Origin of the sequence: Streptomyces sp. NPDC087440, assembly GCF_044744005.1 — a bacterium.
Classification (GTDB): Bacteria; Actinomycetota; Actinomycetes; order Streptomycetales; family Streptomycetaceae; genus Streptomyces.
On the sequence record NZ_JBIUXN010000002.1, the window covers coordinates 11,666 to 122,241 of the forward strand.

The 110,576-nt window shown below is 70.2% G+C and carries 116 protein-coding genes, 4 tRNA genes and 1 pseudogene (1 of these 121 cut by a window edge); 91 read left to right on the forward strand and 30 right to left on the reverse strand.

The window, feature by feature from the left end; translation table 11 throughout:
• Positions 1-283: 283 nt before the first annotated feature.
• From ACIO3O_RS04690 to ACIO3O_RS04735, 10 genes are all read left to right on the forward strand, one after another.
• Positions 284-1,252: an NADH-quinone oxidoreductase subunit H gene (locus ACIO3O_RS04690; protein WP_401741942.1), complete on the forward strand. Its 969-nt coding sequence runs from the start codon at positions 284-286 to the stop codon at positions 1,250-1,252.
• Positions 1,253-1,254: 2 nt separating this feature from the next.
• Entirely contained in the window at positions 1,255-1,857 is a 603-nt protein-coding gene (locus ACIO3O_RS04695; protein ID WP_401741945.1) for a NuoI/complex I 23 kDa subunit family protein, read from the forward strand.
• Complete coding sequence (locus ACIO3O_RS04700; RefSeq protein ID WP_401741947.1) at positions 1,854-2,456, forward strand: NADH-quinone oxidoreductase subunit J; 603 nt, start codon at positions 1,854-1,856, stop codon at positions 2,454-2,456. Before ACIO3O_RS04695 ends, ACIO3O_RS04700 begins: the two co-directional genes overlap by 4 nt.
• Entirely contained in the window at positions 2,456-2,866 is a 411-nt protein-coding gene (gene nuoK / locus ACIO3O_RS04705) for an NADH-quinone oxidoreductase subunit NuoK (RefSeq protein ID WP_401741950.1), read from the forward strand. The genes ACIO3O_RS04700 and nuoK overlap by 1 nt, the downstream gene beginning before the upstream one ends.
• The gene (locus ACIO3O_RS04710) at positions 2,863-4,860 is read left to right on the forward strand and encodes an NADH-quinone oxidoreductase subunit L (RefSeq protein ID WP_401741953.1); all 1,998 of its coding nucleotides are present in this window, start codon (positions 2,863-2,865) and stop codon (positions 4,858-4,860) included. The genes nuoK and ACIO3O_RS04710 overlap by 4 nt, the downstream gene beginning before the upstream one ends.
• Positions 4,861-4,863: 3 nt before the next feature.
• Complete coding sequence (locus ACIO3O_RS04715) at positions 4,864-6,438, forward strand: NuoM family protein (protein WP_401741955.1); 1,575 nt, start codon at positions 4,864-4,866, stop codon at positions 6,436-6,438.
• A gap of 17 nt (positions 6,439-6,455) precedes the next feature.
• Positions 6,456-8,072, forward strand: coding sequence for an NADH-quinone oxidoreductase subunit N (locus ACIO3O_RS04720; RefSeq protein WP_401743357.1), 1,617 nt, complete (start codon positions 6,456-6,458; stop codon positions 8,070-8,072).
• Positions 8,073-8,230: 158 nt separating this feature from the next.
• Positions 8,231-9,094 (forward strand): zinc metalloprotease HtpX, encoded by an 864-nt coding sequence (gene htpX, locus ACIO3O_RS04725; protein WP_401741956.1) that lies wholly within the window; start codon positions 8,231-8,233, stop codon positions 9,092-9,094.
• Positions 9,091-9,483, forward strand: coding sequence for a YccF domain-containing protein (locus ACIO3O_RS04730; RefSeq protein ID WP_401741959.1), 393 nt, complete (start codon positions 9,091-9,093; stop codon positions 9,481-9,483). The genes htpX and ACIO3O_RS04730 overlap by 4 nt, the downstream gene beginning before the upstream one ends.
• A gap of 153 nt (positions 9,484-9,636) precedes the next feature.
• Complete coding sequence (locus ACIO3O_RS04735) at positions 9,637-9,909, forward strand: GlsB/YeaQ/YmgE family stress response membrane protein (protein ID WP_401741961.1); 273 nt, start codon at positions 9,637-9,639, stop codon at positions 9,907-9,909.
• A gap of 6 nt (positions 9,910-9,915) precedes the next feature.
• Here ACIO3O_RS04735 and ACIO3O_RS04740 read toward each other — a convergent pair whose 3' ends face one another.
• From ACIO3O_RS04740 to ACIO3O_RS04750, 3 genes are all read right to left on the reverse strand, one after another.
• Positions 9,916-10,581: an alpha-ketoglutarate-dependent dioxygenase AlkB family protein gene (locus ACIO3O_RS04740; RefSeq protein ID WP_401741965.1), complete on the reverse strand. Its 666-nt coding sequence runs from the start codon at positions 10,579-10,581 to the stop codon at positions 9,916-9,918.
• A complete protein-coding gene (locus ACIO3O_RS04745; protein ID WP_401741967.1) occupies positions 10,578-11,093 on the reverse strand; it encodes a methylated-DNA--[protein]-cysteine S-methyltransferase in 516 nt (171 codons plus the stop codon). The genes ACIO3O_RS04740 and ACIO3O_RS04745 overlap by 4 nt, the downstream gene beginning before the upstream one ends.
• Before the next feature lie 195 nt (positions 11,094-11,288).
• On the reverse strand, positions 11,289-11,777 hold the full coding sequence (locus ACIO3O_RS04750) for a YajQ family cyclic di-GMP-binding protein (RefSeq protein WP_401741970.1): 489 nt from the start codon (positions 11,775-11,777) through the stop codon (positions 11,289-11,291).
• A gap of 236 nt (positions 11,778-12,013) precedes the next feature.
• Between ACIO3O_RS04750 and ACIO3O_RS04755 the strand changes: the two genes are divergently transcribed.
• A tRNA-Tyr gene (locus ACIO3O_RS04755) sits at positions 12,014-12,095 on the forward strand.
• Positions 12,096-12,269: 174 nt separating this feature from the next.
• On the opposite strand, the gene ACIO3O_RS04760 is transcribed toward ACIO3O_RS04755, so the two are convergent.
• From ACIO3O_RS04760 to ACIO3O_RS04770, 3 genes are all read right to left on the reverse strand, one after another.
• Complete coding sequence (locus tag ACIO3O_RS04760; RefSeq protein WP_401741972.1) at positions 12,270-12,767, reverse strand: GyrI-like domain-containing protein; 498 nt, start codon at positions 12,765-12,767, stop codon at positions 12,270-12,272.
• 100 nt (positions 12,768-12,867) lie between these two features.
• Positions 12,868-13,524 (reverse strand): SDR family oxidoreductase, encoded by a 657-nt coding sequence (locus ACIO3O_RS04765; protein WP_401741974.1) that lies wholly within the window; start codon positions 13,522-13,524, stop codon positions 12,868-12,870.
• A 306-nt stretch (positions 13,525-13,830) separates the two neighbouring features.
• Complete coding sequence (locus tag ACIO3O_RS04770; RefSeq protein WP_401741976.1) at positions 13,831-15,105, reverse strand: amidohydrolase family protein; 1,275 nt, start codon at positions 15,103-15,105, stop codon at positions 13,831-13,833.
• Positions 15,106-15,358: 253 nt separating this feature from the next.
• On the opposite strand from ACIO3O_RS04770, the gene ACIO3O_RS04775 reads away from it, so the two are divergent.
• The 6 genes from ACIO3O_RS04775 (at position 15,359) to ACIO3O_RS04800 (ending at position 17,970) form a co-directional block, all read left to right on the forward strand.
• Positions 15,359-15,431, forward strand: a tRNA-Thr gene (locus ACIO3O_RS04775).
• 48 nt (positions 15,432-15,479) lie between these two features.
• Positions 15,480-15,552 (forward strand) — tRNA-Met (locus ACIO3O_RS04780).
• Between the two features lie 89 nt (positions 15,553-15,641).
• A complete protein-coding gene (gene rpmG / locus ACIO3O_RS04785; RefSeq protein WP_007265873.1) occupies positions 15,642-15,806 on the forward strand; it encodes a 50S ribosomal protein L33 in 165 nt (54 codons plus the stop codon).
• A 128-nt stretch (positions 15,807-15,934) separates the two neighbouring features.
• Positions 15,935-16,390, forward strand: coding sequence for a MaoC family dehydratase N-terminal domain-containing protein (locus ACIO3O_RS04790; protein WP_401741980.1), 456 nt, complete (start codon positions 15,935-15,937; stop codon positions 16,388-16,390).
• 1 nt (position 16,391) lies between these two features.
• On the forward strand, positions 16,392-16,820 hold the full coding sequence (locus tag ACIO3O_RS04795) for a MaoC family dehydratase (RefSeq protein ID WP_401741982.1): 429 nt from the start codon (positions 16,392-16,394) through the stop codon (positions 16,818-16,820).
• Between the two features lie 85 nt (positions 16,821-16,905).
• Positions 16,906-17,970 (forward strand): UDP-N-acetylmuramate dehydrogenase, encoded by a 1,065-nt coding sequence (locus tag ACIO3O_RS04800; protein ID WP_401743360.1) that lies wholly within the window; start codon positions 16,906-16,908, stop codon positions 17,968-17,970.
• A 9-nt stretch (positions 17,971-17,979) separates the two neighbouring features.
• Here the strand turns inward: ACIO3O_RS04800 and ACIO3O_RS04805 are convergent, their stop codons facing one another.
• Positions 17,980-18,612 carry an NAD(P)-dependent oxidoreductase gene (locus ACIO3O_RS04805; protein ID WP_401741985.1) on the reverse strand — a complete coding sequence of 211 codons (633 nt, stop codon included), beginning with the start codon at positions 18,610-18,612 and terminating at the stop codon, positions 17,980-17,982.
• 54 nt (positions 18,613-18,666) lie between these two features.
• Here ACIO3O_RS04805 and ACIO3O_RS04810 point away from each other — a divergent pair, with 54 nt between their 5' ends.
• Complete coding sequence (locus ACIO3O_RS04810; protein WP_401741987.1) at positions 18,667-19,305, forward strand: TetR/AcrR family transcriptional regulator; 639 nt, start codon at positions 18,667-18,669, stop codon at positions 19,303-19,305.
• Between the two features lies 1 nt (position 19,306).
• Here the strand turns inward: ACIO3O_RS04810 and ACIO3O_RS04815 are convergent, their stop codons facing one another.
• A complete protein-coding gene (locus ACIO3O_RS04815) occupies positions 19,307-20,326 on the reverse strand; it encodes an adenosine deaminase (protein WP_401741990.1) in 1,020 nt (339 codons plus the stop codon).
• A gap of 162 nt (positions 20,327-20,488) precedes the next feature.
• Positions 20,489-21,715 carry a pyridoxal phosphate-dependent aminotransferase gene (locus ACIO3O_RS04820; RefSeq protein ID WP_401741992.1) on the reverse strand — a complete coding sequence of 409 codons (1,227 nt, stop codon included), beginning with the start codon at positions 21,713-21,715 and terminating at the stop codon, positions 20,489-20,491.
• Between the two features lie 196 nt (positions 21,716-21,911).
• Here ACIO3O_RS04820 and ACIO3O_RS04825 point away from each other — a divergent pair.
• The 10 genes from ACIO3O_RS04825 to ACIO3O_RS04870 all read left to right on the forward strand — a co-directional run bounded on the left by ACIO3O_RS04825 (position 21,912) and on the right by ACIO3O_RS04870 (position 35,592).
• Positions 21,912-21,984 (forward strand) — tRNA-Trp (locus ACIO3O_RS04825).
• Positions 21,985-22,091: 107 nt separating this feature from the next.
• Complete coding sequence (gene secE, locus ACIO3O_RS04830) at positions 22,092-22,370, forward strand: preprotein translocase subunit SecE (protein WP_189821127.1); 279 nt, start codon at positions 22,092-22,094, stop codon at positions 22,368-22,370.
• A gap of 82 nt (positions 22,371-22,452) precedes the next feature.
• Complete coding sequence (gene nusG, locus ACIO3O_RS04835; RefSeq protein ID WP_401741995.1) at positions 22,453-23,385, forward strand: transcription termination/antitermination protein NusG; 933 nt, start codon at positions 22,453-22,455, stop codon at positions 23,383-23,385.
• Between the two features lie 176 nt (positions 23,386-23,561).
• Entirely contained in the window at positions 23,562-23,996 is a 435-nt protein-coding gene (gene rplK / locus ACIO3O_RS04840) for a 50S ribosomal protein L11 (RefSeq protein WP_185027986.1), read from the forward strand.
• Positions 23,997-24,124: 128 nt separating this feature from the next.
• Complete coding sequence (rplA, locus tag ACIO3O_RS04845; RefSeq protein ID WP_401741998.1) at positions 24,125-24,847, forward strand: 50S ribosomal protein L1; 723 nt, start codon at positions 24,125-24,127, stop codon at positions 24,845-24,847.
• Between the two features lie 237 nt (positions 24,848-25,084).
• Positions 25,085-26,044: a hypothetical protein gene (locus ACIO3O_RS04850; protein ID WP_401742001.1), complete on the forward strand. Its 960-nt coding sequence runs from the start codon at positions 25,085-25,087 to the stop codon at positions 26,042-26,044.
• Positions 26,045-26,381: 337 nt separating this feature from the next.
• Positions 26,382-26,912, forward strand: a complete 531-nt coding sequence (gene rplJ, locus ACIO3O_RS04855; protein WP_189821122.1) for a 50S ribosomal protein L10 — start codon at positions 26,382-26,384, stop codon at positions 26,910-26,912.
• A 111-nt stretch (positions 26,913-27,023) separates the two neighbouring features.
• A complete protein-coding gene (gene rplL / locus ACIO3O_RS04860) occupies positions 27,024-27,407 on the forward strand; it encodes a 50S ribosomal protein L7/L12 (protein WP_401742004.1) in 384 nt (127 codons plus the stop codon).
• 668 nt (positions 27,408-28,075) lie between these two features.
• Positions 28,076-31,561 (forward strand): DNA-directed RNA polymerase subunit beta, encoded by a 3,486-nt coding sequence (gene rpoB, locus ACIO3O_RS04865; protein WP_401742006.1) that lies wholly within the window; start codon positions 28,076-28,078, stop codon positions 31,559-31,561.
• A gap of 131 nt (positions 31,562-31,692) precedes the next feature.
• Positions 31,693-35,592, forward strand: coding sequence for a DNA-directed RNA polymerase subunit beta' (locus tag ACIO3O_RS04870; RefSeq protein ID WP_401742009.1), 3,900 nt, complete (start codon positions 31,693-31,695; stop codon positions 35,590-35,592).
• Between the two features lie 63 nt (positions 35,593-35,655).
• On the opposite strand, the gene ACIO3O_RS04875 is transcribed toward ACIO3O_RS04870, so the two are convergent.
• From ACIO3O_RS04875 to ACIO3O_RS04895, 5 genes are all read right to left on the reverse strand, one after another.
• Entirely contained in the window at positions 35,656-37,128 is a 1,473-nt protein-coding gene (locus tag ACIO3O_RS04875; protein WP_401742010.1) for a M48 family metalloprotease, read from the reverse strand.
• A gap of 65 nt (positions 37,129-37,193) precedes the next feature.
• Complete coding sequence (locus tag ACIO3O_RS04880; RefSeq protein ID WP_401742013.1) at positions 37,194-38,288, reverse strand: hypothetical protein; 1,095 nt, start codon at positions 38,286-38,288, stop codon at positions 37,194-37,196.
• Positions 38,288-40,570 (reverse strand): hypothetical protein, encoded by a 2,283-nt coding sequence (locus ACIO3O_RS04885; protein ID WP_401742015.1) that lies wholly within the window; start codon positions 40,568-40,570, stop codon positions 38,288-38,290. Before ACIO3O_RS04885 ends, ACIO3O_RS04880 begins: the two co-directional genes overlap by 1 nt.
• The gene (locus tag ACIO3O_RS04890) at positions 40,567-41,391 is read right to left on the reverse strand and encodes a hypothetical protein (protein ID WP_401742018.1); all 825 of its coding nucleotides are present in this window, start codon (positions 41,389-41,391) and stop codon (positions 40,567-40,569) included. Before ACIO3O_RS04890 ends, ACIO3O_RS04885 begins: the two co-directional genes overlap by 4 nt.
• Positions 41,392-41,479: 88 nt before the next feature.
• The gene (locus ACIO3O_RS04895; RefSeq protein WP_401742020.1) at positions 41,480-42,190 is read right to left on the reverse strand and encodes a Crp/Fnr family transcriptional regulator; all 711 of its coding nucleotides are present in this window, start codon (positions 42,188-42,190) and stop codon (positions 41,480-41,482) included.
• A 231-nt stretch (positions 42,191-42,421) separates the two neighbouring features.
• Between ACIO3O_RS04895 and ACIO3O_RS04900 the strand changes: the two genes are divergently transcribed.
• From ACIO3O_RS04900 to tuf, 5 genes are all read left to right on the forward strand, one after another.
• On the forward strand, positions 42,422-42,805 hold the full coding sequence (locus ACIO3O_RS04900) for a hypothetical protein (RefSeq protein ID WP_401742021.1): 384 nt from the start codon (positions 42,422-42,424) through the stop codon (positions 42,803-42,805).
• 281 nt (positions 42,806-43,086) lie between these two features.
• Positions 43,087-43,458 carry a 30S ribosomal protein S12 gene (gene rpsL, locus ACIO3O_RS04905; RefSeq protein WP_003948652.1) on the forward strand — a complete coding sequence of 124 codons (372 nt, stop codon included), beginning with the start codon at positions 43,087-43,089 and terminating at the stop codon, positions 43,456-43,458.
• 2 nt (positions 43,459-43,460) lie between these two features.
• Positions 43,461-43,931 (forward strand): 30S ribosomal protein S7, encoded by a 471-nt coding sequence (gene rpsG, locus ACIO3O_RS04910; protein WP_189821113.1) that lies wholly within the window; start codon positions 43,461-43,463, stop codon positions 43,929-43,931.
• Positions 43,932-43,969: 38 nt separating this feature from the next.
• Positions 43,970-46,099 (forward strand): elongation factor G, encoded by a 2,130-nt coding sequence (gene fusA, locus ACIO3O_RS04915; RefSeq protein ID WP_401742023.1) that lies wholly within the window; start codon positions 43,970-43,972, stop codon positions 46,097-46,099.
• A gap of 216 nt (positions 46,100-46,315) precedes the next feature.
• Positions 46,316-47,509 carry an elongation factor Tu gene (gene tuf, locus ACIO3O_RS04920; protein WP_189821111.1) on the forward strand — a complete coding sequence of 398 codons (1,194 nt, stop codon included), beginning with the start codon at positions 46,316-46,318 and terminating at the stop codon, positions 47,507-47,509.
• 146 nt (positions 47,510-47,655) lie between these two features.
• Here tuf and ACIO3O_RS04925 read toward each other — a convergent pair whose 3' ends face one another.
• Complete coding sequence (locus ACIO3O_RS04925) at positions 47,656-49,677, reverse strand: PIG-L family deacetylase (RefSeq protein ID WP_401742026.1); 2,022 nt, start codon at positions 49,675-49,677, stop codon at positions 47,656-47,658.
• 147 nt (positions 49,678-49,824) lie between these two features.
• Positions 49,825-50,412: an SMI1/KNR4 family protein gene (locus ACIO3O_RS04930; RefSeq protein ID WP_401742029.1), complete on the reverse strand. Its 588-nt coding sequence runs from the start codon at positions 50,410-50,412 to the stop codon at positions 49,825-49,827.
• A gap of 564 nt (positions 50,413-50,976) precedes the next feature.
• Here ACIO3O_RS04930 and rpsJ point away from each other — a divergent pair.
• The 32 genes from rpsJ (at position 50,977) to ACIO3O_RS05090 (ending at position 69,228) form a co-directional block, all read left to right on the forward strand.
• Positions 50,977-51,285 (forward strand): 30S ribosomal protein S10, encoded by a 309-nt coding sequence (gene rpsJ, locus ACIO3O_RS04935; RefSeq protein WP_003948644.1) that lies wholly within the window; start codon positions 50,977-50,979, stop codon positions 51,283-51,285.
• Between the two features lie 14 nt (positions 51,286-51,299).
• On the forward strand, positions 51,300-51,944 hold the full coding sequence (rplC, locus tag ACIO3O_RS04940; protein WP_189821109.1) for a 50S ribosomal protein L3: 645 nt from the start codon (positions 51,300-51,302) through the stop codon (positions 51,942-51,944).
• Positions 51,945-51,951: 7 nt separating this feature from the next.
• Positions 51,952-52,602 (forward strand): 50S ribosomal protein L4, encoded by a 651-nt coding sequence (gene rplD / locus ACIO3O_RS04945; protein WP_189821108.1) that lies wholly within the window; start codon positions 51,952-51,954, stop codon positions 52,600-52,602.
• Positions 52,599-52,922 carry a 50S ribosomal protein L23 gene (gene rplW, locus ACIO3O_RS04950; RefSeq protein ID WP_401743362.1) on the forward strand — a complete coding sequence of 108 codons (324 nt, stop codon included), beginning with the start codon at positions 52,599-52,601 and terminating at the stop codon, positions 52,920-52,922. The genes rplD and rplW overlap by 4 nt, the downstream gene beginning before the upstream one ends.
• Before the next feature lie 40 nt (positions 52,923-52,962).
• Positions 52,963-53,799, forward strand: a complete 837-nt coding sequence (gene rplB / locus ACIO3O_RS04955; RefSeq protein WP_401742033.1) for a 50S ribosomal protein L2 — start codon at positions 52,963-52,965, stop codon at positions 53,797-53,799.
• Between the two features lie 12 nt (positions 53,800-53,811).
• Entirely contained in the window at positions 53,812-54,093 is a 282-nt protein-coding gene (rpsS, locus tag ACIO3O_RS04960) for a 30S ribosomal protein S19 (RefSeq protein WP_138894198.1), read from the forward strand.
• Between the two features lie 41 nt (positions 54,094-54,134).
• Entirely contained in the window at positions 54,135-54,482 is a 348-nt protein-coding gene (rplV, locus tag ACIO3O_RS04965) for a 50S ribosomal protein L22 (protein WP_135332555.1), read from the forward strand.
• A complete protein-coding gene (gene rpsC / locus ACIO3O_RS04970) occupies positions 54,482-55,321 on the forward strand; it encodes a 30S ribosomal protein S3 (protein ID WP_401742036.1) in 840 nt (279 codons plus the stop codon). The genes rplV and rpsC overlap by 1 nt, the downstream gene beginning before the upstream one ends.
• Positions 55,322-55,326: 5 nt before the next feature.
• Entirely contained in the window at positions 55,327-55,746 is a 420-nt protein-coding gene (rplP, locus tag ACIO3O_RS04975) for a 50S ribosomal protein L16 (protein ID WP_028812370.1), read from the forward strand.
• Positions 55,746-55,970 carry a 50S ribosomal protein L29 gene (gene rpmC, locus ACIO3O_RS04980; protein ID WP_138894199.1) on the forward strand — a complete coding sequence of 75 codons (225 nt, stop codon included), beginning with the start codon at positions 55,746-55,748 and terminating at the stop codon, positions 55,968-55,970. Before rplP ends, rpmC begins: the two co-directional genes overlap by 1 nt.
• Complete coding sequence (gene rpsQ / locus ACIO3O_RS04985) at positions 55,970-56,254, forward strand: 30S ribosomal protein S17 (RefSeq protein ID WP_028812368.1); 285 nt, start codon at positions 55,970-55,972, stop codon at positions 56,252-56,254. Before rpmC ends, rpsQ begins: the two co-directional genes overlap by 1 nt.
• Before the next feature lie 129 nt (positions 56,255-56,383).
• Positions 56,384-56,752 carry a 50S ribosomal protein L14 gene (gene rplN, locus ACIO3O_RS04990; RefSeq protein ID WP_003966950.1) on the forward strand — a complete coding sequence of 123 codons (369 nt, stop codon included), beginning with the start codon at positions 56,384-56,386 and terminating at the stop codon, positions 56,750-56,752.
• Positions 56,753-56,754: 2 nt separating this feature from the next.
• Entirely contained in the window at positions 56,755-57,066 is a 312-nt protein-coding gene (gene rplX / locus ACIO3O_RS04995) for a 50S ribosomal protein L24 (RefSeq protein ID WP_189821105.1), read from the forward strand.
• The gene (rplE, locus tag ACIO3O_RS05000) at positions 57,066-57,623 is read left to right on the forward strand and encodes a 50S ribosomal protein L5 (protein WP_189821104.1); all 558 of its coding nucleotides are present in this window, start codon (positions 57,066-57,068) and stop codon (positions 57,621-57,623) included. The genes rplX and rplE overlap by 1 nt, the downstream gene beginning before the upstream one ends.
• Positions 57,624-57,628: 5 nt before the next feature.
• Entirely contained in the window at positions 57,629-57,814 is a 186-nt protein-coding gene (locus ACIO3O_RS05005) for a type Z 30S ribosomal protein S14 (RefSeq protein ID WP_003956452.1), read from the forward strand.
• Between the two features lie 222 nt (positions 57,815-58,036).
• Positions 58,037-58,435: a 30S ribosomal protein S8 gene (rpsH, locus tag ACIO3O_RS05010; protein WP_266659726.1), complete on the forward strand. Its 399-nt coding sequence runs from the start codon at positions 58,037-58,039 to the stop codon at positions 58,433-58,435.
• A 21-nt stretch (positions 58,436-58,456) separates the two neighbouring features.
• On the forward strand, positions 58,457-58,996 hold the full coding sequence (gene rplF / locus ACIO3O_RS05015; protein WP_401742044.1) for a 50S ribosomal protein L6: 540 nt from the start codon (positions 58,457-58,459) through the stop codon (positions 58,994-58,996).
• Positions 58,997-58,999: 3 nt separating this feature from the next.
• Positions 59,000-59,383 (forward strand): 50S ribosomal protein L18, encoded by a 384-nt coding sequence (rplR, locus tag ACIO3O_RS05020; protein WP_266659722.1) that lies wholly within the window; start codon positions 59,000-59,002, stop codon positions 59,381-59,383.
• A gap of 46 nt (positions 59,384-59,429) precedes the next feature.
• Complete coding sequence (rpsE, locus tag ACIO3O_RS05025; RefSeq protein ID WP_097866720.1) at positions 59,430-60,032, forward strand: 30S ribosomal protein S5; 603 nt, start codon at positions 59,430-59,432, stop codon at positions 60,030-60,032.
• Positions 60,032-60,214 (forward strand): 50S ribosomal protein L30, encoded by a 183-nt coding sequence (gene rpmD / locus ACIO3O_RS05030; protein WP_266659719.1) that lies wholly within the window; start codon positions 60,032-60,034, stop codon positions 60,212-60,214. Before rpsE ends, rpmD begins: the two co-directional genes overlap by 1 nt.
• A 1-nt stretch (position 60,215) precedes the next feature.
• Positions 60,216-60,671, forward strand: a complete 456-nt coding sequence (gene rplO / locus ACIO3O_RS05035; RefSeq protein ID WP_401742048.1) for a 50S ribosomal protein L15 — start codon at positions 60,216-60,218, stop codon at positions 60,669-60,671.
• Positions 60,672-60,895: 224 nt separating this feature from the next.
• Complete coding sequence (secY, locus tag ACIO3O_RS05040) at positions 60,896-62,218, forward strand: preprotein translocase subunit SecY (RefSeq protein ID WP_401742051.1); 1,323 nt, start codon at positions 60,896-60,898, stop codon at positions 62,216-62,218.
• Complete coding sequence (locus ACIO3O_RS05045) at positions 62,218-62,901, forward strand: adenylate kinase (RefSeq protein ID WP_401742054.1); 684 nt, start codon at positions 62,218-62,220, stop codon at positions 62,899-62,901. The genes secY and ACIO3O_RS05045 overlap by 1 nt, the downstream gene beginning before the upstream one ends.
• Before the next feature lie 118 nt (positions 62,902-63,019).
• Complete coding sequence (gene map / locus ACIO3O_RS05050; protein WP_401742056.1) at positions 63,020-63,856, forward strand: type I methionyl aminopeptidase; 837 nt, start codon at positions 63,020-63,022, stop codon at positions 63,854-63,856.
• 196 nt (positions 63,857-64,052) lie between these two features.
• Positions 64,053-64,274 carry a translation initiation factor IF-1 gene (infA, locus tag ACIO3O_RS05055; RefSeq protein ID WP_003956442.1) on the forward strand — a complete coding sequence of 74 codons (222 nt, stop codon included), beginning with the start codon at positions 64,053-64,055 and terminating at the stop codon, positions 64,272-64,274.
• Between the two features lie 58 nt (positions 64,275-64,332).
• On the forward strand, positions 64,333-64,446 hold the full coding sequence (rpmJ, locus tag ACIO3O_RS05060) for a 50S ribosomal protein L36 (RefSeq protein ID WP_009740505.1): 114 nt from the start codon (positions 64,333-64,335) through the stop codon (positions 64,444-64,446).
• A 202-nt stretch (positions 64,447-64,648) separates the two neighbouring features.
• Positions 64,649-65,029, forward strand: a complete 381-nt coding sequence (gene rpsM, locus ACIO3O_RS05065) for a 30S ribosomal protein S13 (protein WP_401742061.1) — start codon at positions 64,649-64,651, stop codon at positions 65,027-65,029.
• 74 nt (positions 65,030-65,103) lie between these two features.
• Positions 65,104-65,508 carry a 30S ribosomal protein S11 gene (rpsK, locus tag ACIO3O_RS05070; protein ID WP_003948617.1) on the forward strand — a complete coding sequence of 135 codons (405 nt, stop codon included), beginning with the start codon at positions 65,104-65,106 and terminating at the stop codon, positions 65,506-65,508.
• Between the two features lie 181 nt (positions 65,509-65,689).
• Positions 65,690-66,712 (forward strand): DNA-directed RNA polymerase subunit alpha, encoded by a 1,023-nt coding sequence (locus tag ACIO3O_RS05075; RefSeq protein WP_185028035.1) that lies wholly within the window; start codon positions 65,690-65,692, stop codon positions 66,710-66,712.
• Between the two features lie 130 nt (positions 66,713-66,842).
• The gene (gene rplQ / locus ACIO3O_RS05080) at positions 66,843-67,328 is read left to right on the forward strand and encodes a 50S ribosomal protein L17 (RefSeq protein WP_401742066.1); all 486 of its coding nucleotides are present in this window, start codon (positions 66,843-66,845) and stop codon (positions 67,326-67,328) included.
• A 112-nt stretch (positions 67,329-67,440) separates the two neighbouring features.
• The gene (gene truA, locus ACIO3O_RS05085) at positions 67,441-68,322 is read left to right on the forward strand and encodes a tRNA pseudouridine(38-40) synthase TruA (protein WP_401742069.1); all 882 of its coding nucleotides are present in this window, start codon (positions 67,441-67,443) and stop codon (positions 68,320-68,322) included.
• Between the two features lie 126 nt (positions 68,323-68,448).
• Positions 68,449-69,228: a hypothetical protein gene (locus tag ACIO3O_RS05090; RefSeq protein WP_401742072.1), complete on the forward strand. Its 780-nt coding sequence runs from the start codon at positions 68,449-68,451 to the stop codon at positions 69,226-69,228.
• A 27-nt stretch (positions 69,229-69,255) separates the two neighbouring features.
• Here the strand turns inward: ACIO3O_RS05090 and ACIO3O_RS05095 are convergent, their stop codons facing one another.
• Positions 69,256-70,434, reverse strand: coding sequence for a hypothetical protein (locus tag ACIO3O_RS05095; RefSeq protein ID WP_401742075.1), 1,179 nt, complete (start codon positions 70,432-70,434; stop codon positions 69,256-69,258).
• A 127-nt stretch (positions 70,435-70,561) separates the two neighbouring features.
• Positions 70,562-71,428 (reverse strand): annotated as a pseudogene (locus ACIO3O_RS05100) (hypothetical protein); the annotation flags it as partial.
• A gap of 578 nt (positions 71,429-72,006) precedes the next feature.
• On the opposite strand from ACIO3O_RS05100, the gene ACIO3O_RS05105 reads away from it, so the two are divergent.
• From ACIO3O_RS05105 to glmM, 4 genes are all read left to right on the forward strand, one after another.
• Complete coding sequence (locus ACIO3O_RS05105; RefSeq protein ID WP_401742078.1) at positions 72,007-73,626, forward strand: ABC-F family ATP-binding cassette domain-containing protein; 1,620 nt, start codon at positions 72,007-72,009, stop codon at positions 73,624-73,626.
• A 435-nt stretch (positions 73,627-74,061) separates the two neighbouring features.
• Complete coding sequence (gene rplM, locus ACIO3O_RS05110) at positions 74,062-74,505, forward strand: 50S ribosomal protein L13 (protein ID WP_189821091.1); 444 nt, start codon at positions 74,062-74,064, stop codon at positions 74,503-74,505.
• A gap of 44 nt (positions 74,506-74,549) precedes the next feature.
• On the forward strand, positions 74,550-75,077 hold the full coding sequence (gene rpsI / locus ACIO3O_RS05115) for a 30S ribosomal protein S9 (protein ID WP_401742082.1): 528 nt from the start codon (positions 74,550-74,552) through the stop codon (positions 75,075-75,077).
• A gap of 209 nt (positions 75,078-75,286) precedes the next feature.
• On the forward strand, positions 75,287-76,645 hold the full coding sequence (glmM, locus tag ACIO3O_RS05120) for a phosphoglucosamine mutase (RefSeq protein ID WP_401742085.1): 1,359 nt from the start codon (positions 75,287-75,289) through the stop codon (positions 76,643-76,645).
• A 72-nt stretch (positions 76,646-76,717) separates the two neighbouring features.
• On the opposite strand, the gene coaA is transcribed toward glmM, so the two are convergent.
• Entirely contained in the window at positions 76,718-77,704 is a 987-nt protein-coding gene (gene coaA / locus ACIO3O_RS05125; protein ID WP_401742087.1) for a type I pantothenate kinase, read from the reverse strand.
• 124 nt (positions 77,705-77,828) lie between these two features.
• Between coaA and glmS the strand changes: the two genes are divergently transcribed.
• Positions 77,829-79,679: a glutamine--fructose-6-phosphate transaminase (isomerizing) gene (glmS, locus tag ACIO3O_RS05130; RefSeq protein ID WP_401742090.1), complete on the forward strand. Its 1,851-nt coding sequence runs from the start codon at positions 77,829-77,831 to the stop codon at positions 79,677-79,679.
• 29 nt (positions 79,680-79,708) lie between these two features.
• Entirely contained in the window at positions 79,709-80,077 is a 369-nt protein-coding gene (locus ACIO3O_RS05135; protein WP_401742093.1) for a holo-ACP synthase, read from the forward strand.
• A gap of 233 nt (positions 80,078-80,310) precedes the next feature.
• Here the strand turns inward: ACIO3O_RS05135 and ACIO3O_RS05140 are convergent, their stop codons facing one another.
• Together ACIO3O_RS05140 and ACIO3O_RS05145 are read right to left on the reverse strand one after the other, a co-directional pair.
• Positions 80,311-82,605 carry an endoglucanase gene (locus ACIO3O_RS05140; RefSeq protein ID WP_401742095.1) on the reverse strand — a complete coding sequence of 765 codons (2,295 nt, stop codon included), beginning with the start codon at positions 82,603-82,605 and terminating at the stop codon, positions 80,311-80,313.
• A 30-nt stretch (positions 82,606-82,635) separates the two neighbouring features.
• Entirely contained in the window at positions 82,636-83,193 is a 558-nt protein-coding gene (locus tag ACIO3O_RS05145; protein WP_401742098.1) for a hypothetical protein, read from the reverse strand.
• 153 nt (positions 83,194-83,346) lie between these two features.
• Here ACIO3O_RS05145 and ACIO3O_RS05150 point away from each other — a divergent pair, with 153 nt between their 5' ends.
• Positions 83,347-84,822 carry an NAD(P)H-hydrate dehydratase gene (locus ACIO3O_RS05150; RefSeq protein ID WP_401742100.1) on the forward strand — a complete coding sequence of 492 codons (1,476 nt, stop codon included), beginning with the start codon at positions 83,347-83,349 and terminating at the stop codon, positions 84,820-84,822.
• Positions 84,823-85,059: 237 nt separating this feature from the next.
• Here ACIO3O_RS05150 and ACIO3O_RS05155 read toward each other — a convergent pair whose 3' ends face one another.
• Positions 85,060-85,887 carry a L,D-transpeptidase gene (locus ACIO3O_RS05155; RefSeq protein WP_401742103.1) on the reverse strand — a complete coding sequence of 276 codons (828 nt, stop codon included), beginning with the start codon at positions 85,885-85,887 and terminating at the stop codon, positions 85,060-85,062.
• 415 nt (positions 85,888-86,302) lie between these two features.
• On the opposite strand from ACIO3O_RS05155, the gene alr reads away from it, so the two are divergent.
• The 4 genes from alr to ACIO3O_RS05175 all read left to right on the forward strand — a co-directional run bounded on the left by alr (position 86,303) and on the right by ACIO3O_RS05175 (position 90,346).
• Positions 86,303-87,481 carry an alanine racemase gene (alr, locus tag ACIO3O_RS05160; RefSeq protein WP_401743365.1) on the forward strand — a complete coding sequence of 393 codons (1,179 nt, stop codon included), beginning with the start codon at positions 86,303-86,305 and terminating at the stop codon, positions 87,479-87,481.
• A 111-nt stretch (positions 87,482-87,592) separates the two neighbouring features.
• A complete protein-coding gene (locus ACIO3O_RS05165) occupies positions 87,593-89,134 on the forward strand; it encodes an alpha/beta fold hydrolase (protein ID WP_401742105.1) in 1,542 nt (513 codons plus the stop codon).
• A complete protein-coding gene (tsaE, locus tag ACIO3O_RS05170) occupies positions 89,103-89,633 on the forward strand; it encodes a tRNA (adenosine(37)-N6)-threonylcarbamoyltransferase complex ATPase subunit type 1 TsaE (RefSeq protein ID WP_401742108.1) in 531 nt (176 codons plus the stop codon). The genes ACIO3O_RS05165 and tsaE overlap by 32 nt, the downstream gene beginning before the upstream one ends.
• A gap of 143 nt (positions 89,634-89,776) precedes the next feature.
• Positions 89,777-90,346, forward strand: coding sequence for a hypothetical protein (locus ACIO3O_RS05175; RefSeq protein WP_401742110.1), 570 nt, complete (start codon positions 89,777-89,779; stop codon positions 90,344-90,346).
• Positions 90,347-90,375: 29 nt separating this feature from the next.
• On the opposite strand, the gene ACIO3O_RS05180 is transcribed toward ACIO3O_RS05175, so the two are convergent.
• Positions 90,376-90,558 (reverse strand): hypothetical protein, encoded by a 183-nt coding sequence (locus ACIO3O_RS05180; RefSeq protein ID WP_401742113.1) that lies wholly within the window; start codon positions 90,556-90,558, stop codon positions 90,376-90,378.
• Between the two features lie 251 nt (positions 90,559-90,809).
• Between ACIO3O_RS05180 and tsaB the strand changes: the two genes are divergently transcribed.
• The 9 genes from tsaB (at position 90,810) to ACIO3O_RS05225 (ending at position 98,521) form a co-directional block, all read left to right on the forward strand.
• Positions 90,810-91,463: a tRNA (adenosine(37)-N6)-threonylcarbamoyltransferase complex dimerization subunit type 1 TsaB gene (gene tsaB / locus ACIO3O_RS05185; protein ID WP_401742116.1), complete on the forward strand. Its 654-nt coding sequence runs from the start codon at positions 90,810-90,812 to the stop codon at positions 91,461-91,463.
• 38 nt (positions 91,464-91,501) lie between these two features.
• Complete coding sequence (gene rimI, locus ACIO3O_RS05190) at positions 91,502-91,972, forward strand: ribosomal protein S18-alanine N-acetyltransferase (RefSeq protein ID WP_401743368.1); 471 nt, start codon at positions 91,502-91,504, stop codon at positions 91,970-91,972.
• Positions 91,969-93,099 carry a tRNA (adenosine(37)-N6)-threonylcarbamoyltransferase complex transferase subunit TsaD gene (gene tsaD, locus ACIO3O_RS05195; protein WP_401742119.1) on the forward strand — a complete coding sequence of 377 codons (1,131 nt, stop codon included), beginning with the start codon at positions 91,969-91,971 and terminating at the stop codon, positions 93,097-93,099. Before rimI ends, tsaD begins: the two co-directional genes overlap by 4 nt.
• Positions 93,096-93,359, forward strand: a complete 264-nt coding sequence (locus ACIO3O_RS05200; protein ID WP_401742122.1) for a hypothetical protein — start codon at positions 93,096-93,098, stop codon at positions 93,357-93,359. The genes tsaD and ACIO3O_RS05200 overlap by 4 nt, the downstream gene beginning before the upstream one ends.
• Before the next feature lie 108 nt (positions 93,360-93,467).
• Positions 93,468-94,472, forward strand: a complete 1,005-nt coding sequence (locus ACIO3O_RS05205) for a hypothetical protein (protein ID WP_401742124.1) — start codon at positions 93,468-93,470, stop codon at positions 94,470-94,472.
• A gap of 215 nt (positions 94,473-94,687) precedes the next feature.
• A complete protein-coding gene (locus ACIO3O_RS05210; protein ID WP_401742127.1) occupies positions 94,688-96,502 on the forward strand; it encodes a hypothetical protein in 1,815 nt (604 codons plus the stop codon).
• A 153-nt stretch (positions 96,503-96,655) separates the two neighbouring features.
• Positions 96,656-97,408: an amidohydrolase family protein gene (locus ACIO3O_RS05215; RefSeq protein ID WP_401742129.1), complete on the forward strand. Its 753-nt coding sequence runs from the start codon at positions 96,656-96,658 to the stop codon at positions 97,406-97,408.
• Between the two features lie 63 nt (positions 97,409-97,471).
• Positions 97,472-97,837 carry a hypothetical protein gene (locus ACIO3O_RS05220; RefSeq protein WP_401742132.1) on the forward strand — a complete coding sequence of 122 codons (366 nt, stop codon included), beginning with the start codon at positions 97,472-97,474 and terminating at the stop codon, positions 97,835-97,837.
• 78 nt (positions 97,838-97,915) lie between these two features.
• Positions 97,916-98,521 (forward strand): hypothetical protein, encoded by a 606-nt coding sequence (locus tag ACIO3O_RS05225; protein ID WP_401742135.1) that lies wholly within the window; start codon positions 97,916-97,918, stop codon positions 98,519-98,521.
• Between the two features lie 22 nt (positions 98,522-98,543).
• On the opposite strand, the gene ACIO3O_RS05230 is transcribed toward ACIO3O_RS05225, so the two are convergent.
• The gene (locus ACIO3O_RS05230) at positions 98,544-99,131 is read right to left on the reverse strand and encodes a hypothetical protein (RefSeq protein ID WP_401742138.1); all 588 of its coding nucleotides are present in this window, start codon (positions 99,129-99,131) and stop codon (positions 98,544-98,546) included.
• Positions 99,132-99,141: 10 nt separating this feature from the next.
• Positions 99,142-100,503, reverse strand: coding sequence for an SAM-dependent methyltransferase (locus tag ACIO3O_RS05235; protein ID WP_401742140.1), 1,362 nt, complete (start codon positions 100,501-100,503; stop codon positions 99,142-99,144).
• Between the two features lie 173 nt (positions 100,504-100,676).
• On the opposite strand from ACIO3O_RS05235, the gene ACIO3O_RS05240 reads away from it, so the two are divergent.
• Both ACIO3O_RS05240 and ACIO3O_RS05245 read left to right on the forward strand, forming a co-directional pair.
• Complete coding sequence (locus ACIO3O_RS05240; RefSeq protein WP_401742143.1) at positions 100,677-101,675, forward strand: polysaccharide deacetylase family protein; 999 nt, start codon at positions 100,677-100,679, stop codon at positions 101,673-101,675.
• 216 nt (positions 101,676-101,891) lie between these two features.
• Positions 101,892-102,806 carry a polysaccharide deacetylase family protein gene (locus tag ACIO3O_RS05245; protein ID WP_401742145.1) on the forward strand — a complete coding sequence of 305 codons (915 nt, stop codon included), beginning with the start codon at positions 101,892-101,894 and terminating at the stop codon, positions 102,804-102,806.
• A gap of 194 nt (positions 102,807-103,000) precedes the next feature.
• On the opposite strand, the gene ACIO3O_RS05250 is transcribed toward ACIO3O_RS05245, so the two are convergent.
• The 5 genes from ACIO3O_RS05250 to ACIO3O_RS05270 form a co-directional block, all read right to left on the reverse strand.
• Positions 103,001-103,852 carry a hypothetical protein gene (locus tag ACIO3O_RS05250; protein WP_401742148.1) on the reverse strand — a complete coding sequence of 284 codons (852 nt, stop codon included), beginning with the start codon at positions 103,850-103,852 and terminating at the stop codon, positions 103,001-103,003.
• A 97-nt stretch (positions 103,853-103,949) separates the two neighbouring features.
• Positions 103,950-104,114: a hypothetical protein gene (locus ACIO3O_RS05255; RefSeq protein ID WP_401742151.1), complete on the reverse strand. Its 165-nt coding sequence runs from the start codon at positions 104,112-104,114 to the stop codon at positions 103,950-103,952.
• Entirely contained in the window at positions 104,111-104,629 is a 519-nt protein-coding gene (locus tag ACIO3O_RS05260; RefSeq protein WP_401742153.1) for a hypothetical protein, read from the reverse strand. The genes ACIO3O_RS05255 and ACIO3O_RS05260 overlap by 4 nt, the downstream gene beginning before the upstream one ends.
• A complete protein-coding gene (locus ACIO3O_RS05265) occupies positions 104,626-104,802 on the reverse strand; it encodes a hypothetical protein (protein WP_401742156.1) in 177 nt (58 codons plus the stop codon). The genes ACIO3O_RS05260 and ACIO3O_RS05265 overlap by 4 nt, the downstream gene beginning before the upstream one ends.
• The gene (locus ACIO3O_RS05270; RefSeq protein WP_401742159.1) at positions 104,802-105,284 is read right to left on the reverse strand and encodes a hypothetical protein; all 483 of its coding nucleotides are present in this window, start codon (positions 105,282-105,284) and stop codon (positions 104,802-104,804) included. The genes ACIO3O_RS05265 and ACIO3O_RS05270 overlap by 1 nt, the downstream gene beginning before the upstream one ends.
• A 139-nt stretch (positions 105,285-105,423) precedes the next feature.
• On the opposite strand from ACIO3O_RS05270, the gene ACIO3O_RS05275 reads away from it, so the two are divergent.
• The 4 genes from ACIO3O_RS05275 to groL form a co-directional block, all read left to right on the forward strand.
• The gene (locus ACIO3O_RS05275; protein ID WP_401742162.1) at positions 105,424-106,764 is read left to right on the forward strand and encodes a hypothetical protein; all 1,341 of its coding nucleotides are present in this window, start codon (positions 105,424-105,426) and stop codon (positions 106,762-106,764) included.
• Entirely contained in the window at positions 106,761-107,306 is a 546-nt protein-coding gene (locus tag ACIO3O_RS05280) for a flavoprotein (protein ID WP_401742165.1), read from the forward strand. Before ACIO3O_RS05275 ends, ACIO3O_RS05280 begins: the two co-directional genes overlap by 4 nt.
• Before the next feature lie 1,258 nt (positions 107,307-108,564).
• Positions 108,565-108,873, forward strand: coding sequence for a co-chaperone GroES (gene groES / locus ACIO3O_RS05285; protein WP_147987721.1), 309 nt, complete (start codon positions 108,565-108,567; stop codon positions 108,871-108,873).
• A 127-nt stretch (positions 108,874-109,000) separates the two neighbouring features.
• Positions 109,001-110,576, forward strand: the 5' portion of a protein-coding gene (gene groL / locus ACIO3O_RS05290) for a chaperonin GroEL (RefSeq protein ID WP_401742168.1). Its footprint extends 53 nt past the window's final position; 1,576 of the gene's 1,629 nt are visible here — the first part of the coding sequence; the start codon lies at positions 109,001-109,003; the stop codon falls past the right edge of the window.

The window sequence follows — 110,576 nt, forward strand, 5'->3', positions numbered from 1 at the left end:
CGGAGCCCGTACCCGGGCCGGAGCCCGTACCCGGGCCGGAGCCCGTACCCGGGCCGGAGCCCGTACCCGGGCCGGAGCCCGTACCCGGGCCGGAGCCCGTACCCGGGCCGGAGCCCGAGCCCGAATCCGTACCCGTACGGGAAGAACCCCCCGAGCCCGACGGCTCACCAGCCCGCCCAGCCCAGGACGACCCCGACCGCCAAGGCCGGCCCGCCACCCCCAAGCCCGCGCCCCACCAAGCCACCACCCCCGAATCCGACCCCCCCGCCGGAGGCGATCCCGCGTGAACGACGTACTCGACGTCGCCCTCCGCCTGCTCCTCGTCTTCGTGCTCTTCCTGGTCCTGCCCCTCCTGGTCGGCCAGACCGAGCACAAGGTGATGGCCCACATGCAGGGCCGCCTCGGCCCCATGTACGCGGGCGGCTTCCACGGCTGGGCCCAGCTCGTCGCCGACGGCGTGAAGTTCGCGCAGAAGGAAGACGTCGTCCCCACCGGCGCCGACCGCCGCATCTTCCAGCTCGCTCCCGCCGTCGCCCTCCTCCCGTACCTCCTGGTCCTCCTCGTCATCCCCATCGGCCCCGGCGAATCCGCCGTCGGCCAGCAGATCGACGCGGGCATCTTCTACGTACTCGCGGTCATGGGCGTGGGAATCCTCGGCTCGCTCATGGCGGGCTGGGCCTCGGCCAACAAGTTCTCGCTGCTCGGCGGCCTGCGCACCGCCGCCCAACTCCTCGCGTACGAACTCCCCATGCTGCTGGCCGCCGCCTCGGTGGCCATGGCGGCGGGCACGCTCTCCCTCCCCGGCATCCTCGACGCCTGGCAGTGGTGGTGGCTGCCCTGGCAGCTCATCGGCGCGTTCGTCTTCTTCACGGCCGGACTCGCGGAGCTGCAACGGCCCCCGTTCGACGCCCCGATCGCCGACTCGGAGATCATCTTCGGCGCGTACACCGAGTACACCGGACTGCGCTTCGCGCTCTTCCTCCTGGCCGAGTACGCGGGCATCGTCATCGTCTGCGGCCTGACCACCGTCCTGTTCCTCGGCGGCTGGCACGGTCCGTGGGGCGCCGACGGCCTCGGCTGGGTCTGGACCCTCCTCAAGACGGCCGTCCTCGCCTTCGTCGTCATCTGGCTCCGCGTCAGCTATCCCCGGCTCCGCGAGGACCAGCTCCAGAAGTTCTCCTGGACCGTACTCATCCCGCTCGCACTCGCGCAGATCGCGCTCACCGGCATCGTGAAGGTGGCGATCCAGTAGTCATGGCACCCCCCATCCCCGGGAGCGGCCTCGCCAAGGGCCTCGCCGTCACCCTCCGCACGATGACGAAGAAGACCGTCACCGCGCAGTACCCCGAGAAGCAGCCCGAACTCCCGCCCCGCACGCGCGGCGTGATCGGGCTCTTCGAGGAGAACTGCACCGTGTGCATGCTGTGCGCGCGCGAGTGCCCCGACTGGTGCATCTACATCGACTCCCACAAGGAGACGGTGCCGCCCGCCGCCCCCGGCGGCCGCGAGCGCAGCCGCAACGTCCTCGACCGCTTCGCCATCGACTTCTCGCTCTGCATGTACTGCGGGATCTGCATCGAGGTGTGCCCCTTCGACGCCCTCTTCTGGTCGCCGGAGTTCGAGTACGCGGAGACCGACATCCACGAACTCACCCACGAGCGCGACAAGCTCCGCGAGTGGATGTGGACCGTCCCCGAACCGCCCGCCCTCGACCCCGGCGCCGAGGAACCCAAGGAGATCGCGGCCGCCCGCAAGACGGCCGACAAACTCGCCGCCGCCCAGCAGGCCGAGGCCGCGCAGCAGGCCGAAGCCGCGCAGCAGGCGGAGGCCCAGGCAGAGCAGGAGGGACCGGCGTGATCACCGCGACCACCACCCTCGCCGCCACCGGCCCCGGCTTCCTCTCCCCGACCGGCGTCGAGATCGCCTTCCTCCTCGTCGGCCTCGTCACCCTCGGCGCGGCCGTCGTCACGGTCACCACAAAGCAGTTGGTCCACGCCGCCCTCTGGCTGGTCGTGGCCCTCGGCGGCCTCGCCGTCGAGTACCTCCTGCTCACCGCCGAGTTCATCGCCTGGGTGCAGGTGCTGATCTACGTCGGCTCGGTCGTCGTCCTCCTCCTCTTCGGCCTCATGCTCACCAAGGCCCCCATCGGCCGCTCCCCGGACGCCGATTCGGGCAACCGCCCGGTCGCCCTCGCGGTGGCCGTCGCCGCGGCCGCCGCCCTGGTCTGGGTGGTCGTCGACGCGTTCCGTACGACCTGGATCGACCTCGAAGGACCCGTCCAGGGCGCCACCAAGGTGACCGGCGAGATCCTCTTCCAGCACTGGGTGCTGCCCTTCGAGGCCCTCTCCGTCCTGCTCCTGGCCGCCCTGGTCGGCGCGATCGTCCTCTCCCGCAAGAACACGGCGGCGGCCGCAGCCGAAGCCCCGGCGACCGGACCGAAGAAGGAGCAGCGCTGATGCACCTCGCCTACCCGGCCGTCCTCGCCGCCCTCCTCTTCTGCGTCGGCCTCTACGGAGTCCTCGCCCGCCGCAACGCGATCCTGGTCCTGATGTCCGTCGAGCTGATGCTCAACGCCGTCAACCTCAACCTGGTCGCCTTCGACGTCTGGCTCCGCGACGCCCTGCACGGCGGCCAGGCCCTCACGCTCTTCACCATCGCCGTCGCCGCCGCCGAGATCGGCATCGGCCTGGCGATCGTCCTGATGGTCTACCGCAACCGAGGCACCTCGGACGTCGACCGACTCCGCGACACCGCCGAAGCCGCGGCGGACGACGACCCCACCGACCCCACCGACGACGACACCGACGACGCAGCCACCGGCACCCCGGCACCGAAGGCCCCGAAGGCAGCGGAGGCCGCCGCGTGACCACCACGACCCTCGCCGTCCTCGTCCCCCTCCTCCCCTTCCTCGGCGCGGCCGCGGGCCTGCTCCTCGGCCGCACCGCCCCCGGCTTCGTCCGCCCCCTGGCGATCCTGCCGACCGTCGCCGCCCTCGCGCTGGCGATCACCGTCGCCGTGCACCAGGGCGGCGGCAGGTCCATCGACGCCGCCACCCGCCTCACCCCGACCGGCTCGGTACCCATCGACCTGGCCCTGCACATCGACGGCTTCGCCGCCCTGGTCGCCGTCCTGGTGACCGTCGTCGCGACCTGCGTCCAGGTCTACTCGACGGCCTACCTGCGCGACGACCCGCGCTACGCCTCGTACGCCGCCCTCGTCTCCCTCTTCACCTCCGCGATGCTGCTCGTCGTCTACTCCGGCGACCTGATGGTGCTGCTGGTCGGCTGGGAGATCATGGGCATCTGCTCGTACTTCCTGGTCGGCCACTACTGGGAGACGCCCGAAGCCCGCGCCGCCTCCCTCAAGGCCTTCCTGGTCACCAAGCTCGGCGACGTCCCCTTCCTCTTCGGCCTGTTCGCGCTGGCCGCCGACGCGGGCACCTTCCGCATCACCGGCATCCTCGACGCCGTCGCCACCGGCGGCCTCGACCACCCGACCCTGATCGCCCTCCTGCTCATCGCGGGCGTGGCGGGCAAGTCGGCCCAGTTCCCCCTCCACACCTGGCTCCCGGACGCGATGGCCGGCCCCACGCCCGTCTCCGCGCTGATCCACGCGGCGACGATGGTCGCCGCCGGTGTCTACTTCGTGGCCCGCCTCCTGCCCGTCTTCGCGACCTCCGCCGCCGCGATGACCGTCCTCGCCGTCATGGCCGCCGTCACGATGGTCGGCTCGGCCCTCGCCGCGCTCGCCCAGGACGACATCAAGCGTGTCCTCGCGTACTCGACGATCGGCCAGCTCGGCTACATGACCGGCGCCCTCGCCGTCGGCGACCGGGGTGCCGCCGTCTTCCACCTCCTCTCCCACGGCGCCTTCAAGGCGCTCCTCTTCCTCGGCGCCGGCGTGATCATCCACGCCGCGGGCACCAACTCCCTGGCCGCCATGTCCCGCACGGGCGACCTCCCCAAGCGCATCCCGGACGCCTACTGGACGATGACGATCGCGCTCCTCGCGCTCGCCGCCATCCCGCCGTTCGCGGGCTTCTTCTCCAAGGAAGCCGTCCTGGTCGCCGCCGAGCACACCGCCCTCGGCGACTCCGCCACCAGCCCCTCGGGCGCGGGCTGGATCGTCCTGATCGCCGGTCTGCTCACCGCCCTCCTCACCGCCGCCTACGCCACCCGCCTCTGGCTCCTCGCCTTCCGCGGCCGCGGCCCCGCCGCCCCGGACCACGGCCGCCAGCCGATCGCCATGAGCGGTGTCCTCTGGGTCCTGGCCGTCCCCTCCCTCGCCCTCGGCCTGGCCGTCGGACAGCTCGCGGGCTGGTTCGACGTCCACGCCCTCACCCCGACCGTCACCACCGCCGTCCTCGGCACCGGCGTCGCAGCGGTCGGCGGCATCATGACGTACGCCTCCTGGCGCGCCCTGCGCTACAAGGCCGGCACCAACATCCCGCTGGGCGCGGTCGCGGCCCACCCGGACGCCGACCCGGCGACTTCCGAGGAAGAGGCCATCGCCACCCACGAGGCCGCGTACGGAGACATCGCCTCCGCCCCCGACCCCGGCGACCCCGGCCGTCTCCTCCTGGGCCCCCTGCACCGCCACGCGGCCACCGGCTTCCACCTGGACGCCCTCTACGCCGCCCTCTTCGTCCGCCCCGTGCGCGCCGGCGGCGAACTGGTCCGGTTCCTCGACCGCGAGGTCGTCGACACCTACGTCCGCGCCGCCGGAACCCTCCCGCGCTGGCTCGGCATCGCCGTCCGCCGCGCCCAGACCGGCAACGTCCAGACCTACCTGGCCGCCCTGCTCGCCGGTTCCGTCGTCCTGGCGATCGCCGCCGTCCTCGTCGCCGCCGCCGGAGCGTGAGCCATGATCGATATCAGCACATCCGTGATGCAGTTCCTTCTCGCACTGATCGTCGCCGGCCCGCTCATCGGCGCCGTCGCCGCCCTCCTCCCGGCCCCGCCCGGGCTGAAGGGAAAGTCCCCGGACCAGGCCGTGCTCCGCCACGGCGTCGTCGTCACCGGCGTGATCCTCATCGCCGCGATCGTCCTCGGGCTCGGCTTCGACCGCGACCACCCCGCCACGATGCAGGCCAGCACCGACATCAGCTGGATCCCGGCGCTCGACGTCCGCATCCATCTCGGCATCGACGGCATCTCGCTCCCCCTTCTCCTCCTGACCGCGCTCCTGACCTTCCTCTGCGCGCTCTACAGCTACTTCAAAATGCCCCAGGGCCCGTCGCCCAAGGCCTTCGTCGCCCTCCTCCTCGTCCTGGAGACCGGCACCCTCGCCACCTTCGCCGTCCTCGACCTGATCCTGTTCTTCCTGGCCTTCGAGATGGTCCTCATCCCGATGTACTTCCTCATTGCACGCTGGGGCGGCGCCCACCGCACGCAAGCGGCCTGGAAGTTCATCCTCTACACCCTGCTCGGCTCCGTCGTGATGCTGCTCGGCCTCCTCCTCATCGGCCTGAAATCCGGCACATTCGACATGGTGGCACTCGCCACTGACAACGGCCGTGGGCTGACAACATCCGTGCAGGTCACGGCAGTTCTGGCGATCGCGGTCGGCCTCGCCGTGAAGGCCCCGATGTGGCCCCTGCACAGCTGGCTCCCGGACGCCCACACCGCCGCCCCGACCGTCGGCTCGGTCCTGCTGGCCGGCGTACTCCTGAAGATGGGCACTTACGGCTTCGTCCGCATCGCGCTGCCGATCGCCCCCGAGGGCATGCACACGTTCGCGCCGTACCTCGCGGCCTTCGCGGTCGTCGGCATCCTCTACGGCTCCCTCGCCTGCCTCTCCCTCGCCCGCAAGGGCAACAAGGGCGACCTCAAGCGCCTCATCGCGTACTCCTCCGTCGGCCACATGGGCTTCGTCCTCCTGGGCATCGCCTCCATGACCCCCACCGGCGTCAACGGCGCGCTCTTCGCCAACATCGCCCACGGCCTCATCACCGGCCTGCTCTTCTTCCTGGTCGGCGCCCTCAAGGACCGCTACGGCACCGCCGACCTCGACACCCTCGCCGGAGCCACCGGCGCCGCCCTCTACGGCCGCGCCCCCCGCCTCGGCGCCCTCCTCGCCTTCGCCGCCGTCGCCTCGCTCGGCCTGCCCGGACTCGCCGGGTTCTGGGGCGAGATGCTGACGATGTTCGGCGCGTTCGACCCCGCCCCCGGCCTCAGCCGCCCCGCCTTCCTCACCTTCATGGCCCTCGCCGGTCTCGGCACGCTGCTCACCGCCGCGTACCTGCTGATCGTCGTCCGCCGCGTCTGCATGGGGGAGCGGCGCGAGGAGGCCACCGCGATCGCCGACGTCCAGGGCTACGAGTACGCCGCCTGGACCCCGCTCGTCGCCCTCACCGTCCTCGCCGGCCTCTGGCCCGCAGTCCTCCTCGGCCTGACCGACCCGGCCGTCCAGAAGCTCCTCGCAGGAGGCAAGTCGTGACCGTGGCCGCCCACGCCGTGACCCTGGCCGCGCAGGCGGCCGAACCCGTCCGCGCAGCGGCCCCGGCCGCGAACCTCGTGCAGTCCGTCGACTGGCTCGCCATCGCCCCGCCCGTCGTGGCGGCCGCCGCCGCCCTCCTGATCCTGGTCGCGGACCTCTTCGTACCCCAGAAGCGCAAGCACCTCCTGGGCCTCGGCGCGGTCGCGGGCCTCGTCGTGGCACTGGCCGCCCTGCTGCCCCTGCGCGGCGGCGGCCACAAGACCTTCTGCCTCGTCGCCGACGCCACGGTGTGCAGCTACGCCGCCGACCAGTTCGCCCTGGTCATCCAGGCCCTGGTCCTCGTCGGCGCCCTGGTGACGGCCCTCCTGTCCCTCACCCTCGCCCAGGACGACACGAACCTCCCCGCGGGCGAGTACTGGTTCCTGCTGCTGTCCTCCGCCGCCGGAGCCGCCCTCCTCCCGGCCGCCCGCGACCTCGCCACCCTCGTCGTCGCCCTCGAAGTCGCCTCCCTGCCCGCGTTCGCCCTCGTCGGCCTGCGCCGCGGCGACCGGCGCTCCTCCGAAGCGGCCCTGAAGTTCTTCCTGTCCTCCGTGACCGCGACCGCCGTGATGCTCCTCGGCGTCAGCTTCGTGTACGCCGCGACCGGCAGCCTGCACCTCACCGAGATCGCCACTCGCCTCGACAACGTCCCGGCCCAGCTGGACACCCTCGCCCAGGCGGGCGTCGCCCTCACCCTCGTCGGCTTCGCCTTCAAGACGGCGGCGGCACCCTTCCACTTCTGGGTGCCCGACACCTACGTCGGCGCCCCCCTCCCGGTCGCCGCCTACCTTTCCGTCACCGGAAAGGCGGTCGGCTTCTCCGGGCTCATCCTGGTCACCGTCGTGGCGTTCCCGTCGTACGCCGACGTCTGGGGCCCGGCGCTCGCCGTTCTGGCCGCCCTGACGATGACCGTCGGCAACGTCGCCGCCCTGCGCCAGAGCGCCACCCGCGCCCACAGCGCGATCCGTCTCCTCGCCTGGTCCTCCGTCGGCCAGGCCGGTTACCTCCTGGTGCCGATCGCCGCCGCCGCGTACTCCAGCGACGCCCAGATCGGCTCCACCGTCGCGTACGCGCTCATGTACGCCGTCGTGAACCTCGGCGCCTTCGCGGTCGCCGCCCTCGTCTCCCGTACGTCACCGGGCGGCCGCCTCACCGACTACCAGGGCCTCTACGCCCGCAGCCCCCTGGCCGCGCTCGCCCTCGGCTTCTTCCTGCTGTGCCTGGCCGGACTCCCGCCGGGCATCATCGGCCTCGTCGCGAAGGTCACCGTCTTCTCGTCGGCCGTCGACGCGGGCCTGGCCTGGCTCGCCGTGGTCATGGCCGTCAACGTCGTGATCGCCCTGTACTACTACCTCCGCTGGACGGCCCTCCTCTTCCGCCCAGCACCACGAGCGGCGACAGAAGAAGCACCACAAGCGGCGACAGACGCACCACCACGACCGGCGACAGAAGAAGCACCACGACCGGTGCGCGCGCCCCGCCGCCTCCCCGCCCCCCTCGGCACCGCGATCGTCCTCACCCTGGTCGCCGCCGTCGTCCTCTCCGGCGCCCCGCAGCTGATCCTCCGCTTCATCACGGGCTCGCTCTTCCAGTAGCCGCAGCAGTCGCACTCCCCGGACGGCCTAACCCGCTCACCGGTGCACAAGGGAACTAGAGACCCTCGCCTGGCGTTGACCAGTAAGGAAGGGTCCACTGAACGTGGAAGCACCACCCGGTCAGGAGTTCCCCTGCCGCACTACTTGGAGGGCCTACCGTGCACCGCCGGCACAACGGGTTGAAGACAGCCGTACTCCTCGGGGGCCTGTCCGCGCTGATCCTCGTCATCGGCAGCTTCTTCGGCCGTACGGGACTGCTGGTCGCGCTCCTCGTGGCGCTCGGCACCAACGCGTACGCGTACTGGAACAGCGACAAGCTGGCCCTGCGCGCCATGCGCGCCCGCCCGGTCAGCGAATTCGAGGCCCCCGAGCTGTACCGCATGGTCCGCGAGCTCTCCACGGCCGCCCGCCAGCCCATGCCCCGCCTCTACATCTCGCCGACCCAGGCCCCCAACGCCTTCGCCACCGGCCGCAACCCGCGCAACGCGGCCGTCTGCTGCACCGAGGGCATCCTCCAGATCCTCGACGAACGCGAACTGCGCGGCGTCATCGGCCACGAGCTGAGCCACGTCTACAACCGCGACATCCTGATCTCGTCCGTCGCCGGAGCGCTCGCCTCCGTGGTGATGTTCCTGGTCAACTTCGCCTGGCTGATCCCCGTCGGCAGGTCCAACGACAACGAGGGCCCCGGCATCTTCGGCATGCTGCTGATCATGATCCTGGGCCCGCTGGCCGCCTCGATCATCCAGCTCGCCGTCAGCCGCTCCCGCGAGTACGAGGCCGACGCCTCCGGCGCCCAGCTCACCGGCGATCCTCTCGCCCTCGCGAGCGCATTGCGCAAGCTGGACGCGGGTACGAAGCAACTACCGCTGCCCCCCGAGCCCCGGATCGAGACCGCGAGCCACATGATGATCGCGAACCCGTTCCGCCCCGGCGAGGGCACGGCGAAGCTCTTCTCCACCCACCCGCCGATGGCGGAACGCATCGCCCGACTCGAACAGATGGCAGGCCACCGACCGTGAAGACACTCCTCAACCTCATATGGCTGGTCCTGAGCGGCTTCTGGCTCTTCCTGGGCTACCTGGTCGCGGGCCTCCTGCTCTGCATCACCATCATCGGCATCCCCTTCGGCCTCGCGGCCTTCCGGATCGGCATCTACGCCCTGTGGCCCTTCGGGCAGACCGTCGTGGACCGCCGCGACGCGGGCGCCCCCTCCTGCGTCGGCAACGTCCTGTGGCTCGTCCTCGCGGGCTGGTGGCTGGCGCTCGGCCACATCCTCACCGGCATCGCCCTGTGCATCACGATCATCGGCATCCCGTTCGGCATCGCGAACTTCAAGCTGATCCCGGTGTCCCTGCTGCCGCTCGGCAAGGAGATCGTCCCGACCGACCAGCCCTTCGCCGGCCGCTGACCACGCCGCCCTTCCTAGTCACCCCTGTCGCCCCTCCCGGCTGACCTGGCAACCTTCCCGGCGCGCGATGCGTCTTCCCGTACGAGAGCGGGCACACGCACCACCACTGCCCGCACGCATCACCCAGCACATCGCACCCACGGGGGGACCCTCATGAGCATCCTCGGCTGGATCGTCCTCGGCCTGATCGCCGGCGTCATAGCCAAGATCCTGCTGCCCGGCCGCGACCCCGGCGGGCTGATCGGCACCACGCTGATCGGCATCGCGGGCGCGTTCATCGGCGGCTGGATCTCCACCAAGTTCCTGGACCGCGAGATCGCCAACCAGTTCTACGACGGCCCGACCTGGCTCGCCGCCATCGGCGGCTCACTGGTCCTGCTCATCGCGTACCGCATCCTCTTCGGCCACTCCCGCTCACGCCACTGACCCCGCTCACGCGGCGAGCCCCGTCACCCGCAGCGTGATGTTCAGCCGTCCGGCGGCCATTCCGGTCGCCGGATCGCCCGTCCCGGGCAGCACCTTCGGCACCCCGTGGTACGCGAACCGCGACGCGCCCCCGAACACAAAGAGGTCCCCCGACCTCAACTCCACATCCGTGTAAGGGCGTCCACGCCCCTGCGTGTTCCCGAACCGGAACACGCAACTGTCGCCGATGCTGAGCGACACCACCGGCGCCGACGACCGCTCCTCCCGGTCCTGGTGCATCCCCATCCGGGCGTCGCCGTCGTAGAAGTTCACCAGCCCCGCGTCCGGCGCGTACCCGTCACCGGCCCGCTCGTCCTCGTACGCGTCGACCAGCGCCCGGCGCCCCAAGTCGCCCAGCCACTGCGGGAATTCCGCCACCCGCGCACCGTTCACATCGCCCGCCGTCCGGGAGTAGCGGTACGGCTGCCAGTGCCACCCCAGCCCCACCGACCGCACCGACATCACCCCGCCCCCGGGCAGCCGCGTGTGCCGCAGCGGCACCGGACCGGCGGCCCACGTCCGGCACGCCACCACCAACTCCCGCTGCTCCGCCAGCGACAGCCACCCCGGCACGTGCACCGCCCCCGGTGCCACCTCGGCCCGCTCCCGGTCCAGCTCGAACAGCTCGCTCACCGCGCCGGGCCGCCCTCCAGCTCCAGCAGCAGCCGCTTGCGCTCCAGCCCGCCCGCGTACCCGACGAGCGACCCGTCCGCCCCCACGATCCGGTGACAGGGCCGCACCACCAGCAGCGGATTGCGCCCGATCGCGGTCCCCACCGCCCGGACCGCCGCCCGCGACGCCCCGATCGACTCGGCCAGCTTCCCGTACGAAGTGGTCTCCCCGTACGCGACGTCCTCCACCGCACGCCACACCCGGCGCTGGAACTCCGTCCCCACCCCGTCCGCGTACCCGAGGTCGAACCGGGTCAGCTCCCCGGCGAAGTACGCCTTCAGCTGCTCCGCCACCCCGCCGAACAGCTCCGGCGCCCGCCGCCACCCGTCCCGGACGACGACCCCGCCCTTCTGCTCCGGCACCGACAGCGACCGCAGCGCGATCCCGCCGGGCGCCCCGGCGGACTCCTCGCCCACCAGCAGCAGCTCGCCCAACGGGCTGTCGAGGGTCGCGTACACCGTGCTCGCGCTCATGACCCCATCCTCTCCGCGCAGTGCTCACCACGCTTCTCGCCGTCGAGTCTGCGCCCCCGCCCGGCCCCGGGCTGGCGGAATTCGGACACCACGCTGGGGCCGGGTGCGCGAAGGGGGCGGGAGCCGGCCCGAAGCCGCCCACCGCCCCCGTCCGCAGGCCCGCGTGAAGCGCGAAGACTCAGCAGCGGTCCACGATCACCGGTAGTTCACGAACTGGATCGCGAAGTCCAGGTCCTTGCCCTTGAGCAGCGCCTGAATGGCCTGGAGGTCGTCACGGCTCTTGGAGCTGACGCGCAGCTCGTCGCCCTGCACCTGCGCCTTGACGCCCTTGGGGCCCTCGTCGCGGATGATCTTGGCGACCTTCTTGGCGTTGTCCTGCGAGATCCCCTCCTCGATGGAGGCGAAGATCTTGTACTCCTTGCCGGACAGCTGCGGCTCGCCCGCGTCCAGCGACTTCAGCGAGATGCCGCGCTTGACCAGCTTGGTCTCGAAGATGTCGAGGATCGCCTTCACGCGCTCCTCGCCGTTGGCCTGCATCAGGATCTTCTCGCCGGACCAGGAGATGGAAGCGTCCGTGTTCTTGAAGTCGTAACGCTGCGAGATCTCCTTGGCGGCCTGGTTGAGGGCGTTGTCGACCTCCTGCCGCTCGACCTTCGAGACGATGTCGAAACTGGAGTCGGCCATGTCCTGTGGCTCCTTGATGTGGGTGACGGATGGGTGCCGGGTACGGCGCGGGCGCGGCACGGGTGCGGTGCCGTCCCCTCGGCGTACACCTGGGCGTACGCCACAAAGCCTAGCCACCCGGACCGGCAGCGGGCGCGGATCAATCGAGTGGCGGAGCACCCCTGGTCATCAGGTATTGTTTACGTCGTCCCCAGGGAAAAGCGCCGCGAGGCGAAGATCTCCAGGTGACATCCCATGGCGGTGTGCCCGAGTGGCCAATGGGAACGGACTGTAAATCCGTCGGCTTAGCCTACCCAGGTTCGAATCCTGGCGCCGCCACAAAAGAAGGCCCCTGATCAGCGGAAACGCTGGCCGGGGGCCTTCGGGTTTTCCCGGTACGGAGAGGGCCTGCGCCAGTGGTCGGCCGCCGGCTGCCCGCGAGCCGCCCACTGACCGTCACCAGGCCGCCCGCGAGCCGCCCCTGACCACCCTCCACCCGTCCGCGAGCCGGAACTACCCGTCCGCGAGCCGGATTGCGAGCCGCGTCTGCCACTTGTTCAGGTCCGGCTCCACCCGCGGGTCCGTCAGGAACGTCTCCGTCCGCCCCACCCAGTGCTCGCCGTCACCGGCCTCCGTCATGTCCCACTCCAGCCCCCGCGCGCCCGCCCAGGCGATCAGCTCCTCCGTGACGCCGGCCAGCTCGTCGGGGTGGCCGACGTGCGTCAGCGTCGCGTACCGCCCCGCGGGCAGCACCCCCGCCCGCACATCGCCCTCTGGCTCCGGCGCGACCGCCACCGGAACCCCCGCCTCGACCTCCAACTCCCCGTCCGTACCGATCACGTTGTACCGGAGGAACGGACCGCCGGCCGGTTCGGTTCCCCGCGCCGCGAGCCAGCCGATGAGCTCCGGAATCCGGTCGGCGACCGGGGCGAAATGATCCCTCCGCACCCGCCGCCGGACACCCGCGTACGGCTGCTCGCCGCACTCCACGATCTCGGGTTCGTACCGCATGCCACTCCTCGAAGTCCGTCGCCCACCCGCGGGTGGGCGTCACGGGTGACGACTGCGCGGCGGCACCGAACTCATCGGTCCCGCCGCCCTGTTGGGCCGGTCAGTTCCCGGCCACGTCCTTGACCGCCACCGACACCGGCACGCTGCCGCCGACGAGTTCCAGCGTCAGCCCCGCCGTCGACGGCGTCTCCAGCAGCTCCGCCAGTACGGCCGCCACGTCGTCCCGCGTCACGGGCCCGCGCCCGGTCGAGGCGCCCAGTTTCACCAGCCCGGTGCCCGCGTCGTTCGTGAGCTGACCGGGCCTCAGGATCGTCCAGTCCAGGCCGCTCCGGGCCCGTACGTCCGCGTCGGCGGCCCCCTTGGCGCGCAGGTACACGTCGAAGACCTCGTCACCGGGGTGCTCGGGATCGGCGCCCATCGAGGACACCACCACATAGCGGCGCACCCCCGCCCGCTCGGCCGCGTCCGCGAACCTCACCGCCGCGTCCCGGTCCACGGTGTCCTTGCGACCGGCCCCGCTGCCCGGTCCCGCACCCGCCGCGAAGACCGCCGCGGAGGCCCCCTCCAGGGCCGCCGCGACCTCCTCCACGGACGCCGACTCCAGGTCGAGAACGATCGGTTCGGCACCCGCCGACCGCAGGCCCTCGCTCTGTTTCGCGTCGCGGACGATCCCCGCGACCTCGCCTCCGCGTGCGGCGAGCAGACGCTCCAGCCGCAGCGCGATTTGACCGTGTCCACCAGCGATGACAGTGCGCATGCTGTCGACCGTACGCCCACCGGCCCGCCCCCGCTCAGAACGCCGCACACACCCCGCGAACGCACCGGGGCCGGTGCACGGCATCCCATCCGCCCCAGGCACGCACGCACCAGCGCCGGCGCACGGGCACCTCACACACCCCAGACGTGCACACGCACCAAGGTCGGCGGACGGGCACCTCACACACCCCAGACGCGCACACGCCCCGCGCACACACCAGCGCCGGTGCACGGGCGCCTCACGCGCCCCAGGGGCGCTCGGGCCCCGCGAACGCACCCGGGGCCGGGTGCAGGGCGCCCCATGCGCTCAGGGCCCCGTCTCCGGCCTTCCCTGACGCGGCAGTTCCAGCTCCACGGCCGCCACCGTGTCGCAGTACTCGCGCACCGCACTGGTGCGCGCCACGATCCGCCCCCGGTGCACCACGATCCTGCTGTACGCCAGCGACAGCGCCCCCGCGAGCCCCTCGCCCCGCACCGCCACCAGCTCCGCCGGGAACCCCGCCTCCAGCCGCACCTCCGGCAGCCCCATCGCCTCCCGCGCGCCCGCCGCCACCGTGTCGTACGCGTCCGGGGCGCGCATCCCGCTCTGCGAGGCCAGCAGGTACGCCGCCTCCAGAGGGTCGCCGCGCCCCACCGGGTTCGCCAGGTCCCGCAGCGCCCCGCTGCCCGCCGCCAGCCGCACCCCGGCCGCCCGCAGCAGCCGTACCGGCGCCACTCCGCGCGCCTCCACCCCGCCGCAGCCGCCCTGCGGCTGGCACACCACGCTCACCCCGGCGGCCGCCAACTGGTCCGCCGCCCGCGTCGCCACCTCCAGCGGCAGCCGCGACAACCCGCCGCACGGGCCGATCGCCACCCCCGGCCGCAGCCCGCCCGCCATCGCCGCGAGCCTGGCCAGCCGCGCCGGATCGTCACCCTCGGTGTGCAGGTCCACCGGGCACCCGTGCTCGGCGGCCACCTCCAGCACCCGCTCCACGTACCCCGCCGGATCGGGGTCCAGGTCCGGGCAGCCGCCCACCACACCGGCGCCCATCTTCACGGCGTCCCGCAGCATCGCCAGCCCGTCCGCCCCCGCCACCCCCGTCAGCAGCCGGGGCACCGCCACCGCCGACAGGTCCACCAGCCCACGCAGCGAGCGCCGGGCCTGGAGCACCGCCTCCATCGGCCCGAGCCCCTGCACGTCCCCGATCCGCACGTGCGAGCGCAGCGCCGTCGCCCCGTGCCCGAGCTGGAGCAGCGCGGCCTGCGTGGTGCGCCGCTGCACGTCCTGCCGGGCGTACGAGACCGGGCCGCCGTCGTCGGCCGTCAGGGCGGTGTCACTGTGCGCGTGCGGCTCCACCGGCGCCGGAAGCAGCAGGAAGCCCGAGAGGTCCACCCGGGAGGCGGTCAGCGCCGGAAGACTGCCCGCCGTGCCGACGGCCTCGATGCGCCCGTCACGGAGCCGCACGTCCACCGTGCGCCCGTCGGTGAGCCGGGCCCCGCTCAGCAGCAGGGCCTCGGTGCGCTCCGCTCCGCCGGCACCGGCGCCGGTGCCCGGTTCGGGGTTCCCCGGGCGGCGGGACGGCTGCGGCTGGCTGTCGGACATCGCGCTCCTGGCGGGGGCTCGGGCGGAGAGGGGCGCGTCGGCGCGGGGCGGCCGGCGCCCAAGATCACGCAGCGTTCGATCGAGCCTAGGGGCCCGCCTCCGAGGCTTCGAGGAGGAGCGGAATAGTCGTACCGGAGTGACCTCCGGTGGCCTACGTGACGGGTGACGGCGACCCGCCCGGGAGGGGGTCGAAGTGGGCCCCGGATATGGATTTGGGGGATCGGCGCAGACCCGTGTAATGTCTTCATCGCTCGCCCCAATAGCTCAGTCGGTAGAGCGTCTCCATGGTAAGGAGAAGGTCTGCGGTTCGATTCCGCATTGGGGCTCTGGTGTTCGGAGATCCTCCCCCTCGGGGGAGGTGATCCAGACATCAAAGCGGTGTAGCTCAGTCGGTAGAGCAAGCGGCTCATAATCGCTGTGTCACCGGTTCAAGTCCGGTCACCGCTACGCGCAGTAGCCGATTGTAGGGTCGGTCCTCCGATCGGCTACTCTTTTTTGCGTTCATCCGTACATCCGTCCGTCCAAGGAGCACTCACGTGGCTGCCACCGACGTCCGCCCGAAGATCACGCTGGCCTGCGTGGAGTGCAAGGAGCGGAACTACATCACCAAGAAGAACCGGCGTAACAACCCGGACCGCATGGAGATGAAGAAGCACTGCCCGCGTTGCAACTCGCACACGGCGCACCGCGAAACGCGCTAAGCACAGGCTCGTACACGAGGCCGTCCCCGAATTACTGGGGGCGGCCTCGTGTCGTATGTCACGACGATTCACGTCGCTGATCCTTCAGGTCACCCAGGTCACCACCATTCACAGGAGGTACGAGTCCCATGGCGCTCGACCAGTCCTTCGTGGGGCGGTCCTATCCGCCCACCTCGGCGTACGAGGTGGGCCGGGAGAAGATCCGCGAGTTCGCCGAGTCCGTTGGCGACCGCAATCCCGCGTACACCGATCGGGAAGCCGCCACGGCGCTCGGCCACCCCGATGTGATCGCCCCGCCGACCTTTGTCTTCGCGATCACCTTCAAGGCCGCGGGCCTGGTCATCGAGGACCCGCAGCTGGGTCTCGACTACAGCCGGGTGGTGCACGGCGACCAGAAGTTCACCTACACCCGCCCGGTGCGCGCGGGCGACCGCCTGTCGGTCACCTCGACCATCGAGGCGATCAAGTCGATGGCGGGCAACGACATCCTGGACATCCGCGGCGAGGTCCACGACGAGAGCGGTGAGCACGTCGTGACCGCCTGGACGAAGCTGGTGGCGCGCGCCGCCGCCGAGGAGGCATGAGATGGCTGCCACGATCGCCTACGCGGACGTCGAGGTCGGCACCGAGCTGCCCGCCCAGTCCTTCCCCGTGACCCGCGCCACGCTCGTGCAGTACGCGGGCGCCTCCGGGGACTTCAACCCGATCCACTGGAACGAGAAGTTCGCGGTCGGGGTCGGCCTGCCGGACGTCATCGCGCACGGCATGTTCACCATGGCCGAGGCGATCCGCGTGGTCACCGACTGGGCCCAGGACCCGGCCGCCGTCGTCGAGTACGGGGTGCGCTTCACCAAGCCTGTCGTCGTCCCCAACGACGACCATGGCGCCGTGATCGAGGTCACCGGCAAGGTCGCCGCCCTCCTGGACGACAACAAGGTCCGCGTGGACCTCGTCGCCACGAGCGCCGGCCAGAAGGTGCTGGGCATGTCCCGCGCGGTGGTGCAGCTCGGCTGAGCAGGTGTACGGAGAGTAAGGGGCGGCCTCCCGGAGGCCGCCCCTTACGCGTGCCCGATCGGGGCCCCACGATCGCTCTCGTACGCTGGACCCCGTGCAGGAACTCCACGATGCCCCCCTCGCCCCCCTGACCACCTTCCGCCTCGGCGGTCCCGCGACCCGCCTGGTCACGGCCACCACCGACGACGAGGTGATCGCCGCCGTCCGCGAGGCCGACGCCTCCGGCACCCCGCTGCTGATCGTCGGCGGCGGCAGCAACCTGGTCATCGGCGACAAGGGCTTCGACGGCACCGCCCTGCGCATCGCCACCCAGGGCTTCTCCCTCGACGGCACCAAGCTGGAGCTGGCCGCGGGCGAGGTCTGGACGGACGCCGTCGCCCGCACCGTCGAAGCCGGTCTCGCGGGCATCGAGTGCCTCGCCGGAATCCCCGGCTCCGCCGGCGCGACCCCGATCCAGAACGTCGGCGCGTACGGCCAGGACGTCTCCAGCACCCTCACCGAGGTCGACGCCTACGACCGCCGCACCGGCGAGCGGGTCACCCTCACCAACGCCGAGTGCGCCTTCTCGTACCGCCACAGCCGGTTCAAGGAGGACCCGGAGCGCTACGTGGTGCTGCGGGTCCGCTTCGAGCTGGAGGACGCGGGCGGCCTCTCCGCGCCGATCAAGTACCCGGAGACCGCACGCACCCTGGGCGTCGAGGCCGGGGAGCGCGTCCCCGCCGCCGTCGCGCGCGAGACGGTGCTCGGTCTGCGCGCCGGCAAGGGCATGGTGCTGGACCCCGAGGACCACGACACCTGGTCGGCGGGCTCCTTCTTCACCAACCCGATCCTCGACGACGCCCGGTTCGCGGACTTCCTCGCCCGCGTCCACGACCGGCTCGGCCCCGACACCGCGCCGCCCGCCTTCCCGGCGGGGGAGGGGCTCACCAAGACCTCCGCGGCCTGGCTCATCGACCGCGCGGGCTTCACCAAGGGGTACGGCGAGGGGCCCGCCCGCATCTCCACCAAGCACGCCCTCGCCCTCACCAACCGGGGCGACGCCACCACCGAGGACCTCCTGGCGCTGGCCCGCGAGGTCGTCGCCGGTGTCCACGACGCGTTCGGCGTGACCCTCGTGAACGAGCCCGTGACGGTCAACTGCGCCCTCTGAGCGGCCCTTTCAGTACGCCACCCCGACACCCTGCTTCACCGTCGCCGGGTCCTCGACCACCGCCAGCATCGCGTGCGCCGTGTCGGCCCGCGAGATGGTGCGGCCGCTGGCCGGGGTGCCGCCGACGACCGTGCGGTACGTCCCGGTCAGCCGCCCGTCCAGGAGCCTGGGCGGGCGTACCGAGGTCCAGTCGGTGGCCGAGCGGGCCAACTCGCCCTCCATGGCCGTCAGATCGACGTACACGGGCTTCAGGGCCGCGCTGACCAGCTTCCCGATGATCCGGTCGACGAACGGCTGCCGCTCCGGCGCGGGACCGACCGGGGCGGCGCTCACCACCACCAGCCGCCGCACGCCCTCGGCGTCCATCGCGCCCAGCACCGTACGGGTGAGCTTCGTGGTGATCCCCGCGTCCCCCCGGCTGCGCGCACCGAGACCGGAGAGCACCGCGTCCCGCCCGGCCACGGCCTCGCGCACCTGCTCCGGGTCCGTCAGGGCGGACCGGAAGACGGTCAGCCGTTCACCGGTGACGGAGAACCGCGCCGGATCGCGCACCACCGCCGTCACCTCGTGCCCGGCAGCCAGCGCCTGCGTGACGATTTCCTGCCCGATGCCGCCTGTGGCACCGAATACCGTGAGCCTCATCGCACACCCTCCCAACAAGGTGGGTGAGTATTCACTCACCCTCTTCTAGAGTGGGTGAGCACTCACTCACCCGTCAACCCCGGAGCCCCCGTGCACAAGCCCACCCGAGAGCGCATCCTCGACGCCGCCCACGAGCTGATGCGCACCCTCGGCCTCTCCCGCGCCACCACCAAGGAGATCGCCCGCGCCGCAGGCTGCTCGGAGGCCGCCCTCTACAAGCACTTCACGAGCAAGGAGGACCTCTTCGTCGCCGTCCTCGACGAACGCCTGCCCCGGCTCTCCCCCCTGCTGCACCACCTGGTCGCCGACCCCGGCGCGCGCACCGTCGAGGAGAACCTCACCGAGATCGCCCACCAGGCCGTGCTCTTCTACGCCGAGAGCTTCCCGATCGCCGCCTCGCTGTACGCCGAGACCAAGCTCAAGGCCCGCCACGACACCGCCATGCGGGACATGGGCACCGGCCCCCACATGCCCATCGAGAGCCTGGACGCCTATCTGCGCGCCGAACGCGACGCCGGACGCCTGGCACCCGGCACCGACACCTTCGCGGCCGCCTCGCTCCTCCTGGGCGCCTGCGCGCAGCGCGCCTTCGCCTACGACGCGGACGGCACGATCGGCCGGCGCCCCCCGCAGGACGTCGACGCCTTCGCCGCCGCCCTCACCCGCACCCTGCTGACCGGCATCGCGCGCTAGCTCAGTCGGCCAGCCACGCGTCGATCCCGGACAGCAGCTTGTCCCGTACGTCCACGGGCGCGGCCGACCCGCGCACCGACTGCCGCGCCAGCTCGGCCAGTTCGGCGTCCGTGAAGCCGTGGTGCTCCCGCGCCAGCTCGTACTGCGCCGCAAGACGCGACCCGAACAGCAGCGGGTCGTCCGCCCCCAGCGCCATCGGCACCCCGGCGTCGTACAACGTCCGCAGCGGCACGTCCTCGGGCTTCTCGTACACCCCGAGCGCCACATTGGACGCCGGGCACACCTCGCAGGTCACGCCCTTGTCCGCGAGCCGCTTCAGCAGCCGCGGGTCCTCGGCCGCCCGCACCCCGTGCCCGATCCGCGAGGCGTGCAGGTCGTCCAGGCAGTCCCGTACGGACGAAGGACCCGTCAGCTCGCCGCCGTGCGGCGCGGCCAGCAGCCCGCCCTCGCGCGCGATCGCGAACGCCCGGTCGAAGTCCCGCGCCATGCCGCGTCGCTCGTCGTTCGACAGTCCGAATCCGACGATCCCGCGATTCGCGTACCGCACCGCGAGGCGCGCCAGCGTGCGCGCGTCCAGCGGATGCTTCATCCGGTTCGCCGCGACCAGCACCCGCATCCCGAGCCCGGTCTCCCGGGACGCGCTGTCCACCGCGTCCAGGATGATCTCCAGCGCCGGGATCAGACCGCCGAGCAGCGGGGCGTACGACGTCGGATCGACCTGGATCTCCAGCCACCCGGAGCCGTCCCTGACGTCCTCCTCGGCGGCCTCCCGCACCAGCCGCTGGATGTCCTCCGGGGTCCGCAGACACGACCGCGCCGCGTCGTACAGCCGCTGGAAGCGGAACCAGCCCCGCTCGTCGGTCGCCCGCAGCTTCGGCGGCTCACCGCTGGTCAGCGCCTCGGGAAGGTGCACCCCGTGCCGGTCGGCCAGATCCAGGAGGGTCGAGGGCCGCATCGAGCCGGTGAAGTGCAGGTGCAGATGAGCCTTGGGGAGCAGAGACAGATCACGTACGCGTTCCATCCCAGGATCTTGCCGTACGCGCGACGCGCCCGGAAGCGCCTTTTCTCCAACGGGTGCGCCCCCGAACGCAGAAACGATCCCCCGGCCACCAGGGCCGGGGGACCGTCGCTCGCACCTCATAGAGGCGCTCGGTTCTGCGAAAAACGCACACCGCACGTGGTGCTAGTCGCGGGCCTCCGCGAGCAGCTTCTGGATGCGCGAGATGCCCTCGACGAGGTCCTCGTCGCCCAGCGCGTAGGAGAGCCGCAGGTAACCCGGGGTGCCGAAGGCCTCGCCCGGAACGACCGCGACCTCCACCTCCTCCAGGATCAGCGCCGCCAGCTCCACCGAGGTCTGCGGACGCTTGCCGCGGATCTCCTTGCCGAGCAGCCCCTTCACCGACGGGTACACGTAGAACGCGCCCTCCGGCGTCGGGCAGACGACGCCCTCGATCTCGCTCAGCATCCGCACGATCGTCTTGCGGCGGCGGTCGAAGGCCGTCTTCATCTCGTCGACCGCGTCCAGCGGCCCCGACACGGCGGCCAGCGCCGCGACCTGCGCCACGTTGGAGACGTTGGAGGTGGCGTGCGACTGGAGGTTCGTCGCGGCCTTCACGACGTCCTTCGGGCCGATGATCCAGCCCACCCGCCAGCCGGTCATCGCGTACGTCTTCGCCACGCCGTTGACCACGATGCACTTGTCGCGCAGCTCGGGCACGATCGCCGGCAGCGAGGTGAACTGCGCGTCGCCGTAGACCAGGTGCTCGTAGATCTCGTCGGTGAGGACCCACAGGCCCTTCTCGTGCGCCCAGCGGCCGATCGCCTCGGCGTCCGCCTCGCTGTAGACGGCGCCGGTCGGGTTCGACGGGGAGACGAAGAGCACGACCTTCGTACGCTCCGTGCGCGCCGCCTCCAGCTGCTCGACGGAGACCCGGTAGCCGGTCGTCTCGTCGGCCACGACCTCCACCGGCACACCGCCCGCGAGCCGGATCGACTCGGGGTACGTCGTCCAGTACGGGGCCGGGACGATGACCTCGTCACCCGGGTCGAGGATCGCGGCGAACGCCTCGTAGATGGCCTGCTTGCCGCCGTTGGTGACCAGCACCTGGGAGGCGTCGACCTCGTAACCGGAGTCGCGCAGCGTCTTGGCGACGATCGCGTTCTTCAGCTCGGGGAGCCCGCCCGCCGGGGTGTAGCGGTGGTACTTCGGGTTCGAGCAGGCCTCGATCGCGGCCTGGACGATGTAGTCCGGCGTCGGGAAGTCGGGCTCGCCCGCGCCGAAGCCGATCACCGGGCGTCCGGCGGCCTTGAGGGCCTTCGCCTTCGCGTCCACGGCAAGGGTGGCGGACTCGGAAATTGCACCGACGCGGGCGGACACCCGGCGCTCGGTCGGAGGGGTAGCAGCGCTCATGGGGCCCATCGTCCCAGACCCCCGGGGGCCCACGTACAGGGGTTTCACGGACTGGGCGGGGCCACGTCCGGCCCCTTTCTGTTCGACGTCGGGCCCAGGAGCACGTACACTCACCTGTCGTTGGCCCACAGCAGCCCGTCTCCACCGAGCGCACTCCGTGCACTCAGTCGGATGCGGTAGGTTGGGGGAACCACAAAGGGTCGTAGCTCAATTGGTAGAGCACTGGTCTCCAAAACCAGCGGTTGGGGGTTCAAGTCCCTCCGGCCCTGCTACACACTCCTTCGCCAGGATGTGTGCGCATGTACGTACTTCTCTGCATTTGTCGTGCGGCTCCACCGGGCGCGGCACGGCCACGACCCGGAATCAGGTGAGTAGCGTGACGGACGCCGTGGGCTCCATCGACATGCCTGATGCCCAGGACGAGGTGCCGAAGAAGGCACGCAAGGGCGGCAAGCGGGGCAAGAAGGGCCCGCTGGGCCGCCTCGCTCAGTTCTACCGCCAGATCGTCGCGGAGCTCCGCAAGGTCGTCTGGCCCACGCGCAGCCAGCTGACGACGTACACCACGGTCGTCATCGTCTTCGTCGTGATCATGATCGGCATCGTGACCGTGATCGACCAGGGCTTCGCCGCAGCCGTGAAGTACCTCTTCGGTTAAAGCAGTACTCGCGTAGGGCGCCTGCCTCGGGCGCCCCTTTCGCGCGTTCCAACCATTTTGTATCCAGGAAGAAGCAGCCACCGTGTCTGACCCGAACCTGAACGACGCCGGCGAGCCGACGGTGGGCGCCGTCGAGTCCGTTGAGGACGAGACTGCCATCGTTGAGGCGGCGGACGCTGTGGAGCCCGACCAGGCCGAAGCTGCCGACGCCGCCGCGGGCGAGCCCGCCGAGGAGGCTGCCCTCCACGTCGAGTCCGACGAGGATGTCGAAGCTGTCGCCGTCGCCGAGACCGACGAGGACGCGGCTGCCGCAGAGGCCGTCGCGGACGCCGACGGGGTCGATGCCGAGGCCGAGGAGATCGCCGAGGCCGAAGAGGCCGAGGAGCCCTCCGAGCCGGTGGACCCGATCCAGGCGCTCCGCGAGGAGCTCCGCCTCCTGCCCGGCGAGTGGTACGTCATCCACACGTACGCCGGTTACGAGAAGCGCGTGAAGGCCAACCTGGAACAGCGCGCCGTCTCCCTGAACGTCGAAGAGTTCATCTACCAGGCCGAGGTGCCTGAAGAGGAAATCGTTCAGATCAAGAACGGCGAGCGCAAGAACGTCCGTCAGAACAAGCTCCCGGGCTACGTGCTCGTGCGCATGGACCTGACGAACGAGTCCTGGGGCGTCGTCCGCAACACCCCCGGCGTCACCGGCTTCGTGGGCAACGCCTACGACCCGTACCCGCTGACCCTGGACGAGATCGTCAAGATGCTCGCCCCGGAGGCCGAGGAGAAGGCCGCCCGCGAGGCCGCCGAGGCCGAGGGCAAGCCCGCACCGGCCCGCAAGGTCACCGTCGAGGTCCTGGACTTCGAGGTCGGCGACGCGGTCACCGTCACCGACGGCCCGTTCGCCACGCTGCAGGCCACGATCAACGAGATCAACGCCGACTCGAAGAAGGTCAAGGGCCTCGTCGAGATCTTCGGCCGCGAGACTCCGGTCGAGCTCAGCTTCGACCAGATCCAGAAGAACTGACGCCAACTCAGGCACTTCTGACAAGAGCTTCCGAACAGGTCAGATCGGGCTTCCAAAGCCGGTCTGACCTGCTCGGTTTTTAGCCGCACGTCTATACCCGTTATCGTTGTGCGGTATGCCTCCATCCGGATGATCGGATGGTCGGCCGAAACTCTCACTAGGACCCGGAGAGAGCAATGCCTCCCAAGAAGAAGAAGGTCACGGGGCTTATCAAGCTCCAGATCAACGCGGGCGCCGCCAACCCGGCCCCGCCGGTCGGCCCGGCGCTCGGTCAGCACGGCGTCAACATCATGGAGTTCTGCAAGGCCTACAACGCCGCGACCGAGTCGCAGCGTGGCATGGTCGTGCCGGTGGAGATCACGGTCTACGAAGACCGCTCCTTCACCTTCGTGACGAAGACCCCGCCGGCCGCCAAGCTGATCCTCAAGGCCGCAGGTGTGGACAAGGGATCGGGCGAGCCCCACAAGACCAAGGTCGCGAAGCTCACGGCCGCTCAGGTCCGCGAGATCGCCACGGTCAAGCTCCCCGACCTGAACGCCAACGACCTGGACGCCGCCGACAAGATCATCGCCGGCACCGCCCGTTCCATGGGCATCACGGTCGAGGGCTGATCAGCCCCTTCCCGTACGGAAGCCCCTTTCCGTACGACAGTGGTAGGGCCACGCGCCGGCCCGCACCACGACTCCACACCTGCCACGCGGCGGAAGCCGCATGGTGAATACCTGACACAGGAGCAGCAGTGAAGCGCAGCAAGTCTCTCCGCGCTGCGGACGCCAAGATCGACCGGGAGCGTCTGTACGCCCCCCTCGAGGCCGTCCGTATCGCCAAGGACACCAGCTCGGTCAAGTTCGACGGCACCGTCGAGGTCGCCATGCGTCTGGGTGTCGACCCGCGCAAGGCCGACCAGATGGTCCGCGGCACCGTCAACCTTCCGCACGGCACCGGCAAGACCGCCCGGGTCCTGGTCTTCGCGACCGGTGACCGTGCTGCGGCCGCGGAAGCCGCTGGCGCCGACATCGTCGGCTCCGACGAACTGATCGACGAGGTGGCCAAGGGCCGCCTGGACTTCGACGCCGTCGTCGCCACCCCGGACCTCATGGGCAAGGTCGGCCGCCTCGGCCGCGTGCTCGGCCCGCGTGGTCTGATGCCGAACCCGAAGACCGGAACGGTCACCCCGGACGTGGCGAAGGCTGTCACGGACATCAAGGGCGGCAAGATCGAGTTCCGCGTCGACAAGCACTCGAACCTGCACTTCATCATCGGCAAGGTCTCCTTCGACGAGACCAAGCTGGTGGAGAACTACGCAGCGGCGCTGGAGGAAGTCCTCCGTCTGAAGCCGTCCGCCGCCAAGGGCCGCTACATCAAGAAGGCCACGCTGGCCACCACGATGGGCCCCGGCATCCCGCTGGACGCCAACCGCACCCGCAACCTCCTCGCCGAGGAGGACCCGGCCGCCGTCTGAGTCTCCTGACTCGACAGCAGTCGCGGGTTTTCGCGTACGAAGCCGCCCCCACGCCTCCTTGCGAGGCGCGGGGGCGGCTTTGTCGTACCTGCCGTCCCTCCCGCCCTGCGCGAGCCCCACTGCCGGTGTCCGGAAACGTTCGGGCCCCCTTCCGGGCCGGGATATGTGATCGCCCGGTGTCAGTGGGGTGGGTTACCGTCGCGGCAATCACAGAAGACGCACAAGGGGCGGGTACGGATGAACGCAGTGGGTTGGAAGCGGGCAGGCATATCGGCGGTCGCGCTGGCGGCGGTGGTCGGTCTCGCGGGCTGTCAGGGCGACGGCGGCAAGGACGGCCAGGGCGGCAAGAAGGCCGCGGGGGACGCGGCGCCCCAGAAGCAGGACCGCGCGGGGGCGGCCCGGACGCTGAAGGCCGCGTACAAGAAGACCGCCGAGGCCAAGTCGGCCAAGGTGAAGATGACGATGAGCATGCCCGCCTCCGTACAGGGCGGCGGCACGGTCGAGATGACCGGCACGCTCGGCTGGGACCCGACCGTCCTGGACATGACGATGAAGCCCACCGGCGCCCTGAAGCCGAAGGCCGGGGACAAGGGGCCCGACCAGATCCGCATGATCATGCGTGACAACGTCATGTACATGGATCTCGGTGCCGAGGCCGCCGCCTCGATGGACGGCAAGCGCTGGATGAAGATGGACCTGAGCGCCGCGGCCAAGGACGGCGGCGCCGGGGCCGGAGCGCTCACCGGCGGCATGGACAACGCCAACCAGGACCCCTCGCGGCAGATCGGCATGCTCCTGGAGTCGCCGAACCTCCAGCACATCGGCGCCGAGAACGTCGGGGGCGTCGCGACCCAGCACTACAAGGGCACCCTCACGGTCGCGGAGATGCTCAAGACCAACAAGGACGCCGACCGCCAGCTCACCGGCAAGCAGCGCGAGGAACTGCTCGCCAACATGAACAAGGCGGGCATCAAGGGCTACGACACCGACGTCTGGGTCGACGACAAGGGCTACCCGGCCAAGATGGTCGTCGGGATGGACTCGGCCAAGGGCCGCGTGGACATCTCCATGACGTACTCGGACTACGGCACCAAGGCCTCCGTCGAGACGCCGCCGGCCGACCAGACGCTCGACTTCATGAAGAAGCTGAAGGAAGAGATGAGCAAGGGCGGCAGCGGAGCCTCCGCAGGCCTCTGAGCTGCCTGAAGGGCCGCCCGGGACGGGATCCGGGCGGCCCCGGGATCACCTGGGGACGGCGGCGGAACCATGTCCGTACGACCCGATTTGCCTGACGCTCGCCCCGTCGCGTACTCTTCCGAGGAAGCCAAAGACCGCTGGTCGTTGCTGCGTGCTCGTTCGAGGGCGTGGTGGCCGAAGGATCCGCTAGAGACACGCGGACGACCTGCGCAGGTGTTCGTGGAAAGTTCCCGGTTCATTCTGGTTGAGCTCAGCCCCGTGCGCTTGCGCCGGGGCGTTTTCGTTTTTACAGCCCCTTCTGAGCGGTCCTCATCACCCGGAAGGAGGCCGACGCTCTATGCCGACGCCCGACAAGGCTGCCGCGGTAGCCGAGCTCGCGGACCAGTTCCGCAGCTCGAACGCCGCCGTGCTGACCGAGTACCGGGGTCTCACCGTGGCGCAGCTCAAGACGCTGCGTCGTTCCCTCGGTGAGAACGCCCAGTACGCCGTGGTGAAGAACACGCTGACCAAGATCGCGGCCAACGAGGCCGGGATCACTTCGCTGGACGACCAGTTCACTGGTCCGACGGCGGTTGCCTTCATCACCGGTGACCCGGTGGAGTCGGCGAAGGGTCTTCGTGACTTCGCCAAGGAGAACCCGAACCTCATCATCAAGGGCGGTGTCCTTGACGGTAAGGCGCTGTCCGCCGATGAGATCAAGAAGCTCGCGGACCTCGAGTCCCGCGAGGTTCTGCTCGCCAAGCTGGCGGGTGCCATGAAGGGCAAGCAGACTCAGGCTGCGCAGCTCTTCCAGGCGCTCCCGTCGAAGTTCGTCCGCACTGCGGAAGCGCTTCGCGTCAAGCTCGAAGAGCAGGGCGGTGCCGAGTAACTCGGCTCGCGCAATGGTCGTAGCCCGCTAGGGAGACGACCGCAGCGGGCCGACTGTACGCCCGCCGACATTTACATCCGGCACCTGCCGAATTAGTGGAAGGACGCCATCATGGCGAAGCTGTCTCAGGAAGACCTGCTCGAGCAGTTCGAGGGCATGACCCTCATCGAGCTCTCCGAGTTCGTGAAGGCCTTCGAGGAGAAGTTCGACGTCACCGCCGCCGCGGCCGTCGCCGTTGCGGGCCCGGCCCAGGGTGGCCCGGCTGCCGAGGCCGCCGAGGAGCAGGACGAGTTCGACGTCATCCTCACGGGTGCCGGCGACAAGAAGATCCAGGTCATCAAGGTCGTGCGTGAGCTCACCTCGCTGGGTCTGAAGGAGGCCAAGGACCTCGTCGACGGCGCTCCGAAGCCGGTCCTCGAGAAGGTCGCCAAGGACGCCGCTGAGAAGGCCGCCGAGGCCCTCAAGGGCGCCGGTGCGGCCGTTGAGGTCAAGTGACCTCCTGAGTCTCTGACTCTTTTGGCCGGAAAACGCTCTCGGGCGTAACGCTGGCACAGCCAAAGGCGATCACCCAATGGGGTGGTCGCCTTTCGGCGTTTCCACGGCGGCTGTGCGCATCGCCCCGTGACGAGTAGGGTGATCTTCGTCGTGCGCCCCGCAGACGCGCTGTGCGCCCGTTGTACGCCCTTGGGGCGGTCCGGGCAGGTGACCGAGGCTCTGAGGGGGCGGGGGGCCTTGACGAACGGCACGCAGCGCGCAATTCTCAGGACGCGTCGTCACATCGATCCGACTCCGAGGCATGGATCGGCGACGCGGAGGGCAGTAATGAGGTGCGTTCGCAGGGCGCGAGGGCTCGCCCGAGGCGTAGGACGACAGCAGGACGCACGGCAAGACGCACAGCAGGCGCAACGTAATTCGTGGCAGTGGCGTTGAGAAGAACAAAGAGGCCGATGAGGGTCCCCAAAAACCCGCTCTGGACATCAGTGGGCCAAGTGGCTACACTGACCCTTTGCGCTGCCTGTTAGCTGCCTCCTGCCCGTCACCAGGGGCATGCCCACTGTTTGGCCACCGAGGAATGAACCGCCCTGATCTGGGCTTTTCTGTCTCTGTGTCCATGTGGGACCGGTACGCGCGTAGTGAGTCCGAGCCCTCGGAAGGACCCCCTCTTGGCCGCCTCGCGCAACGCCTCGACCTCCAATACGAACAACGGCGCAAGCACCGCCCCGCTGCGCATCTCCTTTGCAAAGATCAAGGAGCCCCTCGAGGTTCCGAACCTCCTCGCGCTGCAGACCGAGAGCTTTGACTGGCTGCTCGGCAACGCCGCGTGGAAGGGTCGCGTCGAGGCCGCTCTCGAGAGTGGACAGGACGTCCCCACGAAGTCCGGTCTGGAGGAGATCTTCGAAGAGATCTCGCCGATCGAGGACTTCTCCGGGTCGATGTCGCTGACGTTCCGCGACCACCGCTTCGAGCCGCCGAAGAACTCGATCGACGAGTGCAAGGAGCGCGACTTCACGTTCGCCGCCCCGCTCTTCGTCACCGCCGAGTTCACCAACAACGAGACCGGCGAGATCAAGTCCCAGACGGTCTTCATGGGCGACTTCCCGCTCATGACCAACAAGGGCACCTTCGTCATCAACGGCACCGAGCGTGTCGTGGTGTCCCAGCTGGTCCGCTCGCCGGGTGTCTACTTCGACTCCTCCATCGACAAGACGTCCGACAAGGACATCTTCTCCGCCAAGATCATCCCGTCCCGGGGTGCCTGGCTGGAGATGGAGATCGACAAGCGCGACATGGTCGGTGTCCGCATCGACCGCAAGCGCAAGCAGTCCGTCACCGTTCTCCTCAAGGCCCTCGGTTGGACGACCGAGCAGATCCTGGAGGAGTTCGGCGAGTACGAGTCCATGCGCGCCACCCTGGAGAAGGACCACACCCAGGGCCAGGACGACGCGCTGCTCGACATCTACCGCAAGCTGCGTCCGGGCGAGCCGCCGACCCGTGAGGCCGCTCAGACGCTGCTCGAGAACCTCTACTTCAACCCGAAGCGCTACGACCTCGCGAAGGTCGGCCGCTACAAGGTGAACAAGAAGCTCGGCGCCGACGAGCCGCTGAACGCCGGTGTGCTCACGACCGACGACATCATCGCCACCATCAAGTACCTGGTGAAGCTCCACGCGGGCGAGACCGAGACGGTCGGCGAGTCGGGCCGGAACATCGTCGTCGAGACCGACGACATCGACCACTTCGGCAACCGTCGTCTGCGCAACGTCGGCGAGCTCATCCAGAACCAGGTCCGCACGGGTCTGGCTCGTATGGAGCGCGTCGTCCGCGAGCGGATGACGACCCAGGACGTCGAGGCGATCACGCCGCAGACCCTGATCAACATCCGCCCCGTGGTGGCGTCGATCAAGGAGTTCTTCGGCACCTCGCAGCTGTCGCAGTTCATGGACCAGAACAACCCGCTGTCGGGTCTGACGCACAAGCGTCGTCTCTCGGCACTGGGTCCCGGTGGTCTGTCCCGTGAGCGGGCAGGCTTCGAGGTCCGTGACGTGCACCCGTCCCACTACGGCCGCATGTGCCCGATCGAGACGCCTGAAGGCCCCAACATCGGTCTGATCGGTTCGCTGGCTTCGTACGGCCGCGTCAACGCCTTCGGCTTTGTCGAGACCCCGTACCGCCGCGTGACCGAGGGTGTCGTCACCGACGAGGTCGACTACCTGACGGCCGACGAGGAAGACCGCTTCGTGATCGCCCAGGCGAACGCGATCCTCGGCGAGGACATGCGCTTCACCGAGTCGCGCGTCCTGGTCCGCCGTCGTGGCGGAGAGATCGACTACATCCCGGGCGACGACGTCGACTACATGGACGTCTCGCCGCGCCAGATGGTGTCGGTCGCGACCGCGATGATCCCCTTCCTGGAGCACGACGACGCCAACCGCGCGCTCATGGGCGCGAACATGATGCGTCAGGCCGTGCCCCTGATCACGTCCGAGGCGCCGCTCGTCGGCACCGGCATGGAGTACCGCTGTGCGGTCGACGCCGGTGACGTCATCAAGGCGGAGAAGGCGGGTGTGGTCCAGGAGGTCTCCGCGGACTACGTCACCGTCGCCAACGACGACGGCACGTACACCACGTACCGGATCGCCAAGTTCTCCCGCTCGAACCAGGGCACCTCGGTCAACCAGAAGGTTGTCGTCAACGAGGGCGCACGGGTCATCGAGGGTCAGGTCCTCGCCGACGGTCCCGCCACCCAGCAGGGTGAGATGGCGCTCGGCAAGAACCTCCTCGTCGCCTTCATGCCGTGGGAGGGTCACAACTACGAGGACGCGATCATCCTGTCGCAGCGCCTCGTGCAGGACGACGTCCTCTCCTCGATCCACATCGAGGAGCACGAGGTCGACGCCCGTGACACCAAGCTCGGCCCGGAGGAGATCACCCGGGACATCCCGAACGTCTCCGAAGAGGTCCTCGCCGACCTCGACGAGCGCGGCATCATCCGTATCGGTGCCGAGGTCGTCGCCGGCGACATCCTCGTCGGCAAGGTCACGCCCAAGGGTGAGACCGAGCTGACGCCGGAGGAGCGCCTGCTCCGCGCGATCTTCGGTGAGAAGGCGCGCGAGGTGCGCGACACCTCGCTGAAGGTGCCGCACGGTGAGATCGGCAAGGTCATCGGCGTCCGCGTCTTCGACCGCGAAGAGGGCGACGAGCTTCCCCCGGGCGTGAACCAGCTGGTCCGCGTCTACGTGGCCCAGAAGCGCAAGATCACCGACGGTGACAAGCTCGCCGGCCGTCACGGCAACAAGGGTGTTATCTCCAAGATCCTGCCGATCGAGGACATGCCGTTCCTGGAGGACGGCACCCCGGTCGACATCATCCTGAACCCCCTGGGTGTGCCGTCCCGAATGAACCCGGGACAGGTCCTGGAGATCCACCTCGGCTGGCTCGCCAGCCGCGGCTGGGACGTCTCCGGTCTCGGTGACGAGTGGGCTCAGCGCCTGCAGGTCATCGGCGCCGACCGCGTCGAGCCCGGCACCAACGTCGCCACCCCGGTGTTCGACGGCGCCCGCGAGGACGAGATCACCGGTCTCTTCGAGGCCACGATCCCCAACCGCGACGGCGACCGCCTGGTGCAGCCCTCCGGCAAGGCGCAGCTGTACGACGGCCGCTCCGGCGAGCCGTTCCCGGACCCGATCTCGGTCGGGTACATGTACATCCTCAAGCTGCACCACCTGGTCGACGACAAGCTCCACGCCCGTTCGACCGGCCCGTACTCGATGATCACGCAGCAGCCGCTGGGTGGTAAGGCGCAGTTCGGTGGTCAGCGCTTCGGTGAGATGGAGGTGTGGGCGCTGGAGGCTTATGGCGCCGCGTACGCCCTCCAGGAGCTCCTGACGATCAAGTCCGACGACGTGACCGGCCGCGTGAAGGTCTACGAGGCCATCGTCAAGGGCGAGAACATCCCGGAGCCCGGCATTCCCGAGTCCTTCAAGGTGCTCATCAAGGAAATGCAGTCGCTCTGCCTCAACGTGGAGGTGCTGTCCTCGGACGGCATGTCCATCGAGATGCGTGACACGGACGAGGACGTCTTCCGCGCAGCGGAGGAACTCGGTATCGACCTGTCCCGGCGCGAGCCGAGCAGCGTCGAAGAGGTCTGACGGGCCGGCCGGGGGTCTTCCGTAAGACGAAGACCCCCGGCCCTCCCCGGACCCGTTCAGACCATTTGAAGTGCCCATTTATCTCGCGTAACGCGAGGGGCTCGAACCCCCGAAAGAGGGATTGACGACAAGTGCTCGACGTCAACTTCTTCGACGAGCTGCGGATTGGCCTCGCCACCGCGGACGACATCCGGACCTGGTCCCACGGCGAAGTGAAGAAGCCGGAGACCATCAACTACCGCACGCTCAAGCCCGAAAAGGATGGACTCTTCTGCGAGAAGATCTTCGGTCCGACCCGGGACTGGGAGTGCTACTGCGGCAAGTACAAGCGTGTCCGCTTCAAGGGCATCATCTGTGAGCGCTGCGGCGTCGAGGTCACTCGCGCCAAGGTGCGTCGTGAGCGGATGGGCCACATTGAGCTGGCCGCCCCGGTCACGCACATCTGGTACTTCAAGGGCGTTCCCTCGCGCCTGGGCTACCTGCTCGACCTCGCGCCGAAGGACCTCGAAAAGGTCATCTACTTCGCCGCGTACATGATCACCTTCGTGGACGAGGAGCGCCGGACGCGCGACCTGCCCTCGCTGGAGGCGCACGTCTCCGTCGAGCGTCAGCAGGTCGAGAACCGTCGTGACTCCGACCTGGAGGCCCGCGCCAAGAAGCTCGAGACGGACCTCGCCGAGCTGGAGGCCGAGGGCGCCAAGGCCGACGTGCGCCGCAAGGTGCGCGAAGGTGCCGAGCGCGAGATGAAGCAGCTCCGTGACCGCGCCCAGCGCGAGATCGACCGCCTCGACGAGGTGTGGAACCGCTTCAAGAACCTCAAGGTCCAGGACCTGGAGGGCGACGAGCTCCTCTACCGCGAGCTGCGTGACCGCTTCGGCACGTACTTCGACGGTTCCATGGGTGCGGCTGCTCTGCAGAAGCGCCTGGAGTCCTTCGACCTCGAGGAGGAGGCCGAGCGCCTCCGCGAGATCATCCGTACCGGCAAGGGCCAGAAGAAGACCCGTGCGCTCAAGCGCCTCAAGGTCGTCTCCGCGTTCCTGCAGACCAGCAACAGCCCCAAGGGCATGGTTCTGGACTGCGTCCCGGTCATCCCGCCGGACCTGCGTCCGATGGTGCAGCTGGACGGTGGCCGCTTCGCGACCTCCGACCTGAACGACCTGTACCGCCGCGTGATCAACCGCAACAACCGCCTCAAGCGACTCCTTGACCTCGGCGCCCCCGAGATCATCGTGAACAACGAGAAGCGCATGCTTCAGGAGGCCGTCGACGCGCTCTTCGACAACGGCCGTCGTGGTCGCCCGGTCACGGGCCCCGGCAACCGTCCGCTGAAGTCGCTGTCCGACATGCTCAAGGGCAAGCAGGGTCGATTCCGTCAGAACCTTCTCGGCAAGCGTGTGGACTACTCCGCGCGTTCCGTGATCGTCGTCGGCCCGCAGCTCAAGCTGCACCAGTGCGGTCTGCCGAAGGCCATGGCGCTGGAGCTCTTCAAGCCGTTCGTGATGAAGCGCCTGGTGGACCTCAACCACGCGCAGAACATCAAGTCGGCCAAGCGCATGGTCGAGCGCGGCCGCACCGTCGTCTACGACGTCCTCGAAGAGGTCATCGCAGAGCACCCGGTGCTGCTGAACCGTGCACCCACCCTGCACCGCCTCGGCATCCAGGCCTTCGAGCCCCAGCTGGTCGAGGGCAAGGCCATCCAGATCCACCCGCTCGTCTGCACCGCGTTCAACGCGGACTTCGACGGTGACCAGATGGCCGTCCACCTGCCGCTCTCCGCGGAGGCGCAGGCCGAGGCCCGCATCCTGATGCTGTCCTCGAACAACATCCTGAAGCCGGCCGACGGTCGTCCCGTCACCATGCCGACCCAGGACATGGTGCTGGGCCTGTTCTTCCTCACCACGGACGAGGAAGAGCGCAAGGTCATCGGCGAGGGCCGGTCCTTCGGCTCCACCGCCGAGGCGATCATGGCGTTCGACGCCCGCGAGCTCTCGCTCCAGGCGAAGGTCGACATCCGCTTCCCGATCGGCACCGTCCCGCCGCGTGGCTGGACCCCGCCGGTGGCGGAGGAGGGCGAGCCCGAGTGGCAGACCGGTGACTCCTTCCGTCTCCGTACGACCCTGGGCCGTGCGCTCTTCAACGAGCTGCTGCCCGAGGACTACCCGTTCGTCGACTACTCGGTGGGCAAGAAGCAGCTCTCCGAGATCGTCAACGACCTGGCGGAGCGCTACCCCAAGGTCATCGTGGCGGCGACGCTCGACAACCTGAAGGCGGCCGGCTTCCACTGGGCGACCCGTTCGGGCGTCACCGTGGCCATCTCCGACGTCGTCGTGCCCGAGGCCAAGAAGGCCATCGTCAAGGGCTACGAGGAGCAGGACGAGAAGGTCCAGAAGCAGTACGAGCGCGGTCTGATCACCAAGGAAGAGCGCACTCAGGAGCTCATCGCGATCTGGACCAAGGCGACCAACGAGGTTGCCGAGGCGATGAACGCGAACTTCCCCAAGACGAACCCCATCTTCATGATGGTTGACTCGGGTGCCCGAGGAAACATGATGCAGATGCGTCAGATCGCCGGTATGCGTGGTCTGGTGTCGAACGCAAAGAACGAGACGATCCCGCGGCCGATTAAGGCGTCGTTCCGCGAGGGCCTCTCCGTCCTTGAGTACTTCATCTCCACGCACGGTGCCCGTAAGGGTCTCGCCGACACCGCGCTGCGTACCGCCGACTCGGGTTACCTGACCCGTCGTCTGGTGGACGTCTCGCAGGACGTGATCATCCGCGAGGAGGACTGTGGCACCGACCGCGGCCTCAAGCTGAAGATCGCGGAGAAGGGTGCCGACGGCATCCTCCGCAAGACCGACGACGTCGAGACCAGCGTCTACGCCCGCATGCTGGCGGAAGACGTCGTGATCGACGGCAAGGTCATCGCGCCTGCCAACGTCGACCTCGGTGACGTGCTCATCGACCAGCTGGTCATGCACGGCGTCGAGGAGGTCAAGACCCGCTCGGTCCTGACCTGCGAGTCCGCGGTCGGCACCTGTGCCTTCTGCTACGGCCGCTCGCTGGCCACCGGCAAGCTCGTCGACATCGGTGAGGCGGTCGGCATCATCGCCGCCCAGTCCATCGGTGAGCCGGGTACGCAGCTCACCATGCGTACCTTCCACACCGGTGGTGTGGCCGGTGACGACATCACCCAGGGTCTGCCCCGTGTCGTCGAGCTCTTCGAGGCTCGTACGCCCAAGGGTGTCGCCCCGATCTCGGAGGCCAAGGGCCGCATCCGGATCGAGGAGACCGAGAAGACCAAGAAGATCGTCGTCACCCCGGACGACGGCAGCGAGGAGACGGCGTTCCCGATCTCCAAGCGCGCCCGTCTGCTGGTCGGCGAGGGCGACCCGGTCGAGGTGGGCCAGAAGCTCACCGTCGGTGCGACCAACCCGCACGACGTGCTCCGGATCCTCGGTCAGCGCGCGGTCCAGGTCCACCTGGTCGGCGAAGTCCAGAAGGTCTACAACAGCCAGGGCGTGTCGATCCACGACAAGCACATCGAGATCATCATCCGGCAGATGCTCCGCCGCGTGACGATCATCGAGTCCGGCGACGCGGAACTGCTGCCGGGCGAGCTCGTCGAGCGCTCGAAGTTCGAGACCGAGAACCGTCGTGTGGTCACGGAAGGCGGCCACCCGGCCTCCGGCCGTCCGCAGCTGATGGGTATCACCAAGGCCTCGCTGGCGACGGAGTCGTGGCTGTCCGCGGCTTCCTTCCAGGAGACGACCAGGGTCCTGACGGACGCGGCGATCAACGCCAAGTCCGACTCCCTGATCGGCCTCAAGGAGAACGTCATCATCGGTAAGCTCATCCCGGCCGGTACGGGTCTGTCCCGCTACCGCAACATCCGGGTCGAGCCGACCGAAGAGGCCAAGGCCGCGATGTACTCGGCCGTCGGCTACGACGACATCGACTACTCGCCGTTCGGCACGGGCTCCGGCCAGGCCGTTCCGCTGGAGGACTACGACTACGGTCCGTACAACCAGTAAGAGCGTGTAGCAGTACGTACGAAGGGCGGTCACCCCGAGAGGGGTGGCCGCCCTTCGGCGTTTTCAGGGAGCGGTCAGGTGCGCGCGCAGTCGGTGCAGGCGGTCGCTGGTGTGCGGGTGCTCGGCCAGCAGCCGGGTGACCAGGGGCGCGCGCTCCACAGGGCGCTCGCGTTCGTCTCCCAGTGCCGCTTCGAGTACGTCGGCGAGCGGGTGCCCGTATCCGAGGCGGGCGGCGTACCGGTCGGCACGGAACTCGGCCCGGCGGGCGGCGGCTCCGATCAGGAACGGGGCCGCGAGCATGGCGAGCGGGAGGCCGTACGTCGCCGTGGTGAAGAACCAGGCGAACAGGGCCAGGACGACCAGGGCGACGGCCGCTGCGGTGGCGGGGCGGGAGCGGCTGCGGTACCGGTCGTCGGAGCGGTCGCGCCGGTCCGACCGGTGACGTCGCCCGCGCAGGCGGTCGTACCGCTCGTACGTGTCGTACTCCAGGTCATCGTCGTACCGCCAGGACCTGGCGCTGTGCCACAGCGGGACAAGCAGCAGCCGCAGCAAGTCCCAGAGCTTGCGGGCGGGCAGCCCGTACCAGCGGCCCAGCAGGTAGGCCCAGGTGTGGCCCTCCTGCTGGTGGCTCAGTTCGTGCGCGAGCACGGCGGCCAGCTGGCGGGGTTCGAGCACGTCCAGCGCCCGACGGGTGACGGCGACGACATGACCCCCGGCGGCCAGGGCGTTGAGCTCCTCGCTCTCCTCCACCCAGAGCCCGTACCTGTCGCCGTCGACACCGGCGAGGGCGGTGACCTCCCGCCAGGCCGGGTCGAGTTTGTCCCGGTCGTACAGGGACGGGCGACGCAGCCGCAGCAGATATCGGCACAGCAGGTCCTCGGTGGGCCGGTGGAAGACCAGGGCGCCGGTCGACAGCCAGGCCAGGAGCGGCAGCCAGCCGAGCGGGCCCAGGAACAGGAACGACACCTTGCCGATCAGCAGCGCCGAGCACAGGGCCCAGGGGAGGTGCAGCAGGAGCTGCCCCAGAGCGGTGGCGTCCAGCCGTCGGCGGCGGGTGGTGAGGCGCAGACGCTGCTGGTGCGGGTCGTCGTGGAACGCGGCGGGAACGGGACGGTCGGGAGCGGCTGCGGGCTCGTCGAGGCGGGGAAGGGGGGCGTCCGGGGGGACCAGGTGGGTCTCGCTCAGGGACAGCGAGGTGAATTCCCACTGCTGGAAGCCCTCCGGGGGCTCGGGGTAGGGCAGCTCCTCGGGCGGTTCGACGGGCCGCGCGGGCTTCGGGGGCCTGGCGGGGGAGGGACGGGTGCGGCGGCGTCCGGGGGCCGGGCGCTCCCGTTTCGTACGGCCGTCACGCGGAGCCGGGGTGCGTCGGGCCGCACGCCGCTCGGCCGGTGTGCCGCGGTCCTTGCCCGCCGGACGCGAGGCCGGCTGCGGGACGGTGTCCCTGACCTTGGCGAGATCGGGCAGGTCCCGCGAGGCCGGGGGCTGCGTGCGTTTGTCGGCGTCGGGAGGGGGCTCGGGCGGTGGTGTCCTGTTCATGGGTGGACTCCTGGCGGGGAGTGTGCGCGGGTGGGGTGCGAGCGGCGGGCGGCAGCGGGAGGGCGTCAGTCGCGGTACGCGTCCGGGCCGTCCGGCTGAGGGCGGTCGTCCGGGAAGAAGTCGTCGTTGCGGTACGGAGCCTCGGCGGACTCCGTGCCGGTCCGGTCCGCGGAGCCTTCGGTGACGTCCAGCGCGGGCAGCGGGACGAGGCCGGGCGGCAGGGACTGCGCGAAGACGCCCTCGACGAACCGGAGCAGCAACTGCTTCGGGGCCTCCAGCTCGTACGCCTCCAGCTTGTCGCTGGTCAGGAGCTCCCTGACGACGTCGTACTGGCTCCTGATCAATTCGATCTGCTGCTCCGACAGGCTGTCGAAGGCGAGTTGGGTGTCATCGGGGTGCTCGGCGAGGTGCAGTGCCCAGGCGGTGACCTCGCCCCGGTTCAGGTACTGCTGGTAGTAGGCGACCTTTTCGTCCAGGTACGTGCGCAGAGCCTTCTCCTGCTGCTCGTGGAGCTCCGCGAGTTCGTTCGCGTCGTGCTGGTCGCGGCGGGCCGTCGCGTGGGCCCGGGTCTGGGCGTCCACCGACAGCCACAGGTCGCACCGGACCCGCAGCCCCTGCTCGGCCCCGAACGGACCGGCCTTCTCCAGAGCGGTCCGTGCCGAGGCCTCGGCCTCCTCGGCGTGCCGTACGCCGTGGGCGGCGGTGGCCGGGTGCACTGCCCGGCGCAGTGCGCCCATCAGCAGGGCCGGGACGTTCCGTTCCCCGGAGACGACGTACGCCTGCGGGTCGCGCACCTGCCACTCGAAGTCGGCGCGTGCGTCGAAGGAGAAGGAACGGTCGTCGCTGGGGAGTTTCAGGTCCTTGCTGAACCGCTGCACGCCCATGTCCACTTCGTACATCGCCGTGAACCTGCCGCTCGCGATGTCCGACCTGCTCGGCCGGTACGGCGGGAGGTACGTGCGGTACAGGTTTGCGGTGGTGGTGAGGACCAGGGCGTGGTCGGCCCCGGCGGGCAGCCGCCGGGCGGCGTACTCGTACCGGCCGAGGCTGCGGACGCTCAGCACCGCGTCGTTCAACCGGTCCTGCCGGCCCTGGAGGCGGCGGGGGAGGGGGCCGGGCGGCTCCAACGGGTCGGACTGGTCGAAGGTGGTGGTGGTCATCAGCTGCTCCTTCCGTGGCGCAGGGGGGCGGGTACGGAGGTGGGCGGGGCACGGAACCCGGGCGTCCGACGGAGCCGGTCGGCCACCGGGGGAGGCGGGCCGCCGTCCTCGCCGGGCATGGTCCGCAGCAGGTGGTCGATCCGGTGCCCACCCAGGGGCGTGCGGGTCAGCGCGGGCAGCAGGGAGGCGAGGGCCGTCTCGGCGGCGGGGCTCCGGTCGGCCTCGTACACCCACTGGTGGAGGGCGTCCAGGGCGCGTCGGCCGTGTGCGCGGTCGTCCAGCACGCCGTTCCAGAGCGCGGCCATGTCGGGGAGCACGGCTGGTCCGTCGGGTGCGGGCGACGTCGTCCGCCACTGGGCGTACGTGTCGGTGTACCAGTCGAGGACGCTTGCCTCCGCCTCGGCGGCACCCAGTTCGTCGCAGGCCTTCAGGAACGCGTCGAGCGCCAGCTTCCGTACGGCCGGTTCCTTGGCGTCGAGCAGCACGGCCAGTTCGCGCACCATCGCGGCGGTGTCGCCGGAGGAGGTCAGCAGCAGCGCCGCCGAAGCAGCCAAGTGCTTCTGTTCCTGCTCCCCGCAATGCTCCTGCCGGGCCCGCCTGACCAGTGCGGTGAGCGCATCGGGGCCCAGCTCCGGGCGGAGCCCGGCGAGCAGTGCCCAGGCCCGGATGCCGGTCCAGCGCAGTCCGTCGCTGCGGGTGTCCGCGCACCACTGGTTCATGATGTGCCGTACGGCCGCCACCCCCAACAGCTCGCTCAGGACGAGGGTGTTGGCGGCCACGAGCCGGTCCCCGTACGCGGCGGAGCCGGCCCACGGCTCGATCAGCAGCGCCATCGCCGACGACAGGTCCGCGTGGGCGAGTGCGGCGGTCGCCGCCGCGGCCCGGGTGCGGACCAGGGGCCGCTCGTCCTCGGCGAGACGCTGGATCCAGTCGGTGAGCGCGGGCCGGGTGGAGGGCTGGCGCACCCAGGCCTCGGTGAGCAGGGCGGGTGCGGTCAGCGGGTTCTCGTACCGCGCCATCGTCTGGGGCACCGGCCCCCATGCGGTGGACTCCTCGCCCTCGTAGGCCTGCGCCCTCACCTGCCGCAGCCGGTCGGTGGGGGACGGGCCGAAGACCGGCAGGTCGGGCGGTTCGTCAGGCTCCGCGATCCTCTTCAGCCCCACGAAGAGCGGATCGGCGAGCTCGGCCGCCAGCGGATAGGGAGCCCGGTCGAACACGGCCAGCGACAGCAGGAACCCCTTCTCGCGCAGAGGGAGTTCGGTGTCGCCGAACCAGGTGCGGATCTGCTTCTCCACGGTGGACCGGCCGAAGGCGGCGAGCGCCGACCGGGACACTTCGGCCCGGTGGTAACGCACCAGCAGGTCCGCGAACGCCTCGGCCTCGCCGATCCGGTGCCCGCCGTCCAGGAACTCAGCGGCCTCCTCGTCCACCGACAGCCGCCCCGCGGCCTCCTCGCCGACCAGCGGCCTCAGCTGTGCGCGCAGCGCCTCGGCGGCGGACGGCGGCTCCCAGGCCGTCGGCTTCACGTCGACGAGGCTGGCGGCCGGGCCCGTCGTGATGACGAGGTGGCCACCGTGCGCCTTCAACTCCTCCTGGAGGGAGAGAAGTTGTACATGGGTGAAGGGTCGGGTCCGGCTGGTCGGGAGGTCGCACACCAGGTGGCCGGCCCCTTCGGTGAGCCGTCCGAGCAGTGCCGCCGGGGAGGCACCGGAGTCCAGGGCCCGGACGGACGAGTGGCCCAGCCGGTGCAGCAGTACGGTCGCGGCGGCCTTCCTGCCGGAGGAGTGCGGGCCCGACAGCACGAGCACCTTCTCCTCGCGGAGCCGCTTCAGCGCGGCCGCGAAGACGGGGCCCTCCGCGAACGCGCCGGCCATCCGGTCCAGGGCTTCGGGCGGGATGGTGCCGGAGGCGTACACGGGACCCGTCGGGGCGCTGTGGTGATGGACGACGTCGCCCATGTGGACCTTGCCGTGGAAGGCGCCTCCGGCGATGCCGTGCTGGTCGCCCCGGACACGGGAGCCGCCGAAGGTGGGGCCGGTGCCCGCGATGAACTCGGGCAGATGGTCGACGAGTTCACGGCGGGCGGCGCGGGCGTCCTGCGCCTCGGCGGGCTCGGCCGGGGACTGCTGCTCCTGGCCGTCCTGCCGGTCCTGCTCGCCCTTGCTCTCGCGCGGATCGTCCGGGCGTACGGAGTCCTTCCCTCGGCCCTGACCGCCCCTGGGGCGAGCGCCCCGGGCCCGGTCGGGGGTGGCCGCCGGCTCGGGTGCTCCTTGTGGGCTCACCGTGGGCCGTCCCGGTATATGCCGCCGAAGTTGATCGGGGCGTGGAAGGTGCCGCCCGCGATGCCGGTCTGGTTGCCCTTGATCTTGCTGCCTTGGTAGGTCGGGGCGGCGGGGGCGTCTTCACCGGGGACTCCGGGGGAGGCCTCTTCGGTCCCTTCTGCGGAACGTTCCTGAGCGGGCGGCGGGGCCGGGCTCTCGTGGCCACCGGCCGGAGCCGTCCCGTACAGCCAGGCCTCCATCGCCCCGTTCTTCCCGTCCAGCACCACCGGATGGAACCTCTCCGCCGGGATGCCGGGATGGTTGTGCCGCACGATGCCCCGGTGGACCGGGTCCGAGACGCACAGGGCGAAGTCGTCCGCGCTGCGCTTGAGGGCGTCCCGCAGGAGCTGGGCGTCGAGCAGGCGGCAGGCGAAGTTGAGGTCGGCGCCCACCCAGCCGTTCTCGTCGATCGCCACGTAGCCGGTGGCGAGGACCGCGCGCAGCCGGATCTGGGCGCTGGTGGAGGCCTTGCGGTTGGTGGCCCGGAGCTGGATCGGGGTCTCGCTGAGCAGGGCGCGGAGCAGGGGGATGAGGGAGGCGTTCGCGTCGATGAGCTCCATCACGGAGTCGCCGCGGTCGGCGCGCAGGCGGCGGGTGGCGTCGATGCCCGCGGCGAGCAGGGTGCGGTCGGCGATCTCGTACAACATCCGCCGCAGGTAGGCCTGTTCGACGTCGTCGCGGTCGCTGTAGCGCTCGATGTCGAGGAGCAGGATGGTCCGGCTGACCGGGTCCTGGGGACGGATGGCCGCGGACTTCTTCGGGGTCGTGCCCTTGGGTGTCATGCACGGCAGAGTGGCCCGGCGGGGCGGGCCGCCGTGAGGGCGGATGACGCACTCGAAGTGTGACCGTGTGCACTGAGGAGGGGCGGAATCAGCCCCCGTGGCCGATCCGGCGCAGTATGTCGGGCCGCAGGATGACGAGCGTACGGCGGCCGGTGAGCACCACCTCGCGCTCGCGCAGGTCCTTGAGGAGGCGCTGGACCATCTCCCGCGAGGCCCCGATCGCGCCGGCCAGCTCCTGCTTGCTCAGCGGGACGCACAGCTCGATGCCGAGCTCGGTGCGGCTGCCGTGGGTGCGGGCGAGTTCCAGGAGGAGCACGGCGAAGCGTTCCCGTACGGTCAGCGCCGCGTTCTCCAGGCGGCGCTGGTCGCCCTTGTGCATGCGGTCGGTGGTGAGGTCGAGCAGCCGCATGGCGGCCCGGGGTGCCTCGGCGAGGAAGGCGGTGAACCGCTCCCGGTCGACGGACACCGCGTCGACGGCCTCCAGGGCGGTCACCGTGGCGGTACGGGGCCGACCGCTGAGGGCGGCCGCCTCGCCGACGATGTCGCCGGGGCCACGCAGGGCGAGCAGCGCCTCGTACCCGTTGACCGCGGCGGCCGTCACCTTCGTCCAGCCGCGCAGGAGCAGGAGGATGTACGTGGAGGGCTCGTCCTGGCGGAGCACCGTGCTGCGCGGGGCGTACCGCAGCGGCCGGCCCAGGGCCAGCAGCGCGTGGCGGTCCTCGGGTTCCAGGCGGGCCAGGAACGGGACCCGGTCGCCGAGCCCCTCGTCGTCGCTTGGTGTGCCTGAGCTCGGGCCCATTTCCGTCGCTCCCCGTGTTCGACTTCCGACCGACCGTGTTCATGACATCGGCCAAGCTACTGGAAGCGGTCCGGGGGAGGTGGGGGAACGTGCGGGGTGGGGGAAGGGAACTCGGGTGTGGGCGCGGCCTGTTGGGGTGCCCGTGCGCTCCCCGCGACCCGCCCCCGTACCGGATCTTCGTGACAGGATGCGGCGGGGCGCCGGGCGGGGCGCGGGAATGGTGGGGGAGTCATGGTTCTGGCGCTGTTCGGGCTGTTCGTGATCTGGCTGGGGACGCGAGCGGCCTCCCGCGACCGGGGGCTGAGGAACCGCGGGGTCCCTGTGGAGGCGGTGTGCCTGGAGCGCGTCCATGACGGGCGGGGGTACGACCAGCGGCCGAAGCGCGTGCTGTGCTCGCACGTGGACGAGACCGGCGTGGAGCGCCGGTGGATGGTGAACGCACACCCGGACTTCCCGGAGGTGGGGGACCGCGTGGCCCTCGTCTACGACGCCCGGCACTCGGGTGTGGTGGAACGGCTGGAGGCCATGCCGAATCGCTTCCTCACCTTCTCCACGGTGCTGTACGCCGTCGGCGCGCTGTTCGTCGGAGGTGGCGCCCTGATGATCTGGGGCTGAGTGCGGGGGCGGCCCGCCGGAGGGTGCGCTTCCGGGGGTGGACAGCATTTGTTTTGACCCAGGTCGATGAGGTAGGTACGCTCAGACCTTGTGCCTGGGGTGTGCCTGGGCTCCTGTGCGTGTCTACAGCCGCAGAGTGAGCCTGTCTTTACGGGGCCCCCGTGATTCGCGTCGTTCTCCGCTTCCGGCGGAGTGTGCCGGGTCCGACACACCCGACCGCGTGGGTCGGGGATGTTCCAGGTTAGTTTCACAGTGATCGGCACACAGAAACCGGAGAAGTAGTGCCTACGATCCAGCAGCTGGTCCGGAAGGGCCGGCAGGACAAGGTCGAGAAGAACAAGACGCCCGCGCTTGAGGGTTCGCCCCAGCGCCGCGGCGTCTGCACGCGTGTGTTCACGACCACCCCGAAGAAGCCGAACTCGGCGCTCCGTAAGGTCGCGCGTGTGCGCCTGACCTCGGGCATCGAGGTCACGGCCTACATCCCGGGTGAGGGCCACAACCTGCAGGAGCACTCGATCGTGCTCGTGCGTGGCGGTCGTGTGAAGGACCTGCCGGGTGTTCGCTACAAGATCATCCGCGGTTCCCTCGACACGCAGGGCGTCAAGAACCGTAAGCAGGCTCGCAGCCGCTACGGCGCCAAGAAGGAGAAGTAAGAATGCCTCGTAAGGGCCCCGCCCCGAAGCGCCCGGTCATCATTGACCCGGTTTACCAGTCTCCTCTTGTCACGTCGCTGATCAACAAGATCCTGCTCGACGGCAAGCGTTCCACCGCCGAGCGGATCGTGTACGGCGCCATGGAAGGCCTCCGCGAGAAGACCGGCGCTGACCCGGTCATCACGCTGAAGCGCGCGCTTGAGAACGTCAAGCCCTCGCTCGAGGTCAAGTCCCGCCGTGTCGGTGGCGCCACCTACCAGGTGCCGATCGAGGTCAAGCCCGGTCGCGCCGCCACCCTCTCGCTCCGCTGGATCGTGGGTTACTCCCGCGCCCGCCGCGAGAAGACGATGACCGAGCGCCTCATGAACGAGCTGCTCGACGCCTCGAACGGTCTTGGCGCTGCCGTCAAGAAGCGTGAGGACACCCACAAGATGGCCGAGTCCAACAAGGCCTTCGCGCACTACCGCTGGTAGTCGTTACCCACTTCGAGACCGAGAGAAGATTGAGCCTTATGGCCACCACTTCGCTTGACCTGGCCAAGGTCCGCAACATCGGGATCATGGCCCACATCGACGCGGGCAAGACGACCACCACCGAGCGCATCCTCTTCTACACCGGTGTGTCTTACAAGATCGGTGAAGTCCACGACGGCGCTGCCACGATGGACTGGATGGAGCAGGAGCAGGAGCGCGGCATCACGATCACGTCTGCCGCGACGACCTGCCACTGGCCGCTCAACGATGTCGATCACACGATCAACATCATCGACACCCCGGGTCACGTCGACTTCACCGTCGAGGTGGAGCGTTCGCTCCGCGTCCTCGACGGCGCTGTCACCGTGTTCGACGGTGTCGCCGGTGTCGAGCCCCAGTCCGAGACTGTCTGGCGTCAGGCGGACCGCTACGGCGTGCCGCGCATCTGCTTCGTCAACAAGCTCGACCGTACGGGTGCCGAGTTCCACCGCTGCGTCGACATGATCGTCGACCGCCTCGGTGCGGTCCCGCTCGTCATGCAGCTCCCGATCGGCGCCGAGGCCGACTTCAAGGGCGTCGTCGACCTCGTGTCGATGAAGGCGCTCGTGTGGTCCGCCGAGGCCGCCAAGGGCGAGATGTACGACACGGTCGACATCCCGGACACGCACACCGAGGCTGCCGACGAGTGGCGCGGGAAGCTCCTGGAGACCGTCGCCGAGCACGACGAAGAGATGATGGAGCTGTACCTCGAGGGCCAGGAGCCCACCGAGGAGCAGCTGATGGCGGCCATCCGTCGCATCACCCTCGCGTCGAAGGGCGGCGCCGGTTCGGTGACCGTCAGCCCCGTGTTCTGCGGTACGGCGTTCAAGAACAAGGGCGTTCAGCCCCTGCTCGACGCCGTGGTGCGCTACCTCCCCTCCCCCCTGGACGTCGAGGCCATCGAAGGCCACGACGTGAAGGACCCGGAGACGGTCGTCAAGCGCAAGCCGTCGGACGACGAGCCCTTCTCGGGCCTCGCGTTCAAGATCATGAGCGACCCGCACCTGGGCAAGCTCACCTTCGTCCGGGTTTACTCGGGCCGCCTCGAGGCCGGCAGCTCCGTGCTGAACTCGGTCAAGGGCAAGAAGGAGCGCATCGGCAAGATCTACCGCATGCACGCGAACAAGCGTGAGGAGATCGCATCGGTGGGCGCCGGCGACATCATCGCCGTGATGGGTCTCAAGCAGACCACCACCGGTGAGACGCTGTGCGACGACAAGAACCCGGTCATCCTGGAGTCCATGGACTTCCCGGCGCCGGTCATTCAGGTCGCCATCGAGCCGAAGTCCAAGGGTGACCAGGAGAAGCTGGGTGTAGCCATCCAGCGTCTCTCGGAGGAGGACCCGTCCTTCCAGGTCCACTCGGACGAGGAGACCGGCCAGACCATCATCGGTGGTATGGGCGAGCTTCACCTCGAGGTGCTCGTCGACCGCATGAAGCGCGAGTTCCGCGTCGAGGCGAACGTCGGCAAGCCCCAGGTCGCGTACCGCGAGACGATCCGCAAGACCGTCGAGCGCATCGACTACACGCACAAGAAGCAGACTGGTGGTACCGGCCAGTTCGCGAAGGTGCAGATCGCCCTTGAGCCCATCGAGGGTGGCGACGCGTCGTACGAGTTCGTCAACAAGGTCACCGGTGGCCGTATCCCCCGGGAGTACATCCCGTCGGTGGACGCGGGCGCCCAGGAAGCCATGCAGTTCGGCATCCTGGCCGGTTACGAGATGGTCGGCGTCCGCGTCACCCTTCTCGACGGTGGTTACCACGAGGTCGACTCCTCGGAGCTCGCCTTCAAGATCGCCGGTTCGCAGGCCTTCAAGGAGGGTGCCCGCAAGGCCTCTCCCGTGCTCCTTGAGCCGATGATGGCCGTCGAGGTCACCACGCCCGAGGACTACATGGGCGATGTGATCGGCGACCTGAACTCCCGCCGTGGCCAGATCCAGGCCATGGAGGAGCGCAGCGGCGCTCGCGTCGTGAAGGGCCTCGTGCCCCTCTCGGAGATGTTCGGCTACGTCGGAGACCTCCGCAGCAAGACCTCGGGTCGCGCAAGCTACTCGATGCAGTTCGACTCCTACGCCGAGGTTCCGCGGAACGTCGCCGAGGAGATCATCGCGAAGGCCAAGGGCGAGTAACTCTTCGAGTCACTCACCGGGCGGCCATCCGCGAGGTTGGCCGCCTGCCGCGAGGACGGGTTCTCACCCGTCCGAGCACACGCTTTAGGCTTATCACCGGAGCCACTGGGGCATTCAGCGCAATCCGTGCCGAATGCCCCGGGCGCCGGCATCCCAGCAAAGATCACCTGGCGCCGATGAAGCAAGGCGTACAGAACCACTCCGCAGGAGGACCCAGTGGCGAAGGCAAAGTTCGAGCGGACTAAGCCGCACGTCAACATCGGCACCATCGGTCACATTGACCACGGTAAGACGACCCTCACGGCCGCCATTACCAAGGTGCTGCACGACGCGTACCCGGACCTGAACGAGGCCTCGGCCTTCGACCAGATCGACAAGGCGCCGGAAGAGCGCCAGCGTGGTATCACCATCTCCATCGCGCACGTCGAGTACCAGACGGAGTCGCGTCACTACGCGCACGTCGACTGCCCGGGTCACGCTGACTACATCAAGAACATGATCACGGGTGCCGCGCAGATGGACGGCGCGATCCTCGTGGTTGCCGCCACCGACGGCCCGATGCCGCAGACGAAGGAGCACGTCCTCCTGGCCCGCCAGGTAGGCGTCCCCTACATCGTCGTCGCGCTGAACAAGGCCGACATGGTGGACGACGAGGAGATCCTGGAGCTCGTCGAGCTCGAGGTCCGTGAGCTCCTCTCCGAGTACGAGTTCCCGGGCGACGACCTGCCGGTCGTCAAGGTCTCGGCGCTCAAGGCGCTCGAGGGCGACAAGGAGTGGGGCCAGTCGGTCCTGAACCTGATGGCCGCCGTCGACGAGTCGATCCCGCAGCCCGAGCGCGACGTCGACAAGCCGTTCCTGATGCCGATCGAGGACGTCTTCACGATCACCGGTCGTGGCACCGTCGTCACCGGCCGTATCGAGCGTGGTGTCCTCAAGGTCAACGAGACCGTCGACATCGTCGGTATCAAGGAAGAGAAGACCACCACCACGGTCACCGGCATCGAGATGTTCCGCAAGCTGCTCGACGAGGGCCAGGCCGGTGAGAACGTCGGTCTGCTCCTCCGTGGCATCAAGCGCGAGGACGTCGAGCGCGGCCAGGTCATCATCAAGCCGGGCTCGGTCACCCCGCACACGGAGTTCGAGGCGCAGGCGTACATCCTGTCGAAGGACGAGGGTGGCCGTCACACCCCCTTCTTCAACAACTACCGCCCGCAGTTCTACTTCCGCACCACGGACGTCACCGGTGTCGTCACGCTGCCCGAGGGCACCGAGATGGTCATGCCGGGCGACAACACCGTCATGTCGGTCGCGCTGATCCAGCCGGTCGCCATGGAGGAGGGCCTCAAGTTCGCCATCCGTGAGGGTGGCCGGACCGTCGGCGCCGGCCAGGTCACCAAGATCACCAAGTAATTACCCGGTGATTGACCTGGTAGCTCGGTAGCGACAGCTCCCAGCTCCAAGGGAAGGGCCCCGGCCCCATCGCGCAAGCGGTGGGTGCCGGGGCCCTTCTTGTTGTTTCCGTAGGTGTACGAGTCGTTCTTGTACGTGTACGGGTCCTACGCCCGCCAGAGCCACGGCACCGCGTCCGCCCCCAGCCCCGCCACCACCGCGCCCGCGCTCGTACGGATCAGGGCCGGCGGCCCCACGCACACCCCCCGGTGCCGCTTCACCGCCCCCCGGGCGTCCCGGAGCTGGACCTCCCCCCGCTCGCCCCGCCCCAGCAGCACCGGCCCCTCCCCGGCGGACACCGGACCGTACCCCTGGAAGGTGAGCCCGGGCAGCGGCGAGCCGTCCGGGCGGACCGCGACGAGTGCGGGGGAGTGCGGGGCGCGGTAGGCGACGCCGAGCGAGCCGTCCGGCCGCGCGAACGCCTGCGGCGGGGTGCCGGGGGCGGGCATCGCGGGCGGGCGCAGGGCGAGGGGCGCACCGGGGGAGGGCTGCGCCCAGTGCCGTACGGACGTCCGCGCGGCGGCGAACAGGTGCACCAGCCCCCGCCCGTCCACGGCCGCCGACAGCCCGTCCTGGATGCCGTCGCCGTCGCCCATGCCGTCCCCGTTCGGGCCGCCCAGGGCGCGCCACGGCCCCCAGCTGCCACGTGCGTCCCGCACCCGCGTACTCACGCTCTTCGCCGCGTTCCGCACGAAGAGGTGGACGCTGCCGTCGCCCGACGTGACGGCGACCGGTACGCCGATCCGCCGCCCCCGGTCCGGGTGGCGCTCGGGGTTGCCGAGCGAGGTCCAGGCCCGGCCGTCGTACTGGACGACCTCGCGCCGGTTCGCCCCGCCGTGGCCGACGAGCGAGGCGATGCGCACGGCGAACAGCAACTGGCCGCCGTCCTTCGTCACGGCCTGCCCGAGCCCGGGGGCCAGCGGTCCGCCGCCCAGGTCCTCGGGGGCGCCCCAGCCGACGCCGCTCGCCGCCCAGCGGACCAGCCGCAGGCCGACGACGCCGTACGCGGCCTGCGTACCCTCTATCACCAACTGGGGCCCCGGGTAACGGTAGTTGGTGGAGCGCATCCAGCCCTTGGGGTTCTTCAGCGGGCGCCCGAAGCCGACGCCGTAGTCCCCGCAGCCGGCCGGGTTGCCGCAGTCCCAGTCCGGGTTCCCGCCGTACACGAAGAGGGGCTCGGCCTTCTCCCGGACGATGGATGCGGGGAGATTCTTGGGCCAGTGCCGGTTGTAGTAGGCGCGGAAGGCGGTGGTGGTGAAACGGGGGAGCGGCTCGCCGTTCGCGGATTTCTCGGCGACCCAGCGGATCAGCGCCGCCCAGCTGAAGCAGGCGACGGCGGTGTGGTCGCGGTGGTCGGAGTAACCGGGCTGCTCGCTGTTCTTGGTACGCACACGCGCCGGGCTGTGCTGGATGTCGGGGTCCGGGTCGAGGGTCTGCACGACGGTCGGCCGGTACTGGTCCAACAGCCCGGTCAGCGCGTCCACCAGCTCGTCGTAGTCGTACGAACCCGGTTCCTTCAGCGGGGAGTTGTCGGCCACCATGGTCCGCTGCCGCATGCCCCGGTCGCCCCAGAGGGCGGGCAGGGAGGGCCGGTTGCGGGACGAGGTGACGGAGACGTTGAGGAACACCAGCCGGACCTGCTTGCCGTCGTGCGCGAGGGTGTCCAGCTCGGCCCGCTTGCCGCCGCGCAGGTCGAGGACGGTGCGCTCCCACGGGGTGAACCTGGGCAGCCCGAGGAGGGTCGCGTACGCCTGACGGAGCCCCTGCTGGCGGGCGGAGACGTACGCGTTCTTGTCGGAGGCGGGGCGGGGGTGCCCCTGGGCGTGGTTGATGCCGTCCGCCTCGCCCGCGGTGACGTACACGGAGACGACCGGGGTCCCGGCCTCCAGCAGGCGCCGGGTGTCCGGGTTCATGAAGTACAGGTCGTCGTCGGGGTGCGCGAGCATCTGGAGCAGCAGCGACCGCCCGGCGTGCGCGATGGGCCGCCCGGGCGCGGGATCGGGCCCCGGGTCCCGGCGGCGCGGGGGCGACGGCACCGTACAGGCCGCCAGGGGGAGGCCCGCGGCGGCGGCCAGCAGGATGCGTCTGGGCAGTCTTCCGGGCAGGCCGGGCCCCGTACCGCTGTGCATGTGTCCTCGCGCTCCGTCCGCTTCCCCCGCAGCGGTGGTCATGGCGCTGCGTCTGGTCGATGATCGCGGGTCGGTACGGGCAGGTGCCGCCGACTCGCTGCGGTCAGCTAGACGGCGGGGGAGGGGTGCCGGTTGCCTGGCGGGTGCTCACCGGTGGAGCAGGTCCGCGTGGGCCGGCCAGTCGTCGAAGGTCGCCTGCCGGCCGTGCAGGGTGAGCGGGAGGATCCGCTCGCAGGTGGCCCGTGCGTCGAACCACATCTCGCCCCGGTGCGGGCCCGTGACCACCAGCAGGGTCGAGAAGCCGCAGCCGCCCTCCCGCACGAACACCGCGCCCGCCGTCTTCCGCTCCTGGAGGACCCCGCACTCGTGGTCCCAGGCCCGCCAGGCGGCCGCGTCCTGGTGGGGCGGTTCCCGGCCGTCCAGTTCGTCGTCGAGGGCGCGGTAGGAGTCGGGGTGCGGGAAGGGGGTGGTGAGCAGGGCGTAGTTGGTCAGGCTGTCACCGTCCCAGCCCCAGCCCTGTGCGCCCCTGACCAGCCGGTTGGGCTTGCCCCCGGCGCTGCGGGTGCGCAGGTGGCGGCGGTACGCGGAGGGGAAGGTGATCCCCAAGTCCCTCTCGGCGTCCGCTACTTCGGCCTCGCTGAGCGGCGGCGGAGGGGTGGCGCGCGGCGGTCCGGCCGGAGCGTGGCGGCGGCCCCGCTCCAGGCGGGCGAACTCTGCGGCCCAGTCGGTGGTCATGCCGCGACGGTAGGCCCGGGGCCCCTGCCGGCCGAGCGGCGGGGCGGCGCCGGGGGGCGGGTGCGGGGCCGGGAGGGTCGGCTCGGGGGGACCGGCGTCGTACCGCGACGACCGCTGATCACCCGTTCGGGTGGGGGACCCGGGTTTGACCTCCGTCACGCTGCGGGTAATCTCTTCCGCCCGATTGGCGCGCCCCGTGCCCCGTATGGCAGACTGTCGGGGTTGCTCGGTTGAGTATCGATGCTGCACGCCTCCCGCCGGGAGGACTGGAAGCGAGTCCCACAGTACTCGTCGCCTTTATCTGCCTCCGGGCAGCAATGGGGCGGACGTACGGGAATCTTTCGGGAAGTGTTAGCGCGGTGCTGACCAGGCACCCGGTGGGTGTTCTTCCCCCGGCTTGCGGTCGCGGACCGTATCCCCTACAGCAGGGAAAACCTTCGGGATTTCTTCCTGGCGAGGATGCGACACGCCCGACCGCGTGGGTCGGAGAAGGACGGTGCTGAGCGTTCAGAGCGCAGCCGCCCGGGTTCCAGAGCGTTAAGAGACAAAGGACTACTAGTAGCCATGGCGGGACAGAAGATCCGCATCCGGCTCAAGGCCTACGACCACGAGGTCATCGACTCCTCGGCGAAGAAGATCGTCGAGACGGTGACCCGCACTGGTGCGTCGGTCGCGGGCCCGGTGCCGCTGCCCACTGAGAAGAACGTGTACTGCGTCATCAAGTCGCCGCACAAGTACAAGGACTCTCGCGAGCACTTCGAGATGCGCACGCACAAGCGCCTCATCGACATCCTCGACCCCACGCCGAAGACGGTTGACTCGCTGATGCGTCTCGACCTGCCGGCGGGCGTCGACATCGAGATCAAGCTCTGAAGGGACGGGCCGAGATGAGCAAGAACATCAAGGGCGTCCTGGGCGAGAAGCTCGGCATGACCCAGGTCTGGGACGAGAACAACCGGGTTGTCCCGGTGACCGTCGTCAAGGCCGGTCCGTGCGTCGTGACGCAGGTACGTACGAACGACAACGACGGCTACGAGTCGGTCCAGATCGCCTTCGGCGAGATTGACCCGCGCAAGGTGAACAAGCCCCTCAAGGGTCACTTCGCCAAGGCCGACGTGACCCCGCGCCGCCACCTCGTGGAGCTGCGCACCCCGGACGCCAGCGAGTACACGCTGGGCCAGGAGATCACTGCCGAGGTGTTCGAGTCCGGCGTCAAGGTTGACGTCACGGGCAAGAGCAAGGGCAAGGGCTTCGCCGGTGTGATGAAGCGTCACAACTTCCACGGCGGCAAGGCCTCGCACGGTGCCCACCGCGTGCACCGCAAGCCTGGTTCCATCGGTGGCTGTGCCACCCCCGGCCGTGTCTTCAAGGGCATGCGCATGGCGGGTCGCATGGGTAACGAGCGGGTCACCACCCAGAACCTGACCGTCCACGCCGTTGACGCCGAGAAGGGTCTGCTGCTCATCAAGGGCGCCGTCCCCGGCCCCAACGGTGGCCTCGTCCTGGTCCGCACTGCGGCCAAGGGGGTTTGAGGAACCGATGAGCACCATTGACATCCTTTCGCCGGCAGGCGACAAGACCGGGACCGTCGAGCTCCCCGCGGAGATCTTCGACGCCAAGGTCAGCATTCCGCTGATCCACCAGGTCGTCGTCGCTCAGCTGGCCGCTGCCCGCCAGGGCACGCACAAGACCAAGCGTCGCGGCGAGGTCCGTGGTGGCGGTAAGAAGCCTTACCGCCAGAAGGGCACCGGCCGCGCCCGTCAGGGTTCGACCCGCGCCCCGCAGTTCGCCGGCGGTGGCGTTGTCCACGGCCCGCAGCCGCGTGACTACTCGCAGCGCACCCCGAAGAAGATGAAGGCCGCCGCCCTGCGCGGTGCCCTCACGGACCGGGCTCGCAACGCGCGCGTCCACGTCGTCACCGGCGTGGTCGACGGTGCGGTTTCCACGAAGGCCGCCAAGTCCCTGCTGGGCAAGATCAGCGAGCGCAAGCACGTGCTCCTGGTCGCCGAGCGCTCGGACGAGGCCGCGTGGCTCTCCGCCCGCAACCTGCCCCAGGTGCACATCCTGGAGCCGGGCCAGCTGAACACGTACGACGTGCTCGTCTCGGACGACCTGGTCTTCACCAAGGCCGCCTTCGAGTCCTTCGTGTCTGGCCCCAAGGCCGATGAGACCGAAGGGAGCGACGCCTGATGACCGCGATCGTTACCAGCAAGACCTTCACGGACCACCGCGACATTCTTGTCAAGCCGGTTGTCTCCGAGAAGAGCTACGCGCTGCTCGACGAGAACAAGTACACGTTCATCGTCGCGCCCGGCTCCAACAAGACCCAGATCAAGCAGGCCGTGGAAGCGGTCTTCTCGGTCAAGGTCACGGGGGTCAACACGATCAACCGCCAGGGCAAGCGCAAGCGCACCAAGAGCGGTTTCGGCAAGCGCGCTGACACCAAGCGCGCCATCGTGACCCTCGCCGAGGGCGACCGTATCGACATCTTCGGCGGTCCGACCGCCTGACGGCGGTCTGGATCGTCCGGAATCGGACGAGGACTGAGAAATGGGAATCCGCAAGTACAAGCCGACTACGCCGGGCCGCCGTGGCTCCTCCGTAGCCGACTTTGTCGAGATCACGCGGTCCACGCCGGAGAAGTCGCTGGTTCGCCCTCTGCACAGCAAGGGCGGCCGTAACAACGCCGGTCGGATCACTGTTCGCCACCAGGGTGGTGGCCACAAGCGCGCCTACCGCGTGATCGACTTCCGTCGTCACGACAAGGACGGCGTGCCGGCCAAGGTCGCGCACATCGAGTACGACCCCAACCGCACCGCGCGCATCGCGCTGCTGCACTACGCGGACGGCGAGAAGCGTTACATCCTCGCCCCGCGTGGCCTGTCGCAGGGTGACCGGATTGAGAACGGCCCCACGGCCGACATCAAGCCGGGCAACAACCTCGCGCTGCGCAACATCCCGGTTGGTACCACCATCCACAACATCGAGCTGCGTCCCGGCGGCGGTGCGAAGTTCGCCCGCTCCGCCGGTACCTCCGTGCAGCTTCTTGCGAAGGAGGGCACGATGGCCCACCTTCGTATGCCTTCCGGCGAGATTCGCCTGGTCGACGCCCGCTGCCGCGCCACGATTGGCGAGGTCGGCAACGCCGAGCAGTCGAACATCAACTGGGGCAAGGCCGGCCGCATGCGCTGGAAGGGCGTTCGCCCGACCGTTCGCGGTGTGGCGATGAACCCGGTCGACCACCCGCACGGTGGTGGTGAGGGTAAGACCTCCGGTGGTCGCCACCCGGTCTCCCCGTGGGGTCAGAAGGAGGGTCGTACTCGCTCGCCGAAGAAGGCTTCGAGCAAGTACATCGTCCGCCGCCGCAAGTCGAACAAGAAGCGCTAGGAGCGGGTTTAGATGCCGCGCAGTCTCAAGAAGGGGCCCTTCGTCGACGGACACCTCGTAAAGAAGGTGGACGTACAGAACGAAGCTGGCACCAAGAACGTCATCAAGACCTGGTCCCGGCGCTCGATGATCATCCCCAGCATGCTGGGTCACACCATCGCGGTGCACAACGGCAAGATCCACGTCCCGGTGTTCGTCACCGAGTCGATGGTCGGCCACAAGCTCGGCGAGTTTGCGCCGACCCGCACCTTCCGCGGCCACGTCAAGGACGACCGCAAGTCGAAGCGCCGCTAAGGCGGGGTGCGATGACTATGAACGACACCGAAGGGACAACCATGGAAGCCAGGGCCCAGGCGCGGTACATCCGCGTCACGCCCATGAAGGCCCGCCGAGTGGTGGACCTTATCCGTGGCATGGATGCCACGGAGGCTCAGGCGGTCCTGCGTTTCGCCCCGCAGGCCGCGAGCGTGCCGGTTGGCAAGGTGCTGGACAGCGCCATTGCCAACGCTGCACACAACTACGACCACTCGGACGCCTCTTCGCTGTTCATCAGCGAGGCGTTTGTGGACGAGGGCCCGACCCTGAAGCGGTTCCGTCCGCGTGCTCAGGGCCGTGCCTACCGGATCCGTAAGCGGACCAGCCACATCACCGTGGTCGTCAGCAGCAAGGAAGGAACCCGGTAATGGGCCAGAAGGTAAACCCGCACGGGTTCCGGCTCGGCATTACCACGGACTTCAAGTCCCGTTGGTACGCCGACAAGCTGTACAAGGACTACGTCAAGGAAGACGTCGCCATCCGCAGGATGATGACGTCCGGCATGGAGCGCGCCGGCATCTCGAAGGTTGAGATCGAGCGCACCCGTGACCGTGTGCGGGTGGACATCCACACCGCTCGTCCGGGCATCGTCATCGGCCGCCGTGGCGCCGAGGCCGACCGCATCCGCGGTGACCTCGAGAAGCTCACGGGCAAGCAGGTCCAGCTGAACATCCTCGAGGTCAAGAACCCCGAGATGGACGCTCAGCTGGTTGCCCAGGCCGTTGCCGAGCAGCTCTCCTCCCGCGTCTCCTTCCGTCGTGCCATGCGCAAGAGCATGCAGGGCACCATGAAGGCCGGCGCCAAGGGCATCAAGATCCAGTGCGGCGGTCGCCTCGGCGGCGCCGAGATGTCCCGCTCCGAGTTCTACCGCGAGGGTCGTGTGCCGCTGCACACGCTCCGCGCGAACGTGGACTACGGCTTCTTCGAGGCCAAGACGACCTTCGGTCGCATTGGCGTCAAGGTCTGGATCTACAAGGGCGACGTCAAGAACATCGCCGAGGTTCGTGCCGAGAACGCCGCGGCCCGTGCGGGTAACCGCCCGGCCCGTGGTGCTGGTGCGAACGACCGCCCGGCCCGTGGTGGCCGTGGTGGCGAGCGTGGCGGCCGCGGCCGCAAGCCGCAGCAGTCCGCGCCGGCAGCCGAGGCCCCCAAGGCCGACGCTCCCGTCGCCGCTGCTCCGGCTGAGAGCACCGGAACGGAGGCCTGACCGACATGCTGATCCCTCGTAGGGTCAAGCACCGCAAGCAGCACCACCCCAAGCGCCGCGGTATGGCGAAGGGTGGCACTGAGGTCGCATTCGGCGAGTACGGCATCCAGGCGCTGACCCCGGCGTACGTGACGAACCGCCAGATCGAAGCGGCTCGTATCGCGATGACCCGCCACATCAAGCGTGGCGGCAAGGTCTGGATCAACATCTACCCGGACCGTCCGCTGACGAAGAAGCCCGCCGAGACCCGCATGGGTTCCGGTAAGGGTTCTCCCGAGTGGTGGATCGCGAACGTGCACCCGGGTCGGGTCATGTTCGAGCTGTCCTACCCGAACGAGAAGATTGCTCGTGAGGCGCTCACCCGCGCTGCTCACAAGCTTCCGATGAAGTGCCGGATTGTTCGGCGCGAGGCAGGTGAGTCGTGATGGTGGCCGGTACGAAGGCGACTGAGCTGCGCGAGCTGAACGACGAGGACCTCGTCGCGAAGCTCCGTGAGGCCAAGGAAGAACTGTTCAACCTCCGCTTCCAGGCGGCGACCGGACAGCTCGAAAACCACGGCCGGCTCAAGTCCGTCCGTAAGGACATCGCCCGGATCTACACCCTGATGCGTGAGCGCGAGCTCGGCATCGAGACGGTGGAGAGCGCCTGATGAGCGAGAAGAATGTGACTGAGACGACTGAGCAGCGCGGATTCCGCAAGACCCGTGAGGGTCTCGTCGTCAGCGACAAGATGGACAAGACCGTCGTCGTCGCTGTCGAGGACCGCGTGAAGCACGCGCTGTACGGCAAGGTCATCCGCCGTACGAACAAGCTCAAGGCTCACGACGAGTCCAACGCCGCAGGCGTCGGCGACCGCGTCCTCATCATGGAGACGCGTCCGCTGTCGGCCTCGAAGCGCTGGCGCATCGTCGAGATCCTCGAGAAGGCCAAGTAGGAAATTCCCGCAAGGGAATTCCAAGTGCAACGTCTTAAAGGGGTTTCCCTTTAAGTAGTTCCGCCAGGCTCGGTGGGGCCGTAGCGATACGGCCCCACCGGGAACCGGCAGACGATTCAGGAGATAGACGTGATCCAGCAGGAGTCGCGACTTCGCGTCGCCGACAACACGGGTGCGAAGGAAATTCTCACCATCCGTGTTCTCGGTGGCTCGGGTCGCCGCTACGCGGGCATCGGTGACGTCATCGTCGCCACCGTCAAGGACGCAATCCCCGGTGGCAACGTGAAGAAGGGTGACGTCGTCAAGGCGGTCATCGTTCGCACCGTCAAGGAGCGTCGTCGCCAGGATGGCTCGTACATCCGCTTCGACGAGAACGCCGCTGTCATTCTCAAGAACGACGGCGACCCCCGCGGCACCCGTATCTTCGGCCCGGTGGGCCGTGAGCTGCGCGAGAAGAAGTTCATGAAGATCATCTCGCTCGCGCCGGAGGTGCTGTAAGCATGAAGATCAAGAAGGGCGACCTGGTTCAGGTCATCACCGGTAAGGACAAGGGCAAGCAGGGCAAGGTCGTTCAGGCCTTCCCCCGCGAGGACCGCGTCCTGGTCGAGGGTGTCAACCGGGTCAAGAAGCACACGAAGGCCGGCCAGAACCAGGCCGGCGGCATCGTGACGACCGAGGCTCCGGTCCACGTCAGCAACGTTCAGCTGGTTGTGGAGAAGGACGGCAACAAGGTCGTTACCCGCGTCGGCTACCGCTTTGACGACGAGGGCAACAAGATCCGCGTTGCCAAGCGGACTGGTGAGGACATCTGATGACTGCCACCACCGCACCGCGCCTCAAGCTGCGCTACCGCGAGGAGATCGCGGGCAAGCTGCGTGAAGAGTTCTCCTACGAGAACGTCATGCAGATCCCCGGTCTGGTCAAGATCGTGGTCAACATGGGTGTCGGCGACGCCGCCCGTGACTCGAAGCTGATCGACGGGGCCATCAAGGACCTGACGACCATCACGGGTCAGAAGCCGGCCGTCACGAAGGCCCGCAAGTCCATCGCGCAGTTCAAGCTGCGCGAGGGTCAGCCGATCGGCTGCCACGTCACCCTCCGCGGTGACCGCATGTGGGAGTTCCTGGACCGTACGCTGTCGCTCGCGCTGCCGCGTATCCGTGACTTCCGTGGTCTGTCGCCGAAGCAGTTCGACGGCCGTGGCAACTACACCTTCGGTCTCACCGAGCAGGTCATGTTCCACGAGATCGACCAGGACAAGATCGACCGTACCCGGGGTATGGACATCACCGTGGTCACCACGGCGACCAACGACGACGAGGGCCGCGCCCTCCTTCGTCACCTCGGCTTCCCCTTCAAGGAGGCGTAAGCGAGATGGCGAAGAAGGCTCTTATCGCGAAGGCTGCCCGCAAGCCCAAGTTCGGTGTGCGCGCCTACACGCGCTGCCAGCGCTGCGGTCGTCCCCACTCCGTGTACCGCAAGTTCGGCCTCTGCCGCGTGTGCCTTCGTGAGATGGCTCACCGTGGCGAGCTCCCGGGCGTGACCAAGAGCTCCTGGTAAATCCAGTACTGCCCTTTGGGCGTACGGATTTCTGGAGCTCTCGGTAAGTATCTGGTCGGCAGGAGCCCCACCCCGAATGCCGTAGGCTAGAAGGGTTGGGCGCCTGCCGCCCATAACGACTTACTACGCCGTAGGTCCCCGCACCGCACCCGTCCCGCCTCTGAGTGGGGAGAGGGATGGCGCATACAGGAAACCCCGGCGAGAGAGGCCGAAGGCCACTTCATGACCATGACTGATCCCATCGCAGACATGCTCACGCGTCTGCGTAACGCAAACTCGGCGTACCACGACACCGTCGTGATGCCGCACAGCAAGATCAAGTCGCACATCGCGGAGATCCTCCAGCAGGAGGGCTTCATCACCGGCTGGAAGGTCGAGGACGCCGAGGTCGGCAAGAACCTCGTTCTCGACCTGAAGTTCGGTCCGAACCGCGAGCGTTCGATCGCCGGCATCAAGCGTATTTCGAAGCCGGGTCTGCGCGTGTACGCGAAGTCCACCAACCTGCCCAAGGTCCTCGGCGGCCTCGGCGTGGCGATCATCTCCACGTCGCACGGTCTTCTGACCGGCCAGCAGGCAGGCAAGAAGGGCGTAGGTGGGGAAGTCCTCGCCTACGTCTGGTAGTCGGGAAAGGAAGGAAAGCTCATGTCGCGAATCGGCAAGCTCCCCATCCAGGTTCCCGCTGGTGTGGACGTCACCATCGACGGTCGCACGGTCTCGGTGAAGGGTCCCAAGGGCACCCTTTCCCACACCGTTGCCGCTCCGATCGAGATTGTTAAGGGCGAGGACGGCGTACTCAACGTCAACCGCCCCAATGACGAGCGTCAGAACAAGGCCCTGCACGGCCTGTCCCGCACGCTGGTGGCGAACATGATCACCGGCGTGACCGCGGGATACAGCAAGGCGCTCGAAATCAGCGGTGTCGGTTACCGCGTCCAGGCGAAGGGCTCCAACCTGGAGTTCGCCCTGGGCTACAGCCACCCCATCGTGATCGAGGCGCCGGAAGGCATCTCCTTCAAGGTCGAGTCGCCCACGAAGCTCAGCGTCGAGGGCATCGACAAGCAGAAGGTCGGCGAGGTCGCCGCTAACATCCGCAAGCTGCGGAAGCCCGACCCGTACAAGGCCAAGGGCGTCAAGTACGCCGGCGAGGTCATCCGCCGCAAGGTCGGAAAGGCGGGTAAGTAAGCCATGGCATACGGTGTAAAGATCGCCAAGGGTGACGCGTACAAGCGCGCTGCCATCAAGCGTCGCCACATCCGCATCCGCAAGCACGTCTCCGGCACGCCGGAGCGTCCTCGCCTGGTCGTGACGCGGTCCAACCGCAACGTGACCGCCCAGGTCATCGACGACATCGCGGGCCACACGCTCGCGTCGGCGTCGACCCTGGACGTTTCGATCCGCGGCGGCGAGGGCGACAAGAGCGCCCAGGCCCAGCAGGTTGGCGCGCTCGTCGCCGAGCGTGCGAAGGCTGCCGGCGTCGAGACCGTCGTGTTCGACCGTGGTGGCAACAGGTACGCCGGGCGCATTGCCGCTCTGGCTGACGCCGCCCGCGAAGCCGGGCTGAAGTTCTAAGCCCCGGTTCCGGGACTAACGGACGTAACAGAGAGAGGTAAATCCAATGGCTGGACCCCAGCGCCGCGGAAGCGGTGCCGGTGGCGGCGAGCGGCGGGACCGGAAGGGTCGCGACGGTGGCGCTGCCGCCGAGAAGACCGCTTACGTTGAGCGCGTTGTCGCGATCAACCGCGTTGCCAAGGTTGTCAAGGGTGGTCGTCGCTTCAGCTTCACCGCGCTCGTCGTGGTCGGAGACGGTGACGGCACCGTAGGTGTCGGTTACGGCAAGGCCAAGGAAGTTCCCGCGGCCATCGCCAAGGGCGTTGAAGAGGCCAAGAAGAGCTTCTTCAAGGTTCCGCGTATCCAGGGCACCATCCCGCACCCGATCACGGGCGAGAAGGCCGCGGGCGTCGTCCTGCTCAAGCCTGCTTCCCCCGGTACCGGCGTTATCGCCGGTGGCCCGGTGCGTGCCGTACTCGAGTGCGCCGGCGTTCACGACATTCTGTCGAAGTCGCTCGGTTCCTCGAACGCGATCAACATCGTGCACGCGACCGTCGCGGCCCTCCAGGGTCTGCAGCGTCCCGAGGAGATCGCGGCTCGCCGTGGTCTGCCCCTCGAGGACGTCGCTCCGGCGGCTCTGCTTCGTGCGCGTGCGGGAGCGGGTGCGTAATGGCCCGTCTCGAGATCACGCAGACGAAGTCGTACATCGGCAGCAAGCAGAACCACCGCGACACCCTGCGTTCGCTCGGGCTCAAGCGCCTGAACGACACGGTTGTCAAGGAGGACCGCCCCGAGTTCCGCGGAATGGTGCACACCGTCCGTCACCTCGTGTCGGTCAAGGAGGTCGACTGACATGGCGGAGAACAACCCGCTGAAGGTCCACAACCTCCGTCCGGCTCCGGGCGCCAAGACCGCCAAGACCCGTGTGGGTCGTGGTGAGGCGTCGAAGGGTAAGACGGCAGGCCGTGGTACCAAGGGCACGAAGGCCCGTTACCAGGTTCCGGAGCGCTTCGAGGGTGGCCAGATGCCCCTCCACATGCGTCTCCCGAAGCTCAAGGGCTTCAAGAACCCGTTCCGCACGGAGTTCCAGGTCGTGAACCTGGACAAGCTGGCCGAGCTCTACCCGCAGGGTGGAGAGGTCACGGTGGCCGACCTGGTCGCCAAGGGCGCCGTGCGCAACAACCACCTCGTCAAGGTCCTGGGCCAGGGCGAGATCTCCGTGGCACTGACGGTTTCGGTTGACGCCGCTTCCGCCTCCGCCAAGGAGAAGATCGCTGCCGCTGGCGGCAGCGTCACCGAGCTCGTCTGAGACAGCTTGATGGCTTGAACATCCGACCGGGGATGCCTCTCATATGGGGCATCCCCGGTTGGTCGTTCCTAGGGGGCGGGGTCCGCCGGTATGGTGGCGTGCACTGTTAACTTTCGCGCGGTGTGCCCACAACGCTGTCCGCTCGTTGTTTGACTGATACGTATTCGTCGATCCTCAATACCGTCACCCTTCGACGCAGTAGCGCGGGGGTCGCAGGAGGCACCGTGCTCACCGCGTTCGCCCGGGCGTTCAAGACGCCCGACCTGCGCAAGAAGCTGCTCTTCACACTCGGCATCATTGTGCTGTTCCGGCTCGGCGCGCACATTCCTGTCCCGGGCGTCAACTACAAGAACGTGCAGACGTGCATCGACGTCGCCAAGGACGGCGGCGGCGGGCTCTTCAGCCTCGTCAACATGTTCAGTGGTGGCGCGCTGTTGCAGATCACCATCTTCGCGCTCGGCATCATGCCGTACATCACGGCGAGCATCATCCTTCAGCTGCTCACCGTGGTCATCCCTCGGCTGGAAGCCCTGAAGAAGGAGGGGCAGTCGGGCACGGCGAAGATCACGCAGTACACGCGTTATCTGACCGTGGCGCTCGCCATCCTCCAGGGCACCGGCCTCGTCGCCACCGCCAACTCGGGCGCGCTCTTCCAGGGCTGCCCGGAGGCGATCCGCTCGCAGATCGTGCCGGACAAGTCGATCTTCACCACCGCGGTCATGGTCATCACGATGACCGCCGGCACCGCGATGGTCATGTGGCTCGGTGAGCTCATCACCGACCGCGGCATCGGCAACGGCATGTCCATCCTGATGTTCATCTCGATCGCCGCGGGCTTCCCGGCGTCGCTGTGGGCCATCAAGGACGGCGGCAAGATGGCCGACGGCTGGATCGAGTTCGGCATCGTGATCCTGGTCGGATTCGCGATGGTCGCCCTCGTGGTGTTCGTGGAGCAGGCCCAGCGCCGCATCCCCGTGCAGTACGCGAAGCGCATGATCGGCCGGAAGTCCTACGGCGGTACGTCCACGTACATCCCGCTGAAGGTGAACCAGGCGGGTGTGATTCCCGTCATCTTCGCTTCTTCGCTGCTCTACATTCCTGCTTTGATCGTTCAGTTCTCCGGTTCCACCGCGCCCTGGGCACAGTGGATCCAGACCAACCTGACCAAGGGCGATCACCCGTACTACATCGTCACGTACTTCTTGTTGATCGTGTTCTTCGCCTTCTTCTACGTGGCGATCTCGTTCAACCCCGAAGAAGTAGCGGACAACATGAAGAAGTATGGTGGCTTCATCCCGGGCATCCGGGCAGGTCGACCTACTGCTGAGTACCTGAGTTACGTGCTGAACCGCATCACGTGGCCGGGATCGCTGTACCTGGGTCTGATCGCTCTCGTGCCGACGATGGCGTTGGCCGGCTTCGGTGCCAGCCAGGACTTCCCGTTCGGCGGCACAAGCATCCTCATCATCGTGGGTGTTGGTCTGGAGACCGTGAAGCAGATCGAGAGCCAGCTCCAGCAGCGCAATTACGAAGGGTTCCTCCGCTGATGCGTATCGTCCTCGTCGGGCCGCCGGGCGCGGGCAAGGGAACGCAGGCCGCGTTCCTCGCCACGAACCTGTCGATCCCGCACATTTCCACGGGTGACCTCTTCCGGGCCAACATCAGCCAGGGCACGGAGCTCGGCCTGCAGGCCAAGGCGATCATGGACGCCGGAAATCTGGTCCCCGACGAGGTCACGATCGGCATGGCGCTGGACCGCATGGCCCAGAGCGACGCCGAGGGCGGTTTCCTGCTCGACGGCTTCCCCCGCAATGTCTTCCAGGCGGAGGCGCTCGACGCCGCGCTGAAGGAGCAGGGGCAGAAGCTGGACGCGGTACTCGACCTCGAGGTCCCCGAGGAAGAGGTCGTGAAGCGGATCGCCGGCCGGCGCATCTGCCGCAACGATTCCGCGCACGTCTTCCACGCGACGTACAGCCCGCCGCAGACCGAGGGCGTCTGCGACGTCTGCGGCGGCGAGCTCTACCAGCGTCCGGACGACACCGAGGAGACCGTGCGCAAGCGGCTCGACGTCTACCACACGCAGACCGAGCCCATCATCGACCACTACAAGGCGCAGGGCCTGGTGGTCACCCTCTCCGCGGAAGGCAAGGTCGCCGAGGTGACCGAGCGCGCGATGGACGCCCTGAAGCGGGCCCGCGAGGAGCGCCCCGAAGAGGGCCAGGGCGCTTAATCGCCGCCCGGCTCAATACGTACGACGGTGAAGGCCGCGGTGTCCTCAGGGCGCCGCGGCCTCACTGTTGTGGCCGTACTGTGGAAACCGAAGTCATACGAGCGTGGAAGGCACACCCATGGTGGAGATCAAGACTCCCGAGCAGATCGCGAAGATGCGTGAGGCGGGCCTGGTCGTCGCCGCCATTCACGCGGCCACCCGCGAGGCGGCCGTCCCCGGCGCCAGCACCAAGGACCTGGACGAGGTCGCCCGCAAAGTGCTCGCCGAGCACGGCGCGAAGTCGAACTTCCTCGGGTACGGCGGTTTCCCCGCCACCATCTGCACCTCGGTGAACGAGGTCGTGGTGCACGGCATCCCGGACGAGAAGACGGTCCTCAAGGACGGCGACATCATCTCCGTCGACTGCGGGGCCATCGTGGACGGCTGGCACGGCGACGCGGCGTACACCGCCTTCGTCGGCTCGGGCCACGCGCCGGAGCTCCTGGAGCTCTCCCGGGTGACCGAGGAGTCCATGTGGGCCGGTATCGCCGCCATGAAGCAGGGCAACCGGCTCGTCGACATCTCGAAGTCCATCGAGGGCTACATCCGCCGCCAGCCGCGTCCGGCGACCGGCAAGTACGGGATCATCGAGGACTTCGGCGGGCACGGCATCGGCTCCGAGATGCACATGGACCCGCACCTGCTGAACTACGTCACGCGCAAGCGCGGCAAGGGCATCAAGCTGGTCCCCGGTGTCTGCCTCGCGATCGAGCCGATGGTGTCGCTGGGCACGGCCCAGACCGAGACCCTCGCCGACGACTGGACGGTCATCACGACGGACGGCACCTGGTCCTCGCACTGGGAGCACTCCATCGCCCTGACCGAGAACGGCCCGCTGGTCCTGACCGCCGTCGACGGCGGCAAGGCCAAGCTGGCGGAGTACGGCATCACCGCCGCTCCGGACCCGTTGGCGTAACGCCTGCGGCCGGTCGGCGTGAAGGGTTCGCCCCGGTGGGGTGAATGCCGCATAACGATCATCAGTGTTGGGCAAACTTGACGGATTCGTCTTTTCGGGTGGCCTGACGTAGACTGACTCGTCGGCTCGCGTGCATCCGTATGCCTGCATACGGAGTGCAAGAGTCGATCAAGGTAGCCGATTCGAAGGGCGAAGCGTGGCCAAGAAGCAAGGTGCCATCGAAATCGAGGGCACCGTGATCGAGTCCCTCCCGAACGCAATGTTCAAGGTGGAACTGCAGAACGGTCACAAAGTCCTCGCGCACATCAGCGGCAAGATGCGTATGCACTACATCCGCATCCTCCCGGATGACCGGGTCGTCGTGGAGCTCTCTCCGTACGACCTGACGCGCGGCCGGATCGTCTACCGGTACAAGTAGATCTTGCCGCGCCCCTTCCGGGGGGCATGTGGCACTGACCCGGAGAACCTGACATCCCATGAAGGTCAAGCCGAGCGTCAAGAAGATCTGCGACAAGTGCAAGGTGATCCGCCGTCACGGCCGGGTCATGGTCATCTGCGAAAACCTGCGCCACAAGCAGCGCCAGGGCTGACGCACGACCTTTCCTGCATCTCGCAGTTCTTCGCGCGACGCAAGCAATTCGTACATACGCAGAGCACGACCGGTCCATCGAGGCCGGCGGCACCTCCGGCGGGGGCCGGGGACCCGGACGTACCACCTCATCCAGCGTGATGCGGTCGGCGGTCGGGAGCAGCTCTGTGGAAGACCCCCGAAATAACAACTGGAGCCATTGAATGGCACGCGTTTCCGGTGTTGACATCCCGCGCGAAAAGCGCGTGGAGATCGCACTCACCTACGTCTTCGGTATCGGGCGCACCCGGTCCAAGGAGATTCTCGCCGAGACCGGCGTGAACCCCAACACCCGCGTTCGTGACCTGGCCGAAGAGGACCTGGTCAAGATCCGCGAGTACGTGGACGCCCACCTCCGCACCGAGGGTGACCTCCGTCGCGAGATCCAGGCCGACATCCGCCGCAAGGTCGAGATCGGCTGCTACCAGGGTCTGCGTCACCGTCGCGGTCTCCCGGTCCACGGTCAGCGCACCAGCACCAACGCGCGTACCCGCAAGGGCCCGCGTCGCGCGATCGCCGGTAAGAAGAAGCCGGGCAAGAAGTAGTCCTTAGCGGACACGCTTACCAAGCGGTCTTCGCTGTAGGACCGACCACCTCCCTCTCCATCTGGAGTTAAGACATGCCCCCCAAGGGACGTCAGGGCGCTGCCAAGAAGGTGCGCCGCAAGGAAAAGAAGAACGTCGCTCACGGCCACGCGCACATCAAGAGCACGTTCAACAACACGATCGTGTCCATCACGGACCCGACCGGCAACGTGATCTCGTGGGCCTCCGCCGGCCACGTGGGCTTCAAGGGCTCGCGCAAGTCCACCCCCTTCGCCGCGCAGATGGCCGCCGAGTCGGCCGCCCGCCGCGCGCAGGAGCACGGCATGCGCAAGGTCGACGTCTTCGTCAAGGGTCCCGGCTCCGGCCGTGAGACCGCGATCCGCTCCCTCCAGGCCACGGGCCTCGAGGTCGGTTCGATCCAGGACGTCACCCCGACGCCGCACAACGGCTGCCGTCCGCCGAAGCGTCGCCGCGTCTGATGCGTCGCCGCTGGTGACAGCGGTGTCGTGAAGTACCCGTGTGGTGAGTGGGACTGCGGAGACCGACCTCCGTGGTCCGCTCGCCTCGCGTTTCGGGCGGTGCAGCCTCTTTGGGGCCGTACCGCCCGTACCCTTGTGGTAGTTGGCGTCAAATAGTGGGCGCCAAGAACAAAGGAACCCCATGCTTATTGCTCAGCGCCCGTCGCTGACCGAAGAGGTCGTCGACGAGTACCGCTCCCGGTTCGTGATCGAGCCGCTGGAGCCGGGCTTCGGTTACACGCTCGGTAACTCCCTGCGTCGTACGCTCCTCTCCTCGATCCCGGGTGCGGCGGTCACGTCCATCCGCATCGACGGTGTCCTGCACGAGTTCACCACCGTGCCGGGCGTCAAGGAGGACGTCACCGACCTCATCCTCAACATCAAGCAGCTGGTCGTCTCCTCCGAGCACGACGAGCCGGTCGTGATGTACCTGCGCAAGCAGGGTCCCGGCCTGGTCACCGCTGCCGACATCGCGCCCCCGGCCGGTGTCGAGGTGCACAACCCGGACCTGGTCCTCGCCACGCTCAACGGCAAGGGCAAGCTGGAGATGGAGCTGACCGTCGAGCGCGGTCGCGGCTACGTCTCCGCCGTCCAGAACAAGCAGGTGGGCCAGGAGATCGGTCGTATTCCGGTCGACTCCATCTACTCCCCGGTGCTCAAGGTCACGTACAAGGTCGAGGCGACCCGTGTCGAGCAGCGCACCGACTTCGACAAGCTGATCGTCGACGTCGAGACCAAGCAGGCCATGCGCCCGCGTGACGCCATGGCGTCCGCAGGCAAGACCCTGGTCGAGCTGTTCGGTCTGGCGCGCGAGCTCAACATCGACGCCGAGGGCATCGACATGGGCCCGTCCCCGACGGACGCCGCCCTGGCCGCCGATCTGGCGCTGCCGATCGAGGAGCTGGAGCTCACCGTTCGGTCGTACAACTGCCTCAAGCGCGAGGGCATCCACTCGGTGGGCGAGCTCGTGGCCCGCTCCGAGGCGGACCTGCTCGACATTCGCAACTTCGGTGCGAAGTCGATCGACGAGGTCAAGATGAAGCTCAACGGCATGGGCCTGGCCCTCAAGGACTCGCCCCCCGGGTTCGACCCGACCGCCGCCGCCGACGCCTTCGGCGCCGACGACGACGCGGATGCCGGTTTCGTGGAGACCGAGCAGTACTAAGAGCTTTGCCCCGGGCGCGCTCCCCGTTTCGTGCGGAGCGCGCCCGGCACAGACTGCCCGTGAGCGTTCGCTCGCGGGGCCCTGACACCGGTACCTGATACGGCCGGTGCAGATCACAAGGAGAAACACCATGCCGCGTCCCGCAAAGGGTGCCCGTCTGGGCGGCAGCGCCGCGCACGAGAAGCTGCTCCTCGCGAACCTCGCGAAGTCGCTCTTCGAGCACGGCCGCATCACGACGACCGAGGCCAAGGCCCGCCGCCTGCGCCCCGTCGCCGAGCGTCTCGTCACCAAGGCGAAGAAGGGCGACATCCACAACCGTCGCCTGGTGCTCCAGACGATCACGGACAAGAGCATCGTCCACACGCTCTTCACCGAGATCGCCCCGCGCTACGAGAACCGCCCCGGTGGTTACACGCGCATCACCAAGATCGGCAACCGTCGTGGCGACAACGCCCCGATGGCCGTCATCGAGCTGGTCGAGGCCCTCACCGTGCAGCAGAACGCTGTGGGCGAGGCCGAGGCCGCCACGAAGCGCGCCGTGAAGGAAGACGACACCAAGGCCGAGCAGGCCGAGGTCGTCGAGGACGCGAAGCCCGAGGGCGACGAGTCCAAGTAGTACTTGGTAGTACAGGTTCGGGCCCGTTCCCAGTTTTCTGGGGGCGGGCCCGTTCTGCTGTGGGGTGCCGGGTTTCGTGTGTCGTGTTCCGTGGTGAGCGTGGAGGTTGGTTGTGGCTGACGAGGTGGCGGACGGGTTCGTACGGGTGAGGCTGGACCTCTCGTACGACGGCAAGGACTTCTCCGGGTGGGCGAAGCAGCCCAGCGGGCGGCGGACCGTGCAGGGGGAGATCGAGGCGGCGCTGCGGACGGTGACCCGGTCGGAGACGAACTTCGACCTGACGGTGGCCGGGCGGACCGACTCCGGGGTGCACGCGCGCGGGCAGGTGGCGCACGTGGACCTGCCGGAGGCGGTGTGGGCGGAGCACGAGGAGAAGCTGCTGCGGCGGCTCGCGGGGCGGCTGCCGCACGACGTGCGGGTGTGGAGCGTGGCGCGGGCGCCCGAGGGGTTCAACGCGCGATTCTCGGCGATCTGGCGGCGGTACCAGTACCGGGTGACGGACCATCCGGGCGGTGTCGATCCGCTGATCCGCAGTCATGTGCTGTGGCACGACTGGGAGGTGGACGTCGAGAAGATGAACGCCGCCTCCGCACTGCTGCTCGGGGAGCACGACTTCGCGGCGTACTGCAAGAAGCGGGAGGGCGCGACGACGATCCGTACCCTCCAGGAGCTGTGGTGGGAGCGCGGGGCGAACGGGGTCGTCACCGGGACCGTGCGGGCGGACGCCTTCTGCCACAACATGGTGCGTTCGCTGGTGGGTGCGCTGTTGTACGTCGGGGACGGGCACCGGGACGTGGAGTGGCCGGCGAAGGTGCTGGCGGCGCGGGTGCGGGACTCGGCGGTGCACGTGGTGAAGGCGCACGGGCTCACGCTGGAGGAGGTCGCCTACCCGGCGGACGAGCTGCTCGCGGCGCGGGCTGTCGAGGCGCGGAACGTGCGGACGCTGCCGGGGAGCGTGTCCGGAAGTGGGGAGGGTGGGGGTGGTTGTTGCTGATGTGGGACAGGGGGCGTGAGGGAGGCAGGTGGTGAGGGGGCTTGTGGTGACTTGTCCGGGCTCATTGTCAGTGGGCTGTGCGAAGGTGTTTTCAGACATCGAATCGGGTGGCGTACGGGGGCTGTGATGACGGGGGCGAAGAAGAGCGGGGTGTGGGTGCTGCTGGTGGCAGTGGCACTGTTCGCGGCGTTGGTTGTGCCGCGGGTCCTGTCCAAGGACGGGGACGACCGGCCGTCCCAGGCGGCCGGGGTGTCGCTGGGCGTGCCCAAGAAGTCCGGGGAGGACGCGGCGAAGGGGGCGCCCGACGCGGCGAAGGGCGGCGGTCCGGTGCCGGGGAGCACGGGGGGCGGCGAGGCGTCCGGGGACGGTGCGGGCGACGGTTCGGAGGAGAAGGAGGCGGACCGGGCGGCGATCGGGGAGGCCTTCGCGGCCGTCCGTACCGGGGACTGCCTGGCCCTCTTCGACACTGGCGGCGGGTGGAACACCCGGATACCCCAGAAGGTCGGCTGCGGGGGGGACGCGGGGCTGACCCGGGTCAGCGCGGTGCGCACCGGGTGGAGCGCCTGCCCCGCGGGGGACGGACTGTCGTACGTGGTGCACCGCTCGGACAAGGGCAAGCGGGTGCTGTGTCTGACCCGGCAGTACAAGGCCGGGTACTGCGTCCTGGCCGAGAAGGGCACCGGGGCGGCCGGGGCGACCATGCGGCTCGGGTCCATGACGGCGGTCGACTGCAAGGCGAAGAAGCTCGTCAAGCCCTACGACACCGTGCTGCACATCACCGGGGTGTACGGGCCGGAGACCGGCAGGACCGGGTGCAGCAGGGCCCTCGACGACAAGACCTTCTACTGGTTCTGGCGGGTGAAGGGCGACGAGACGTTGCTCTGCACGATGGTCTACCGGGGCTGAGGCCGGCGGCCCCTTCTCGGAGGGGGGTCAGCGGCGGGTGGCCGCCCAGAGGACGACCCCGGTCGCGGCCATGGCGACGAAGGTGATGCTGCCGAGCGCGTAGAGGAACGGGAACCAGAGCAGGGCGAGCAGGGCGCAGTACCCGGCGGCCAGGACAGAGATGCCCAGCTGGACGCGGGCGGGGCCGTTGTGGTTGAGGCGGACCAGGACGGCCAGGAAGACCGCGGTCCACAGGGCGGCGCGGGGCTGGCCGAAGGTGAGGACGCGGGCGACGTCGCTGATGACGCCGTACACGCTCTGCTGCACCAGGTCGGCCTGGAGGTTGGCGATCTCGCGCAGCCCGGTGGAGCCTCCTGCGGCGCGCTGCACCTCGGTGAGGTTGTGCACCGAGGTCCGGTAGAACTCGTACACCGCGAGCAGGGTGAAGCCCAGGGCGTGCAGGATGCCGGTGGTGAAGCCGGTGGCGCGGGCGCGGTGCAGGGCCCGGCGCTCGTCCGGGGTCGAGGGCGCGTCGGGGAGGGGCGCCGGTTCGGGGGCGTCGTCGGACTGCTGGCGGTGCTGGCTGTAGTGCGGGGTCGCGGTGCTGATGCCGGGGTACGGGGTGTGGGCCCAGGCGCGTCCCGGGGCGGGGGGCGGGGTGCGGGTGTCCTGGTGCGCCGGGGCCGAGGCCGCGGCGGGGGTGGAGGCCGTGGCACGGCGGGGGGTGGGTGCGGGGCGGGCGGCCGAGGTGGCGCCGGAGGCCGGGTTGGGCGTTGCGGCGGGGCCGGGTGCTGGTGCGGGGCGGGTGGCCGGAGCGGGGCGGGCGGCGGGGGCCGGGCGTGTGGTCGGCGTGGGGGGTTGCGGGGCGGCGGGGGACTGCTGGTGCGGGACCGCCTGGGGCCAGCTGCGGCGGGGTGTGGCGGTGGTGAGCTGGGAAGTGTCCGAGGTCTTCGGGGTGCCTGAGGTCTTCGGGGTTTCGGGGGTGCGGGGCTTCGGGGTGGGCTGCTGGGCGGAGTCCGGGTAGGGAGGGTGCTTCTCCTGCGAGGGCTCCGGGGTTTCGGGGGTCTTGGAGGTGCGGGGCTTCGGGGTGGGGAGAGGGGTGTCGGTGGGCGGGGTGCGGTCCTCGGGGGTGGGGTTCGAGGGCTTGGTGGGTTCGGGCTTGGTGGGGGACGTCGGTGGGGCAGGGGTGTCCGGCGTGCGCTGTTCTTCGTTCCTGCCCGTGTTCATGTGCTCCAGCTCCCCGATGGTGGCGGGCCCTTGTTGCGGCCCGGCGCCAGGGTAGTCAGGGGGCGGATGGGTCGCCAGGGGCGGGCCGGGGCCTGTACGGCATCGACACAGACCCCGGCGGTGGACGTCAGCTGCTGGCGGTGGTGTCGGCGGTGGCCGCGGCGGAGGCCTGGACCCGGCCGCGCTCCACGATGCGGAGGAAGGTGTACTTCGCCGCGTCGTCGCCGAGGGCGAAGACGTTCTTGTCCTGGGTGGTGACGTTCCGCTTGTTGTCGGTGAAGCCGCTGACGGTGAAGTAGGCGTAGCGGCCGTAGGAGTTGGCGGTCTTGCGGCAGATGGTGCCGTTGCGGCAGAAGGTGGGGACGCCGGAGCCGGGGAGGGAGGCGACGCCGTCCTTCACCTGGTTCTTGGCCTTGAGCGCCTGGGCCTCGGTGGGGAAGACCGCCACGCCGACGGTCACGGCCGCGCCGTCCTTGGTGAAGGTGGCGCGGATGAGCTGGGTGCAGCCGTTGGCGTTGAGGATGCCGCCCAGGCGGCCCTGGGTGCCGGAGGCGCAGGCGGTGACGCGGTTCGTGGCGCCCTTGGCGTAGGTGCGGCCCTCCAGGGTGAGGGACGTGCCGGGGAAGAGGGTGTCGGCGCTGAGGGGCGCCTTGTCCTTCTCGGCGCTGGAGATGAACTCCTTGGGGTCCGGCGGGGGCGGGGGCGCGACCGGGGAGAAGGAGGGGGCGGGGGCGCCGGGGCCGGTGGGGAGGGACTCCGGGGAGGGCAGGGAGGTGTTCTTGCCGTCGGAGGGGGTCGTGCCGGAGGAGACGATCGCGGTGGTGACGAGGGCGGCGACGGTGAGGGTGGCGAGGAGGCCGCCGCCGATGTAGAGGAGGCGTTTGCGGCGGGTGCGGGTGGCGGCGGCGTCGGCGAGGGCGGACCAGTCGGGGGAGGGGGTGGGGGTGGGGGTGGGGTTGACCTGGGCGGTCGGGCCTGGGCCTGCGCCTGGGCCCGGGTGGGCGGGGTGGCCGGGCGGGCCGGGGTGGCTGGGCTGGCCGGAGTGGCCGGTGGGCGGCGGGCCCGCGTAGGGGTTGTGCGGGGTGGGGGTGCTGGGGGCGGTGTAGGGCGTGGCGGTGTCGGGGGTGGGGCGGAGGGCGCCGGGCGGGGCCGGGAGCGGGAGGGGCCGCCCCCCTTGCCCGCCCGTTCCGCCCCCGGGGGGCGGCCCCGCCGCCCAAGGGGGGCTGGGCGGTCCGGCGGCCCGAGAGGGGCTGGGCGGTCCGGCCCAAGGGGGGCTGGCGGGGGTAGGGCCCGCAGGGGGGTCGGCGGGGGTGGGGGCCGCAGGGACGTGGGGCGTGGGGGGCGCAGGGTCGTGGGGTGTGGGGGCCGCAGGGGCGTGAGGTGTGGGGGGTGGGCCGAAGTGGCCCTGGGGGGTGGGTGGTTGAGGGGTGCCGTGAGGGGGGTTTGCCCCGGGGGCGTCCGAGGGTCCCCCATGCCCGATGCTCATGGGCCGCATCCTAATGACACCGCCGCCGGTGGGGTGGGGGCGTAAAGCGGTTGGGGCGGGGAGGGACGGGCGGCGAGAATGCCCGTATGGGACATCTTGAGGTCGGACACGTCGAGTACTACTTGCCGGACGGGCGGGTGCTGCTCGGCGACGTCTCGTTCCGGGTGGGCGAGGGCGCCGTGGTGGCGTTGGTCGGGCCCAACGGGGCCGGGAAGACCACGCTGCTGAAGATCATCGCGGGCGAGCTCCAGGCCCACGGGGGGTCGGTCACCGTGAGCGGTGGGCTCGGGGTGATGGGGCAGTTCGTGGGGTCCGTACGGGACGAGCGGACGGTCCGGGACCTGCTGGTGTCGGTGGCGCAGCCGCGGATTCGCGAGGCCGCCACCGCCGTCGACAAGGCCGAGGCCGCGATTCTGGAGCGCGACGACGAGGCCGCGCAGATGGAGTACGCGCAGGCGCTGAGCGACTGGGCGGAGGTCCAGGGGTACGAGGCCGAGACCGTCTGGGACATGTGCACCATGGCCGCGCTCGGGGTGCCGTACGAGAAGGCGCAGTGGCGCGAGGTGCGCACGCTCAGTGGCGGTGAGCAGAAGCGGCTCGTGCTGGAGGCGCTGCTGCGGGGGCCCGACGAGGTGCTGCTGCTGGATGAGCCGGACAACTATCTGGATGTGCCGGGCAAGCGCTGGCTTGAGGGGAAGCTCAAGGAGACGCGGAAGACGGTTCTGTTCGTCAGCCACGACCGGGAGCTGCTGTCGCGGGCGGCGGAGAAGATCGCGAGCGTGGAGCCGGGGCCGACGGGGTCGGAGGTGTGGATCCACGGGGGTGGCTTCGACACGTATCACGAGGCTCGCAAGGAGCGGTTCGCTCGTTTTGAGGAGCTGCGGCGGCGGTGGGACGAGAAGCACGCGCAGCTGAAGAAGCTGGTGCTGAGCCTCAAGCAGGCGGCCTCGATCAGCCATGAGCTGGCCTCCCGGTACGCGGCGGCGCAGACGCGGCTGCGGAAGTTCGAGGAGGTCGGGCCGCCGCCGGAGCCGCCGCGCGAGCAGGACATCAGGATGCGGCTGCGGGGCGGGCGCACCGGGGTGCGGGCCATCACCTGCGAGGGCCTGGAGCTGACGGGGCTGATGAAGCCCTTCGACCTGGAGGTCTTCTACGGGGAGCGGGTCGCGGTTCTCGGGTCGAACGGGTCCGGGAAGTCGCACTTCCTGCGGTTGCTGGCGGGGGACGACGTCCAGCACACCGGGATGTGGAAGCTCGGGGCGCGGGTCGTCGCCGGGCACTTCGCGCAGACGCACGCGCATCCGGAGCTGATGGGGCGCACGCTGGTCGACATCCTGTGGGCGGAGCACTCCAAGGACCGGGGCGGGGCGATGTCCGTGCTGCGGCGGTACGAGCTGGAGGGGCAGGGGGATCAGGGGTTCGACCGGCTGTCGGGTGGGCAGCAGGCGCGTTTCCAGATTCTGCTGCTGGAGCTGCGGGGGACGACCGCGCTGCTGCTCGACGAGCCGACGGACAACCTGGACCTGGAGTCGGCGGAGGCGCTTCAGGAGGGGTTGGAGGCGTACGAGGGGACGGTGCTGGCGGTCACGCATGACCGGTGGTTCGCGAAGTCCTTCGACCGGTATCTGGTGTTCGGGGCGGACGGGGTCGTGCGGGAGACGGCGGAGCCGGTGTGGGATGAGCGGAGGGTGGAGAGGGCGAGGTAGGGGCCTGGGCGGGGCTGCCGGGGCGGGCCGGGCCCCCTTGGACGTGCGTCCGGTGTGGGGGCGGGGCCAGGGGCGGCACCGGGCTGGGCCGGGAGCGGGAGGGGCCGCCCCCTTGCCCGCCCGTTCCGCCCCCGGGGGGCGGCCCCGCCGCCCAAGGGGGCGGAGGGAAGCTGCGCCGCCCAGGGGGCTGCGGCGGCTCTGCGGCCCGAGGGGGCGGGGGCGTTTTGACCCGTGAGGGGGGCGCGGGTAATGTTGCCGTTTGTTATGCGTATTGGCTTGCGCGTTCTTGTGACGCGAAGGGTCTTTGCGCAGGTTCCCTGGAGCAGTTACCAGTGGCTCACATACGGGCGGTGTTCCCGGCAGTGTGGTCCCCAGCTGCATGATCGCTTCAGGTGTGTCTGGAATCCCATCCACTGAAGAAGCGAAGGCTACGAAGTGCGTACGTACAGCCCCAAGCCCGGCGATGTCACTCGCCAGTGGCACATCATCGACGCGCAGGACATCGTCCTGGGTCGTCTGGCGACCACGGCAGCGAACCTCCTGCGAGGCAAGCACAAGCCGACCTATGCCCCGCACATGGACATGGGTGACTTCGTCATCATCATCAACGCCGACAAGATCCACCTGTCGGGCAACAAGAAGACCCAGAAGATGGCGTACCGCCACTCTGGCTTCCCGGGCGGTCTGCGCTCGATGCGCTACGACGAGCTCATGGAGAAGAGCCCGGAGAAGGCCGTCGAGAAGGCCATCAAGGGCATGATCCCCAAGAACACCCTGGGCCGTCAGATGCTCTCGAAGCTGAAGGTCTACGCGGGCGACACCCACCCGCACGCTGCTCAGCAGCCGGTCCCGTTCGAGATCACCCAGGTCGCGCAGTAGTTCCGGCCACCCCCTAAGACGTACAGAAAGATCTGAGGAGAATCGTGGCCGAGACCACTGTTGAGAACCCCGTCGAGGGCACCGAGGGCGAAGAGACCTTCGCTGAGGTGACCACCTTCGAGTCGGAGGTTCCCGTCGAGGGCGAGTACACCAGCGAGTCGCTGGCGTCCCGCTTCGGCGACCCGCAGCCCGCCGCCGGCCTTGGCCGTCGCAAGAACGCCATCGCCCGCGTCCGGATCGTTCCGGGCACCGGCAAGTGGAAGATCAACGGGCGTACGCTCGAGGACTACTTCCCGAACAAGGTCCACCAGCAGGAAGTCAACGAGCCCTTCAAGGTGCTCGAGCTCGACGACCGCTACGACGTCATCGCCCGCATCTCGGGTGGCGGCGTGTCCGGCCAGGCCGGTGCGCTCCGTCTGGGTGTCGCCCGTGCGCTGAACGAGGCCGACGTCGACAACAACCGCGCCACGCTGAAGAAGGCCGGCTTCCTCTCCCGCGACGACCGTGCGGTCGAGCGCAAGAAGGCCGGTCTCAAGAAGGCCCGCAAGGCGCCGCAGTACAGCAAGCGCTAGTCACGCGCCTGCCCGGTCCGCTCGCGCGGTCCGGCTGCATCACGGCATCACCGTTCGCCCCGGTGGCACTCTCGTGCCGCCGGGGCGTTCGTTTAGTTCGATCTATCACCTTTTTCTGACGCTAATTGGACTCTCTCGGGCGTATAACGGGCACGAAGCGCTCAGGGGATTGCGTTTTCGAAGCACGACGGCATTACGGAGGACAAGCTGTGGGACGACTCTTCGGCACGGACGGTGTGCGCGGCGAGGCCAATGCGGATCTGACGGCGGAGCTGGCGCTCGGTCTGTCGGTCGCGGCCGCGCACGTGCTCGCCGAGGCGGGCACTTTCGCGGGCCATCGGCCGACGGCAGTGGTGGGGCGGGACCCGCGGGCGTCGGGAGAGTTCCTGGAGGCCGCCGTCGTGGCGGGTCTGGCGAGCGCGGGCGTGGACGTCCTGCGCGTCGGTGTGCTGCCCACCCCCGCGGTGGCGTATCTCACCGGTGCGCTGGGTGCCGACCTCGGCGTGATGCTCTCCGCGAGCCACAACGCGATGCCCGACAACGGCATCAAGTTCTTCGCGCGCGGCGGCCACAAGCTGGCGGACGAGCTGGAGGTGCGCATCGAGAACCTCTACGAGCAGCACCGCAGCGGCGAGGCCTGGGACCGCCCGACGGGCGCCGGCGTCGGCCGCGTCACGGACTACGACGAGGGCTTCGACAAGTACATCGCCCACCTCATGGGCGTGCTGCCGAACCGCCTCGACGGCCTGAAGGTCGTCCTGGACGAGGCGCACGGCGCGGCGTCCCGCGTCTCCCCGGAGGCGTTCGCGCGCGCCGGGGCGGAGATCGTCACCATCGGCGCCGAGCCGGACGGCCTCAACATCAACGACGGCTACGGCTCCACGCACATGGAGCGCCTGCAGGCCGCCGTCGTCGAGCACGGCGCCGACCTCGGTGTCGCGCACGACGGCGACGCGGACCGCTGCCTGGCCGTGGACCACAAGGGCGAGGAGGTCGACGGCGACCAGATCCTCGCCGTGCTGGCGCTCGCCATGCGCGAGGCCGGTCAGCTGCGCAAGAACACCGTCGTCGGCACGGTCATGTCCAACCTCGGCTTCAAGCTGGCCATGGAGGGCGAGGGCATCGACGTCGTGCAGACCGGTGTCGGCGACCGCTACGTGCTGGAGTCGATGAAGGAGCACGGGTACGCGCTGGGCGGCGAGCAGTCCGGCCACGTGATCGTCCTCGACCACGCCACTACCGGCGACGGCACCCTCACCGGCCTCATGCTGGCCGCGCGGGTCGCCGCCACCGGCCGCAGCCTCGCGGAGCTCGCGGGGGTCATGAACCGGCTGCCGCAGATCCTCATCAACGTGCGGGACGTCGACAAGTCGCGGGTCGGGACGTCCGCCGACCTCGCCGCCGCCGTCGCCGACGCCGAGCGCGAGCTGGGCTCCACCGGCCGGGTGCTGTTGCGCCCCTCGGGCACCGAGCCGCTGGTGCGCGTGATGGTCGAGGCCGCGGACATCGACCAGGCGAAGGCCGTCGCCGGCCGCCTGGCGGACGTGGTCAAGTCCGCGCTGGGCTAAGGGTTGTGAGCGGTACGTGAGAGGGCCCGGCCGGAAGCGATTCCGGCCGGGCCCTCTCACGTACCGGAGCCTCTAGAGCTTGCGCAGGGAGAGGCGCTGGACCTTGTGGTCGGGGCCCTTGCGGACGACCAGGGTGGCGCGGCCGCGGGTGGGGGCGACGTTCTCCAGGAGGTTGGGGCGGTTGATGGTGCGCCAGGTGTTGCGGGCGTAGTCCAGGGCCTCCTCCTCGGAGACCTGGGTGTACTTGCGGAAGTACGAGAAGGGGTTCTGGAAGGCGGTGGCGCGGAGCTTGCGGAACCGGTTGAGGTACCACTGCTCGATGTCCTCCTCGCGCGCGTCGACGTACACCGAGAAGTCGAAGTAGTCGGCGAGGCCCACGCGGGTCTTGCCGTCGCTGCCCGGGAGGGCCGGCTGGAGGACGTTGAGGCCCTCGACGATGAGGATGTCCGGGCGGTGCACGGTCAGGCGCTCGCCGGGGACGATGTCGTAGATCAGGTGGGAGTAGACGGGGGCGGTGACCTCGTCCTTCCCGGCCTTCACATCGGCGACGAAGCGGGTCAGGGCGCGGCGGTCGTACGACTCGGGGAAGCCCTTCCTGGCGGTCAGGCCGCGCTTCTCCAGCTCCCGCATGGGGTACAGGAAGCCGTCCGTGGTGACCAGCTCGACGCGGGGGTGCTCCGGCCAGCGGGCCAGCAGCGCCGCCAGGAGGCGGGCGACGGTGGACTTGCCGACGGCGACGCTGCCCGCGACTCCTATGACGAACGGGGTGCCGCGCTGGGCGCCCTTCTCGCCGAGGAAGGTGTTGAGGGCGCCGCGCAGGTTGCCGGTGGCTCCGACGTAGAGGTTCAGCAGGCGGGAGAGCGGGAGGTAGATGTCGCGGACCTCGTCGAGGTCGATGACGTCGCCCAGACCGCGCAGCCGCTCGACCTCCTCGGCGGTGAGGGGCAGCGGCGTCTTCTCGCGCAGGGCGCTCCACTCGGCGCGGGTGAGGTCCAGGTAGGGGGACGACTCGGCCCGGCGGTGGGAGCTTCGTGGCGGCGAAGTGATCACACAGTCCATTGTCGGGGCTGGGGCGGGGTTGTCGCGGGGTGGGAGGGGTGGGGTGGGTCACGTGGCGGGGCGGGGTCCTGTGCAGGCGCGTCCCGGACGGAGTGCGGAGGGCCCGCGGCTTACCCTGCCCCTTATGTGTGGAATCGTGGGATATGTGGGCGGTCAGTCGGCGCTGGACGTCGTGGTGGCGGGGCTGAAGAGGCTGGAGTACCGGGGGTACGACTCGGCCGGGGTCGCGGTGCTCGCGGACGGCGGGCTGGTGGCGGCGAAGAAGGCCGGGAAGCTGGTCAACCTGGAGAAGGAGCTGCTGGAGCGGCCGCTGCGGGCCGGCGGGACCGGCATCGGGCACACCCGGTGGGCGACGCACGGCGGGCCCACCGACGCGAACGCCCACCCGCACCTCGACGGTGCCGGGCGCGTGGCGGTCGTCCACAACGGGATCATCGAGAACTTCGCGCAGCTGCGCGAGGAACTGCTCGCGCGGGGGCGGGAGCTGACCTCCGAGACGGACTCGGAGGTGGTGGCGCACCTGCTGGCCGAGAGTTTCGCCGGGTGCGGGGAGGACCTCGCGGAGGCGATGCGGCGGGTGTGCGGGCGGCTGGAGGGGGCGTTCACGCTGGTCGCGGTGCACGCGAACGTGCCGGACCTGGTGGTGGGGGCGCGGCGGAACTCTCCGCTGGTGGTGGGCGTTGGAGAGGGTGAGTCCTTCCTGGCGTCGGACGTCTCCGCGTTCATCGCCCACACGCGGTCCGCGATCGAGCTGGGGCAGGACCAGGTGGTGGAGCTGCGGCGGGACGCGGTCACCGTCACCGACTTCGCCGGTGTGCCCGCGGACGTACGGGCGTACCACGTGGACTGGGACGCCTCGGCGGCCGAGAAGGGCGGCTACGACCACTTCATGCTCAAGGAGATCGCCGAGCAGCCGAAGGCGGTCGCGGACACCCTGCTCGGGCGGATCGACGGCGGCGGGCGGCTCGCGCTGGACGGGGTGCGGATCGCGGACGCCGTGCTGCGGGAGGTCGACAAGGTCGTCGTGGTGGCGTGCGGGACGGCCTTCCACGCCGGAATGATCGCCGCGTACGCGTTCGAGCGGTGGGCGGGTGTGCCCTGCGCGGTGGAACTGGCCAGCGAGTTCCGCTACCGGGACCCGATCCTGGGTGCGCGGACGCTGGTGGTCGCGATCTCGCAGTCCGGCGAGACCATGGACACGCTGATGGCGCTGCGGCACGCCCGGGAGCGGGGGGCGAAGGTGCTGGCCGTCTGCAACACGAACGGCTCGACGATCCCCCGGGAGTCGGACGCGGTGCTCTACACCCATGCCGGGCCGGAGGTCGCCGTCGCCTCGACCAAGGCCTTCCTGACCCAACTGGTCGCCTGCTACCTGGTGGCGCTGCACCTGGGGCAGGTGCGCGGGGTCGACGGCGGCGAGGAAGTGCGGCGCGTGGTGCGGGAGTTGGCGGGGATCGCCGGGGCGGTGGAGAAGGTGCTCGCGACGATGGAGCCGGTACGGGAACTGGCCCGGTCCCTGGCGGGCGAGGACACCGTGCTCTTCCTGGGGCGGCACGTCGGGTATCCGGTGGCGCTGGAGGGGGCGCTGAAGCTGAAGGAACTGGCGTACATGCACGCGGAGGGCTTCGCGGCCGGGGAGCTGAAGCACGGGCCGATCGCGCTGGTGGAGGAGGGGGTGCCGGTGGTGGTCGTGGTGCCGTCGGTGCGGGAGCAGCCCGTGCTGCACGGGAAGGTCGTGTCGAACATCCAGGAGGTACGGGCGCGGGGGGCGCGGACGATCGTCGTCGCGGAGGAGGGGGACGAGGCGGTCGTGCCGTACGCGGACCATCTGGTGCGGGTGCCGCGGACGTCTACGCTTCTTCAGCCGTTGGTGACGACGGTGCCGTTGCAGGTGTTCGCGTGCGAACTGGCGACGGCGCGGGGCAATGAGGTGGATCAGCCGAGGAATCTGGCGAAGTCCGTGACCGTGGAATGAGCTCGCAATGAGCTGGCTGGAGTGGGCGCGTGATTGTTGGGGTCGGGATCGATGTGGCCGAGATCGAGCGGTTCGGGGCGGCGTTGGCGCGGACGCCGCAGATGGCTGAACGGCTGTTCGTGGAGCGGGAGTTGATGCTGCCGAGCGGGGAGCGGCGGGGGGTGGCGTCACTGGCGGCCCGCTTCGCGGCGAAGGAGGCGCTGGCGAAGGCGCTGGGGGCGCCGGCGGGGCTGCTGTGGACGGACGCGGAGGTGTACGTGGAGGACAGCGGGCAGCCGAGGCTGCGGGTGCGGGGGTCGGTGGCGGCGCGGGCGGAGGCGTTGGGGGTGCGGTCGTGGCATGTGTCGCTGAGCCATGATGCGGGGGTGGCTTCGGCGGTGGTGATCGCGGAGGGGTGATCGCGTCGCGGCCGGTACGGGTGGGCCGGGGGTCCTTCGGGTGCGCGGCCGGTGCGGGGGCTGGGCGGGGGCTCCCGGGCTGGGCCGGGAGCGGGAGGGGCCGCCCCCTTGCCCGCCCGTTCCGCCCCCGGGGGGCGGCCCCGCCGCCCAAGGGGGCTGGGGTGGGGTGGGGGGAGGGGGCGGCCTCGCCGCGGGCGACGTCGGTGCCGGGAGCCCGCCACCGCACCGTCAGGTCAACCTCGGACCCTCCCCGCACGGCGGCGCGCCGCCAGGGTGAGGGCGCCCAGGGCGGTCAGGGTGACCGCTGCCGCCCCCAGAGGGACGGCGGCGCTGCCCGTGGCGGCGAGGGGCCCCGTGGCCCCGCCGACACCGCCCCCACCGGCCGAGCCGCCGACGCTGCCACCGGTGTCCGCTCCGCCGACGCTGCCGCCGCCGACCGTGCCCGCGCCGGACGTGTCGTCGCCGGTGGTGGTCCCGGTGGTCCCGGTCGTGGAGTCGCCGCCGGTGGTCCCCGACGTACCGGAGTCGGAGCCTCCGGTGGTGTCGGTGCCTCCCGTGGTCTCCGTACCGCCGGTGGTGTCCGACCCGCCAGCGGTGTCCGTTCCGCCCGTGGAGTCCGACCCACCAGCGGTGTCGGTTCCGCCGGACGTGTCGGTTCCTCCGGACGTGTCCGTGCCTCCGGCGGTGTCCGTGCCCCCGGACGTGTCCGTTCCCCCGGTGCTCCCCGTACCCGGCGTGACCGTCAGCAGGGCGCCCGGTGTGCGGACCGTGCCCGCCGGGTTGCTGAAGGCTGCGCGGTAGAGGGAGTTGGACTGGGGGAGGGCCGTGGTGAGGGTCAGGGTGGGGGTGGTGGCGCCGGGGACGCGGGTCCAGGTCTTGCCCGCGTCCGTGCTGGTCTCCCAGATGACGGTCGGCTCCGGGAAGCCCGTGGCCGCCGCGGTGAAGGTGGCCTTCGCGCCCGCGGTGACCGTTGTGGGGGCCGGGTTCGTCGTCGGGGTGGCCGCGGTGTGGCGGGCGGTCTGGGTGACCGTGCCGGAGGCGACCGAGAACAGGGCGCGGCGTGCGGGGTCCAGGGCCAGGGCCGTCGGCTGGTTGCCGGTGGGGAGGGTCTCGGTGACCTTGCCGGTCTTCAGGTCCACGGCGGCGGCCGTACCGGCGGTGGTCTGGGCGACGTACAGGGTCTGCGAGGACGCGTCGTGGACCATCGCCTTGGGGTTGCCGCCGACCGTCAGCGTGCCGGTGACCTTGTTGGCCTTGAGGTCGACGGTGAAGACCGTGCCCACGCCGAGGTTGGCGACGTAACCGGTGGACGACGTCGGGTCGACGGTGACGCCCATGCTGCCGAGCGCCGTGTTGCCGAGCTCCAGCGTGCCGGTCGCCTTGCCGGTGGCGCCGTCGACCGCGGTGAGGATGTTGCTGAAGACGACCGCGCCGTCGACCGACTGGCTGTTGATGTGGGTGGCGTACCCGGTGCCGGTTGCCGTGTCGACGGCCAGGCCGCCGGGGAAGCGGGGCAGGACCACCGGCTCGCCGACCGGCTTGGCGGTGGCGGTGTCGTACACCGTGATGGAGCGGGCCGTCTGGTTGCCGACGAACAGCCGCCCCCTGGCCGGGTCGACGGCGAGGTGGTTGATGTTGCCGGGGAGGGCCGCCCACTCCTCGACGAGCGTGCCGGTCTTGGTGTCGTACGTGCCGATCCGGTCGGTGAAGCCCAGGTGGAGGATGCCGGTCTTCGCATCGAGCGCGAGGACCTGGGCGCTGGCGGGGAGGGGGACCGGGGTGCCGACCGGCTCGCCGGTCGTGGAGTCGTACGTGGTCAGGGACGCGCCCTTGTCGCTGTTGCGGGCGACGTACAGCCGCCCGTTCGCCGGGTCCGCCTCGGCGTCGGTGGCTCCGCCGCCGGTGGTCGGGTAGGCGCGGACGACGGTGTGCTTGACGGTGCCCGCCGGTACCTCGGGGGGCACGACCGCGCCCGCGCCGAAGGTGATCGGGACGATGACGTCCTGGTCGCGGTCGCCCGCGTGGGTGTGGTCGGCGCGGGTGACGATCGCACAGCGCTGCTCGGTGCAGTCGGCGCCGCTGTCCTTGACCCGGGCGGTCAGGTCGAGGGTGAACCCGCCCTTGCCGCCCGCCTGTTCGGTGAACTTCTTCACCAGGTCCTTGGCGTAGTCCGGCGGGTTGTTGGAGATCCAGTACGAGGAACCGGACGCCCCGGACAGGTCCGCGCCGCCCAGGCACGGGGACGGGGCCTCGCCCTCCTTGCCCAGCACGCAGACCGCGAGGTAGACGCCCTTGTCGAGGGCGTAGCCGGAGCCGGTGACGGTGACCTTCTCCTTCTCCGGGTCGAGGTCCTTGGTGTTCGAGACGGTGAGGGTCTGGCCGGTGGGCCCGGTGGCCGTGCCCGGAGTGGGCTTCGGCTTGGGGTCGTCGGGGGCGGCCTGGGCGAGGCCGGTCAGGGCGGTGGTGAGCAGGCCCGCGGAGGCCGCGGCCAGCAGGACGCGTGCGGGTCTTCGGGGTGCGGGGCGCATGGGACGCGTACCTCCGGGGGCGCGGCAGGGCTAGTTGAAGGTCACGGGGACGTACACGTCGTACGTGCGGTCCGCGCTGTCGTAGTGGTCGGCGCGGGTGACGATCGCGCACTTCACGCCGGACTGGCCGCAGGTGACGGTGTCGGAGAGCTTGGCCTTGACGTGGATCTGCACGGAGAAGGAGCCGCGGCCCGCCGCCTCGGTGTACGGGGAGGAGTTGTTCGGCGAGAGCCAGTACCAGTCGGAGTTGACCCAGTGCGAGGCGCCGGTGGTGCCGGACTCGTCCTGGCCGCCGAGGCAGGGGGTGGGCTTGTTGTTCCAGGTGGCGGGGTTGGCGGTGTCGACGCCCGCCGGTATCGCACAGAGGCCGACGTAGACGCCCTGGTCGGGGTTGTAGCCGGTGCCGGAGACGGTCACGTTGGCGCCGGAGGCGGCGGCGGTGTTCGGGGCGGTGAGGGCGAGGTTGTAGGTCTGGCCGCCCTCAACGGTGGTGCGGTTCGCGGTGGCGGCGGAGGCGGGGGAGGCGAGGGCCGCGGTGAGCGCGAGGGCACCGACGAGGGGGAGGGCGGCGCGGGCGGTTCTGGACATGGCGGAGGGACCCTTCGGACGGCAGGAGTGCTTAGGTTAGGCAAACCTAAGTAAAGAAATGATCGCGCGTCAACCCGCAGGCGATCGCGGCGACTTGGCCGAGGGCCCTTCCGTGCCGGGCGGGTGTCGGACCTCTGCGGCACACTCGGAGGCATGCGAACCGCACACCGTGTCGAGACCGTGAGGACCGCCGAACGGGAGGCCATGGCTAGGCTCCCCGAGGGCGCGCTGATGCAGCGCGCCGCCGCCGGACTGGCCGCCGCCTGCGCCGACCTGCTGGACCGGCGGGTGTACGGGGCGCGCGTCGTCCTGCTCGTCGGCAGCGGCGACAACGGCGGCGACACGCTGTACGCGGGGGCCAGGCTGGCCCGGCGCGGCGCCGGGGTGACGGCGGTGCTGCTCGCCCCCGACCGCACCCACCCGGGCGGCCTCGCCGCGCTGCGGGCGGCGGGCGGCCGGGTGCTCACCGGCCCGCACGACGGCGTCGACGGCGACGTGGTCGGACGGCACGGCGCCCACGAGGTGCTCGCCCGCGCCGACCTCGTCCTCGACGGGATCGTCGGCATCGGCGGGCGCGGCGGACTGCGCGCGGAGGCGGTGCCGCTGGCCCGCGCGGCCCGCGACTCGGGGGTCGTGGTGGTCGCCGTGGACCTGCCGAGCGGCGTCGACGCGGACACCGGTGAGGTCGCCGGGGAGTGCGTGACGGCGGACGCGACGGTGACGTTCGGGGCGTACAAGCCGGGACTGCTCGTCGACCCGGCGCGCACGCGTGCGGGCGTGGTGCGGCTGGTCGACATCGGGCTGGACCTCTCGGTGCCCGCGGACGTGGAGGCGCTCCAACACGCCGATGTGGCACGGCTGTTGCCCGCGCCGGACGCGGAGAGCGACAAGTACCGGCGCGGGGTCGTCGGGATCGTCGCCGGGTCGGCGAAGTACCCGGGGGCGGCCGTGCTGTGCGTCGGCGGGGCGCTGCGCGGCGGGGCGGGCGCGGTCCGCTACGTGGGCGGCGGCGGGGACGCGGTCCTCGCCCGCCACCCCGAGGTGCTGGTGCACGACGGGACGCCGGGCGGGGCGGGCCGGGTGCAGGCCTGGGTGATCGGGCCGGGGCTCGACGACGGGGTGGCCGGGGCCCTGGACGAGGTGCTGGCCTCGGACGTGCCGGTGCTGGTCGACGCGGACGCGCTGGGGGCGCTCGATCCGGACGCGGTACGGGAACGGGGTGCGCCGGTGGTGCTCACCCCGCACGCGGGGGAGGCGGCGCGGCTGCTCGGGATCTCGCGGGAGGAGGTCGAGGGGCGGCGGCTGGACGCGGCGCGGCGGCTGGCGGGGCGGTACGGGGCGACGGTGCTGCTGAAGGGGTCCACGACGGTGGTGGCGTCCGGGGGGAGCCCGGTGCGGGTCAATCCGACGGGGACGCCGTGGCTGGCGACCGCGGGCAGCGGGGACGTGCTGGCGGGGGTGATCGGGGCGCTGCTGGCGGCGGGGCTGGGGGCGGTGGACGCGGCGTCGGTGGGGGCGTACGTGCACGGGCTGGCGGGACGGTTGGTGCGGCCGGGGGTGCCGGTGGTGGCGGGGGACGTGGCGGAGGGGCTGGGGGCGGCGTGGGGGAGTGTGGTGGGGGAGCGGTAGGGGCCGGGGGCCCTGCGGAAGGTGCGTGCGGGGCGGGGGCGTGGGCGGGGGCGGCACCGGGCGGGGCCGGGGCCCCTGCGCGAGGTGCGTGCGGCGCAGGGGCTGGGCCGGGGCGGCACCGGGGTGGGCCGGGAGCGGGAGGGGCCGCCCCCTTGCCCGCCCGTCCCGCCCCCGGGGGGCGGCCCCGCCGCCCAAGGGGGCTGGGGTGGGGAGGGGCGGCCCCGGCGCCCGAGGGGGCTACGAGGAGAGGGGGGTGTTCAGGTCCCAGGAGACGGGGATGTTCTCGCTGCCGGAGTACTTGACGATCAGCTCCTCGTCCGTGGGGCGGTGCGCGTCCCGGTAGCGCACGTTCGTGCCCGGCTTCGCGCCCCAGACGTAGATCTGGCTGCCCACGCCCAGCTTCTTCCAGAGGCGTTCCGCGTCCTCGACGTACAGGTTCACGCAGCCGCCCGAACCCGCCTCGAACAGGTCGCCGTACGTGCCGTGCAGCGCCTGACCACCGCTGAAGAACTGGCTGTACGGCATCGGCGCACCGTCGTAGATGGTGGAGAAGTGGTCCTTGTGCCGCCAGTACACCCGGTGCCAGCCGACCCGCGTCTCCAGCCCCCGGATGCCGCTGCGGATCGGCACCGGCGCGAAGGTCACCTTCCGACCCACCTGCACCCACAACAGCTGACGCCGCAGGTCCACGCAGGTCACCGAGTAGCTGCGGACGGGGCACTGGCCCGCCGCGTTCGGGTTCTTGCGGGCCTCGCGGACCAGCAGGAGACCGTGCGTCTGGACGGTGGCCGTGCCGTCCGCGGGGTCGATGTTGAGCTGCTGCTGGAGCTTGCGGATGGCCACGCAGTCCGCGGCCGACTGCTTGCCGTCGACCTTGAGCTTCAGCTTGCGCTCCAGCTCCTTCTGGTACGGGCCCGTGGGGGCCGTGCACGGAGGCTCCGGGGCGCTCAGCGCGGCCGGGGCGGCGACGGGTGCGGCGAAGGCGGCCGTCACGGGCAGGGCGCTGAGCGCGACGGCGGCGACACCGGCCAGGGCGGTCGTACGGATGAGGGGGGCGCGCTTCATGGTTCCTCAACTCCTCCAGCATGCGCGGACCGCATGCGGCGGACGGCATGCGGCGGACCGGAGGGAACGGGCCCCTCGGTTACCTCCATCGGGCGGCCGCGAGGCCCGCCCCGCCAGGCACGGCCTGCCGAGCGGGTGAAAGTGCGGGCCGAACGCGTGACGTTCCGTGAGAAGGCGCGTACACGGCGGCACGTGGCCGCACGGGGCAGCACCCGGCCGTACGCGGTCGCACGTGGCGTCGGTCACGCCCGGGCCGCCGCCCGGTCCGGCTGACCGGCCCTGTCGTACCCCTCTGCGAGACTTGGTGGCGATGACCGTGAAGACCGAGACCGTGACGACCGCGGCGACCGGCGCGCCCCTCCCCGCGCCGGGCACCGCGCCGCACGGCGTGCCGAACGACGTGATGAGCCAGGCGATGACCCAGTCGGTGACACAGGCCCCACCCCTGCGGGCCCGCGCCGAGATCGACCTCGCCGCGCTGCGCGCCAACGTCGCCTCGCTGCGCGAGCGCGCCCCGCACGCCGCACTGATGGCCGTCGTGAAGTCCGACGCGTACGGGCACGGGGCGCTGCCCTGCGCCCGCGCCGCCCTCCGGGCCGGTGCCACCTGGCTCGGCACGGCGACCCCGCAGGAGGCGCTCGCCCTGCGCGCCGGCGGGATCACCGAGGCCGACGCCCGCGTCATGTGCTGGCTGTGGACCCCCGGCGACCCGTGGGCCGAGGGCATCACGGCCGGACTCGACATGGGCGTGAGCGGCATGTGGGCACTGGAGGAGGTCACCGCCGCCGCCCGCGCCCTGGGACGTACGGCGAAGATCCAGCTCAAGGCCGACACGGGCCTGGGACGCAACGGCTGCCAGCCCGCCGACTGGCCCGCCCTGGTCGCCGCCGCCCGCGCCGCCGAGACCGAGGGCCTGGTCGAGGTCACCGGCCTGTGGTCGCACTTTGCGTGCGCCGACGAGCCCGGCCACCCCTCGATCGGCCTCCAGCTCACCGCGTTCCGCGAGATGGTCGCGTACGCCGAGAAGCAGGGCCTGGACCCCGAGGTGCGGCACATCGCCAACTCCCCGGCCACGCTGACCCTTCCCGACACCCACTTCGACCTGGTGCGCACGGGCATCGCGATGTACGGCATCTCCCCGAGCCCCGAACTGGGCACCCCCGCCGAGCTGGGCCTGCGCCCGGTGATGCGGCTCGCCGCCTCGGTCGCGCTGGTCAAGGAGGTCCCCGCCGGACACGGCGTCAGCTACGGCCACCACTACGTCACCGAACGGGACACCACCCTCGGGCTGATCCCCGTCGGGTACGCGGACGGCATCCCCCGCAGTGCCTCCGGGCGCGGCCCGGTGCTGGTCGGGGAGCGGTGGCGGCGCGCCCGGGGACGTATCGCCATGGACCAGTTCGTGGTGGACCTCGGCGGTGAAAGGGTCGAACCGGGGGCAGAAGCGATCCTGTTCGGCTCCGGCGAGCGGGGCGAGCCGACCGCGGAGGACTGGGCGCAGGCGGCGGACACGATCGCGTACGAGATCGTCACGCGCATCGGCGCACGCGTTCCGCGCGTCCTGGTGAACGAGGACCCGTCCCCGGACCGGTAGTCCGCGGTGGGACTGCGGACCTGGACCCGTGGGCGGGAGCGTTGGATGATCCCCTAGATCCGGCGGACCGGTGGACTCCGGGCCCCGGCAGGCACCAGCGAGGAGCGGCACGTGAGCAGGAGCAGCGCGGAGGGCGTCGCCGCCGCGGCACGCACGGCGGCCGACGCGGCCGACGCGGCGGCCCCCGGCAGCTGGCGCCGGGCGGGACTCGCCGGGGCCGCGATAGGCGTGATCGCCGCCGGTGCGGCGGCGGGGGTGGCCGTCGAACGGCTCACCGTCGGGCGGGGGATGCGCAAGAAGGCCCGGCTCGCCCTGGACGCGGCGGGCCCGTACGGCGCACTGCGCGGCACCCCGGGCACGGCGCTGGCCGACGACGGCACGGAGCTGTACTACGAGGTGGACGACCCTCGGGGCACGGGCACGGGCGCGGGCACGGGCGCGGGCGCGGGCACGGGCGCGGGCGCGGGCGCGGGCACGGGCGCGGGCGCGGACGGCGGTGCGACGGGCGGGCCGGGTCCGTTCGGCGCCCTCGGCGCGGGAAGCCGCGTCGCGGGGACGCCCGGGACCCCGCTCATCGGCGGCCAGGCCTCGGCCGACGGCCGCACCGGGGGCGACCCCACGGACAACGCCACCACGGGCAACGGTCCCACCGGCCGCAAGGGCGGTTCAGGCACCGCCGGTGGCCGGCCCGACGGCGGCCCCGCCGCCGACCGGCGCGGGAACGGCACGCCCCGCCGCAAGCTGTTCGGGCGAAAGAGCGCCGCGCCGCCCGTCACCGTCGTCTTCAGCCACGGCTACTGCCTCAACCAGGACTCCTGGCACTTCCAGCGCGCCGCCCTGCGCGGCCTCGTGCGCACCGTGCACTGGGACCAGCGCAGCCACGGCCGCTCCGCCCGCGGCTCCGCGCAGGCCGACGGGGAGCAGGTCACCATCGACCAGCTCGGCCGGGACCTGAAGGCCGTCATCGACGCGGCCGCCCCCGAGGGACCGCTGGTGCTGGTGGGGCACTCGATGGGCGGCATGACGGTGATGGCGCTGGCCGACCAGTACCCGGAGCTGATCCGCGAACGGGTGCTCGGTGTCGCGCTCGTCGGCACGTCGTCGGGGCGGATGGGCGAGGTCAACTTCGGGCTGCCGGTCGCGGGGATGAACGCGGTGCGCCGCGTCCTGCCGCGCGTGCTGCGTACGTTGGGCTCGCAGGCGGAGCTGGTGGAGCGGGGGCGGCGGGCCACGGCGGACCTGTTCGCGGGGATCGTGAAGAGGTACTCCTTCGGGTCCCGTGACGTCGACCCGGCGGTGGCCCGGTTCGCGGAGCGGCTGATCGAGGGCACCCCCATCGACGTGGTCGCGGAGTTCTACCCGGCCTTCCAGGACCACGACAAGACGGCCGCGCTCCAGCACTTCGCCCAGCTCCCGGTGCTGGTCCTGGCGGGCGCGAAGGACCTGGTCACCCCCAGCTCGCACAGCGAGGCCATCGCCGCCCTGCTGCCCGACGCCGAACTGGAGATCGTCCCCGACGCGGGCCACCTGGTGATGCTGGAACACCCGGAACTGGTGACGGGACGGCTCGAAGAGCTGCTGGGTCGGGCGGGGGCCGTGCCGCCGACTACCGTGGGCTCCCATGGACGCACCGCACAGCAGCGGGGCCGCTGAGCACGGCCCGGTCACCGCCTCACACTCCCTCACCGTCACCTCCCCCGCCGCCATGGGCGACCTGGGACGCGCGCTCGCGAAGCTGCTGCGCCCCGGCGACCTGGTGATGCTCACCGGCGAACTCGGCGCGGGCAAGACCACGCTGACCCGCGGCCTCGGCGAAGGCCTGGGCGTGCGCGGGGCCGTCACCTCGCCGACCTTCGTCATCGCCCGGGTGCACCCGCCGCTGGGCGACGGGCCCGCGCTGGTGCACGTGGACGCGTACCGGCTCGGCGGCGGTCTGGACGAGATGGAGGACCTCGACCTGGACGTCTCGCTGCCCGAGTCGGTGATCGTCGTGGAGTGGGGCGACGGCAAGGTCGAGGAGCTGTCGGAGGACCGGCTGCACGTGGTCATCGACCGTGCGACGGGCGACACGGACGACGACGTACGGACGGTACGCCTCAGCGGCATCGGCACCCGCTGGGCGGACGCGGACCTGGCGGGCCTGGGCGGCTGACCTGGGCGGCTGACCGGCCCCGGGCCGCGCAACACCCGTTCCCGGCGGAAGCACGGCGTCCGGGCGGGCCGTGCCGCTGCTGCTACCGTCACGACACGTCATGCGGGGACGTGACCGAAGCGTTGATCGAAAGGTGCAGCAAGGTGGCTAGCAGCAGCTCGGGAATCGTGGCCGGGCTCACCGCGGGGGCCCTCGCCGTCGTCGGTTTCCTCGCCTACCAGGCGTCGGCGAACGCACCCGACTCGGTCGCCGTGCCCAGCGCCTCCACCGCGCCCACCCAGCCCGGCGCCAAGGAGAAGGCCACGCCGCGCTCACCGCTGGAGCTGCCCGCCGACTCCGGCAAGGGCACCCGGGTGGTGTATTCGCTCTCCGGCAAGCGGATCTGGCTGGTGGACCCCGAGGCCGGGCCCGGCACCAAACCGCCGACCTTCGTGGTCGCGCCGAGCGCGGTCAGCCCCACCCCGGACACCTATCGCGTGACGACCCGCTCGAACCGGATCACCGGATCGGACGGCAAGCCGGTGGAGCACGTGGTGCGGTTCGCCAACGTCGACGGGGTGACGATCGGCTTCAGCGCCGCCGTCGACGGCACCATGCCGACCCCCGGCGTGAAGCCGCAGGAGGGCACGGGCGCGGTGCGCCTGAGCCGCGAGGACGGCACGAAGGTCTGGGAGTTCGCGACGGGCGGCGTCAAGGTCGTCGTCGTCCCGTAACGACTCCCCCACCCGATCGAGGGGACTTCCTAGGCGGCTTCGCGCTGCCCGGGGGTCCCCTTCTCGCTGTCCCGGGACGCGGTCCGCGCGGGCGGGGTGGAGACCGCGGTGGCCGCGGCGCAGGACGCGAGCAGGGCGCTCATCGTGACGGGAGCCGGGGCAGGGGCGGCAGGCGTCATGGGCTTCTCGACTTCTCGTTCCGGTGCCGACATGGACGCCTCCTGGGGCGACGGGAGCAGGCGCAGCGGGGTGGTTAGGTAGACCTAACTTGTGTCTTGAGTCCCATGTGACCATGCAGTGCACCCCCGATGCAACATCTTCCCGACACGTTGTCGGAATGTACGGGGAGAACGCACGGAGCGACGCGCGAGTTCCCTGCGCCGACGGGACTCCGGCCGCGGACCGCCGCCGCCCCCTGTGGACGGACGCCGTGTCCGTGCCGCACGGGCCGTAGGCTGTTCGTGTGCTCCTGCTCGCCGTTGATACCGCCACCCCCGCCGTCACCGTCGCCCTCCACGACGGGGACTCCGTCGTCGCCGAGACCACCCGCGTCGACGCCCGAAGGCACGGGGAACTGCTGCTGCCCCTGATCGACGAGACCCTCCGCTCGGCGGGCCGCAAGCTCGACGCCGTGACCGGCCTGGTCGTCGGCGTCGGCCCGGGCCCGTACACCGGACTGCGGGTCGGCCTCGCGACCGCCGAGACCTTCGCCTTCGCGCTCGGCGTCCCGGTGCACGGCCTGTGCACCCTCGACGCCCTCGCGTACGCCACCGAGCTCGACGGGCCCTTCGCGGTGGCGACGGACGCCCGCCGCAAGGAGGTCTACTGGGCGCGGTACGACGACGCGCGCACCCGCACCACCGAGCCCGCCGTCGACCGCCCCGCCGAGATCGCCGCGTCCCTCGCGGGCCTGCCCGTCGTCGGCGCGGGCGCGCTGCTCTACCCCGAGGCCTTCCCCGACGCCCGCGAGCCCGAGAACGTAGCGGCATCGGCCCTCGCCTCCCTGGCCGCCGAGAAGCTGGCCGCCGGGAGCGACTTCCTGCCGCCGCTGCCGCTCTACCTGCGCCGCCCCGACGCACAGGTGCCGAAGAACTACAAGGTGGTCACCCCCAAGTGACCTCGGCAGAAGGCACCGGGGCCGCCGTCCTGCGCGAGATGCGCTGGTGGGACATCGATCCCGTACTCGAACTCGAACACGAGCTGTTCCCCGAGGACGCCTGGTCGCCGGGGATGTTCTGGTCCGAGCTGGCGTACGCGCGCGGCCCCCGCGCCACCCGCCGCTACGTCGTCGCCGAGGACCCGGCGACCGGCCGCCTCGTGGGGTACGCGGGCCTGGCCGCCGCCGGTGACCTCGGCGACGTACAGACCATCGCGGTCGCCCGCGACCAGTGGGGCACCGGCCTCGGCGCCCGCCTGCTCACCGACCTCCTCAAGCACGCGACCGCCTTCGAGTGCGCCGAGGTGCTGCTCGAAGTGCGGGTCGACAACACGCGCGCGCAGAAGCTGTACGAACGCTTCGGCTTCGAGCCGATCGGCTTCCGCAAGGGCTACTACCAGCCGGGCAACGTCGACGCCCTCGTGATGCGTCGTACGACGACCGAAGAGACAGAAGAGATCCAGCCATGAACCTTGTCAGCGGCATCGACGAGCCCCTGGTCCTCGGCATCGAGACCTCCTGCGACGAGACCGGCGTCGGCATCGTGCGCGGTACGACGCTGCTCGCGGACGCGGTGGCGTCGAGTGTCGACACGCATGCGCGCTTCGGCGGCGTCGTCCCCGAGATCGCTTCCCGCGCGCATCTGGAGGCGATGGTCCCGACCATCCAGCGCGCCCTGAAGGACGCCGGAATCGCCGCCTCCGACCTGGACGGCATCGCGGTCACCGCGGGTCCGGGGCTCGCGGGGGCGCTGCTGGTGGGCACGACGGCGGCCAAGGCGTACGCGTACGCCCTCGGCAAGCCCCTCTACGGCGTCAACCACCTGGCCTCGCACATCTGCGTCGACCAGCTCGAACACGGCAAGCTGCCCGAGCCGACCATGGCACTCCTGGTCAGCGGCGGGCACTCGTCCCTGCTGCTCGCCCCCGACATCACCTCCGACGTCCGCCCGCTCGGCGCGACCATCGACGACGCGGCGGGCGAGGCCTTCGACAAGATCGCCCGGGTGCTCCAGCTGGGCTTCCCCGGCGGCCCGGTCATCGACCGGCTCGCGCGCGAGGGCGACCCGAAGGCGATCCACTTCCCGCGCGGCCTGACCGGGTCCCGCGACCCGGCGTACGACTTCTCCTTCTCCGGCCTGAAGACCTCCGTCGCGCGCTGGATCGAGGCGAAGCGCAACGCGGGCGAGGAGGTTCCGGTGCGGGACGTGGCGGCGTCCTTCCAGGAGGCCGTCGTGGACGTACTGACCCGCAAGGCCGTCCGCGCCTGCAAGGACGAGGGCGTCGACCACCTCATGATCGGCGGCGGCGTCGCCGCGAACTCCCGGCTGCGGGCGCTCGCCCAGGAACGCTGCGACAAGGCGGGCATCACGCTGCGCGTCCCGCGTCCCGGCCTGTGCACGGACAACGGGGCGATGGTCGCGGCGCTGGGTGCGGAGATGGTGGCCAGGGGCCGGGCGGCCTCGGACTGGGACCTGTCGGCGGACTCGTCGCTTCCGGTGACGGAGCCGCACGTGCCGGGGCACAGTCACAGTCACAGTCACTCTCATGACCACGACCACGTTCACGAGATCAGCAAGGACAACCTCTACTCATGACCGTCGCGCTGATGTGGGAGGCCCGTGCCGTCGAGGGCAGGGGCGCCGAACTGCTGGAGTGGGCGCGGGCCCAGGCACAGGTGCTCGCGACCGAGCCCCTTCGCCGCGAAATCCTGCGCGCGCCACAGGACCGGGTTCTCGTACTGACCTGGTGGGACGCCCCGTACGACGCGGAGCTGCCCGAACTCCCGGAGCCGGACGCGGAGTTGATCACGCGGGCCGTGCACCGGTGGCGGTTCGAATCGGTCGAGCAGGGCTGAGCCATTCGGCTTACTCCTGAGTGGCGTTAACCGCTTTTCGGACAATTCGACTTGAGACTCGGCGATGCCAGGGGTCACCCCTCGTCGTCGCGAAGGAGTCGCAGGAGTATGTCCGTACAGCTGAAGGTGGCCCGGGCCGGACTGGGTGCAGTGTCCATGGCGGTGGCGCTCGGAGTGTGCGCGCCGACCGCTTCCGCTTCCGCCTCCGCTCCGGTCACGTCCGCCCAGGTGGGCGCCGTACAGGCGGTCGCGATGCACGGTGTCGGCGGGAAGGTGACCGCGCACGGCGGCCAGTTCGTACGGGAGCGGCCCACGTCCTCGTCGCGGAAGATCGGCTCGTACCGGGGCGGCGCGATCGTGCGCCTCTCCTGCAAGGTGCGCGGCCAGAACATCCACGGCAACGCCCTCTGGTACAAGCTGTGGGACCGCTCGGGCTGGCTGAGCGCGAAGTACGTGCACAACTTCGGGTACGTGGGCTGGTGCGGCCACGGCCACCGCGCGGCCGGTGCCGTGCTGGCGGACGGCCCCGGGAAGCCCGGCGGCGGGCACAAGCCGGGCGGGCACTGTTCCGTCTGCAAGGGCGAGAAGGGGCCGAAGGGCGACGCGGGTCCGGCGGGTCCCGCCGGTCCTGCGGGTCCTGCCGGGCCGAAGACCAGCCCGAAGGACTGGACGGCCGAGGAGAAGGCCGAGATGAAGGGCGAGAAGGGCGACCCGGGCACGCCGGGTGGGCCCAAGGGCGACAAGGGTGACCCGGGCCAGCCGGGACCGGCCGGTCCTGCGGGCGCCCCGGGTCCGGCGGGCGCGGCGGGGCCTGCCGGGGCCAAGGGCGACAAGGGTGACAAGGGTGACAAGGGCGTCAGCATCGGTACGCCGGTGATCAAGGAAACCACCATGGACGTCCAGCCCAACGTCAACACCGGGATCAACAGCCCCGCCTGCCCGGCCGGTACCCAGATCATCAGCGGCGGCTACTACCAGAGCGGCTGGAGCACCGACTTCCACAAGATCGACGACTACCCGGTGACCGCCAGCAACTACTACCGGGTCGCCGGGATCAACAAGGGCAGTTCCCCGGTGAGCGTCACGGTCTACGGGGTCTGCCTCCCGGCCTGATGCTCGCTCGCCCGTTCTTGTGATCAGGGCCGTCGCCCGGAACCTCTGTTCCGGGCGACGGCCCTGTCGCGTTGCGCCGTACGACGTACCCCTCTGCGTGGCGCAGGCGTATTTCATGACAATCCCCCGAAACTCGGGCAAGTCAGAGGCTCGTGGCTCATGGCTCGTGCCTCCACGCCCACGTCGTGAACCTCATGTCCTGAAGGAGTCCGGCCTTGTCCAGTCCGTCCCGCCCGTCCCGCCCGTCCAGCTTGTCCGGAGAACTGAGGGCCGGTCCGCTCGGCCTCGGTGCCATGTCGTTGGGCGTGAGCCTGGCGCTGTGCCTGCCGGTGGTCGCGCAGGCCGCACCGGCCCTGTCGCACTCGCTGTCCCCGACGTTCGCCGCGGCGACGCCCGCGTCCGCGCAGGGTCAGGTGACCTCGCGGATCGGCCAGCACGTGCGGCCGACGCCGAACACGTACGGCGGCTCGCTGGGCCAGTACCGTTCGCACGCGCGGATGGGCCTGGTCTGCAAGGTGCGGGCGCAGAACGTCGCGGGCAACGCGATCTGGTACAAGTTGGCGGACCGTACGGGCTGGATGAGCGCCCGGTACGTACGCAACCTGGGCACCGTCCGCTGGTGCGTCGGCGCGGGCGTGGACGGCCACGGCAACTGGCTCGGCGGCAAGCCGGGCGGCAACGGGGAGCACCTGCGGCCGGGCGGTCCTGCGCAGGCCCCGATGGGCAGACCGGGGCCGCAGGGGCCTGCCGGTAAGGACGGGGCGCCGGGGCCTGCGGGGCCCGCCGGGCCTGCGGGCAAGGACGGTGCGGCCGGTCCGGCCGGGCCTGCGGGCCCGCTCAGCACCCCGAAGGACTGGACGGCCGAGGAGAAGGCCGAGCTCAAGGGCGAGAAGGGCGACCCGGGTACGCCCGGAGGCCCTCCCGGCCCGAAGGGCGACAAGGGCGACAAGGGCGACAAGGGCGACTCCTGGAACCCGGGCACGGCGACGCCGGAGGAGCTGGCGAAGGTCAAGGGGCCCAAGGGCGACAAGGGTGACTCTTGGAACCCCACCACCGCGACGCCCGAAGAGCTGGCCAAGGTGACCGGGCCCAAGGGCGACCAGGGTGACAAGGGCGACTCCTGGAACCCGACGACCGCGACGCCGGAGGAGCTGGCGAAGGTCAAGGGCGACCAGGGTGACAAGGGCGATTCCTGGAATCCGACCACCGCGACGCCGGAGGAGCTGGCGAAGGTGAAGGGTGACAAGGGTGACCCCGGCGCAGCGGGCGCGAAGGGCGACAAGGGTGACGACGGCGCCGTTGGCCCGGCGGGTGCCGCCGGTGCCGACGGCGCGGTCGGCCCTGAAGGTCCTGCGGGAGCGAAGGGTGACAAGGGGGACGATGGCGCGGCCGGTCCCGCTGGTCCGGCCGGTCCTGCCGGGGCGAAGGGGGACGATGGTGCTGCCGGTCCTGCCGGTCCCGCTGGTCCTGCCGGGGCGAAGGGGGACGATGGTGCTGCCGGTCCTGCGGGTGCCGCCGGTGCGAAGGGCGACAAGGGCGACAAGGGGGACGACGGCGCTGCTGGTCCCGCCGGTCCTGCCGGAGTGAAGGGTGACGATGGTGCTGCCGGGCCCACCGGTGCTGCCGGTCCTGCCGGTCCCGCCGGAGCGAAGGGCGACAAGGGTGACAAGGGTGACCCGGGGGCTGCCGGTCCCGCCGGGGCCGCGAGCACCGTCGCCGGTCCTGCCGGGGCCAAGGGCGACAAGGGCGACAAGGGCGACAAGGGTGCCACCGGCAGTGTCGGTACCCCCATCATCAAGGAGTACAAGCAGACCCTTGCCGCCAACTCGAAGGTCACGATGAAGAGCCCGACCTGCCCTGCCGGTACGCAGATCATCAGCGGCGGCTGGTACCAGGATGCCTGGGACCAGGGCGTGCTGAAGACCGATGCCTACCCCAACGTCGGTGCCAACCAGTTCATCGTCGGTGCCGAGAACACAACTGCCGCCGGCATCCCCTTCACCGTCTACGGCGTCTGCCTCCCCGCCTGACCCGGAAGCCGACGCAGCAGTACCCCACCACGGGCCGCCCCGCACCCAGCCGGGCGGCCCGTCCGCGTACCCCGGCGGGGCGCCCGCTCGCCGCGCGCCCCGCACCGGCCCGTGGCAGCCTCGTACCAGACCGCAATGGAGGAGAACGAGGCCATGACCAGCGTCGACGTCCACGCGCACTACTTTCCCGAGCTGTACCTCGACATGCTGGACGCCTGCCACGGCTCGCCGGGCGGCACCGCAGGGCTGCGCGGTGGCGGAGGCGGCAGCACGCCCGCCGAGATCGGGGCGCGGCTCGCCGCGATGGACGCCGCCGGGACCGATGTGCAGGTGATTTCGGTGACGCCCCAGGTCCCGTACGCCGACAACGCCGCCGAGGCCCTCGGTGCGGCCCGGGTCGCCAACGCCGCCTGCGTGGATCTCGTACGCGCCCACCCCACCCGCTTCCGCGCCCTCGCCGCGCTCCCGCTTCCCAACGGGCTGGCGGCGGGGGACGAACTCGGGCGTTCCATGGACGAGTTGGGGTTCCTGGGGGCCGCCGTGACGAGTACGGTCCTCGGACGCCCGCTGTCCGACCCGGAGTTCGTGCCGCTCTTCGACGCGCTGGAGCGGCGGGGCGCCGTGCTACTGGTGCACCCGACGGGCGGGGAGGGCTCCCAACAGGCTTACCAGGGGCTCGACTTGACCTCGTACCCGAACATCCGCCTGATCACCGTCGGCGAGGTCCCGCCGGACCGCCCCCTCAACCCGCTGCACCACCACGCCGTGGCCGACGCGGACGGGCTGCGGCGGGCGGCGGTGACGTTCGGGCCCGAGCGGCTGCTGGCGGGCAGCGGCTATCCGTACCGTACGCAGGGGGAGCGGGCGGCCGTCACCGGGGACGCGGGGCAGCTTCTGGGGCTCTGACCCCGGTGCGCCGATGCGTCGTACTCTGGTCGTACTTGCCGCACTGGGGGAAAGGGGCGCGCGATGGCCTGGTACTGGTGGATATTCATCTTCTTCATGATGGGCGGCTTCGGCGGCCTCGCGAACATGGGCAGGCAGGCCCTCGCCACCCGTCACGCGCGCCAGCTGGAGCGCATCGAGATCCAGCGCAAGGAACGGCAGGCCGTCGAGGCGGCCAGCAAGCCGCCGGAGCCGATCTGCGGCTGCACGCACCACCTCGCCAAGCACGACAAGGCCGGGAAGTGTCACGAGTCGGTCGAGAAGCCGACCGCCTGGGACGAGAACAAGAAGCCGGTCCGCTTCGAGGCGGGGACGTGCAACTGCCAGCAGTACGTGGGGCCGCAGCCGCTGTCGCAGGTGTACGCGGACGAGCTGACCGACCTCGCGTGAGGGGCGCGGGCGGGGCCCGGTAGCGTTCGGAGCCGATCAGGCCCGAAGTCCTACCCGTACGAAGGAAACCGCACCCGCATGCCCCGCCCGCCCCTGCCGCCGCCCCCGCCCCCCGTGCCGTACCGGACCTGGCCGGACCCGGAGGCGATGCGGGCCGACCGGGCGCGGGCGATGCGCGAGTTGGGGCGCAGGGCGCTGGGGGCGCCCGCCGCCGTCGGGTTCTGGCTGTACGCGCTGCTGCTGGCGGTGGGGTGGGGGTGCGTGGGGGTCGCGTTGCAGACCTTCGAGCAGGGGTTGTTCCCCGACGTGCTGATCGGCGGGATCTTCCTGGTGCTGGGCGTGGGTGCGATCGTGCCCGCCGCGATTCTGCTCGGGCTCGGGGTGAGGCGGGATCGGACGATACGTCAGAGGCTGAGCCAGTGGCGGGAGTTGGGGGCCGACCCGGCGGTGGACGCCCGGGTGCGGGCGCCCGGGCGGAGCCTCGCGTGGCTGCTGCCGTCGTTCGCGCTGGCGGCACTGGGGCTGGGGACCTCGGTGGGCTGGGCGGCTGCGGCGAGGCCGGGGGCTGACACGTACGCCGACGCGGCGTTCTTCATCGGGGCGGGGTGTGTGATGTGGGTGGTGGGGCTCCTGGGGATGGTGAAGGCGGTGGGGCACTACCGGTGGGCGGTGCGGGGGATGTGATGTAAGGGCGCGTGGAGGGACGTCACCCCTCGCGTGCCGCCTGCCACACCCATGACGTGAGCCGCTTGTGGCCCGGCAGTTCCCCGCGCCCCGTGCACCACAGCAGCACCTCGGCCGGGTCGGAGGCCGGGGCCGACGGGGCATCCGGGAAGAGCCGCTCCAGCACGAGGGTCGCCGAGCGGGCCGGGGGCGTCCACGGCACACCGAGGCCCTGCGTGATGTCGTACGTGTGCAGCACGGTCTCCGCGACCCCCATCGCCTCGAAGCCCGTCGGGTCGCACGGGCCCCAGTGGAACGCGCGCGCGTCGGGGGTCGAGGTGGCGAGGGCGCTCGTGAGCATGCCCCCGGCCGCGCGGATCACCCGGAGCACCTCGCGGGGCGCAGTTCCGGGACGTACCACCAGGTCGAACGGCAGGTAGACGTCTTCCGGCAGCGCCGCCAACTGGCCTGCGTACGCGGCCAGATCGTGCGCGATGTGCGCGGCGGTGTCCCAGCAGGACCACTCCATCGGCTGCTCCGGCGGACCGGCCGGGAGCGACCAGTCGCGGGTGTCGGCATGGGGTTCCAGGACGCGTTGCAACTCGGCGAGGGCTTCCTCGATGTGGGTCATGGGCCTTCGCCTACCCTCCGGCGCTCCGGGTCCACTCCTGCGCGGGGTGGCCGATCAGCATGGTGGGGGCGCCTGCGACGCGGGTGAGGAAGACGGTCGCGGAGTTCTTTCCGGAGAGCTTCATCTTCTTGCGCAGCTCCTCGGGCTCGACGGCGGAGCCGCGCTTCTTGACGGTGAGGATGCCGACCTCGCGCTCCCGGAGGAGGGCCTTCAACTTCTTGACGCCGAAGGGGAGTTGGTCGGTGATGGTGTAGGGGGTGGCGTACGGGGTGGGGCGCAGTTCGTCGGCCGTGATGTACGCGATCGTCTCGTCGATCAGGCCGCCGTCGAGGTCCGCGGCGACCTCGGCGACGAGGTGGGCGCGGATGACGGCGCCGTCGGGCTCGTAGAGGTAGCGGCCGAGGGGGCGCACGTCCGGGTCGGGCAGGCCGCGGCCGAGGAGGCTCGCGCCGGACGGGAGCAGGGTGGCGCGGCGGCCGCCGGGGGTGAGGTGGGGGCTGCCGGGCGGCGCGTGCCAGAGGACGGCCTCCTTGACGTCGCCGCCGTCGGAGATCCACTCGGCCTCGAAGTCGTCGGGGACGAGCTCGTGCGGGATACCGGGGGCGATCTTGATCGCGCCCGCGCCCACCTTCCGTACCGCGTCGACGGAGAAGGAGAGGGGCGGGGAGTAGGCCTCGGGGTCGAAGATGCGGCCGCGCTTGGTGGACCGGCGGGCCGGGTCGAGGAAGAGCGCGTGCGCGTCGGTCGTGTCGTACGTCAGGACGTCGGCCTGTACGACGCGGAGTGCGGCGGGGTCGGGGAGGAGGGCCTCGGCGTTCGCGCGGGCGGCGAGGCAGGCGGCGGGGTCGAGGTCGACGGCGGTGACGCGCAGGCCGGTGCGGGCCAGGGCGAGGGCGTCGCCGCCGATGCCGGAGCAGAGGTCGATGGTGTGGGGGGTGGGGGTGGGGGCCTCGTGTTGTTCGGCTTGCTGTTCTGCGTGCTGCCCTGCGTGCTGTTCGGCGGCGATGGCGTGGAAGCGGGTCGCGCGGTGGTCGGCGACGGACCTGCGGGTCGACTGCTCGACGCCGTTGGGGGTGAAGTACATCCGCTGGGCGTCCTCGGGGCCGAACTTGGCGGCCGCCCGCTGGCGCAGCCGGGCCTGGGCGAGGGCCGCCGACACCAGCTCGGGGGAGTGGTCGCGGCGCAGCCGGGTCGCGAGGGCCAGGGCCTGGGCGGGGTCGTAGTCGCGCAGCTCGGCGAGGAGGGCCTGGCCCTCGGGGGTGAGGAGGGCGGCAAGGGCGGCTTCGGGGGCGGTGGCCGCGTCGGGGGCGGGAGCGGGGGCGGCGTCCGGAGCGGGGGCGGCGTCGGCGGAGGGGGTCTTCACCTGGTCCATTGTGGGCCAGCCGGGGGGAAGCGGCCGCTGCGCGGGGGTGGTGCGGGTGCGGCGTGGGTGCGACACGGGAGCGGCATGGGAGGCCCTTCGCTGTGGGCCGAGTGGGCGACGGTGCGTACCCGCTCGCGGTGTCGTCCGGTTCGGAGTGTGCGGCGCTGACAGGATGCGGCGCCATGCGACTTGTACGACAAAACGAAGAAAGAGGCCCCTTTGTGGACAACTCCCGAGGTGTCGGACGGAAAAGGGGCAGCATTGCCGTAGCGGTTCTGATCACGGCCGCGATCGCCTCGGGGTGCGCGACCCCGGCAGAGGAGACGGGCGGACAGGGCGGGTCCGGCGTCGGCAAGGAGGGGCACGAGGGGCACGGGAGGAAGGTCGACGGCGCGGCCGGCGCGCTGCTCTCACCGGCGGAGAAGGCACGGCGCGAGCGGGTCGCGGCGCAGCAGGCGCAGGCGGCGAGAGTGGCGGCGGCCAGGCGCTGGGGGCTGGTGCAGACGCCGCTGACCGCCCCCGCGCCGCCGAAGGTGAGGCCGAGGATCACGGCCCGCAAGGGCTTCGAGGTGGACGGGCAGGTGGAGGAGGGCCTGCCGCCGGTGTTCACGACGGTGCCCGTCAAGGACAGGGTCGTGTTCCTGACCATCGACGACGGGGCGGAGAAGGATCCCGAGCTGCTCCGGATGATGGACGAGCTGAAGATCCCGTACAGCTCGTTCCTCTCCGACTACCTGGTGAAGGAGGACTACGGCTACTTCAAGAAGATGCAGGACAAGGGCGTCGCCCTGCACAACCACACCCTCAACCACCGCTACCTGCCCGGCCTGACCTACCAGCAGCAGAAGCGCGAGATCTGCGGCCAGCAGGCCAACATCGAGAAGCACTACGGCAAGCGGCCGCCGCTCTTCCGCCCGCCGTACGGCAACTACAACAAGGACACCCTGGTCGCCGCGAAGTCCTGCGGGGTGAAGGCGGTACCGCTGTGGGCGGCGGAGGCCTTCCCCGACCGGATGGAGTGGCGGGAGTGGGACAGGGACCTGCACCCGGGCGACATCGTCCTCACGCACTTCCGGGGGCCGGACGACTGGAAGGGCTCCATGCCCGACATGATCCGCAGGGTCATGAAGACCATCACGGCGAAGGGATACGCCGTGGCCAAGCTGGAGGACTACGTGTGATCCGGCGGCCGGGACCGCCGGGTTCCGCGACCGGTCCCGCCGGGGCCTGCTGACGGGTCCCGGCGGGGCGGGCCGTGCGGGCGGACTCCTTCGTTCCAGGTCGGAGGGGGCGCGAGGGAACGGGTGGGGGCCGGATTCCCTCTGGCAGCGCGGGAGCGGGAATCGCACGCCCTCCGGCAGAGTGCGCCGGGTCGTTGTCGTAGGCGAAGGAATGCAGTGAGCGGAGGACGGGTGCGCCGGTCGGGGCTGTGGGTGGCGGGGGCGTTGGCGGCGGGTGTGCTGGCCGTGGGGGCGAGCGGCTGTTCCGGAGGAGGCTCCGGGGAGGGGGTGGGGGAGGGGCCCTCAAAGACGGCCGACCACTCGACGTCCGGGACCACCGCCCCCGGCCACACCGCCCCCGGCCACCCCGCCCCGGCCGCCCCCCAGGTCGACGCCCGGGGAGTGCAGGCCAAGGCCTACACCCGCTGGGGCCTCCCCAAGCCCCTCACCCCACCCCCCACCACCCCGGACCGCACCCCCGCCCTCCACCCCTCCGGCCCCCCCGTCGTCCTCGACCGGGTGAAGACCACCGACAAGGTCGTCTTCCTCACCTACGACGACGGTGCCGAGAAGGACCCGGCATTCGTCAAAATGGTCGCCGACCTCAAGCTGCCGCTCAGCATGTTCCTCACGGACAGCGTCGCCGGAAGCAATTACGACCATTTCAAGAAGCTCCGCGACGCGGGCAACGGCACCATCCAGAACCACACCACCGGCCACGCCAACCTCCGCACCCTCTCCTACGAGGCCCAGCGCAAGCAGATCTGCGACCAACAGGACCGCCTGGAACGCCACTTCGGTACCCGCCCCACCCTCTTCCGCCCGCCGTACGGCAACTACAACAAGGACACCGTGCGCGCCGCCGGGACCTGCGGGGTGCAGGCCCTCGTCCTGTGGCGGGAGTCCATGCAGATCCACAACATGCAGTACGCGGAGGGCAAGCGCCTCAAGCCCGGCGACATCGTCCTCGCCCACTTCCGCGGCCCCTCCGAGCTCAAGGGCTCGACCATCACCGAGATGACGACCCGCATGCTCCGCCGCATACAGGACCAGGGCTTCACCATCGCCCGCCTGGAGGACTACCTCCAGTAGGTCGCCCGGGGCCGGCAACGCCGATGCCACCAGGACGAGGGCACCGCCGTCACCACGCCCGTCCAGCGCTGCATCCTGCGCGAGCTGGAGGCTGGCTGCGTACAGACCCGAGTCGGTCCCCGCGTCGGGTTGTCGGGCCGTGCCGTGGAGCGGGAGATGACCGCTCTGCGGGAGACGCTCGGCATGTCCCGCGATCACGTGCTGATCTGGTGGGGTGGGACGTCGGAACGGAAGCTGTGACACGGGGACACGGGCCCCTGTCGTCCGGGTGTGCGCTGAGTGCGACACCGGCGGACACCTGGAATCAGGACCGCTACTCGCTGCCGCTGCCGCTGCCGCAGCAAACGCACGGCACCGTCACGGGCCCGGTCGGCGTCACCATGACGGTGAAGCCACGGCCAGGGCACCCGCGCTGATGACGCGGACGCTTCCCGTCCGGGCTCTTCGCCCGGGCGCGTGCCTTCACGGACTTGAACGCCGCGACGGCGGCCCACTGTTGCTCGTTTATGCCAGCAGCGTAGAGGTCGGTTCGGTTGGTTATCGCCCGATTGGCAGGAAACCTCACTGCAATTGCAGTCTGTGCAGTTGGTCTCTGAGTGCTGGCAGTCGGCCGCCACGACGAACGTGCGGTCCTCCGCCGGTATCCACAGGTCGACGTCCACCGTGAACCCGGCCGCTTCGATCGCGGCCACCGTCCGGGACAGGATGCCCGGCGCGCGGGTCGGGTCCGGGGGCTGGGGGACGTAGTGCACGAACCGGCCGCCGAGGGACCGGCAGAGCCGGGCGTACGTATGGGTGTGCAGGATCAGCGCGTGCCAGCCCTCATCCACGACCCGGGACGGCGCCAGGCCGGGGCCGGACCGCGGCCGCGCGGCGGCGGTTGCGGTGGCCACGAACTTCAGCGCCTCGGTGACGATGCGCTGTGCGAGTCCGTCCTCCATCCCGGGGTTCGCGCGGAGGACGGTGCGGGTGACCGCCTCGAACTCGGTGGTGACCAGCGGGGATCGGGCATCCCTGGTTGCCGGTGCACAGGCGGTGGTACTCATGTGGCGCCTCCCATTCGGTGAGTGGGTGGTGCATGAGGCCCGTCCCGGCCGCCGTCCGTAGCAGGGCTCAGGCGGTGGGGGCGGGTGCACGGAGGGGCTACTCCTCGGACTCGTCCGGGGCAGCCGTGGGGGTGAGGTCGTCGTCGGTGATCGGGTCGCCGTAGTACAGGAGCGTCACCTCGTGCTCCTCGCAGTACGCGCCCGACTCGGTCTCGTAGGGGAACGGGTGGCCGCCGCCGTCGCGGCTCGGGCAGCGGGTCATGACGTCGGCCCCAGGTTGCTCACCAGGATCCGCCGGCCGTTGTGCGACGCGTACGTTGCCTCGCCACGCTGGTTGCAGTGACGGGCCTGCCAGTACAGCTCGTGAATCCCCATGCCGAGCAGAAGCGCCACGGAAAACGCCTCGGACAGGGCCCCGGGTTGGACAGTCCGAGAGCAGAACGGTGGCTCGCTGGCGGGGGAGACCCAGAGTGGGTGTGGCAGGGGCAGCACCTCGGCAGGCCGGACGAAATCGCCGAGCCCGACACGGTCGCAGCGCTGGTACCACTTCGGTCTCATCGGGCGGGTCAGGGCCAGGTACCAGCCAGCGGCCGGAGCGCAGGCCACCGGCCCTTCCAGGAACCAATCGAGGCGCTGGGCGAGGGTGCGCGGATCGGTGCTGCGTACGGCGGCGTGCACCAGGGCGGGCGGCATCCGCACGGCCTCGTACTCGGTCGCCCGCCATGGCAGTGCGGTTGCGTCGAGCGAGTGGTCGGGACTGGTTGTCGTCGCGGTCATGCCGCCCTCCGCCGCCAGGGGCGGTGGGCCTCCCATGCGGCCATCAGCTGCACGCCCTCCGCGCACTGAGCCCCGTCGAGGCACACGGCGCACTCGCACCCGTGCTCCATCAGGGCGTCGTACTCGGGCGGGATTTCGGCCTGGTCCAGGATCGTGCCGTGCTCGCCGTCCATCACCCTCGCCCCTTGGGCAGCGCGGCGAACCCCCGGACGACCAGCCTCTGGACCTCGCTCAGGTCGCAGAGCCGGCCCGGCCGGGACATCTCGGTGAGCCAGTGCAGTCCTGGCCCTGCGAGTTGGTCGGGACAAGGTACGGTCAGCCATCCTCGGCCCCGGTAGCTTCCCGTGGGAGCGGCCCACTTCCCGGCCTGGCCGGGTGAGACGAGCGCGTACATGGTGTCGCTGTCCTGGACGACCGGTCCGCCGTCGAGGAGCTGGGAAAGGAAGGGACCCACCTCGGCGCGGCTGTCGGTGCCCAGCGCGGTGTGGATGATCGTGGTGGGGATGCGGACCGCGTCGAAGCGGATGCCGAGCGGGAGCAGCGCGCGGCCGAGCGCCCGCCACTCCTCCTCGACCACGTGGGGGTCGGCGTGCGTGCGGGCAAGCCACGCAGTGACCGGCGCTCTGCGAAGTGGCGTCTGACCAGTGGTCTTCATGTCTTCAGGACACCTCAGACCTGATGTCAAGACGAGGCCATCTCGCAGGACGCTTCGCAGGACATTTCAGAGGACATTTTCGAGACGCCAGGTTCACTCGATGGCTACCGTGTGTGAGACACGCACGTGGAGGCCCACCATGCCAGCGCCGCCCGGAAACCCCCTTCTCGTCCAGGCGCGCGTTGCCGCCGGAATCCTCAGCCAGGAGAAGTTCGTCGAGGAATTCCAGCGCACGGCCGCTGAACTGGGCGTCGATGCCACCGTGACGGTGCGACAGATCAGGCGCTGGGAGTCCAGCAAGCCCGGATGGCCGCATCCCCCCGCCCGTACCGTGCTGACCGCCCTACTCGGACGATCTCCCGAGGAGCTCGGCTTCCGTGAGCGGCCTCGCAATCTCGCGGCGTCCAGCGGCCTGGGGCCAGTACACGATGAAGACGTGAATCGACGCGTCTTCATGGCCCGGACCGTGACCGCGGCAGGAGCCAGCATGTTGCCGGCCTCAGCCCACGATCTCCTCTCCGCCCCGCAGACCGACCCCGTCTCTGGAGTTCGAGATGTCCTCACCGGCACCCTCGTGCGACCAGCGCAACCGAGCAGCGTCGAGGCGATCGTCCAGGCAACCGCCTCGGCGAAGAGACAGATTCAAGCCTGCCGGTACTCGCAGTTGGCGGCGAGGCTGCCCGGGTTGCTGGTCGAGTTCGGTGAGCCGCGCGAGGTGGAGGCGGAGCAGCGAGAGATCGACATCGCGGAAGTGCACGCCTTCCACGTCGCGGCATCCCTGCTCCTGAAAGCAGAGGACTCCGCTTCAGCATGGGTCGCTGCCGAGCGTGCGATGTCGGCTGCCCGTCGTGTCGACGATCCGGCTCTCATCGCAGCCGCCTCGCGGAGTCTCACGCAGGCAGTCGCAGCGGTTGGCCACAGGCAGCAGGCAATCAGGATCGTCATCGTCGGCGTGGACCAGCTCAGTGGGCAGGTGTCGAAGCGGACACCCGCGCGGACCGCGGTGTTCGGCGCTCTCCTGCTTCGGGGTGCATGGGCGGCTGCGGTGGCAGGGGACGCCGACACGTCGGGCGAGCTGCTCGACAGCGCTGGCCGCTCGGCGAAGTTGCTCGACGAAAGTAGCAACTTGCAGTGGACGGCGTTTGGCCAGCAGAACGTGCAGCAACACCGACTCTCGATTGCCTTGACCTTGGGCAACGCCGGGCAGGCCCTGGACGCGGCCCGCCAGGTCGACGTCACACAGCTCGCTGTGACCGAGCGGCGCGCGGTGTACTGGATGGACGTGGCGCGTGCCCTGCACCTGTGTGGGCAGCCGGAGAAGGCGGTGACCGCGTTGCTGACGGCGGAGAAGGAAGCGGAGGAAGAGGTCTTGTCGCGACCGGCGGTCAAGGAGTTGATCGGCGAGATGGTGGCCCGGGATCGGGCGGCGAGGCTGCCCGAGTTGCGGAAGCTCGCTGTGCGGGCGGCGGTGCCGGTATGACGGCACCGGTGTTGTACGTCATCTCCTGTGCGGCCGGACCTGCCTCGGAGCTGACGAAGTTGGTGCACGAGGCGGTCGAGACGGGCTGGGACGTCTGTGTCATCGGAACACCGACTGCGGTGGAGGGCGGATTTCTGGACGAGGAGAAGCTCGCCGAATTGACGGGGCGCCCGGTCCGCTCGTCGTGGCGCCGGTCCGGCGAGGAGAAGAGCAACCCGAAGGCGGACGCTGTGCTGTGCGCACCGATGACCATGAACACGGCGAACAAGCTGGCCGCGGGCATCTCCGACACCTACGCACTCGGCCTCATCACCGAGATGGTGGGTGTAGGAGTTCCGGTCGTGGCACTGCCTTTCTGGTCCACGGCGCTGGATGCACACCCGTCGACGCGTCGGTCCGTGGGCGTGCTGCGTGAGTGGGGCGTGCGGGTGCTCTACGGGAAGGGTGAGTGGGAGCCACACGAGCCCGGGACGGGTGGCGAGCAGTTGAGCAACTATCCCTGGTCGTACGCGTTGCGCATCGCCTCGGAGCTTGCGCGCTAGGTCTGGACATGACGTAAGCCCCCTGCCCGGCCCGAAGGCCAGACAGGGGGCGATCGCCTTACCAGCCCCGCATGCGCGGGGAGTACGTCCGGGTGTAGATCTCGATGCGGTGCAGCACGGGACCATCCCCGCATGCGCGGGGAGCACTGGGAGACCTTCGCGGAACGCGTTCCGGGCCCGGGACCAGCCCCGCATGCGCGGGGAGCACCCTCCGCCACCAGCAGGTTTCCCACCAACAGCGATTGAATCTCGCAACTTGGAGTATGCCCACCCGCCCAGACCAACCGCAGCGGATCGGCTACTTCCCGGCAGTTGGTAGAGGGCGAGGGCCAGAGCGCCAAGGGATGCAAGAACGGCGATCGACGGCAGCGGCCACCGCGACCGTTCCAGGGTGGCTATGCGGGCGACGTCCACCGACCTGCGCAGCTCGGCCAACTCGGAGGCGACGGCGACCTGTTCCGGCGGCGACACCGCCTCACCCTGACGGTCTCCGTGGTCCCCGGCCCCTCCGCCCCCCTCGGACGTCGCGACAGCGGTCAGGGGTGCGAGCACAGCCGCCAGCCCGGCGGTCGAGAGCGCGGCCGTCCCCGGCGTTCTCGCACTCGAAGCCGTAGAAGCGGGCGTTGCTGTCGACTCCGTTCGCGTTGCCCTTCGTGGGGGTGGGCGGGCGGTCGGTCGCCGTAGTCCTCCGCGACTACCCGGGCGAGCACCTGCGGGTCGCCGCCTCCGGCGTGTGATGCCGTTCATCGAGCGGGCCACGGTGAATCGTTGCGGCGAAACAACGGCGACGACCGTCACGGTGGCCACCGCCGGGACCCCGCTCACGCAGAGGTACGAAGAGGGTTGGCGCCGCGTCGCCCCGGCGGCTCGTGCGGCGGCAGCGGCCGGGCGCGGGGGCCGGGGCGGAGGGCATGGTGCGTACCGTCGTGCGGAACGGAATCACACGGCAGCACGTTCTCCGTACGGAGCCCCCCGGAACCCGTACCGAGCCCCCCCCCGGGACCCGCACCAGGCCAGCGGAAACCCTCCGCCACCGGCCGCGCACGCGCCCCGGCGCGGGGTCCCACCACTCCCGGGGGTCTTGAATTGGCACTCCGCTTGACCGAGTGCTAACCGCGTCATAGTCTCGGCTCTGGCACTCACCACTGGAGAGTGCCAACACAGCGACGGGCAGGTCCGGCACCCGCGACGACGGATCCACCTGGTCGCCACCCCAGACTGTTAACCCCGTGAGATCTCCGAAGGGGGAGACCGGATCGTGACGACCGCCAGCTCCAAGGTTGCCATCAAGCCGCTTGAGGACCGCATTGTGGTCCAGCCGCTCGACGCCGAGCAGACCACGGCCTCTGGCCTGGTCATCCCGGACACCGCGAAGGAGAAGCCCCAGGAGGGCGTCGTCCTCGCCGTGGGCCCGGGCCGCTTCGAGAACGGCGAGCGCCTGCCGCTCGACGTGAACGTCGGCGACGTGGTGCTGTACAGCAAGTACGGCGGCACCGAGGTGAAGTACAGCGGCGAGGAGTACCTCGTCCTCTCGGCCCGCGACGTTCTCGCCATCGTCGAGAAGTAAGCAGGCCGGGAAGTCTTCACTTCCCGCAATTGGTAGAACTGCGCCCCTGGCCCCCGCTCACGCCGGGCGGCCGGGGGCGTCGTTCATTTTGCGCAGTTCGTAATTCCGAGAGGACTTGAAAAGCTCCATGGCGAAGATCCTGAAGTTCGACGAGGACGCCCGTCGCGCCCTTGAGCGCGGCGTCAACAAGCTTGCCGACACCGTGAAGGTGACGATCGGCCCCCGCGGCCGCAACGTCGTCATCGACAAGAAGTTCGGCGCCCCGACCATCACCAACGACGGTGTCACCATCGCGCGTGAGGTCGAGCTCGACGACCCGTACGAGAACCTCGGCGCCCAGCTGGTGAAGGAGGTGGCGACCAAGACCAACGACATCGCGGGTGACGGTACGACCACCGCCACCGTGCTGGCCCAGGCGCTCGTCCGCGAGGGTCTGCGCAACGTCGCCGCGGGTGCTTCCCCGGCCGCCCTGAAGAAGGGCATCGACGCCGCGGTCAAGGCCGTGTCCGAGGAGCTCCTCGCGACCGCCCGCCCGATCGACGACAAGTCCGACATCGCCGCCGTGGCCGCGCTCTCCGCGCAGGACCAGCAGGTCGGCGAGCTCATCGCCGAGGCGATGGACAAGGTCGGCAAGGACGGTGTCATCACCGTCGAGGAGTCCAACACCTTCGGCCTGGAGCTCGACTTCACCGAGGGCATGGCCTTCGACAAGGGCTACCTGTCGCCGTACATGGTGACCGACCAGGAGCGTATGGAGGCCGTCCTCGACGACCCGTACATCCTGATCCACCAGGGCAAGATCGGCTCGATCCAGGACCTGCTGCCCCTCCTGGAGAAGGTCATCCAGGCCGGTGGCTCCAAGCCGCTGCTGATCATCGCCGAGGACGTCGAGGGCGAGGCGCTCTCCACCCTCGTCGTCAACAAGATCCGCGGCACGTTCAACGCCGTGGCCGTCAAGGCCCCGGGCTTCGGCGACCGCCGCAAGGCGATGCTCGGCGACATGGCCACCCTCACCGGTGCCACCGTCATCGCCGAGGAGGTCGGCCTCAAGCTCGACCAGGCCGGTCTGGACGTACTGGGCACCGCCCGCCGCGTCACGATCTCCAAGGACGACACGGTCATCGTCGACGGCGGCGGCAACGCCGAGGACGTCAAGGGCCGCGTCAACCAGATCAAGGCCGAGATCGAGTCCACGGACTCCGACTGGGACCGCGAGAAGCTGCAGGAGCGCCTGGCGAAGCTCGCCGGCGGTGTCTGCGTGATCAAGGTCGGCGCCGCGACCGAGGTCGAGCTCAAGGAGAAGAAGCACCGTCTGGAGGACGCCATCTCCGCGACCCGCGCCGCGGTCGAGGAGGGCATCGTCTCCGGTGGTGGCTCCGCGCTCGTCCACGCCGTCAAGGTCCTGGAGGGCAACCTCGACAAGACCGGCGACGAGGCCACGGGTGTCGCGGTCGTCCGCCGCGCCGCCGTCGAGCCGCTGCGCTGGATCGCCGAGAACGCCGGTCTCGAGGGTTACGTCATCACCTCGAAGGTCGCCGACCTCGACAAGGGCCAGGGCTTCAACGCCGCCACCGGCGAGTACGGCGACCTGGTCAAGGCCGGCGTCATCGACCCGGTCAAGGTGACGCGCTCCGCCCTGGAGAACGCCGCCTCCATCGCCTCCCTGCTGCTCACGACCGAGACCCTGGTCGTCGAGAAGCCGG

Coding starts and splice junctions, on each gene's coding strand:
- ACIO3O_RS04695 (WP_401741945.1), top strand. CDS start 1,255: ATGGCACCCCCCATCCCCGGGAGCGGCCTCGCCAAGGGCCTCGCCGTC.
- nuoK (WP_401741950.1), top strand. CDS start 2,456: ATGCACCTCGCCTACCCGGCCGTCCTCGCCGCCCTCCTCTTCTGCGTC.
- ACIO3O_RS04715 (WP_401741955.1), top strand. CDS start 4,864: ATGATCGATATCAGCACATCCGTGATGCAGTTCCTTCTCGCACTGATC.
- ACIO3O_RS04735 (WP_401741961.1), top strand. CDS start 9,637: ATGAGCATCCTCGGCTGGATCGTCCTCGGCCTGATCGCCGGCGTCATA.
- ACIO3O_RS04745 (WP_401741967.1), bottom strand. CDS start 11,093: ATGAGCGCGAGCACGGTGTACGCGACCCTCGACAGCCCGTTGGGCGAG.
- ACIO3O_RS04750 (WP_401741970.1), bottom strand. CDS start 11,777: ATGGCCGACTCCAGTTTCGACATCGTCTCGAAGGTCGAGCGGCAGGAG.
- ACIO3O_RS04760 (WP_401741972.1), bottom strand. CDS start 12,767: ATGCGGTACGAACCCGAGATCGTGGAGTGCGGCGAGCAGCCGTACGCG.
- ACIO3O_RS04765 (WP_401741974.1), bottom strand. CDS start 13,524: ATGCGCACTGTCATCGCTGGTGGACACGGTCAAATCGCGCTGCGGCTG.
- ACIO3O_RS04770 (WP_401741976.1), bottom strand. CDS start 15,105: ATGTCCGACAGCCAGCCGCAGCCGTCCCGCCGCCCGGGGAACCCCGAA.
- ACIO3O_RS04790 (WP_401741980.1), top strand. CDS start 15,935: ATGGCGCTCGACCAGTCCTTCGTGGGGCGGTCCTATCCGCCCACCTCG.
- ACIO3O_RS04795 (WP_401741982.1), top strand. CDS start 16,392: ATGGCTGCCACGATCGCCTACGCGGACGTCGAGGTCGGCACCGAGCTG.
- ACIO3O_RS04805 (WP_401741985.1), bottom strand. CDS start 18,612: ATGAGGCTCACGGTATTCGGTGCCACAGGCGGCATCGGGCAGGAAATC.
- ACIO3O_RS04815 (WP_401741990.1), bottom strand. CDS start 20,326: ATGGAACGCGTACGTGATCTGTCTCTGCTCCCCAAGGCTCATCTGCAC.
- ACIO3O_RS04820 (WP_401741992.1), bottom strand. CDS start 21,715: ATGAGCGCTGCTACCCCTCCGACCGAGCGCCGGGTGTCCGCCCGCGTC.
- rplK (WP_185027986.1), top strand. CDS start 23,562: ATGCCTCCCAAGAAGAAGAAGGTCACGGGGCTTATCAAGCTCCAGATC.
- ACIO3O_RS04850 (WP_401742001.1), top strand. CDS start 25,085: ATGAACGCAGTGGGTTGGAAGCGGGCAGGCATATCGGCGGTCGCGCTG.
- rplJ (WP_189821122.1), top strand. CDS start 26,382: ATGCCGACGCCCGACAAGGCTGCCGCGGTAGCCGAGCTCGCGGACCAG.
- rplL (WP_401742004.1), top strand. CDS start 27,024: ATGGCGAAGCTGTCTCAGGAAGACCTGCTCGAGCAGTTCGAGGGCATG.
- ACIO3O_RS04875 (WP_401742010.1), bottom strand. CDS start 37,128: ATGAACAGGACACCACCGCCCGAGCCCCCTCCCGACGCCGACAAACGC.
- ACIO3O_RS04880 (WP_401742013.1), bottom strand. CDS start 38,288: ATGACCACCACCACCTTCGACCAGTCCGACCCGTTGGAGCCGCCCGGC.
- ACIO3O_RS04890 (WP_401742018.1), bottom strand. CDS start 41,391: ATGACACCCAAGGGCACGACCCCGAAGAAGTCCGCGGCCATCCGTCCC.
- ACIO3O_RS04895 (WP_401742020.1), bottom strand. CDS start 42,190: ATGGGCCCGAGCTCAGGCACACCAAGCGACGACGAGGGGCTCGGCGAC.
- ACIO3O_RS04900 (WP_401742021.1), top strand. CDS start 42,422: ATGGTTCTGGCGCTGTTCGGGCTGTTCGTGATCTGGCTGGGGACGCGA.
- rpsG (WP_189821113.1), top strand. CDS start 43,461: ATGCCTCGTAAGGGCCCCGCCCCGAAGCGCCCGGTCATCATTGACCCG.
- fusA (WP_401742023.1), top strand. CDS start 43,970: ATGGCCACCACTTCGCTTGACCTGGCCAAGGTCCGCAACATCGGGATC.
- ACIO3O_RS04925 (WP_401742026.1), bottom strand. CDS start 49,677: ATGCACAGCGGTACGGGGCCCGGCCTGCCCGGAAGACTGCCCAGACGC.
- ACIO3O_RS04930 (WP_401742029.1), bottom strand. CDS start 50,412: ATGACCACCGACTGGGCCGCAGAGTTCGCCCGCCTGGAGCGGGGCCGC.
- rpsJ (WP_003948644.1), top strand. CDS start 50,977: ATGGCGGGACAGAAGATCCGCATCCGGCTCAAGGCCTACGACCACGAG.
- rplC (WP_189821109.1), top strand. CDS start 51,300: ATGAGCAAGAACATCAAGGGCGTCCTGGGCGAGAAGCTCGGCATGACC.
- rplD (WP_189821108.1), top strand. CDS start 51,952: ATGAGCACCATTGACATCCTTTCGCCGGCAGGCGACAAGACCGGGACC.
- rplB (WP_401742033.1), top strand. CDS start 52,963: ATGGGAATCCGCAAGTACAAGCCGACTACGCCGGGCCGCCGTGGCTCC.
- rpsS (WP_138894198.1), top strand. CDS start 53,812: ATGCCGCGCAGTCTCAAGAAGGGGCCCTTCGTCGACGGACACCTCGTA.
- rplV (WP_135332555.1), top strand. CDS start 54,135: ATGGAAGCCAGGGCCCAGGCGCGGTACATCCGCGTCACGCCCATGAAG.
- rpsC (WP_401742036.1), top strand. CDS start 54,482: ATGGGCCAGAAGGTAAACCCGCACGGGTTCCGGCTCGGCATTACCACG.
- rplP (WP_028812370.1), top strand. CDS start 55,327: ATGCTGATCCCTCGTAGGGTCAAGCACCGCAAGCAGCACCACCCCAAG.
- rpmC (WP_138894199.1), top strand. CDS start 55,746: ATGGTGGCCGGTACGAAGGCGACTGAGCTGCGCGAGCTGAACGACGAG.
- rpsQ (WP_028812368.1), top strand. CDS start 55,970: ATGAGCGAGAAGAATGTGACTGAGACGACTGAGCAGCGCGGATTCCGC.
- rplX (WP_189821105.1), top strand. CDS start 56,755: ATGAAGATCAAGAAGGGCGACCTGGTTCAGGTCATCACCGGTAAGGAC.
- rplE (WP_189821104.1), top strand. CDS start 57,066: ATGACTGCCACCACCGCACCGCGCCTCAAGCTGCGCTACCGCGAGGAG.
- ACIO3O_RS05005 (WP_003956452.1), top strand. CDS start 57,629: ATGGCGAAGAAGGCTCTTATCGCGAAGGCTGCCCGCAAGCCCAAGTTC.
- rpsH (WP_266659726.1), top strand. CDS start 58,037: ATGACCATGACTGATCCCATCGCAGACATGCTCACGCGTCTGCGTAAC.
- rplF (WP_401742044.1), top strand. CDS start 58,457: ATGTCGCGAATCGGCAAGCTCCCCATCCAGGTTCCCGCTGGTGTGGAC.
- rplR (WP_266659722.1), top strand. CDS start 59,000: ATGGCATACGGTGTAAAGATCGCCAAGGGTGACGCGTACAAGCGCGCT.
- rpsE (WP_097866720.1), top strand. CDS start 59,430: ATGGCTGGACCCCAGCGCCGCGGAAGCGGTGCCGGTGGCGGCGAGCGG.
- rpmD (WP_266659719.1), top strand. CDS start 60,032: ATGGCCCGTCTCGAGATCACGCAGACGAAGTCGTACATCGGCAGCAAG.
- rplO (WP_401742048.1), top strand. CDS start 60,216: ATGGCGGAGAACAACCCGCTGAAGGTCCACAACCTCCGTCCGGCTCCG.
- ACIO3O_RS05045 (WP_401742054.1), top strand. CDS start 62,218: ATGCGTATCGTCCTCGTCGGGCCGCCGGGCGCGGGCAAGGGAACGCAG.
- map (WP_401742056.1), top strand. CDS start 63,020: ATGGTGGAGATCAAGACTCCCGAGCAGATCGCGAAGATGCGTGAGGCG.
- rpmJ (WP_009740505.1), top strand. CDS start 64,333: ATGAAGGTCAAGCCGAGCGTCAAGAAGATCTGCGACAAGTGCAAGGTG.
- rpsM (WP_401742061.1), top strand. CDS start 64,649: ATGGCACGCGTTTCCGGTGTTGACATCCCGCGCGAAAAGCGCGTGGAG.
- rpsK (WP_003948617.1), top strand. CDS start 65,104: ATGCCCCCCAAGGGACGTCAGGGCGCTGCCAAGAAGGTGCGCCGCAAG.
- ACIO3O_RS05075 (WP_185028035.1), top strand. CDS start 65,690: ATGCTTATTGCTCAGCGCCCGTCGCTGACCGAAGAGGTCGTCGACGAG.
- rplQ (WP_401742066.1), top strand. CDS start 66,843: ATGCCGCGTCCCGCAAAGGGTGCCCGTCTGGGCGGCAGCGCCGCGCAC.
- ACIO3O_RS05090 (WP_401742072.1), top strand. CDS start 68,449: ATGACGGGGGCGAAGAAGAGCGGGGTGTGGGTGCTGCTGGTGGCAGTG.
- ACIO3O_RS05095 (WP_401742075.1), bottom strand. CDS start 70,434: ATGAACACGGGCAGGAACGAAGAACAGCGCACGCCGGACACCCCTGCC.
- ACIO3O_RS05105 (WP_401742078.1), top strand. CDS start 72,007: ATGGGACATCTTGAGGTCGGACACGTCGAGTACTACTTGCCGGACGGG.
- coaA (WP_401742087.1), bottom strand. CDS start 77,704: ATGGACTGTGTGATCACTTCGCCGCCACGAAGCTCCCACCGCCGGGCC.
- glmS (WP_401742090.1), top strand. CDS start 77,829: ATGTGTGGAATCGTGGGATATGTGGGCGGTCAGTCGGCGCTGGACGTC.
- ACIO3O_RS05140 (WP_401742095.1), bottom strand. CDS start 82,605: ATGCGCCCCGCACCCCGAAGACCCGCACGCGTCCTGCTGGCCGCGGCC.
- ACIO3O_RS05145 (WP_401742098.1), bottom strand. CDS start 83,193: ATGTCCAGAACCGCCCGCGCCGCCCTCCCCCTCGTCGGTGCCCTCGCG.
- ACIO3O_RS05150 (WP_401742100.1), top strand. CDS start 83,347: ATGCGAACCGCACACCGTGTCGAGACCGTGAGGACCGCCGAACGGGAG.
- ACIO3O_RS05155 (WP_401742103.1), bottom strand. CDS start 85,887: ATGAAGCGCGCCCCCCTCATCCGTACGACCGCCCTGGCCGGTGTCGCC.
- alr (WP_401743365.1), top strand. CDS start 86,303: ATGACCCAGTCGGTGACACAGGCCCCACCCCTGCGGGCCCGCGCCGAG.
- tsaE (WP_401742108.1), top strand. CDS start 89,103: ATGGACGCACCGCACAGCAGCGGGGCCGCTGAGCACGGCCCGGTCACC.
- ACIO3O_RS05180 (WP_401742113.1), bottom strand. CDS start 90,558: ATGTCGGCACCGGAACGAGAAGTCGAGAAGCCCATGACGCCTGCCGCC.
- rimI (WP_401743368.1), top strand. CDS start 91,502: ATGCGCTGGTGGGACATCGATCCCGTACTCGAACTCGAACACGAGCTG.
- tsaD (WP_401742119.1), top strand. CDS start 91,969: ATGAACCTTGTCAGCGGCATCGACGAGCCCCTGGTCCTCGGCATCGAG.
- ACIO3O_RS05200 (WP_401742122.1), top strand. CDS start 93,096: ATGACCGTCGCGCTGATGTGGGAGGCCCGTGCCGTCGAGGGCAGGGGC.
- ACIO3O_RS05205 (WP_401742124.1), top strand. CDS start 93,468: ATGTCCGTACAGCTGAAGGTGGCCCGGGCCGGACTGGGTGCAGTGTCC.
- ACIO3O_RS05215 (WP_401742129.1), top strand. CDS start 96,656: ATGACCAGCGTCGACGTCCACGCGCACTACTTTCCCGAGCTGTACCTC.
- ACIO3O_RS05220 (WP_401742132.1), top strand. CDS start 97,472: ATGGCCTGGTACTGGTGGATATTCATCTTCTTCATGATGGGCGGCTTC.
- ACIO3O_RS05225 (WP_401742135.1), top strand. CDS start 97,916: ATGCCCCGCCCGCCCCTGCCGCCGCCCCCGCCCCCCGTGCCGTACCGG.
- ACIO3O_RS05230 (WP_401742138.1), bottom strand. CDS start 99,131: ATGACCCACATCGAGGAAGCCCTCGCCGAGTTGCAACGCGTCCTGGAA.
- ACIO3O_RS05235 (WP_401742140.1), bottom strand. CDS start 100,503: ATGGACCAGGTGAAGACCCCCTCCGCCGACGCCGCCCCCGCTCCGGAC.
- ACIO3O_RS05240 (WP_401742143.1), top strand. CDS start 100,677: ATGCGACTTGTACGACAAAACGAAGAAAGAGGCCCCTTTGTGGACAAC.
- ACIO3O_RS05250 (WP_401742148.1), bottom strand. CDS start 103,852: ATGAGTACCACCGCCTGTGCACCGGCAACCAGGGATGCCCGATCCCCG.
- ACIO3O_RS05255 (WP_401742151.1), bottom strand. CDS start 104,114: ATGACCCGCTGCCCGAGCCGCGACGGCGGCGGCCACCCGTTCCCCTAC.
- ACIO3O_RS05260 (WP_401742153.1), bottom strand. CDS start 104,629: ATGACCGCGACGACAACCAGTCCCGACCACTCGCTCGACGCAACCGCA.
- ACIO3O_RS05265 (WP_401742156.1), bottom strand. CDS start 104,802: ATGGACGGCGAGCACGGCACGATCCTGGACCAGGCCGAAATCCCGCCC.
- ACIO3O_RS05270 (WP_401742159.1), bottom strand. CDS start 105,284: ATGAAGACCACTGGTCAGACGCCACTTCGCAGAGCGCCGGTCACTGCG.
- ACIO3O_RS05275 (WP_401742162.1), top strand. CDS start 105,424: ATGCCAGCGCCGCCCGGAAACCCCCTTCTCGTCCAGGCGCGCGTTGCC.
- ACIO3O_RS05280 (WP_401742165.1), top strand. CDS start 106,761: ATGACGGCACCGGTGTTGTACGTCATCTCCTGTGCGGCCGGACCTGCC.